This window comes from Actinoplanes sp. NPDC051861, from assembly GCF_040681145.1.
Classification (GTDB): domain Bacteria; phylum Actinomycetota; class Actinomycetes; order Mycobacteriales; family Micromonosporaceae; genus Actinoplanes.
On the sequence record NZ_JBFAYE010000016.1, the window covers coordinates 55,206 to 166,909 of the forward strand.

Below are 111,704 nucleotides of genomic sequence, written 5' to 3' on the forward strand. Positions count from 1 at the left end.
CGGCCATGCCGGTCGGGCTCAGCGTGCCGCAGACGCGGGAGTCGGACTCGCCGAACACCTGGTCCTGGACGTGGTCCGGGAACAGACCGGCCATCCAGGTGGGTATCCAGTAGACCGAGGCGACCCAGGACAGGGAGCCGTCGGCGCGGCCCAGTTCGGCGGCGACGTCCACCAGCGTACGGGTGTCGGCCTCCAGGCCGCCGTAACGCTTGGGGGTACGCAGGCGGAACACGCCCGCGTCGGCGAGTGCGTCGATCGAGTCGTCCGCCAGGCGGCGCGTCTCGTCCGACCGGACAGCATTCTTACGCAACTGCGGTACGAGCTGGGAGACCCGGTCGATCAGCTCGTCGCGCGTGACAACGTTGGTCGCCAACAGATTCCTCCTCGATGCCGGAGGCGCGCGCGTGTGACGGCGCCGAAGTCGACCGTCGCATCGGCCCACCGGCCACCGCATCTCCGAGCGTGCGCGGCGGCCGTCGCGGCCTGGCAACAGCGCACCTCGGGAGACGTGCGGCCCCGCGGGCCGGTGCGACGATCCTCGATGTGCGGCCGCCCGCACGACCACCTGAGGAGGGGGAGCCCGATGACTGCCATCGCGTCCGGCCCGGATCTGCACTCGGTCGCCCGGCTGACCGAGCTGGCCGACTACGTGATCCCGTTCGCGCTGCGAGCCGCCTGCGATCTGCGGATCGCCGATCATCTCGCCGACGGGCCCCGGTCCGTGGCCGACCTGGCGGCGGCGACCGGCACCCGGCCGCGGGCCCTGCTGCGCGTGCTGCGCGCGCTGGCCGCGCGGGGGGTGTTCACCGAGGGGCCGCCCGAGACGTTCGCGCTCACCGCGCTGGCCGAGCCGTTGCGCTCCGACCATCCGCGGTCGCTGCGCGAGGCGTACCCGCTGATCACCGCCGACGTGCAGGCCTGGGGGCATCTGGACCACAGCCTGCGCACCGGGCGGGCGGCGTTCGACGAGGCGCACAACGTCGACTACTGGACGCACATGCAGCGCCATCCGGCTGACGGGGCGCGGTTCGACGCCTCTCAGCGGGCGGTGTCCCGGCGTGAGATCAAGGCGCTGCTGCCGGCGTACGACTGGGGGAGCTTCCGGACGGTGGTGGACGTGGGCGGCGGCAACGGGACGTTCCTGGCCGCGCTGCTCGCCGAGTACCCGCACCTCAGCGGCGTCCTCTTCGACCAGCCGCACGTGGTCTCGTCGTCCGGGCCGGTGCTGGCCGAGCGCGGCGTCAGCGACCGGTGCACCGTGCTCGGCGGTGACTTCCGCACCGAGGTGCCGGCCGGCGGCGACGGCTACGTGATCAAGCGGGCGCTGTACGACCTCGACGACCCCGGCGCCGAGGAGGTGCTGCGCGCGATCCGGGCCGCGATCCGCCCGGACGGCCGGCTGCTGGTCATCGAGCCGGTGGTGGAGCCCGGCGACGAGTTCGACTGGGGCAAGCTCTACGACGTGCTGCTGATGGTCATGCGCGGTGGTGGCAGCCGCAGCCGCGAGGAGCTGACGGCGCTGTTCGGCCGGACCGGCTTCCGGCTGGAGCGGGTGCTGCGCCCCAAGGGCCTGCCGATCGTCGAGGCCCGCCCGATCTGACAGACGCGGAACGGCGCCGGCCTCGGCCGGCGCCGTTCTCGTGTGTGCGGCTCAAACCGCCTCGTGTGGAATTCGGCCCTCATACTGACCGCAACTCCCCACGCAATGCTCGTCGCGTCGTGGTGTGTGGAGTTCGGCCGTCATGCTGACCGCAACTCCCCACGCAATGGGGGTCAGCGCAGGTGGACCGGGAGGTCGGTCAGGCCGTGCATGATCATGCTGGCGCGCCAGGTCAGATCGTCGGCGTCGCGGGCGAGCCGTACATCGGGGAAGCGGCGCAGCAGGGATCCGATCGCGACAGCTCCCTCGATGCGGGCCAGCGGTGCGCCGATGCAGTGGTGGAAGCCGTACCCGAAGCCGAGCTGCGCGTTGTCCGAGCGGTTCAGCCGGAACTCGCCGGGATCGGGGAAGCGGGCCGGATCGCGGTTGGCGCCCAGCAGCGAGACGAGGACGGTGGCGCCCTCGGGGATCTCCACGCCGCCCAGCTCCACCGTTTCGGTGGCGTGGCGCAGGGCGATCTGGACCGGGCTGTCGAAGCGCAGGGTCTCCTCGACCACGGTGGTCACCAGATCGGGCTCGGCGCGCACCCGGGCGAGTTGCTCGGGGTGGTTGAGCAGCGCCAGGATCCCGTTGCCGATCAGGTTGACCGTGGTCTCGTGCCCGGCCGTCAGCAGCAGGAACACCATCGAGGTGAGTTCGTCCTCGCTGAGGCGGTCCTCGCCGTCACGGACGGCGACGAGCGCGGACAGCAGGTCCGGCTCGGGGTGCCGCCGCTTGCGCTCGAGCAGGTCGCGGGAGTAGTCGACCATCTGTGCCGCGGCGGCGTGCATCTCCTGCAGGGGCAGCGAGCCGGACGAGGTCAGGGTGCTGCTCCACAGATGGAAGTCGTCGCAGTCCTCGGCCGGGATTCCGAACAGGTCGACCAGCACCTGCATCGGCAGCGGCAGCGCCAGCCCGGCGAGCACGTCGACCGCGCCGGGCTGGTCCATCTCGTCGAGCAGGGCGTCGGTGAGCTGCTGGATGCGCGGCCGCATCTGCTCCATCCGGCGGCGGGTGAACGCCGCCGACACGAGCCGCCGCAACCGGGTGTGGTCCGGCGGCCCGACGTTGAGCATGTGGCTGTTCATGGCCCGGCGCAGGTCCTCCGGCATCCGCCGGCCGTGGCCGACGGTTGCCGTGCGGCCCTGCAGGCGCAGATCGATCAGCGCCTGCCGGGCCTGCTCGTGCCCGGTGATCAGCCAGGCCGTCTCGCCCGACTGCAGGCGGATCGGGTGGACCGTGCCGGTGCTGTGCAGGCGTGCGTGCTCGGCGTGCCGCCGTGCGGCGTCCGCCAGCAGCATCTGCGTGCTGAGCGCCAGGTCAGACATGAGCTGTGACTTCCGGGACGGGCGGCGACGAGCCCGCCGTCACCCCGGGCCGGGTCGCGCGCAGCCGGAGCGAGACGCCGGGCATGCGGCTCGTCGGAAGGTACCGCTCGGCGGCGACGACCATGCCCAGCGCGGCGTTGACCGGCGCGGCCAGCTCGGTCAGGTCGCTGCCGGAGGACTTCTTCCGGCGCCAGGCCGCGACCGGGCGCAGCAGCACGTTCCAGCTCTCCACCTCGTGGACGGTCAGCCCGGCCGACTCGATGAGCTCGATCAGCCCGGAGCGGTCGTAGCGCCGGACGTGGTTCACCGCCACGTCGTGGTCGGACCACAGGCGCATGTCGCACGGCACCGCGATCAGGGCGGTGCCACCTGGCCGCAGCAGGCGGAAGATCTCGCGGGCGGCGCTGGTGTCGTCCGGGATGTGCTCCAGGATGTCGAAGGCGACGATCAGGTCCATGGAGGCGTCCGGCAGCGGGATGTGCCGGGCGTCGGCCTGGATCACGTTGAGGCCGCGCTCGCGGGCGACCTGGGCGCCCTCGGTGCTGTACTCCAGCGCGACCGTCTCCCAGCCGCGGGCGCGCAGCACCCGGGTGTTGCCGCCGCCGGCCGCGCCGATGTCGAGGGCCCGTCCGGGCTTCATCCGGCGCACGTCGCGGTCGAGCAGGATGCGGCGCTCCCGGTACCACCAGTGGCGGTCCTCGAGGGCGGCGAGTTTGCGGATCTCGGTGGCGTCCATGAAGTCACCTCTGCCCGGTCGGGGCAAGTTCAGAGAAACCCGCGAGCCGTAGGCCGTGCCGGCTGATGGCGTCGCGGGTTGCGGGGTGGGTGAGTGCGTCGAGCTCGGCTGACCACCGGAAACCCCAGGCATACCGGGCCCGATCGGGGTCACCGGCCTCGCCGGGATGGCAGTTTACCTCCAGTTTGTCTGCATGCAACCCGGCTAGAAGGTCGATTGCCTGAAGTAGCCGGGGCAACGTAAAGCGGCCGGCCTCGTCCAGGCCCGCGTACGCCGACGGTGCGGCCAGTCCGGCCCGGTCGACGACCGTCCGCAAGCGACGGCTCAGCATGCGCACGCCCGCGCCCCGGGGTCCTCGCGACCGGCTGGACGGCACTCTCGTGGCGCCGACGGCGTGGCGGCGGGCCAGCCTGACCAGCACCGCGGCGACCGGCGGCCACAGATGCAGATGCTGGTGGGTGTCCAGGTGGCTCAGCCGCAGTCCGAGGTCGCGGGTGAGCCGCTCCACCTGTGCCGTGAACTCGCGTTCGACGTCGGCCGGGTCCACCCGGCCGGCGGCAGCGCGGGCCAGGAACACCCGCCAGGAGAGCGGGAAACGGCCGGCGCGATCGACCAGCGTCGGGATCTCGGTACGTGACAGCAACGGCGGATCCTCGCCGACCAGGGCGAGGTGGGCGCCGGTGCCCAAGTCGGGCGAGTCGTGCAGCCACGGCCCGGTGACGCCCACCGCGGGGCCGACCGCCAGCACCGAGGTGCTGGACACGACGCCCGCCCGGTGGGCGTGCAGGATGCCTCGGGAGATCCCCTCGGTGAGCCCGTAGTCGTCGGCGTTGACGATCAGGGTGCGGCTCATCGGGCGCCGCTCCGCCGCCGGGGGTTGAACACCCACACCCGCAGCAGCACGAAGCGGATCACCGTGGCCAGCGCGATGACCGTGTACGCCACCCCCAGCTCGACGCCACGGGGCGCGCCCGGCCAGAGCGTGTGCAGCAACAACACGCTGCCGCTGCTCAGCAGCAGCCGGATGATGAAGTCCACGCCGCCCTCGAGCTGATGGCGGACCACGTCGCGCGAGCCGCGTACGCCGAAGGTGAACCGTCGGTTGGCGGCGGTGTTGCCGATCGTGGTCAGCACCAGCGCGACCGCGTTGGCCGCCATCCCGGACATGACCGTGCGCAGCAGCAGGAACAGCAGCAGGTAGGCGGCCGAGCTGAGCACGCCGATGACGGCGAACCGCGGCAGCTGGCGCGCCATCCCGGCGGGGAGCTTGGCCCGGCGTACGTGTGACGGCAGGTCCACATGCAGCGCACCCCCGATGACCCGGCGCCCCACACGGAGCATGCCCGCGAGATCGTCTCGTGCGGTGCGGAACAGGTCCACGGAGCTGTTCGGGTCGTCCATGCAGTCGACCGGCACCTCGTGGATGCGCAGCCCGTGGCGCTGGGCGGCGAGCAGCAGCTCGGTGTCGAAGAACCACTTGTTGTCGTCGACCACCGGCAGCAGGGCCTGCACGACGTCGCGCCGGCCGGCCTTGAAGCCGCACTGCGCGTCGGAGAACTTGGCGCCCAGGGTGGTCGCCAGCAGGAAGTTGTAGGTCCGCGACAGCACGGCCCGCTTGAGGGTGCGGTGCACCGTCGACCCGTTCGCGTGCCGGGTGCCGATGGCCAGGTCGCTGTGGCCGGACATCACGGAGGCCACCAGCGGCAGGAAGGCGTCCAGGTCGATCGAGAGGTCGACGTCCATGTACGCCACCACCTCGGCCTGGCTCTCGCTCCAGACCGCCCGCAGCGCGCGGCCACGTCCCTTCTCCTGCAGACGGACCGCGCCCACGCCGGGCAGCTCCCCGCACAGCCGTTCGGCGATCGCCCAGCTGCCGTCGGTGCTGCCGTTGTCGGCGACGGTGATCCGGAACGGATAGGGGAACTTCTCCGTCAGGTACGCGTGCAGGCGGTGGACGCTGGCAGCGAGCACCGCCTCCTCGTTGTAGATGGGGATGACGACCTCGGTGAGGTGCGCCTCGGCCGCCTGGCCGTCGGAGCCGGGTGTGGCTCGCCCCGAGGGATTGCTCGACGTGATCGTGGACACGGCGTCCGCCCTCCAGCAGTCAGCCAGTGCTTCGTACCGAACCCTCACATCGCGGGCGATCCCTCGGCATCTTTCTGATTGCGCTGGTAGAGGGGCACGCCGGAAGGTGCGGCGGGCCGCCGCGGCACGCATGCTGACCGGCATGACGCCGGACTGGCTGGACTTCTGGAGCGGTGAGCAACGGATCTATGTCAACGACCGGCACCGCCGGCTGCACTTCCGCGACACCGCCGAACAGATCATCAAGGTCGCGCCGGGTCCGGGCGCGCACGTGCTGGACTACGGGCCGGGTGACGCCCTGGAGGCGGAGCGGATCGCCGCGGAGTGCGGCCGGCTGACCCTCTGCGAGTCGGCCACCGGCTTCCGCGAGGCGCTGGCCGCCCGGTTCGCCGGTCACGACCGGATCACCGTGATCGGCCCGGACTCACTCGGCGCGATTCCGGACGGCTCGGTCGACCTCATCGTGGTCAACTCGGTGGTGCAGTATCTGCGCCGTGACGAGCTGGACCGGCTGCTGGCCACCGCGCGGAGGCTGCTGTCGGCGCGCGGCCGGCTGCTGGTCGGTGACGTGATCCCGCAGCGGTCCGGTCTGGTGGCGGACTCGCTGGCGATGCTGCGGTTCGCGGCGCGGGAGCGGTTCCTCGGCGCGGCGGTGCGCTCGATGGCCGCCACGGTGTTCTCGCCGTACACGCGGGCGCGGCGCGAGCTGGGGCTGACCCGCTACGACCCGGCCGAGATGGTCGGGGTGCTCGCCGCCGCCGGGTTCACCGCGCGCGAGCACCGCCCGAACCTGAGCCACAACCCGAACCGGGCGACCTTCGTGGCTACCTGAGCCCCGCTTTTTCGAGCGCGCCGGCCAGGTGCCGCAGCGTGCGCACCCCGGTCTCGGCGCCGCTGAACAGAGCCGCCACCAGCGTGGTCACCCCGGCCTCGGCGTACGCATGCAACCGGTCAGCGATCCGCCCCGGCGGCCCGATCAGCGCGGTGCGGTCCAGCAGCTCGAGCGGAACCGCCGCGGCGGCCTCCTGACGGCGCCCGGCCAGGTAGTGCTCCTGCACCTCGCGGGCCTCGTCGCCGAAGCCCATCCGGCCGGCCGCGCGCTGATAGAAGTTCTGCCGCCGGCTGCCCATCCCGCCGAGGTAGAGCGCAGCGTACGGCCGGATCAACCGGGCGCACGCGGCCACGTCGTCACCGACCACGACCGGCACGGTGGGCGCGATGTCGAAGGCGGCCGGATCCGCGCCGGACCGGGCGCGCCCGGCCGCGATGCGGGCGAGCTGCGGCGCGGCGTCCTCCGGTGCGAAGAAGGCGGCCAGCCAGCCGTCGGCGATCTCGCCGGTGAGTTCCAGGTTGCGCGGGCCCACCGCGCCGAGGTAGAGCGGCACCCGGTCCCGCAGCGGGTGCAGGGTCAGCCGCAACGCCTTGCCGGGGCCGTCGGGTAGTGGCAGCGGGTAGTGCGGCCCTGCGCCGGTGAGCCGTTCCCGGCGCAGGGCGGCGCGGACCAGGCCGACGTACTCGCGGGTGCGGGCGAGCGGGTCGTCGAACGCCACGCCGTGCCAGCCCTCGGAGACCTGCGGGCCGGAGACACCGAGGCCGAGCCGGAACCGCCCGCCGGAGAGCAGGTCGACGGTCGCGGTGGTCATCGCGGTCATCGCCGGGGTACGCGCCGGAATCTGCATGACCGCGCTGCCCAGCCCGATCCGCTCGGTGCCGGCCGCCAGCCAGGCGAGCTCGGTGGGTGCGTCGGAGCCGTACGCCTCGGCGACCCAGACCGAGTCGTAGCCGAGACGTTCGGCCTCCTGGGCGAGCCGCAGGTGCCCGGCCGGCGACCCGCGTCCCGCGTGATAGCCGAGGTTCAGCGCGAGTCTCATCCGAGCAGGCCCCGTTTGCGCAGCAGCGGCAGGACGCCCTCGCCGAACGCGTAGGCCTCCTCCAGATGCGGCTGTGCGGACAGGATCAGGTGGTCGAGCCCGATCGAGTGGTACTCCTCGATGCGCTCGGCGACGTCCTCGTGGCTGCCGACCAGCGCGGTGCCCACGCCCGGGCGCACCAGGCCGTACCCCGCCCAGACGTTGGGGTAGACCTCGAGCTCGGCGCGGCTGCCGCCGTGCAGGGCGGCCATCCGCCGCTGTCCCTCGCTCTCGGTGGAGCGGAAGCGCCGCTGTGCCTGCTCGATCCGGGCCGGATCCATGTCGTCGGCCAGCTGCCGTGCCACGCGCCACGCCTCCGCCGCGGTGTCCCGGGAGATCACGTGGAACCGGCTGCCGAAGCTCAGCGTGCGCCCGGCCTCGGCGGCGAGCCGGCGGGCCGAGCTCATCAGCCCGGTCATCGCGTCCGGCGGCTCGCCCCAGGCCAGATAGACGTCGCCGTGCCTGGCGGCGACCCGCTGGGCCGCCGCCGAGGAGCCGCCGACGAAGGTCAGCGGCCGGCGCGGGTCCGGCCGGGTCAGCAGCCCGGCGCGGATCCGGTAGTGCGCGCCGTCGGCGTCGAAACGGTCGCCGGACCAGGCCCGGCCGAACGCGTCGAGGAACTCGCCGGTGCGCTCGTAGCGGCGCTCGTGATCCAGCCAGTCGCCGTACCGGTGCTGCTCGTCGGCGTCGCCGCCGGTCACGATGTTGAGCATCAGCCGCCCGCCGGACACCCGCTGAAGGGTGGCCGCGGCCTGAGCGGCGAGCAGCGGCGGCTGCAGCCCGGCGCGCAGCGCGATCATGAAGCGGATCCGGGTGGTCCGCGACGCCAGAGCCGCGGAGACGACCCACGGGTCCTCGCAGAACAGGCCGAACGGCACCAGCATGCCGTCGAAGCCGAACCGTTCGGCGGCGAGCGCCACCTGGGTGAGGTAGTCGATGTCCGGGTCCCGGCGGGCGCCCGGCACGGTCTCGCCGGTGCTGCGCTTGGCGACCTCCTTGCCGTCGCCGTGCGTGGGCAGGAACCAGTGCAGGTTCAGCGCCATGCCGCGGCCTCCGCGGGTGAGGCGGCGGCGCCGCGCGGCGCCGGGGTTCCGGGGGCGGCGCCGAGCAGTTCCGCGGCGATCGCACCGAGCGGATCGGTCCGGCCGGTGAGGTACGCGTCGATCCACAGCGCCCGCCGGTACCACCGGTGCAGCGGGTGCTCCCAGGTGACGCCCATCCCGCCGAGGACCTGGATCGCCGACTCGCAGACCCGGACCGCGGCCAGCGCGCCCGCGTACGCGGCACAGGCCAGCGCCTCACCCGGGTCGTCGCCCGGACGCGCCAGCACACAGGCGGCCCGGTAGACCAGTGACCGGGCCAGCTCCACGTCGGAGTAGCCGTCGGCGAGCCGGTGCGCGACCGCCTGATAGGACCCGATCGCCCGGCCGAACTGGACGCGCGTCTTCGCGTGCTCCACGGCCATCTCCAGGGCCCGGGCGGCGACGCCCACCGCCTCCGCGCCGAGCAGCAGCGCCGAGCGCCGCCCGGTGGCGGTGAGCACCTCGGCCGCCTCGCCGGGTGCCGTCAGCAGTTCGCCGGTCGCGCCGGCGAGGGTCAGGTCGGCGCCGCGCCGCAGCGGGTCCACGCCGGGCACCGGTGTGACGGTGAGGCCGGGGTCGCCCGCGGTGACCAGGAACAGCATCAGGCCGTCCGGCCCGCCGGCCGAGACGACGAACTCCTCGGCGTGCTCGGCGTCGGTGACGGCGGAGATCCGCCCGTCGAGACGCCAGCGGCCGGCGACGTCGTCGGCGTGGCAGGTGGTGGAGCCGTCGGCGAGGGTGGACGGCCGGCCCGAGGGCTTCGGCAGGTCCGTGCGGACGGTGGCCCACCAGGGCGCCGGCAGTAGGGCCCGGCCGGTCTCCTCCGCCAGCAGGGCCAGCAGCACCGGGTCCAGATCAGGGTCGAGCCAGCCCTGGTCCCGCAGGGCCGGCCAGGCGTCGCGGTCGGCGCCCGGCCCGTCGGCCAGGTCGGCGATCCGCGCCGCCGGGTAGCGGTCCTCCAGGTGGCGCCGGGCGGCGTCGCGGAGGTCGGTCTGGTTCGTGGTCAGGGCGAAGTTCATCTGTCCCCTCCGTCTACCGGGACCGGGGCAGCGCGAGGACCCGCTCGGCGATGATGCCGCGCAGGATCTCCGAGGTGCCGCCCTCGATGGTGTTGGTCCGGCTGCTGAGCCGCTGCTGCCGCCAGTAGTCGTCGCGGGCGCCGTGCAGGCGGGTGGCGAGCGCGGTGAGCCGCTGGTTCGCCAGCGACCAGCGGAGTTTGATGACCGAACTCTCCGGTCCGGGTGTCCCGGTCTGCTCCAGCGCGGCCAGCGCCCGGTAGCCGGTGTAGCGCAGCCCCTGCAACTCGACGTGCAGTTCGGCCACCTCCCGGCGCACCAGCGGGTCGCCGGCCGCACCGGCCTCGTGGACGGTGGCCACCAGGCGGTCGAGTTCGGCGGCCAGCCGGGCGGTCAGCGTGATGCCGAACGTGCCGCGCTCGTGCGCCAGCGTGGTCATGGCGACCCGCCAGCCCTCGCCGGCCGGTCCGAGGACGGCCCCGTCGGGCACCAGGACGTCGTCGAGCAGGATCTGGTTGAAGTCGCTCGCGCCGGTGAGCTGCCGCAACGGGCGGACCGTGACACCGGGCGAGCGCATGTCGAGCAGGAAGCAGGTCAGGCCGCGGTGCCGCGGCTCCCCGTCGGCGGTACGCGCCAGCAGCAGGCAGTGGTCGGCCAGGTGCGCGTACGACGACCAGACCTTCTCACCGCTGATCCGGTAACCGCCCGGCTCGGCGGTCGCCCGGGTCCGTACGGCCGCCAGGTCGGAGCCGGCGTCCGGTTCGGAGAAGCCCTGGCAGAACACCGACTCGCCGGAGAGGATCCGGGGCAGGTGCTCGCCCTGCTGCGCAGGCGTACCGAAGTGGATGAGTGTCGGGCCGACCATGTTCAGCCCGATCACGTTGAGGTGGTCGGGCGCTCCGGCCCGCGCGCACTCCTCGGCGAAGATCGCCTGGTACGCCGGGGTCAGCCCGCGCCCGCCGTACTGCTCGGGCCAGGTGAGGCCGGCGTAACCGGCCTCGTGCATCGCGCTGCTCCACCGGCTCAGTTGTTCCGGCGCCCACGTCCCCGGTGTGCCGAGGGGAACGTGGGCGGAGAGCCAGTCCCGCAACGTCGCCCGGAATCGGGCCTGTTCCGTCGTGTCGCCCAACCGCATGCCCGGCACGCTAACCCGGCGCGTATCGATGGCGGTCCTTTCCCGCCCGGGTTGCGCACTCTCGGAGAAGGCACCCTGACGACCGCCTTGACCAGCACATACGAAGATGCGCCACCCCCGCACGGGTGCCCACGATGGCGCTGTCGCCAAGCGCCTATCACCGCCGGAGGTGTCCTCGATGCGGGTGACCGTCGACTACGACCTGTGCGACAGCACGGGGGTGTGCAACTCCTTCGCGCCCGAGGTGTTCGAGCTGGACGACGAGGACCTGTTGCACGTGCGCGTCCCCGAGCCGGGCGCGGAGCTGTGGCCCGCGGTCGAGGAGGCCGCGCGGGCCTGCCCGAAGCTGGCGATCCTGCTGCCCGGTGACCGGCCGTGAGTACACCGGTGATCGTCGCCGCGGCGCGCACGCCGATCGGCCGCCGCGGCGGCGCGCTGGCCGGCCTGAAGGCGGTCGAGCTGCTGCGGCACGTGCAGCGGGAGGTCATCGAGCGGGCCGGCATCGAGGCGGGCGAGGTCGAGCAGGTCATCGGCGGCTGTGTCACCCAGGCCGGCGAGCAGAGCCTGAACGTGACCCGCAACGCGTGGCTGAACAGCGGATTCGACCCGGCGGTGGGCTGTTCCACGGTGGACGTGTCGTGCGGCTCGGGCCAGCAGGCCAATCACCTGATCTCCGCGCTGATCGCGGCCGGCGTGATCGACGTGGGCATCGCGTGCGGGGTGGAGGCGATGAGCCGCGTCCCGATCGGGGTGAACCTGTATCAGGGGCCGGGGCACTACAAGACCGACGACTACCCGTGGGACGACCCGCCCAAGGCGCAGTTCGGCGGTGCCGAGCGGATCGCGCGCCGTCAGGGGATCACCCGGGCGGACGCCGACGCGTACGGGCTGCGGTCGCAACAGCGGGCGGCGAGGGCCTGGGCGGCCGGGCACTACGACCGTGAGGTGACACCCGTGCCGGCCGGTGGGGCGGGCGTGGTGGACCGGGACGAGGGCCTGCGCGACACCACACCCGAGGGGCTCGCCGGGTTGCGGCCGACGATGGACGGCGCGGTGCACACGGCCGGCACGACCTCGCAGATCTCCGACGGCGCCGCGGCGGTCCTGTGGATGTCGCTGGACCGGGCCCGGTCGCTCGGGCTCGCGCCGCGCGCGGTCCTGGAGCACCAGGTGGTCACCGGTGCGGACCCCTACTTCCTGCTCGACGGCCCGGTCGAGGCGACCGCGCGGCTGCTGCGCCGGGCCGGGATGAAGGCCGGTGACATCGACCTGGTCGAGGTCAACGAGGCGTTCGCCGCGGTGGTGCTGAACTGGATGGCGGCGTACGGCGCGGACCCCGACCGGGTGAACCCGAACGGCGGGGCGATCGCGCTGGGCCACCCGCTCGGCGCGACCGGCACCCGGCTGATCGTCAGCGCGCTGCACGAGCTGGAGCGCACCGGCGCCGGGACCGCGCTGATCACCATGTGCTGCGGCGGTTCGCTCGGCACCGCCTCGCTGCTGCGGCGGTGGTGACGGTGACGGGCGCGCGGGAGTTCTTCAGCGAGGCGCGGGAGGGTTCGGCCGGGCCGCTCGCCGGGGTGCGCGTGCTCGGCGTGACCAAGGTGTGGTCCGGTCCGATGGCCACGTGCCTGCTCGGTGACCTGGGCGCCGACGTCGTCGACGTCGAGCTCCCGTACGGCCGTGACGGTGACGTGCCGCCGGTCATCCCGGGTACCGGGCTCTCGTGGTTCCGGGAGACGGTGCATCGCAACAAGCGCAGCGTCGGGATCGACCTGCGGGAGCCGGCCGGCGTGGAGACGTTCCTGCGCCTGGTGGCCACCGCGGACATCGTGGTGGAGAACTACCGGCCTGGGACGCTGGACGAGTGGGGTGCCGGGTACCGGGCGTGCCGCGAGGTGCGACCGGACCTGATCTTCGTGTCCATCTCCGGGTGGGGTCAGTACGGCCCGAACACGCGTCTTCCGGCGTACGACCCGGCGATCCAGGCGGCCGGTGGGTGGATGTCGCTCAACGGTGATCCGCGGGGCACGCCGACCCGGGCTCCGACGTTCCTGGCCGACGAACTCGCCGGCCTGCACGCGGCGGTCGCGGCGCTGGCGGCGCTGGCGCACCGGGACCGGACGGGGGAGGGCCAGCACGTCGACGTGTCGATGATGGACGCGCTGCTGTTCAGCAGCAGCGGCCTGCCGACGCTTGCGGCGACCGGCGCGGCACCGCGGCGGTGGGGCAACGAGACGGACTTCGTGGTGCCGTCCAACGTCTACCGGTGCCGGGACGGCCACGTCTATCTGGCCGTCGCGCTGAACAAGCACTGGCGAGCGCTCGCCGGAGTGCTGGGCCGGCCGGGGCTGGGACGGGCGGACGGTTTCCGGACCAACGAGGAGCGCCTGGCGAACCGGGACGCTGTCAACGATCTCGTAGCCGGGTGGTGTGCCGGACGTGACGTGTCCGAGGTGGTCGCCGTGCTCACCGCGTACGAAATCGTGGTTTCGCCCGTGCGCACGCTGGCGGAAGCGGTCCGCGATCCGCATGTGGCGGCACGCGGCATGCTGGCGCCGACCCGCCTGAGCGACGGATCGGTGGCCCCCCTGGTCGCACCGCCGGTGAAGTTCTCCCGCACGCCGACCCGGATCCGGCGCCCGGCGCCGGTACCCGGGGCGGACACCGACGAGGTCCTCGGGGAACTGGCCGCTCTCCAGCATTTAGAGAGATGAAACCGTCAATCAGGAGAAATAGCCTCAATTCTGGCGTGACTTTCACATCCATTCGGGAGACGTCGTGGCGGAGCAGCACAGGGCCCTGATCACCGGATCCTCACGGGGGATCGGCCGGGCGATCGCACTGCGGCTGGCACAGGACGGCCATGCGGTCGCCGGGTGCTACCAGCGGGAGAGCGAGGCGTCCCGGCAGACCGAGGCGGACCTGCGCCGGCTCGGCGTGCCGTATCACCTCGCCGAGTGCGACGTGACCCAGCCGGACGAGGTCGACCGGTTCGTGCGCGCCGCCGAGGAGGCCCTCGGCCCGATCGACCTGCTGGTGAACAACGCCGGCATCACCCGCGACCAGCCGCTGGTGCTGGGCATGCCGGCGGACTGGAACGCGGTGCTGTCGACCAACCTGACCGGCACCTGGAACCTGTGCCGCGCGATGGCCTTCCGGTTCATGAAGGCCCGTAGCGGCGTCATCGTGAACATGTCCTCGGTGGCCGGGATCTACGGCAACGCCGGGCAGACCGCGTACGCGGCGAGCAAGGCCGGGATCATCGGCCTGAGCCGGTCGCTGGCCAAGGAGGTCGGCCGGTACGGGATCCGGGTCAACGTCGTCGCGCCGGGCTTCATCGAGACCGACATGACCGGCGTGCTCGGCACGCAGATCCGCGACCAGGCACTGGAACAGATCACGCTGCGCCGCTTCGGCCGGTCCGACGAGGTCGCCGACCTGGTCGCGTTCCTGCTCTCCGAGCGGGCCGCGTACATCACCGGGCAGGTCTTCCAGGTCGACGGGGGGATCACGCTGTGAAGATCCTTGCCTCACCGCTGAGCCTGGTCACCACCACGCGCGGCGACGACGACGGCGCGACCGTCCGGCTCGTCACCCGGCTGACCGTCGACCCGGACGACCCGCATCTGCGCGGGCACTTCCCGGGCCTGACCGTGCTGCCCGGCGTCTTCGTCATCGACGCCATGTGCCAGGCCCTGGCCGAACACGGAAACCTGCTGCTGCGCGAGGTGAGCAACGTGCGCTTCCTGGCGCCGCTGCTGGCCGGCGACGAGCTGACGCTCGACATCACGGCTGTTCCGGCCGGCGACGGGTCGTGGGCGGTGCGCGCACAGGGGCGGCGCCGCGACGGCACCACCACCGCGCGGATCAAGGCGGTCTTCGAGCGGGCGGAGGACGACGATGTCTGAGCATCTCGAGATCCGGGCGCTGCTCCCGCAGCGGCACCCACTGCTGCTGGTCGACCGGGTGCTCGACGTGGAGGCGGGGCGGTTCATCCGTACGGTCAAGGCGGTCACCGGCTCCGAGCCCTGCTACGCCGACCTCCCGGAGGACGCGTGCCGATGGCGGTGGCGCTACCCGGCCGGTCTGCTGATCGAGTCGTTCGGGCAGAGCGCCGCGCTGCTGTGGCTCCGCGGTGAGCAGCCCGACCTCGACGACGGCCGCACCCTGATGTTCGTCGCGGCGACCGGCTTCCGGTTCGACGGCCCGGTCTACCCGGGCGACGTGGTCCGGCACGAGGTCCGGCTCGACTCGGTGATCGCCGACACGGCGTTCGCCTCCGGGGAGAGCTGGGTCGGCGACCGGCGCGTCGCCACCGTCACCACCCTGGTGGCCACCCGCCGCCCGGTCCAGCCACCCCACCCTCAGACTCCCGAGCTCGCTCGGGCCGCGGCATGACGCCGGCATTGTCCCAGGCAGGGAAGGAACACGATGAACGCTGAAGATCAGCAGCTGGAGGACCTGCGCGCCCTGGTGGCCGAGGTGCTGGAGGTGGAGCCGGAGGAGCTCACCGACACCGGCGACTTCATGGAGGAGTACGAGGCCGACTCTCTCCGGGCGATCGAGATCCTCGCCCGGCTCGACAAGCAGTTCAAGGTGGAGATCCCGCAGGCGGAGCTGCCCGAACTGCGCAACCTCAAGGCCGTGCACGCGGCCCTGATCCGTCACTCGGCCGGACGGAACTGAGCCGTGGTCCGCGTCGCGGTGACCGGGCTCGGCCCGGTGTCGAGTATCGGCATCGGCGCACCGGCGTTCGCCGGAGCGCTGCGTGCCGGTCGCTCCGGCATCTCCCACATCACCAGCTTCGACCCGGCCGGCTTTCCGCATCAGAACGCCGGTGAGGTGCACGCCTTCGACCCCGGCGCGCACCTGCGGCGGCTCGATCCGGCGACGTGGGGCCGGTCGAGCCAGTTCGCCGCCGGCGCGGCCCGCCTCGCCGTCGAGGACGGCCGTCTGGACCTGTCCACCGTCGACCCCGGTCGGGCGCACGCGGTCATCGGCACCACCAGCGGGGAGTCGCAGGTCGTCGAGGCGCTGACCGCGCAGATCGTCGGCGGCGGCTTCGGAGCTCAGGACCCCGGCCTGCTGCGCCAGCTGCCGGCGAACCGGCTCGCGAACGCGGTGAGCGAGGAACTGGGCCTGTGCGGGGAGTCGCTGACGCTTGCCACGGCCTGCTCGGCCAGCAACTACGCCCTCGGGTACGCCTACGACCTGCTGGTCTCCGGCGAGGCGGACGTGGTGCTGGCCGGCGGCGCGGACTCGGTGTGCCGATGGGCGCACGCCGGCTTCTTCCGCCTCGGCGCGCTCGCGGGCACGTCCTGCGCGCCGTTCGACCGCAACCGCTCGGGCATCCTCACCGGTGAGGGCGGCGCGGTGCTGCTGCTCGAGACGTTCGAGCACGCCCGGCGCCGTGACGCGCGGATCCTCGCCGAGGTGCTCGGGTACGGCCTGAACTGCGACGCCAACCATCCGGTGTCGCCCGACGAGCGCAGCATCGCCGAGTGCATGCGCACCGCCCACCGCAACGCGGACGTGAAGCCCGACGAGGTGGACTACATCTGCGCGCACGGCACCGGCACGCCCGCCAACGACCTCGTCGAGGGCCGGGCGATCCTGGAGGTCTTCGGCCCGGAGCCGCCGCCGGTCAGCTCGATCAAGTCGATGATCGGGCACACCATGGGCGCGGCCTGCGGTTTCGGGGCGATCGCGTCGGTGCTCGCCATCGACCAGGGCTTCCTGCCGCCGACCGTGAACTGGTCGGAGGCCGACCCGGAGCTGCCGGGGATCGACCCGGTGCCCAACACCGCCCGGCCCGCCGACGTGCGGGTGGCGCAGAACGACGGCTTCGCGTTCGGCGGCAACAACGCCATCGTCATGCTGGGAGCGGTCCGGTGAGCGGCGTCGCGATCACCGGATGGAGCGCGATCACCTCGGCCGGCGTCGGCGCCGAGCCGCTCGCCGTGGGCGTTCCGGTGCCGCAGGACGTCCGGGCCATGTTCGACGATCCGCTGCCGGTGCCGTCCGCGCGGGCACTGCCCGGCTTCGACGTGCGTACGCTTCTCGGCCGCAAGGGGACCAGCTCCTTCGACCGGGCGACCGCGCTGGCCGTGGTGTGCTGCCGGGAGGCGCTGCGCTCGTCACCGGTGGACCTCGACGCGGGGCCGCACGCCCGTACCGGCGTGGTGCTCGGCACCAGTCTCGGCAGCTTCAAGTCCACCAGCGACTACAGCCGCGAGACCCTGGTGCAGGAACGGCCGTACCTGGTCAACCCGGTGCTCTTCCCGAACACCGTGATGAACGGCGCCGCCGGCCAGGTCGCGATCCGCTTCGGCCTGCGCGGGGTGAACGCCACCATCGCCGGTGGACCGCTCGCCTTCCTCAACGCGGTCCGCTACGCGCGCAACGTCCTCGACCGCGGTTACGCCGACACGATGGTGGCGGGCGCGGTGGAGGAGTTCACCCCGCACCGGGCGTGGGCCGTGCAGCTGGCCGGGGAACCGGACACCGCACCGGCCGGCGAGGCCGCCGCGTTCTTCGTGCTTTCCCGGACCGCCGACGGGGGTAGCGGCGCCCGGATCCTCTCGGTCGCCACCGGGTACGGGCCGGGCGGCACGATGCCGGCCGGCACGGCGCTCACCTCGTGCGTCGGCCGGGCCCTGCGCCAGGCCGGCGCGGACAGCTCGGCCGTCGGCGCGGTGGTGACCGGCTCGGCCCACCCCGACGACGACCGCGAGTACGGGCCGGCGGTGCGGGCGCTCGGCCACCATCCGGAACACGTCCCGGCCCGGCGCCTGCTCGGCGACTGCGGCGCGGCCACCGGCGCGGCGGCGCTCGCCGTCGTGCTCGCCGGTCCCGCGCTCCCGGCCGCCCGGCCCCTGGTCCTGCTCACCGGCCGGGGCGCCGACGGCGCGGTCGGCGCGGCGATCGTGGAAGGAAGTGGCGATGAGCGCCCTGATCGCGGCTAGCGTCATCTCGACCTGCCTCGGCGACGGCCCGCAGACGTTCGCGGCGCTGCTGCGAGGTGAGTCCGGCGCCGGCCTGCTGCGGCATTCCGGGCCCGAGCGGCTGGGGGTGCACGCCGGGTACCACATCGGCGGCGACGACCCGGACCGGCCGTTCCGCGCCGGTGAGCTGCTGGCCGGCTGCCTGCGGGCGGCCGTGCGGGAGAGCGGCCTCGACCCGCGGACCGCCCGCGCGGTGGTGCTGGTCGGCACCGGCCTGCGGGAGCTGTCCGCGGTGGAGCACTGGGCCACCGGCGGGCCGGTCTTCCCGGACCGTCGCCTGCACTTCGGCGACGTGGTCCGCCAGGTCCTGCCCGCCGCCCGGGACGTGGTGACGATCTCCAACGCGTGCAGCGCCGGAGGGCACGCCCTCGCGCTGGCACAGGACATGGTGGAGCTCGGCGAGGCCGATGTGGTGATCGCCTGCGGCACGGACACGATGACCCGCTCGATGCTGGCGATGATCGGCCGGGTCGCACCGGTGCCGACGACCCGGGTCCGGCCGTTCGACCAGGACCGCCAGGGCGTCCTGCTGGGCGAGGCGGCGGCCGCGGTGGTGGTCGTGCCGGAGGACTGGACCGGGCCGGTGCGCGGCCGGGTGGCGGCGACCGGGCTGTCCTGCGACGCGCACCACGAGACGGCACCGGACATCGAGGGCATCGGGCGGGCCATTCGCAACGCGTACGAGCGGGCCGGCCACACCGTCTCCGACGTGGACCTGGTCGTGGCGCACGGCACCGGAACGGCGCTGAACGACCCGGCCGAGTCGGAGGCGCTGCGCAAGGCGGTCGCCGGTGCCGGTCCCGGCCCCCTGATCACGGCCGTCAAGGGCGCGGTCGGGCACACGTCGGGCAGCGCGGCGCTGGTCAACGTCGACGTGGCGCTGCGCTGCCTGGACACCGGGGCGGTGCCGCCGGTGGTGGGGCTGCGCACCGTGCTGCCGGAGGGACACGGGCTGCGGTTCGTCCGGGACCGGCCGGTGCGCACCCCGGTGCGGCTGGCGCAGGTCAACAGCTTCGGGTTCGGCGGCGTCAACGCGGTCACGCTCCTGGAGGCGGCATGAGCACGCTGACGGAGCCGGTGGCCGCGGTCGGCTGGGCGGTTCACCTGCCCGGCCCGCCGCTCGGCGAGTTCCTGGCGGAGGGGTTCGAGGAGCCGCCGGGCGACTGGGCGTACGAGGAGGCGGCCGGCCCGGCGCGGGCGGCGACGGTCCTGGGCCGCAAGGGCCTGCTGGCCAAGGAGCCGGCCACCCGGACGGCGCTGTGCGCGGTGCACCGGGCGCTCGGCCTGCCGGCCGGAGCCCGGCCGGACCAGCCGCTGGATCCGGGTACGGCCGTGGTCGTCGCGAGCAACCTGGGCAACGTGGCGACGGTGGCCGCGGTCAGCCGGACCGTGGCCACCGAGGGCGGCGCGGCGGTGAGTGTCCTCGACGCGCCCAACGTCTCCAGCAACGTCATCGCCAGCAGCATCGCGCTCTGGTTCCGCTTCGGCGGGCCCAACCTGATGGTCTGCTCCGGTGACCGCGCCGGTGCCGACGCGCTCCGGCTGGCCGGTCTGCTGCTGCGGGCCGGCCGCGCGGACCGGGTCGTGGTGGTCGGTGTGGAGCCGGACGACGAGGTGGCGGCCGCTCTGCACGGCGCGGGCCGGTACGGCCCTCCGCTGCGCGGGGGAGCGGCGTGCCTGGTGCTGCGCTCCGCCGCGAACCGGGTGCCGGCTGGCGTGTGCGTCGAGCCGGCACCGGCACAGTGGCCGGTGCCGCCGCGGCTGCTGATCGGCCCGGGTGGTCTGGATCTGCGGGGACACGGCGATCTGGGCGGGGCGCGTCACGTCGTGTCGCTCGCGCTCGCGGCCCACCTCGCGGCCGACGACGGTCACCGGGCCGTCGGCGTGTCCGACGACGAGATGTCGTTGCTGGTCACCGCCACGGTGGCCCGGAGGGCTCGATGACCGTCACGCTGCGGACGCTGGCACCGGGCCGCCCCGGCGCGCCGCTCGTCGTCCTCGCGCACGGCCTGGAGGACACCTGGAGCAGCTGGCGCCGGCTGGCCGCGCATCTGGATCCGGACTGGCGGCTGGTCGCGCTGGATCTGCCGTGGCGAGCGGGCAACGACTACCAGTGGGGAGACCGGACGGCTGCGCGATGGCTGGCCGAGGGCCTCGACCTCGTCGGCGCCCGCCCGGACGCGCTGATCGCGCACTCGTACGGCGCGAACGCGGCTCTCGGCCTGCTCAGCGCCGGCGATCCGGCCCTGGCCGACGTGGTCGCGCTGATCTGCCCGCTGTACCGGTCGCCGGAGGATCCGGTGACCTGGAGCATGTTCGACCGGGCACGGAGCACGTTCGAGGCGCACGTCCGGGAGAGCGTCCGGGCCCGGATGGAGAAACGCGCCGCGGCGAGGGACCCGGCGGTCATGCAGACGATGATGACCTTCGCCCTCGACCGGGTCGGCCCGTCCGGCTTCCTCACCGTCTTCCAGCAGTTCGTCGCGAGCGCGCAGCTGCCGCTGGAACGGATCGGTGCGCGGACGCTCGTGATCGCCGGCACCGACGACCCGACGCTGTCGCCGCGCGCGGCCCGCAAGCTCGGCGGGCGCATCCCGGGCGGCCGCCTGCTGATCAACGACGGTTACGACCACTTCTGCCACATCCGCCGGGCGCGGGACGCCGCGAGGACCATCGCGGAGTTCGTCACCGAGTCCACGACGATCACCGTGGGGGACATCCGATGACTCTTACCTCCGAGAGCCGCGTGACCGTGGGATACGGGCGCCCGGCGTACGAGGGCGCGAACATCCGCACCTGGATCGGCTTCAAGCACTTCCTCTACCTGGTCGAGCACGCCGTGACCCAGTGGGCGCGGGAGCAGGGCGCCGGTGCGCGGCAGCTCTATCTCGAGCACGGGCTCGGCCTGGAGATCGTGGACTCGTCGGTGCAGCTGCCGGCGGTGCTGGAGATCGACGACGAGGTCCGCGCGGACGTGGTCCGGGAGCGCGGCGGGCGGCTGCGGGTGCAGCTGTCGGTCGTTCGTGACGGTGCCGAGGTGACCGTGCTGCGGGGGCGTACGACCGTGGCGCTGGTCCGGGAGCGGTCCGCGGACGGGCACCGGCCCGCGCCGGACGGGCTGCACGGTCTGGAGGTCGCGGACGTGCTGGACGCCAGCACGGTCGCGCCCGCCGACCGGCTTGCCCGGCCGGTGACCGGCTCGATCGAGGAGTCCCTCGGGGTGGGCCCGCGCGGCCACCTGTGGTCCTGGCGGGCGCCCTACTTCTACTGCCACTACTCCGACCGGGTGCAGCACTCGGGCTACGTCCGGGCGCTGGAGGAGGTCGTCGACCGGTTCCTCGACGCGCGAGGCATCTCGGTGGGCCGGATGCTCACCGAGCGGTCCTGGATCCCGGTGGTGTCGCGGGCCCGCGTGCAGCTGATCGGCGCGGCGCACATGGAGGAGACCGTGCACACCGTCTTCACCGTGCTCGACGTGCTGCGCGGCGTCATGTTCGACGGCCGGATGGACTGCTGGGTGCGGCGCGGCGACGAGCTCGTGCCGGTCGCCACCGCGCGGATCCTGCACGGGTACGCGATCGCGGCGGGCCCCGGCGCGGGCGGCATGGCTCAGCTGGACGACGAGGTCGTCCGCGCGCTCACCGGCGGTGGCCGGTGAAACGGCGGCCGCGGCTGTACTTCTCGTTCCGCAGCCCGTACAGCTGGCTGGCCGTGCGCCGCCTGCGGGAGGTGGTCCCGGACCTGTCGTCGGCCTTCGACTGCATGCCGTACTGGGACCCCGACGAGCAGACGTCGGCCGGGCTGAAGGCGCGCGGCGGCGAGTTCCACTACGTGCAGATGAGCCGGGCCAAGCACCTGTACATGCTGATGGACACGAAACGGCTGGCCGCCGCGCACGGGATCACGATGGCCTGGCCGGTCGACATCGACTCCTGGTGGGAGCTGCCGCACCTGGCCTGGCTGTACGCCCGGACCCAGGGACGCGAGTGGGAGTTCTACGACGCGGTCGTGGCGGCCCGCTGGGGACGCGCGGAGGACATCTGCACCCGTCCGGTGATCGAGGCGGCGGCGGTGCGGGCCGGACTGGACCCGTCGGCGGCCGTCCTGGACGAACCGGAGCGGCGGGCCGAGGGCGTCGAGTGTCTCTACCGGGCCTACCTGGACGACGTGTTCGGGATCCCGTACCTGAAATGGGGCCCGCATCGGTTCTGGGGCGTCGACCGGGTGGAGCCGTTCCTGTCGATGTGGCCCGCACCCCCGGTTCCGGAGCCCGCCGCGGTGGCGCCCGGCAGACAGGCATACGACACCGACACGGCGGGAGGATGCGGATGAGCGGGCACACGACCAGGACGGTCGCGGAGGAGCGCAAATACCGGCGGCAGCGGCTGGCGGCCTCGCTGCGGCTGTTCGCCCGGTACGGCTTCGACGCCGGCGTGGGCGGGCACATCACCGCGCGCGACCCGGGCGACCCGGAGCTGTTCTGGATCAATCCGTTCGGCGTCCACTTCGGCCACGTCCGGGCGAGCGACCTGCTGCTGGTCGACGGTGAGGGCGCCGTCGTGAAGGGGGAGGGCCGGGTCAACCCGGCCGGCTTCGCGATCCACTCGCAGATCCACGCCGCCCGCCCGGACGTGGTCGCGGCGGCGCACACCCACTCGGTGTACGGCCGGGCGTTCTCCACGCTCGGCCGCCGCCTCGACCCGATCACCCAGGACGCGTGTGCGTTCTACGAGGACCACGAGGTGTTCGACGGTTTCGACGGCGTGGTGCTCGACCTGGAGGAGGGCCGCCGCATCGCGGAGACCCTCGGCTCCGCCAAGGCGGTCATCCTGCGCAACCACGGGCTGCTCACGGTCGGCACCACGGTGCAGGAGGCCGCCTGGTGGTTCATCACGATGGACAGCTCCTGCCGGGTTCAGTTGCTGGCCGAGGCGGCGGGAACGCCGCACCTCATTCCACCGGTGGTCGCCAAGGACACCGCGGCGACGATCGGGACGCCGGCGATGGGGCGGCTCAACTTCCGCCCGCTCTGGGACGACATCGTCCGGGTCGAACCCGGCCTCCTCGACTGACTCCTTCGGAAAGGGTGGAAGACCGATGCCGACGTTGCTGAACGATCAGGTCGCCCAGGACGGGCACGCGATCGCGATGCTGGACGCCGACGGCGCGGTGACCTGGCGTGAGCTGGGCGCACGGGTCAACCGGTGGATGGACGTGCTGACCCGGACCGGCGTGCGGAACGGCGATGTCATCGCCTGCCTGCTGGGCAACCGGCGGGAGACGTTCGAGGTCCTGCTGGCCGGGTTGCACCTCGGTGTCACGGTCGTGCCGGTCAACTGGCACCTGACGGCACCGGAGATCGCCTACATCCTGGCGGACTCGGGCAGCCGGGTGCTGGTGACCGAGCCCGCGTACGCGTCGACCGCCGCGGCCGCCGGAGGGCCCGTGCGCCTGGTGCTCGGTGACCACGCCCTCGACGGGTTCACCCCGGCCGGGCCGCTGCTCGCCTCGGCCGACCCCGCCGAGAGGGCGGGCCAGATCTGCGGCTCGATCATGCTGTACACCTCGGGGACGACGGGCCGGCCCAAGGGCGTGGTGAACAACATGTTCGCCCACGGCGCCCCGTTCGACCGGGTGGACCGGCTGATCGACTACGCCCGGGTGGTGCTCGGGGTGCCGGCGCACGGCCGGGTCCTGCTGGACGGCCCGTGGTACCACTCCGCCCAGCTGTTCTTCGCCCTGCTGGCCCTGCTGCAGTCCTCCCGCCTGGTGATCCGGCCGTACTTCGACCCGGTGGCCACGCTGGACGTCATCGACAGTCAGCGGATCACCGCGGTGCACCTGGTGCCGACCCAGCTGGTCCGCCTGTTGCGGGTGGACCGGGCGAGCCGGGCCGCGTTCTCCGGCGCCGGTCTGGAACGGGTCTGGCACGGCGGCGGCGCCTGCCCGGAGGCCGTCAAACGCGCCATGATCGAGTGGTGGGGGCCGGTGCTGACCGAGTACTACGGCGCCACCGAGGGCGGAGTGGTCACGCTCATCGGCTCGACCGAGTGGCTGCGCCGGCCGGGCAGCGTCGGGCGGGCGGTGCCGCCGTCCGAGCTGCTGATCCTCGGCGAGGACGGTGCCGAGCTGCCGCCCGGTCACACCGGACGGATCTTCATCCGCCGCCGTAGCGGCCGGCGTTTCCGATATCACAACGACCCGGCGAAGACGCGGGGGGCGTACCACGCGCCGGACACCTTCACCTACGGCGAGGTCGGCCACGTCGACGAGCAGGGCTATCTGTACCTGACCGGGCGCGCCCAGGACATGATCGTCACCGGCGGGGTGAACGTCTACCCGGCCGAGGTCGAGGCGGTGCTGCTGAGCCACCCGCACGTCCGCGACGCCGCGGTCGTCGGAGTCGGCGACGACGAGTTCGGCGAGCGCGTGGTCGCGGTGGTCGTCGCGGGCGAGGAGGCGGGCGACGACCTGCCGGAGCGGCTCGACGAGTACTTGCGGGAGTCACTGGCGGGATTCAAGGTGCCGCGCGACTATCACCTGGCCGGGTCGCTGCCCCGGGACGAGAACGGCAAACTGCGCAAACGAGAACTGCGAGAGAGGTACGCCCCGGCGGTCGCGGTCGCCGGTGAGCGGGTGCCGCGATGACCGCCCCGCCGAGCGCGCCGCCGGCCGACATCGCTCTGCCCGCCACCTACCTGCGCGGTGTGCCGCACCCGGAGTTCGACCGCATCCGGGCGGACGGCGGGATCCGCTGGACTCCGGAGCCGTTGCTGGTGCGGCACAGCAGCGGCGGGCGGATCACCACCCGCGGGCCCGGGTTCTGGGCGGTCACGTCGTACGAGGCGGTGCTGGAGGCGTCCCGGCGTCCCGAGGTGTTCTCCTCGGCCGCGAAGGGTGCCTTCCTGGTCGACCCCCGCACGCCGGGCGACCTCCGGCAGACCCGGCAGCTGCTGGTCAACATGGACGCGCCGCAGCACGCCCGGATCCGCAAGCTGGTCACCGCCGTGTTCACACCCCGTGCGGTACGCGGGCTGACCGAGGCGATCGCCGTGCACGCCCGGGACCTGGTGGCCCGCGTGGTGGCGGCCGGCTCCTTCGACGTGGTCACCGACCTGGCGGCGGAGCTGCCGCTGCTGGTGCTCGCCGACCTGCTGGGCGTGCCCCGGGAGGACCGGCATCTGCTGTACCGCTGGAGCAACCACCTCGTCGGTTTCGACGACCCGGAGTTCGGCGGCGGTGACGTGGACGCGTACCGCACGGCCATGGGCGAGGCGTTCCAGTACGCGCTGCGGATGGCTCTGCAGCGCCGCGAGGAGCCCACCGACGACCTGGTCAGCCGGCTCGCGAACGCCGAGATCGACGGTGAGCGACTGTCCGACCGGGAGTTCTGCAACCTGTGGCTGCTGCTCGTCGTGGCCGGCAACGAGACCACGCGGCATGCGATCTCGGGCTCGCTGGACGCGCTGGCGGCGCACCCCGAGCAGCTCGCCCACCTCGTCGAGGGGCGGGTGCCGGTCGCGGTCGCGGTCGAGGAGCTGCTGCGGTGGATCACGCCGATCATGCAGTTCCGGCGTACCGCGACCGTGGACACCGAGCTGGCCGGTCAGGCGATCGCCGCCGGCGACAAGGTGGTCCTCTACTACGTGGCGGCCAACCGGGACCCGGCCGTCATGGCCGCACCGCACACGCTCGATCTCGGCCGGGCGCCCAACCGGCACCTGGCGTTCGGGATCGGGCCGCACTTCTGCCTGGGCGCGCACCTGGCCCGCCTGGAGCTGACCACGATGCTGACCGAGCTGCTGCCGCACCTGGACGGCCTGCGGGTCGACGGCCCGGTGGTCCGCCTCGAGTCCAACTTCGTCAACGGCATCAAATCCATGCCCGCACATCTGAAAGGGGAACACGCGTGACACAGCCGCCGAACGTGATCGCCGACCTGATCGCCGAGGGTGCCGAGATCGACGACCTGGTGTCCGGCCTGGACGCCGAGGGCTGGGCGACCGCGACGCCGGCGCCCGGCTGGACGGTCGCACACCAGATCGCCCACCTCGCCGCGACGTTCCGCCTGGCGGCGCTGGCCGCCTCGGACGCCGCCGCGTTCCAGTCGGTCGCCTCCCGGCTCTCGCCGGACTTCAACGCCAACGTCGTCGCGGCGATGGCCGGCTTCCTCGCCGAGCCGCCGCCGGTGCTGCTCGCGCGGTGGCGCGACGAGCGGGCGGGCGCGGAGAAGGCCCTGAACGCGCTGCCGCCGGACCAGATGGTGCCCTGGCTGGTCCGGCCGCTCCCGGCCGTGGTGCTGGCCGCGGCCGGGATGATGGAGACGTTCGCGCACGGGCAGGACATCGCCGACGGCCTGGGCGTGCGGCGCGAGTACACCGACCGGATCGGGCACCTGGTCGGGTTCGCCGTGCGCACCTGGGACTTCGGATACCTGGCCCGGGGCCTGGAGGTACCGGATGCGGAGTTCCGCTTCGAGCTGACCGCGCCGTCCGGCACGGTCTGGGCGTTCGGCCCGGAGGACTCGCCGCAGCGGGTGACCGGCCCGGCCGCCGACTTCTGCCTGCTGGTGACCCGCCGCAGGCACCGCGACGACCTGGCGCTGCGGGCGACGGGTGAGATCGCGGACGCGTGGCTCGGCATCGCGCAGGCGTACCGCGGCCCGGCCGGCGAGGGCCGGCGGGCGGGCCAGTTCGCGCCAGCCGCGCGCTGAGAACCCCTCAGACGCACACCGGCCCGGCAGCCTCGAGCTGCCGGGCCGGTTCGTTCTCGGCTCAGTTCGACTTGCCGAAGCGCTTCGCCACCAGGTGCTCCTGGGCCATACCGCACAGCGCGGCGATGGCGACGTCGAGCAGGACCGCCCGGGCCACCGCGGCCGCGCCGTCGACCTGCCCCTCCTCCGGGATCATGCTGAGCTGCTGGGCGGCGAACCCCTCAGCCAGCTCCGCGTACGGCCGGAAGAAGTCGACGCCGAAGCCGCAGCCCAGCTCCCGCAGCGACGCCAGCACCTGGGCCAGGCGCTCGCGGCCCGGCACGTCAGCGTTGACCTGCCAGCCGAGGTCGGCGATGAAACGGTCCACATCGGTGCGCTCGGGCACGACGTCGTTGACCGTCTTCGTGGTGTCCAGGTGTGGCTGCGCGGCGCGGTTGGCGGCCCGGTAGAGCGCGGGCAGTGAGTTGCGCTGCTCGATGGCGGACAGCAGACCCGACACCGTGGACAGCTCAAGCTCACCGATGCCGGTCAGCGCGCGGATGAACAGCAGCCGGCGCTCGTGGAACTCGTCGTACTGCGCCTGGTTGCGCCCGGTGGGCGTGCCGGCCGGCAGAAGCCCTTCGCGGAGGTAGAACTTGATCGTCGCGACGGGCACGCCCGTCCGCCTGCTCAGTTCTGAGATACGCATCCAATCTCCCCGCGGGTCTCACGGCGCCGTGCTCAGAGCGTCCAATCTAGACCTTGGCCGGTCCGGTAGCGCCGCGAAGCCCTGCTGATGCCGGCCCTCAGGCGGCGGTCCGGCCCGATTCGCACAACGGGGTGATCATCGGCCGGATCGCGTGCGGCTCGGCGGGGCGCTGCCCGGCCGCGGCGACTCGGGCCAGAGCCAGCTTCCGGCTGTCCATGAGTGCGAGCAGGACCGGTGGGTCGATCTCGCTGATCGGCTGGAAGTCCGGGTCGATGCGGATGTGGGTGTCGCGGCGTACCTCCAGCGGGCCGTGCGTGGCCACGGCGAGCGGCCGGTTGGCCTCGGGTGCGCCGGTCGGCTGGGTGCCCACAGCCTGGGCGAGAAGGTGCCATGTACCGTACGGAACGGACTCGAAGGTGAAATCGCCGCCGTGCGGAAGAACGGTGCAGCAGACCGGCTTGCCCTCCGGAATGCGGGCCGGGAACAGGCCGATGAAAACGGTTTCGTGGGGTCTTTCGGAAATGTGACCGGACACCCGGGCGGTCGAGGGCGCCGCGGTGGCGGCGTTGTCGATCGGGATGTGTGGTGCGTAGCCGGCCCGGCGGCGGTACGTGGTCGGTGACATCCCGATGCTGCGGGTGAACCGCGAACTGAACGTCCCGACGCTGTTGTAGCCGACGCTGAGGCTGATGTCCGCCACGTTGAGGCTCGTCGACACCAGCAGGAACTTGGCCCGCTGCAGGCGCAACGCGGACAGGAAGCGGCCCGGCGAGACGCCGGTCGCCCGCTGGAACACCCTGGTGAAGTGGAACTTGCTGAACATGGCCGATCGGGCCATGTCGTCGACGGTCAGCTGTTCGCCGAGATTGTCGCGCATGGTGGTGATTGCGCGATTGATTGCCCGTCTGGTCGTGTCTTCCATGACGCCTCCGTTTACGGCCTCGTAGTCCCGTCCGATCGGAAAGGTGCCGCGCAGGCGAAAAGCTCGGGCTGGTTGGCGGAAAAACCAAAACGGTTAATACCGTTGACGATGCCAATCACCGATTTATAGCCCCCGTGCGCGTCTTTACATGCCGGTGCTGCACTTTGGACAGCTGCGGTGCCGAAGCCAGGCTATCCCAGGTGAATGCCGTTGACAACACTGAGGATCACCGGGTGTGGACAGAGAGCAATCATGGAGAGGGTGGCGATTAACCAGGCGTTTCTTCGCTGATCTTGTTATCTGGAGCGCGGCGGATAGTGGAGCGAGCCACTTCCCACGTGCTGTCGGATTTTCGTTTGCTTCGGAGAGCAAAGTCCCTTTTTGGGGATTCGCGCGGTACTTGGTGGTGTCACATTTGGATTAGATGAGCGTCATTAACTCGACGGTAATATGGATGTGCCTGCGCATCGACGTACTGCAATGCTCAGGTTGAGAATTTGGGTATCGTCCCGAAACTACCGCACACACGAACGCCGGCCCGGGGTCCCCGGGCCGGCGTTGACGCGTGTGGTTCGGCCGCTCAGCGGCTCCAACGGGCCTGGTGAGCGGCCCAGTCACGGGCGGCGGCGGCGCCCTGGTGGCGTGCCGTGGTCAGGGCGGCCCAGGCGGCGAGCTCGACCACGGAACGGTCGTCGAGGTCGCGGGCGCGCAACCCGGCGACGTCCGCCGGCGTCACCCGGTACGACGCGTACGCCACGAGCAACGCGAACCGCCCGGCGGCCCGGTCAGCGGTGGCCAGACCGGCGACCGCGTCCTCGACCCATCGGCGTTCGGTCATGCTCGGCAGGGGCGCCACGGAGGCGCTGAGGCGGTCGCGCACCATGGCGCGTACGTCCGGGGGAACCACCCGGTCGCCGGCGGCGTCGATCACCGCTCCCGCCCGCGCGAACGCCGCCGCCAGATGCGGCTCCCCGGCGGTCCAGTCCAGATCCGCCGGTACCGGCGCCGGCGGCAGCAGACCGGGCGCCTCGCCCGGCGCGTGCCCGCGCTCGGCGAGCCCACCCAGGATCCGCGCCGCGCCGCGGCGCAGCACCGTCTTCACCGGGCCGGGCACCGGTGGCAGCGGTGAGTCGGGCAGGAAGACGTTGACCATCCGGTTGAAGTAGTGGAACACCACCGCGACCGCGATGAGCTGCGGTGCGTGTGCCGGCGGGAACGGCGGTGGCCGGTCCGGCGCGCCGGCCCAGCCGGTCAGCGCGCTCAGCCCTTCCGTCCGCAGCTCGTCCAGCCGCCCGGTCAGCAGGGCGGCCGTGTCCGGCCCGCGCATCAGCCCGGCCAGCGCGGTGGCGTGCACGTCCACGCAGTACGGGCAGCGGTTGGCCCGGGAGACCCCGGCGGCCACCGCCTCCCGCGCCGCCCGGCTCGCCGGGCCGTTCGCCAGCAGCGACTCGCGCAGCATCATCCACGCGCCGGCGAGCACCGGCGGCGCGGGGGAGTGCAGTGCGATCGGCGGGGCGAGCATGCCGAAGTCCTGCTCGACCCGCCGGTAGACGGCCGCGACGAGCGGCTCGGCCCGGTCCGGTGCCACCGGCGTGACGTACCGGACCTGGATGGGCACCACGCGGCGGGTGGCCGCCGCGAACAGCCTGGCCACCGCCCGGCCTACCGGATCCCGGCCGTCGCCCGGCGACCCGCGGTCTCGCCCAGCGGCGACGGCGCGCCGTAGGTGACCTCGATCCCGCGCTCCCGGGCGGCCCGCACGATGCCCGGCATCGCGCGCTCCGCCAGCGCCGCGATCGTGGACGCCGGGTTCACGGTCAGCGCACCCGGTACGGCGGAACCGTCGGTGACGAAGATGCCCGGATGCCCGCGCAACTCGTGCCGGTCGTCGAGGGCCGAGGTGGCCGGGTCGTCGCCGATGCGGCAGGACGCGAGGGGGTGCACGGTGTACGCCCCCACCAGATCGTTGGTCCACGGCCGGACCTTCGCCAGCCCGTCCCGCTCGAGGATGTCCTTGATGTCGGCGTCGGCCAGCGACCAGCCCCGCGCCGTGTTGGCGGTGGGCCGGTAGCTCAGCGGGCCGTGCCCCAGCATCTGCTGGGAGAACCGGTGCGCGTTGCCGGTGGCCGGCGGCGGGCCGAAGACGCCCTCGTTGTCGTCCTCGGACATGATGAAGATCGTCAGCCAGGACTGCCAGCGTCGCAGCATCTCCTTCTTGTCCACGCCGAACCAGGCCGGCCCGGCGGCGTCCGGCGCCTGCGCGAGGATCGTGCCGAGCCCCGGCGGGAAGTAGAGCTGCTCCAGCGAGTAGCGCTCGTACTCCGGGCGACTGCCGTCCAGGCGGTCCCAGCTGGCCACCGTCGGGCCGCGCCCGATCTGGTACGCCTCGTACGCCCGCCCGTCCGCACGGCTCAGGCCGAGCACGTCACGGACCCGCTCCTCGTCGAAGACCGCGGTGTTCAGCCGCTCGCCGTTGCCGGAGAAGTAGCGGCCCACCGCGTGCGGCATCGCGCCGAGCGTGGTCTCCGACCGCTGCAGGATCACCGGGGTGGCACCGGCGCCCGCCGCCACGATGACGATCTTCGCGTCGATCGTGCCGCTGTCGTGCAGGATCCGGTAGTCCTCGCCGTCGACGATCCGGTAGTGCACCCGGTAGCCGCCGTCGCTCGTGCGGGAGATCTGCTGCACCTCGTGCAACGGGCGGATCTCCGCGCCGTGCGCCAGGGCGGCCGGCAGGTAGTTGAGCAGCAGCGACTTCTTGGCGTCGAACCGGCAGCCGGCCATCATCCAGTTGCAGTTCGTGCACATGCCGACGTCCACGGCCGAGGGCGCCGGGTTGGCGGTGCGGCCGGCGTGCGCGCAGGCGGCGGCGAACAGGCCGCCGGCGTACGGGACGCGGTCCCAGGTCTGCTGGGTGATCGGAAGGGCCTCGGCGATCCGGTCGTACCAGGGGTCGAGGGTGTCCCGGTTGATCGACGCGGGCCACATGCGCCGGCCGATCGAGCCGCGCCGCTCGAAGACGAACCTCGGCGCGCGCGGCATGGTCGCGAAGTACACGACGCTGCCGCCGCCGACGCAGTTGCCGCCGAGCACGCTCATCCCGTCGCCCACCACGAAGTCGAACACCCGGGTGTACGAGGAGCCCAGCAGGAAGTCGTGCTCGAACTCCTCGCTCTGCAGCCACGGCCCGCGCTCCAGCACGGTCACCCGGGCACCGCCGGCGGCGAGGTGGTACGCCGGGATCGCCCCGCCGAACCCGCTGCCGATGATGAGGGCGTCGGTCGATTCGTTAGTCGTCATGCCGGGCTGCCCGTCGTCGTCGTGTCAGGGTGGAGGTCGGCGAGCCGGCGCCCGTAGGAGAAGGACGGGAAACGCCATAGGCCGTCCTCGTCCGGTAGCCGGTAACCGATGGTGTGCAGCCCCGGGTGGCCCGCGGCCAGCGCGGCGGGCGTGCTCAGGTGCGCGGCGCTGTCGAACGCCATGTTGCTGAACAGCGCCAGGCCCACCCACATCTGCTTCTCCGGGTGATCCGGCTGGGTGAGCTGGTCGACGAGGGCGGTGCGGTGCTCGAAGGAGAGCGCCACGAACGCCGGCACCGACTCGTCGAGTTCGAGGTCGCGGGCGGTGGCGTACTCGCGGGCGTGTTCGTCGAGCGAGTAGACCAGGGTGGTCAGCGCGTCGGCCAGGCCGCCGGCCGGGTGCTCGAGCAGCTCGATCGCGCCGGCCGCCACCGCGCCGCCGCCGGCAGCCGCCCCGGCGACCGCGCGGTCGCCGGGGAACCGCTTCTCGCCGGGAATGATCGTGTCGGCGAACGCCTCGAGCACGAGGGTTCGGGTGGGGTCCTGCGCGGGTTCGTCGAGGGTCACCGCAAGCGCCTCCTGTCCGTGAGGGTCGGGACCATCGTGTCGGCGGGCCATCCGGGTCGCATCTTCCTCGTTGCCGTCAGATCGTGGCCGTGACCCGCGCTTCTTCGGTCGTGCGCAGCCGGGCCCGAGGACCGCCGGACGGATCGGCGGGCGCCGATACTGGCGGCACGGACGGCGACGGGCGGAGGTACAGATGATTGCCGGACGAGTCTCTTCCTCGGTGGTCCAGCGTCAGGTCAGGCATGTGGTGCCGGTGCCGATCGCCTCGGCGGCCGGGCTGGTCGCCCAGGTGTACGCGCAGGTCGCCGACGAGATGCGGATCGTGGTACCGCCGGCGCTGATGCACTCGCCGGCGCCGGACGTCCTCGCGGCGTACTGGGCATTGGTACGTGAGCCGATGGCGGCGTCGGGTGGCGTCGACCGGGCGGCCAAGGAGGCGGTGGCCGCCGCTGTGTCGGTGGCGAACATCTGCCCGTACTGCGCGGACATGCACACCGTCGGGATGTACGACCTCTCCGGCGAGCAGGACGCCGAGGCGGTGGCCGGTGACCGGGTGGCCGACATCGCGGATCCCGGGCTGCGGGCGGTGACGGCCTGGGGGCGTACCGCTCACCTGCTCGACGAGGCGGCGCCGCCGCCCGCCGGTCTCGGCGCCGCCGACCGCGCCGACCTGATCGGCGTGGTCGTGGCGTTCCACTATCTGACCCGGATGGTCAACGTCTTCCTGGCCAACTTCATGCTGCCGCCGGGCATGGCGCCGTGGTCGAGGCGCCGGCTCAAGCGGGGGATCAGCCGGATCATGCGGCCGACGCTGCGCACCCCGCGGGAGCCGGGCCGGGCCGCCGCGCTGCTGCCGGCCGCGCCGCTTCCCGGTCACGCGGCGTGGGCCGCGCCCCGCCCCGCCGTCGCGGCGGCGATGGCGGCCGCGGACGTCACCTTCGGGCGGGCCGGCGAGCGGGCGCTGTCCCCGGAGGTACGCGGGCTCGTCACCGACCACCTGGCGGGCTGGCGCGGCGAGGAGACCGGGATCAGCACCGCCTGGTGCGAGGACCTGATCGCCGGACTGTCGCCGGCAGACCGTGCCGCCGCCCGGCTGGCGCTGCTCACCGCGGTCGCGTCCTATCAGGCTGGCGACGAGGTGGTGGCGGAGTTCCGGCGGTACCACGCCGGTGACGCGGCGCTGGTCGGCGCCGCGGCCTGGGCGTCCTGGTCGGCGGCCGCGCTGATCGGTACCCGGCAGGCGGCGACGGCCGGCCCGGTCACGAATTGAGCATCATCGAAGAACCTCACGGAGTGCGCTTCCGGCAAGGTGAGGCGCAGCCGGCGGCCTGCGCCCGCCGGGACGGCTATGGCGAGGAGGCCGATCATGAGCGCTGCCGAAGTGCGGTCCGAACGGGCCGGACCGATCGAACTGCTGAACACCCGATATCACCGTATCGGGCTGAACGTCTTCCTGCTCGTGGTGCTGGCGCACTGGGCCGAGCACCTCACGCAGGCCTACCAGATCTGGGTGCTCGGCTGGCCCGTTCCCAAGTCCCGCGGCGTCCTGGGCGTGGCCTACCCGTGGCTGGTCACATCGGAGTGGCTGCACTACGGATACGCCCTGATCATGCTGATCGGCCTGTTCCTGCTGCGCGGCGGGTTCCAGGGCCGGGCGCGCACCTGGTGGACGGTGGCGCTGGTGATCCAGTTCTGGCACCACATCGAGCACCTGCTGCTGTTCGTCCAGGCGCAGACCGGCAACTTCCTGTTCGGCGCCGCGGTGCCGACCAGCGTGGCGCAGACCGTGTTCCCCCGGGTCGAGCTGCACCTGTTCTACAACACCGTGGTGTTCCTGCCGATGGTCGTGGCGATGGTGCTGCACCTGCGGCCGAAGCCGGCCGAGGCCGAGTTGATGAAGTGCACCTGCGCCCGCCGCCGGGTGCTCGCCCCCGCCGTGTCGTGACAACCGGGTCGCGCCTGTTCGCCGGGCTGGTCGCCGTGCTGGTGTTCGGCACGCTTGCGGTGGCGGCGCTGGCCGAGCCGGAGACAGCCCGGTTCACCGGCACGGTACCGGCGGACGGCGCGAGCCTGGCCGCCCCGCCGGCGGAGTTCGAGGTGGTCTTCGACGGCCGGGTACGCGCCCGCGCGTTCCATCTGGTCGTGTCGTCGGCCGGAGGTGAGCAGGTGCCCACGGAGGAGCCGTGGGTGGACGGGAGCAGGCTGGTGCTGCCGATCGCGGGCCTCGCCGCGGGGCAGTACACAGCCGCGTACCACGTGCTCTTCGGCGACGGTCAGCAGGTGGCCGGGAGCGCCCGGTTCACGGTGGCCGGCGGTGCGGGCGCGCCGGTCGCGGGCGGCGCTCCCGACGCGCACGGCGGGCACGGCGCCGACGACCCGCTGAGCCTCGGGCTGCTCCTGGTGGACCTGGTCCTGGCCCTGGTGCTGGTGGGCGCGCTGGTGCTCCGGCGGTGGCGCGGGCGGGCGTGAGCGCACGACGGAAGGCGCGCGGGATGCGGCCGGCGTACCACGATGGGTGCGCCGGCCGTGCTGTGCCGCCGGCGTTCGCTGAGGAGGACCGGAGATGCCCACGACCCTGGGTTCCCTGCGCCGGTTGGTGCTGACGCCGGCGCTTTCCGAGACGACCTTCGCCCGCCGCGGGTTTCCCGTGGTCGAGGGCGAGGTCACCACCCGGCTCGAAGCGGTGCCGCAGGCGGTGATCTGCGGCTTCGAGTGGGGCATCGACATGCGCGACCAGTGGGAGCTGGAGCGGCGCCTGGAGCTGGTCGAGCCGGAGATGCGCGGTTTCGCGTACGAGGGTGCCGCGATGGCGCTCACCGTGATCGACGCGATGCCGGGCCCGCGCCGCCATCGGGCCCGGACACTGCTCACCGGCCCGGGGCGGCCGCACATCTTCCTGACCTACATCGGCATCGGTTTCGCGATGGCGCGGCTGCCGCGGCCGCTGTGGAAGGGCGTGCTGCCGGACCTGACCGGCACGCCGTACTTCCCGACGATGAGCTGGCTGGCGGTCGACGGGTACGGCTTCGACCGGGCGTACTTCGAGACCGGGCGCTGGGTCGGCCGGCAGGAGCGGCTCGCGGCGTACCCGTGGCAGGGACGCGCCGACTACTTCCCCCGCGTCGTCGACCAGGGCCTCGGCCGCGCGCTCTGGTTCATCCACGGTGCCCGCGTCGACGAGATCGCCGCCGCGGTGGGCGCGTTCGCGGCCGACCGGCAGGCCGACCTGTGGAGCGGCGTGGGGCTGGCCGCCGCGTTCGCGGGCGGCTGCGACGAGGCCGGGCTGCGGACGATGGTGCGCCTGGCCGGTGAACACCACCCGCATCTCGCACAGGGCGCGGTGTTCGCGGCGAAGGCCCGGCACTTCTCCGGCTTCCAGCCCGAGCACACCGCGGTCGCGCTGGACGCCCTGACCGGCATGCCGGTCGAGGCCGCGGCCGCGCTCGCCGACGAGGTCTCGGTGACCGGCGACGGCTCGGACGCCGAACCGGACTACGAGGTGTGGCGGCGCCGCATCCGCGCGCATTTCGCAGTGGCGGCGGAAAATGTATCCCGGTGATGACCGCTATCTATTAGCATAAGGCCGCAACAATGAAGATGAAATAAACCACGACTCCCGTAAATGATGGCATCACAACCGATGCCTCCGGGAGTGCTCTGATGAAAGCTTGGCGAAGTCTGCGACGCCGCGTCCTGACCCCAGACGTTTCCGAGACGACGTGTGCGAAGCGCGGTTTCCACGTCACGGACGAGGCGCGGCGCAACCGTCTGGAGACGGTCGGCAGATCGTTTCTCACCGGCTTCGGCGAGGCCGCCGAAGCCCGCCGGCCCGCGGACGTCGCGGAGCCACTCGATCAGATGCCCCCGATGTGGCGGGGTTTCGCGTACGAGGGCGCGGCCATGGCACTCGCCATCCGCGACGCGATGCCCGGCCGGGGCGGCCGGGTGGCCGACTTCCTCGCCGGTCCCGGCGGCCCGCACGTGTACATGGCCTACGTCGGCGTGGGCTGGGCGATGGCCCGGCTGCCCCGGCTGCTGCACTCCCGGCTGCACGCCCCGGACCCGTTGCTGCGCTGGCTGGTCCTCGACGGATACGGCTTCCACCAGGCGTATTTCCACACCACCCGGTATGTCGCCGACCGCTACCGCGAGGAGCGGTTCCCCTTCGCGGACGACCCGGGCGGCTACGCGGTACGCGCCATCGACCAGGGCGTCGGGCGAGCCTGCTGGTTCGTCGCCGGCGCCGACGTGCAGCAGGTGTCCCGGCTGTTCGCCGGCTTCCCGGAGGGACGGCGCCCCGACCTCTGGGCGGGCACCGGGCTGGCCGCCGGGTACGCCGGTGGCGCCGCCGAGGCCGAGCTGGAACAACTCGCCGTGGAGGCCGGGCCGTACCGCGGCGAGGTGGCGCAGGGCGTGGCGTTCGCGGCGGCCGCCCGGGTCCGCGCCGGGCTGATGATGCCGCACACCGAGGCGGCCGCCCGGGTGCTGTGCGGCCGGTCGGCGGCGGAGGCCTCGGCGGTCACCGACGAGGCGCGCGCCGGTCTGAAAGCAGAGGGCGGACTTCCGGAATTCGAGATATGGCGGCAGCGCATCAAAAGTGCGTTCGTGCCCGCTCGGAAAGGCTGACAGGATGAGCAGAATCGCTGTGGTGGGTATGGCGTGTCGTTATCCCGACGCCGAATCGCCACGAGAATTGTGGGAGAACGCATTGGCGGGCCGCCGGGCATTCCGCAGGCTGCCCGACGTACGGATGCGCCTGGACGACTACTGGGACGCCGACCCGGCGGCGCCGGACCGGTTCTACGCACGCAACGCGGCGGTGATCGAGGGCTACGAGTTCGACCGCGTCGCGTACAAGATCGCCGGAAGCACCTTCCGCTCCACCGACCTGACGCACTGGCTGGCTCTGGACGTGGCCGCGTCGGCCCTGGCCGACGCCGGCTTCCCGATGGGTGAGGGACTTCCCCGCGAGCGCACCGGTGTGGTCGTGGGCAACAGCCTCACCGGCGAGTTCTCCCGGGCCAACCAGCTGCGGCTGCGCTGGCCGTACGTGCGGCGGATGGTCGGTGCCGCCCTGAAGGAGCAGGACTGGACCGACGACCAGCTGGCCCAGTTCCTCGACGACTTCGAGACCACGTTCAAGAGCCCGTTCCCGGAGGTCAACGAGGACACCCTGGCCGGCGCGCTGGCCAACACGATCGCCGGGCGGATCTGCAACCACTTCGACTTCAAGGGTGGCGGCTACACCGTCGACGGCGCCTGCTCGTCGTCGCTGCTGTCGGTCTCCACCGCCTGCAAGACGCTGCTGGACGGCGACGTGGACGTGGCGATCGCCGGCGGCGTCGACCTGTCGATCGACCCCTTCGAGATCATCGGGTTCGCCAAGACCGGTGCGCTGGCCACCGGCGAGATGCGGGTCTACGACCGCGCCTCCAACGGGTTCTGGCCCGGTGAGGGCTGCGGCATGGTGGTGCTGATGCGCGAGGAGGCCGCCCGCGCCGGTGGCCACCGCATCTACGCCACCGTCGCGGGCTGGGGCATCTCCTCCGACGGCAAGGGTGGCATCACCCGCCCGGAGATCCAGGGCTACCGCCTGGCGCTGCGCCGGGCGTACGAGCGCACCGGCTTCGGCATCGAGACGGTCGGCCTCTTCGAGGGGCACGGCACCGGCACCAAGGTCGGTGACGCCACCGAGCTGGAGGCGCTCTCCCTGGCCCGGGCGGAGGCGGCGCCGGGATCGGCGCCGGCCGCCATCGGATCGATCAAGGGCATGATCGGGCACACCAAGGCGGCGGCCGGCGTGGCCGGGCTGATCAAGGCCGCGATGGCCGTGCACCAGGAGGTGCTGCCGCCGGCGGTGGGCTGCGTGGACCCGCACGGCCTGCTCTCCGACGGCACACCGGCCCTGCGCGCGCTGCGGCGGGCGGAGGCCTGGCCCGCCGAGACCCCGGTCCGCGCCGGTGTCACCGCGATGGGCTTCGGCGGCATCAACACCCACATCGTGCTGGACAGCGCCCGGCCGCGGCGCCGCGCCACGATGGACACGCGCACCCGGACGATCGCCGGCGGCGTTCAGGACGCCGAGCTGCTGACCGTCGACGCCCGTACGCCGCAGGAGCTGCTGGGCCGCCTCGACGAGCTGCTCGAGTTCGTGCCCACGCTGTCCTACGCGCAGCTGGCCGACCTGGCCGCCACCCTGCACGGCGAACTGCGCGAGCTGCCGTACCGGGTGGCCGTGGTGGTCTCGTCGCCGGAGGACGCGGAACGCCGGCTGCGCAAGGTACGCGACGCCGTCGGCTCCGGCGAGCGCCGGTTCTTCTCCTCCGACGGCCGCTGCCTGTTCGGCCACGTCAGTGAGCCCGGCAAGATCGGCTTCCTGTTCCCAGGCCAGGGCTCGGGCCGGGGTGTCAGCGGCGGCGCGCTGCGGAGGCGCTTCGCCGAGGCCGAGAACGTCTACCTGCGCGCGAACCTGCCGTCCGGCGCCGACGTGGTGGCCACCGAGGTGGCACAGCCGCGCATCGTCACCGGCGCGGCGGCCGGGCTGCGCACGCTGAGCGCCCTGGGCGTCGAGGCGACCGTGGCGGTCGGGCACAGCCTCGGTGAGATCGCCGGCCTGCACTGGGCCGGCGCGCTCGACGAGGAGGGACTGCTGCGGATCGCGGCGGTCCGCGGCCGCACGATGGCCCGGCACAGCTCGTCCGGCACGATGGCCAGCATCGGCGCCGAACCGGCCGCCGTCGATCCGCTGATCGGCGGGCTGCCGGTGGTCATCGCGGCGTACAACGGGCCGGACAACACCGTGATCGCCGGGCCGCAGGACGCGGTCGAGGCGGCCTGCGCCCGGGCCCGCGAGGCCGGGATGAACGCCACCGCGCTGACGGTCTCGCACGCCTTCCACTCGCCCCTGGTGGCACCGGCCGCGGACGCGTTCGGCACGGCGCTGGCCGATGAGCCGTTCCGGCCGCTGGAGCGCCGCCTGGTCTCCACGGTCACCGGCGACGTGCTGCCCGCCACCGCCGACGTGCCCGGTCTGCTGCGCCGGCAGATCACCGACCCGGTGCTGTTCACCCAGGCCATCAAGCTGGCCGCGAAGGACATCGACCTGTTCGTCGAGGTCGGGCCGGGACGGGTGCTCACCGGGCTGGCCGCCCGGTGCACCGAGGTGCCGGCCGTCGCCCTCGACACCGATGACGAGTCGATCGCCGGGCTGCTCAGGGTGGTCGGTGCGGCGTACGTCACCGGCGCCGCCCCGGTCGACGCCGCGCTGTTCGCCGGGCGCCTGGTGCGCCCGCTGCAAGTCGGCCAGCAGTTCTCGTTCCTGGGCAACCCGTGCGAGGTGGCACCCGCGCTGCGCCTGCCGCCGAGCACTCCGGCGAGCGTGCCCGCCACCCCGGCCGAATCTCCGGCCGAGGCCCACGATCCGGCCGAATCGGTCGTCGACCTGCTCTGCCGCCTGGCCGCGGAACGGGCCGAGCTGCCGCTGGAGGCCGTCCTGCCGGACAGCCGCCTCCTCGACGACCTGCACCTGAGCTCGATCACGGTCGGCCAGGTGGTCAACCAGCTCGCGCAGCAGATGAACGTTCCGCCCGCCGCGGTGCCGACCAACTTCGCCACCGCCACCGTGCGGGAGCTCGCGGAGGCGATCGAGGAGCTGGCCGGCACCGGTCCGCTCGGCGCAGAGGCCACGACGGACCGGCAGGTGACCGGTGCGGCGGCTTGGGCCCGGCCCTGGCGGATCGACCTGGACGAGGTGCCCCGGCCGCACCGGGTGGCGCCCGAGGTGACCGGTGCCTGGCAGGTGTTCGCCCCCGCGGACCACCCGTGGGCGCAACGCCTGGCCGCCGCGCTGCGCGACGCGCGGCTCGGTGACGGTGTGCTGGTCTGCCTGCCGGAGTCCTGCCCGGAACCGGCGCTGGAGCTGGCACTGACCGGCGCCCGTGTCGTGTCGGGAGCCCCGGGCACCCGCTACGTGCTGGTGCAGCACGGTCGCGGCGCGTCCGGGCTGGCCAAGACGCTGCATCTGGAGTCGCCGCGGACGCCGGTCACGATCGTGACCCTGCCCGGCGACGAGCGGGTGATCGAACGGGTCGTGGCCGAGGTGGCGGGCACCACCGACTACCGCGACGTCCACTACGACACCTCCGGCGCGCGCCGGGTGCCCACGCTGCGCGTCATGCCGGTGCGGGCGGAGCGGACAGCGCCGGCTCTCGGCGCGGACGACGTGCTGCTGGTCACCGGCGGCGGCAAGGGCATCACCGCCGAGTGCGCCCTGGCCATGGCCACCGACAGCGGTGCCGCGCTGGCGCTGATCGGGCGCTCCGACCCGGCCGCCGACACGGAGCTCGCGGCCAACCTGAGCCGCATCGCCGAGGCGGGCGTCACCGTACGCTACGCCCGCGCCGACGTCACCGACCCCGCTCAGGTCCGCCGCGCCGTCGGCGAGCTGACCGGGCACCTCGGGCCGGTCACGGCCGTGCTGCACGGCGCCGGGCGCAACGAGCCGGCCGGGCTGGCCGCACTCGACATGGCGGCGTTCCGGTCGACGTTCGCCCCGAAGCTCGACGGCCTGGCCGCCACCCTCGACGCCGTCGACACCGGAGCGCTGCGGCTGCTGGTGACCCTCGGCAGCATCATCGGCCGGGCCGGTCTGCGTGGCGAGGCGCACTACGCCACGGCCAACGACTGGCTGGCCGAGTCCACGGTGGCGTTCGGGCGGGAGAACCCGCACTGCCGGACGCTCTGCCTGGAGTGGTCGGTGTGGTCCGGCGTCGGCATGGGCGAGCGGCTCTCGGTCGTCGAGACCCTCAGCCGCGAGGGCGTCACCCCGATCTCCCCGGACCAGGGCATCGGCATCCTGCGCCGGCTGCTCGCCGACCCGGAGGCACCCGGCGTCGTGGTGATCAGCGGGCGCACCGAGGGCATCGGCACGGTCCGGTACGCGCTGCCGGAGCTCCCGCTGATGCGCTTCCTGGAACGGCCGCTGATCCGCTACCACGGCGTGGAGCTGGTGACCGAGGTGGATCTCAACGTCGGCACCGACCTCTATCTGGCCGACCACTTCCTCGACGGCAACCTGCTCTTCCCGGCGGTCTTCGGGATCGAGGCGATGTCGCAGGTCGCCGCGGCGGTCACCGGGGACACCCGGACGCCGGTCATCGAGGACGCCGAGTTCCTGCGCCCGATCGTGGTCTCGCCGTACGGCCGGGGCCGGATCCGGGTGGCCGCCGTGGTGATCGATGAGGACACCCTGCGGGTCGCGATCCGCAGCGAGGAGACCGCGTACGCGGCCGACCACTTCAGCGCGACGCTGCGCTACACCGGTGACCCGGTCCCGGCCGGAGCGCCCGACCAGGTATCCGACGCGATCGCGCGGGTGCCGCTGACGCCGTCCGAGGACCTGTACGGCGGGGTGCTGTTCCAGGGCGACCGGTTCCAGCGGCTGCTGGGCTATCGCCGGGCGGCGGCACGGGACGTGGACGCCGAGGTGCGTGCGCGCGCCGGCGTCGACTGGTTCGCCACGTTCGTGCCCGACGAGCTGCTGCTCGGCGACCCCGGTGTCCGTGACGCGCTGATGCACGGCAACCAGGTCTGTGTCCCGGACGCGACGCTGCTGCCCGCCGGTGTGGAACGGATCCGCCCGGCCGGGCCGCGGTTGTCCGGTGAGCAGGACCTGCGCTACTGCGCCACCGAGCGCAGCCGGGACGGCGACACCTACGTCTACGACATCGTGTTGCGCACGGCGGGCGGCGAGGCGGTGGAGCGGTGGGACGGCCTGCGCCTGCGGGCGGTCCGCAAACAGGACGGCCGGGGCCCGTGGGTCGCCCCGCTGCTCGGGCCGTTCCTTGAGCGTGCGCTCGGCGACCTGCTGGACGTGCAGGTCGCGGTCGCGGTGGAACCGGACGAGGCCAACGGCGGCCCGGACGGCCCGGACGGCCCGGATGGCCACGTCGCCCGGCGGCGCGCCGCCGCTCGCGTCGCGGCGCAGCGGGCGACCGGGGAGGCCGTCGAGGTGACGTATCGCCCCGACGGGCGGCCCGAGCTGCCCGGCGGCCGGTCGCTGTCGATCGCGCACGGCGCCGGGGTGACCCTGGCGGTGACCGGTACCGGTGCGCTGGGCTGCGACGCCGAACCGGTCAGCGAGCGCCCCGAGAAGGTCTGGACGGATCTGCTCGGCAAGCACGCCGGCCTGGCTGCGCTGGTCTCCACCGAGACCGGCGAGGACCCGCACACCGCGTCGACCCGGGTGTGGGCCGCGGCGGAGTGCGTCCAGAAGGCCGGCCTGATGGGCGAGGCGCTGACCCTGCTGCCGGCGGGGCGCGAGGGCTGGACGGTGTTCAGCGCCGGTACGGCTCGTGTGGCCACCTTCGTCACCACGTTGCGCGGCGTTGCGGCGCCGGTCGTGTTCGCGGTTCTCACCGAGGGGAGGTGACGGTGGTGGCGGACTTCTACGAGTACCGGCACACGGTCGGGTTCGAGGAGACCAACATCGTCGGCAACGTCTACTACGTCAACTATCTGCGCTGGCAGGGCCGGTGCCGCGAGATGTTCCTGAAGGAACGGGCCGCGGACGTGCTGGCCGACCTGCAGGCCGACCTCAAACTGTTCACGCTGCGGGTCGACTGCGAGTTCTTCGCCGAGATCACCGCGTTCGACGAGCTCTCCATCCGGATGCACCTGCGCGAGCTGGCGCAGACCCAGATCGAGTTCGGGTTCGACTACGTCCGCCTCGACCCCGGAGGCACCGAGGCCCTGGTCGCCCGCGGGACCCAGCGGGTGGCGTGCATGCGCGGCCCCAACACCCGTACGGCGCCCACCCGGGTGCCGGCGGCGCTGGCCGAGGCGCTCGAGCCGTACGAGAGGAGAGCGTCGTGAACGCCGGAGACGACACGGCCGCGCTGCGGAAGGCCTTCGCCGCGTTCCCCACCGGGGTCACGGTGGTCACCGTCGGTGGCGCGGCGCCGCACGGCATGACGGCCAACGCCTTCACCTCGGTCTCGCTCGACCCGCCGCTGGCGCTGGTCTGCGTGGGCCGGGACGCGATGATGCACGGCGCGCTGACCGGCGCGGGCACGTTCGCCGTGTCGGTGCTGTCGGCCGAGCAGGAGCCGGTGGCGCGCTACTTCGCCGACCGGCGCCGGCCGCTGGGCAAGGAGCAGTTCGAGTTCGCCGGCTGGCGTACCGGCGAGCTGAGCGGCGCACCGCTGCTGGCCGGGGCGGTGGCGCACTTCGAGTGCGAGCTGTGGCGTTCGTACGACGGCGGCGACCACACCATCTTCCTGGGCCGGCTCCTGTCGCTGGAACGGACCGCGGACGAGGCGCTGCTCTTCGCCGACGGCCGGTTCCGGCGGCTGGCCCGCGAGCGCACCGAGGTGACGGCATGAGCGTCGACGTGGGCCGGTCACGGCTGATCCCGCCCGGACCCGGACGCGGCGCGGCGCTGCGGATGCTGCTGGTGATGAACTCGGACCGGCTCGGCATGATGACCGACGCCGCCCGCCGGTACGGCGACGCGGCGAAACTGCCGGTCGGGCCGAAGACGCTGTACTTCTTCAACCATCCGGAGCACGCCAAGCACGTGCTCGCCGACAACGCCGCGAACTACCACAAGGGCATCGGCCTGGTGCACGCCCGCCGTGCCCTCGGCGACGGCCTGCTCACCAGCGAGGGCGAGCTGTGGCGCAAGCAGCGGCGGGTGATCCAGCCGGCGTTCCAGAGCCGGCGGATCGCCGAGCAGGCCGATGTGGTCGCCGCCGAGGGCGCTCGGCTGGTGGCCCGGCTGCGGGAGCACACCGGCAAGGGCCCGGTGGACGTGGTCGCGGCGATGACCGGCCTGACGCTGGGTGTCCTGGGCCGGACGCTGCTCGCCGCCGAACTGGACCGGTTCCCGGCCATCGGCGACGACTTCGCCGCCGTGCAGGACCAGGCGATGTTCGAGCTCGCGTCGCTGAGCGCGGTGCCGCAGTGGATCCCGCTGCCGCGCCAGGTGCGGTTCCGCAGGGCGCGCCGCCGGCTGCAGACGATCGTGGACCGGCTGGTGGACGAGCGCACCGAGATCAAGGACCGCGACGACGTACTGTCCCGGCTGATCGTGTCCGCGCGGGCCGAGGCCGACCCGCGAGTGGGCCGCCAGCGGCTGCGCGACGAGATGGTCACGCTGCTGCTGGCCGGTCACGAGACCACCGCCAGCACGCTGAGCTGGTCGCTCTCGCTGATCGACCGGCATCCGGAGGTACGCGAACGACTGCGCGACGAGGCGCGGTCGGTGCTCGGCGACCGGCTGCCCACGTACGCCGACCTGACCCGGCTGAAGTACACCGCGATGGTCGTCGACGAGGCGGTGCGCCTGTACCCGCCGGTGTGGCTGCTGCCCCGCAAGGCGCTGGCCGGCGACGAGATCGGCGGCTACGCCGTTCCGGCCGGCGCGGACGTGCTGATCTGCCCGTTCACCCTGCACCGGCATCCGGCGTTCTGGAGCCGGCCCGAGGAGTTCGACCCGGAGCGCTTCGACCCGGACGCGCCGAACAACCGGCCGCGATACGCCTACATCCCGTTCGGCGCCGGCCCGCGGTTCTGCGTGGGCAACCACCTCGGCCTCATGGAGGCCGTTTTCGTGATCGCGATGCTGTCCCGCGAACTGACGCTGACCAGCGTGCCCGGTCGCCCGGCGGTGCCCGAGCCGATGCTCTCGCTGCGGATCCGCGGTGGCCTGCCGATGACCGTGCACGCGGCGGCCTGACTCAACTCATCCATCTTTCGATCGCTAGGGGGAGCGTTGCCGCCGACATCGGTCGGGCCATTTCGCCGACTCATTCCTGTCGTATTCGTACTGGTGCTGGTCGCCGGGCTGTTCATGATCGCCCGGCTGCCCTCGGCCTCCGCGGAGGTGCGCAACGCGATCGCCTCGCGGTTCGCGTTCACCGAACTGCCGGTGGCGCTGCCCGCCGGCCTGCCGCAGCGGACGGTCCGCCAGGTCAACTCGAAGTACCACCACATCCGCTCGTGGATCTCCTCGGTCGGCGCCGGCGTCGCGGTCAACGACCTCGACGGCGGCGGGGTCGCCGACGACCTGTGCCTGGTCGACCCCCGCAGCGACGCGGTGATCGTCACGGCGGCGCCCGGCAAGACACCGCCGTTCGAGCCGTTCGTGCTCGGCACCGAACCGCTGCCGACCGGACCGGCGATCGCACCCATGGGCTGCGTCCCCGGCGACTTCAACCTGGACGGCCGCACCGATCTGCTCGTGGTGTTCTGGGGCCGCACGCCGGTGATGTTCCTGCACAAGGCCGGCGTCTCCGGTCCGCTGAGCCGTGCGTCCTACCACGCCGTCGAGGTGGTGCCGCAGCAGAGCGCCGCCCGTCTCTACAGCGGCCCGCTGTGGAACACCAACGCCGTCTCGATCGCCGACTTCGACGGTGACGGCAAGCCGGACGTGGGCATCTTCAACTACTTCCCGGACACCCAGGTCCTGGACCCGAAGGGCCACCCCAACGTCTCGATGAACGACTCCATGTCGCGGGCGCAGAACTCCGGCGGCGCGCACATCCTGCGGTGGACCGGCGCGACCGCCGGCGACAACCCGACGGTGACCTTCGAGGAACAGGTCGCGATCGACCCGCGCTTCTCCACCGGCTGGACCCTCGGCGCGGCCTCCGCCGACCTCGACGGTGACCTGCTGCCCGAGCTGTACGTGGCCAATGACTTCGGCAACGACCGGTTCTTCCACAACACGTCGACGCCGGGCTCGATCAGCTTCGAGCTGGCCGAGGGCCGCCGCGGCGCGTACACCCCGAAGTCGCTGGTGCTCGGCCACGACTCGTTCAAGGGCATGTCGATCGACTTCGCCGACCTGAACGGCACCGGCCGGTTCGACATGTTCGTCAGCAACATCACGCAGAGCTGGGGCCTGGAGGAGAGCAACTTCGTCTGGCAGAACACCGCCGCCAGCCCGGAACAGGCCCGCGAGAAGATGTCCCGGGGCGTCGCGCCGTTCGACAACAAGGCAGCGGCCAAGAACCTGGCCTGGGTGGGCTGGGGCTGGGACGCCAAGATGGCCGACTTCGACAACAGCGGGCGGCTGGCCATCGTGCAGTCGGCCGGCTTCGTCAAGGGCACCATCAACCGGTTCAACTGGCTGCAGGAGCTCGCCGCGGCCAACGACCTGCTGCTGGCCAACCCGGACATGTGGCCCAAGGCGGAGCCGGGCGACGACATCTCCGGCTCCAACCCGGTCGCGTTCTGGGTCCGCGAGGACAACGGCCGGTACGTGAACCTGAGCCCCGAACTCGGCCTGGACACCGAGATCCCCACCCGTGGGGTGGCCGTGGCCGACACCGACTCCGACGGCGCCCAGGACTTCGCCGTCGCCCGTCAGTGGGGCCCGCCGGCCTTCTACCGCAACACCGGCACCCCGTCCGGCAGCCACCTCGGCCTGCGGCTGTACCGGCCGGCTGCCGGGGGCGAGCAGGGCAGCGGCACACCGGCGTACGGGGCCCTGGTCAAGGTGACCACCGCCGACGGCCGTAGCCAGGTCGCCCAGCTCGACGGCGGCGGCGGGCACAGCGGCAAGCGCAGCTTCGACGTCTTCTTCGGCCTCGGTGCGAACGCCGGCCCGGTGAAGGCGGAGGTGTGCTGGCGCGACCTGGCCGGCGCGACACACAAGCAGGTGCTCGATCTGGCGCCTGGCTGGCACGACCTGATGCTGACCGACACCGCCCGGGAGATGACGACCTCATGACGGACACGAAGCTGGCCGCCGTCGCCGGTACCAAGAACGGCACCGCGACCCTGGCGCCCGCACGACCCGCGCCGGCCACGTTGCCGCCGGTGCCGCGCGTGGACGGGCGGGACCCTCGATACCTCGCCCTGCGCAACTTCGCGATCTCGATGTCGATCCTGAACATCCTCGGCTACACCGTGCTCGGGTTCGAGCAGCCGTGGACGTGGCCGCTGTTCGCTCTCGGTATCGGTTACACCGTGGAGATCCTCATCGAGTACGTGTCGGCACGCGCCCACGGGCGGCGGGCGGCCTACAGCAGCAACGGCGCCTGGGGCATGTACACGTTCCTGCTGCCGACCCACATCACGGCGCTGGCGGCGAACATGCTGCTCTACGCGAACGACAACTTCTGGCCGATCGCGTTCGCGGTGGTCGTGGCGATCGGGCAGAAGGCGGTGCTCCAGGCGCCGATCAACGGGCGCATGCGGCACTTCATGAACCCGTCGAACTTCGGCATCACGATCACGCTGCTGGCCTTCTCCTGGGTGAACGTCGCGCCGCCGTACCACTTCACGGAGAACGTCCCGGACGTCTTCCGCATCATGATCCCGATCATCATCATCACGGCCGGCACCATCCTGAACGCGGTGCTGACCAAGAAGGTGCTGCTCATCGTCGGCTGGGCCGGCGGCTTCGTGATCCAGGCGCTGATCCGGCACTGGATCTGGGACGTGTCGCTGTGGGCCTCGCTCGGCCTGATGACCGGCGTCGCGTTCGTGCTGTTCACCAACTACATGATCACGGACCCGGGCACGACGCCGTCCTCGGGCCGCAACCAGTTCATGTTCGGCTCGAGCGTGGCCATGGTCTACGGCGTGCTGATGGTGTTCAACGTCGTCTACACGCTGTTCTTCGCGGTCACGATCGTCTGCCTGATCCGCGGCCTGTTCTGGTGGGGTAAGTCGATGCGTGAGCGCAATCGCCGTATCCCTGATCTGACGCCCGTGCCGCCGCCCGCCGCGGTGGAGCTCCCGGTCAGCCGCTGAGATCCGTTGCCGCACCGGTTGCCGGCCCCGGCCGGCAACCGGTGTTTCAGCGTGTCTGCTCGGCCTCCCGCTTGATGCCGTTCAGCGTGGCCGTCATGCCGTCGCGCAGAGCCGCGAGCCGCCGTGCCACGATCTGCTCCTCCTGGTCCGGCGCCCGCTCGATGACCAGGCTGAGGCCGGAGCGGCCCGGCCCGATCCGCACCGACTGGGACAGCCGGCAGCCGCCGTCCACCTCGGTCACCCGGAACTGCCAGGTCGCGCCGGGCCGCTCCGGATCGACCGGCCCGCCGCCGAAGCGGTTGTCCTCGTCGAGGACCACCCAGCCGAACAGGCGGGGGGCGTCGAACCACAGCACGTGCGCCACGGTCCGCCACTCGCCGATCGCCGGATGGCTGTTCCAGCCCTCGAACCGGGCACCGACGGCCGGGCTGCGGTGCCCGCTCAGCCACCGGGTCCGGTACAGCTCGGGGCTGAAGCGGGCGGGCACCGAGATGTCGGTGACGAGCTCCCACACCCGTGCGCTGTCGGCTGCCACGTGAACGTCGCATTCGGCCCCGGGGCCGTCGGCATACCGCACCCATTGCTCCTGTTCGTCGCTGGACTCCTCGGGGGAGACACCCCACCGGCGACCGACGGTCCACCCCGGATGGTGATCGGGGTGGACCGTCGGTGCGCAGGTTGTGATGGTATGCGGTGTTCGGGCCCCTACGGAACCTATAGATGTTGGTCTATTGCTAGCCCGCCATTACCCGGTCCTGCAGCAGCGGGACCGTCAGGTCGGGCAGGAGCGCGGGACGGCGCTCGAACCAGGCCAGCGTGTCGGCGATCCCGCGCCGGATGTCGTGTTCCGGGTGCCAGCCGAGCAGCAGTTCCGCGCGCCGGCTGCGGGAGAACGCGCCGGGCACGTCGCCGGGACGCCGCGGTGCGGCCTCGAGACGGACCGGGCGGCGGACCATCGTGTTGAACGCCTCGACCAGTTCGAGCACCGTGGTGCCGGTTCCGGAGCCCAGGTTGACGGCGGTGTGCCCGGCGGCCCCGGCGGGGAACAGCGAGTCGAACCGCTCGAGGGCGCGCACGTGCGCGGCGGCCAGGTCCCAGACGTGGACGTAGTCGCGCAGGCCGGAGCCGTCCCGGGTGGGGTAGTCGAGGCCGGTGACACGGAACGGCGTACCGGTCCGGTGCGCCTCGATGATCCGGCCCAGGGCGTGGCCGGGTGTGGGCGCCTGCAGACCGGTGCGCAGGCCGGGATCGGCGCCGATCGGGTTGAAGTAGCGCAGCGAGACCACACGCAGCATGCTGCTGGCGGTGATGTCGGCGAGCATGCGCTCCACGACGAGCTTCGTGTGGGCGTACGGGCTGGCCGCGCTCAACGGCGACGCCTCGTCCACGCTCAGGTCCTCGGCCGGCTGGTAGATCGCGGCCGACGAGCTGAACAGCAGCCGGCCGACACCGTTGGCGATCAGCCGGTCGACGAAGTCGAGCGTCTTGGCGACGTTCTCCCGGTAGTACGGGATCGGCCGCCGCACCGAGTCGGGCACCACGATCAGCGCCGCACAGTGCACGGCCGCGCTGATGTCCGGGTGCTCGGCGAGGATCCGGTCGACCAGCTCCGCGTCGGCTATGTCGCCGAGGTAGAAGTCCCGGCCGGCGCAGAACTCGCGCCGGCCGGTGATCAGGTTGTCCAGGATGACGGGCCGGTGCCCCGCGTCGATGAGGGCGGAGGCGACCGTGCTGCCGATGAACCCGGCGCCACCCGCGACGAGTACCTTCACGCCAAACCTTCCGGTCAGTTGTAGGGCAGGCTCGGGAACCAGCCCACCCCGAAGATCGCGGGTACGCGCAGGTCCCAGTAGACGACGGTGAAGACGCCGAGGGCGAGCAGCAGCGAGCCGGTCACCACGGCGGCGCGACGGGGTGCGGCCATCCAGGACAGCACCCGGCCGCGAGTGGCCACCACGATCAGCGCGAACACCGCGGCCACGATGACCACGTTGCCCACCGACTGCAGGACGAACGCGAGCGCGCCGTACAGCGGGTTGCCGGAGTCCGCGGCCCAGTGGAAGAGCTTGTTGAACATCGGGTACGGGCGGCCGATCAGGAAGCCGCCGATCAGCGCGCCCATCACCACGACGCGGGCCGTCGGCCGGTGCGCGAAGGGGTCACGCAGGTAGCCGAGCGCGGCGAGACCCAGGTAGATCAGGGCCAGGCCGATCAGCCCGAAGACCACCGAGGACTGGATCAGGCGTACCGGCACGGTGCCGACCATGGCGGTGGACAGCTGCGGCAGGCGGTCGCCGAGCAGCACACCGACCGCGCCGTAGGTCGCCGACACGGCCACCATCCCGGCGGTCAGCCAGCCGAGCGGGCGCAGCAGCGACCGCAGTGCCTGACCGGTGTCGCCGGCGGCCTGGCTCAGCGGCCCGACCGAGGCGACCATCGCGATGTTGCAGGCCGTGAACGTACCGGCGAAACCGGAGACGAACGCGAAGATCAGGCCGCTGGCGGCACCGGTCAGCGCGGTCTCCTTGGCGTCGTGGCCCAGGACCGTGTTGGCGAGGTTGTCGCCGATCACCTTGTCGACGAACTCGAACGACCAGAAGACGGCGAGCAGGACTCCGGCGGCGATACTGATCAGGAGGGCCCGGGTACGGCGAGCGGGCGGGACTGTCTCAGTCAGGGGCGCGGCATCGTGCAACCGCTGTACGGCCATGTCGCCTTCTTTCGATCGCAGTGACGGCAAAGGTCAGCATCGGGCGTGGCCGGGAGGGGTACGTCTTCCAAAGTGCGGTGATGCCACCGGCTCGGCACGCTGGAAGACACCGGGCGGCCGTCCGTCGGCATGCTGAGGCCCATGCCCGCCCGAGACGTCGCCACCGAACTCGCGGAAGCCGCACGCGCGCTCGACGCCGTCGCCGCTCTCGTGACCCCGGTGACCGGCGATCCGGATCCGATCATGCGGCTGCTCTCCGCCCTCGAGGCGTGCCGGACGGTACGGGCACACGTCGACTCGCTCGCGGTGCTGCTCGCGGACCAGGCCTCCCGGCACGGCGCCTCGGTCGACGCGCTCGGCGTGACCGACAACCTCTACGGCTGACGTGCTAGGAGCGGCTCCCATGAAGGTCTACGACGCCCTCGTCGACGAGCGGCTGCGTATGGCGGCTCTGCTGGAGAGCCTCACCGCCGATCAGCTGGCGCGGCCCAGCCTCTGCACCGGGTGGACGGTGCATGACGTCGCCGCCCACCTGGTGACCTATCTCCGGTACGGCCAGGTGAAGATCTATCTCGGCATCCTGGCGACCGGCGCCGACTTCGACCGCTGGAACATCATGCTGACCCGCCGGGCCGCCCGCCGCCCGACCGCCGAGATCATCGCGAGACTCCGCGCCGGCGCGGCCGCACGCACCACGATCCCGCGGTCCGGGTACGACCCGGTGCTCACCGACATCGTCCTGCACGACCTCGACATCCGCCTGGCCCTCGGCATCCACCGGCAGCTCGCGCCGGACCGCCTCCGGGTCGCCTTCCGGCACCTGGCGGAGCGCCCCTCACCGGGATACTCGATGGGTCACCGGCTGGACGGCCTGCGGGTCACCGCCACCGACACCGGCTGGTCGCACGGCGCCGGCGCCCTGGTCACCGGCCCGGCCGAGCCCCTGGTCCTGGCGATGGCCGGCCGGCGTGCTGCCCTCGGCGCCCTCTCCGGCGACGGCGTACCGATCCTGCGGGACAGGCTGGCCGGGCAGGCGCCGCGCCCGGCACTGCGGCACCGCCTGGCCGCACCACTGCGCGTGCTGCTCAGCCCACCCCCGAGGGAACGCCGGGCACGCGCCGCCGTCCTCCCGGAGTGACGTTTCACCCGAACGGAGCGTGACCTCACCCGCAACGCTCTCGCCCGCGTTGCTGCGCGTTCCTACAGTCACAGCATGCGGGGCATCGGGACGGTCGCGGCGGCGTTGTTGCTGCTCATGTCCGGGTGCGGCACCGTGCCGCGCGCGCAGGCCGCGGCCGCCGCCGGCACCGGGTCACGCGTCGTCAGCCGTGTCGTGCAGTTCGCCCGGGGTAAGGGCAGGCCGCTGCCGACCACCCTCTGGTACCTCAGCGCGGCGGGCGGCACCGGCGTCGCCCCGGGCCGGCACCCGATCATCCTGTTCAGTCACGGGCTCGGCGGACTTCCCGAGCAGTTCGCGCCGCTCGCCACCGGCTGGGCCAAGGCGGGTTACGTCGTGGCCGCTCCGGCCTATCCGCACACGAACGGTCGCGTACGGGTGGATCGCGACGACATCCGCCGTCAGCCCGCGGACGCGGCATTCGTGCTCGAGAAGCTGACCACCGGCGACCTCGCGCCGCATCTGGACGGCGACCACGTCGCGGCCGTCGGTTTCTCGGCCGGCGGCACCACCACGCTGGGCATGTTCCGCAAAGGGCACTCCCGGGCGCTGCGTGCGGCGGTCTCCATCGCGGGCCGCCGGCCGGCCTCGGCTTTCGCCGGGCCGCCGGCACCGATGTTGTTCCTGCACGGTGAGGCCGACCGGGTGGTGCCGATCAAGGCAGGCAAGGATGCGTACGCCTCCGTGCCATGGCCGAAACAGTTCATCCCGATCCCCGCCGCGGGACACGGGCAGTACCTGAACCCCGGTGATCCGAATTACCCGGCGATCTCCGCCCGCATCCTGGCATTCCTGACCGAGCACGTCCCCGCGTAGCGCACCGTCAGGCCGCGCAGGTTCCCGGGGGGAGTTCCGGTGCGCTGAGCTGGGCCAGTGACTGTTTGACCTCGATGTCCGTGGCGAGCTGCTGATACCTGTCGCCGATCACGATGTCGATCACGTCGGTGGTGCGCTCGGCGCTGAACTCCGGCGTCGCCTCGCCCAGGAAGAACGCCTTGATCCACTGGGCGGCGCCGACGGACTTCGGGCCGTACTGAATGATCGCGATGTCCTTGTTCTTGTTCTTGCTCTTCGCGGCGGGCTGCACGGCGAAGCCGCGGTTCTTGAAGTCCTCGCTGACCTGCTCGGCCATCCCGGCCCTGCGAGTGCCGTTGAGCACGCGCAGTTTGACCTGCGCCGCCTCGGCGGGAAGCGTGAGGTTCGCGCGCGGGGTGCCGGCCGGGCAGTCGCCGGTGGCCGCGTCGCTCTGGGTGTCGTTGACCACCGAGATGATCACGGTGATGGCCGCGGCCAGAACCAGAACACCGACGATGAGGTACGCCCGCATGCGCGCATAGGTCATGCCACCCCTGACGCACGCCGGCGGCTTTCCGTGCACTCACATGGCGTAGGTCACACCGGTGAGTTCCTCGGAGACGGCCCACAGGCGCCGCTGGACGCTCACGTCGTAGGACTCCGGGCTGGACGTGACCGGGTGGGGGCGGCCGCGGACCTCGCCGATGCCGTCGGGCCCGTAGTACTGCCCACCCAGAACCGCCGGGTCGGTCGCGGCCCGCAGGCTCGGCAGCGCGCCGTTCGCGCTGTTCTGCGTGATGACCGGTGCGAGCCAGGTGAGCGGCAGGCGGACGAGCGCCGGGGCGTTGCGGGCCAGCTCGGTGTTGGACATGCCGGGGTGCGCGGCCACCGCGACGGTGGTGCCGTGCGCCGCGAGCCGCCGTTGCAGCTCATAGGTGAACATCAGGTTGGCGAGCTTGGACTGCCCGTACGCGGCGACCCGCCCGTAGGACCGCTCCCACTGCAGGTCGTCGAAGTGGATCGCGGCCCGGATCCGGTGCCCGACGCTGCTGACCGTCACGACCCGGGAACCCTGGACCGGCAGCAGGCGGTCCAGCAGCAGCCCGGTGAGCGCGAAGTGGCCGAGGTGGTTGGTGCCGAACTGCATCTCGAAGCCGTCGCGGGTGGTCTGCTTCGGCGTGTACATCACACCGGCGTTGTTGATCAGCAGGTCGATCCGCGGGTGGGCGGCGCGCAGGGACTCCGCCGCGGCCCGTACGGAATCCAGCGATGTCAGGTCCAGCGCCTGCACCGAGACGTCGCCGGTCATGCGGGAGGCGGCCCGCTTGCCCTTCTCGATGTCCCGCACGGCGAGCACCACGGACGCGCCACGCCCGGCGAGTGCCCGGGCGGTCTCGAAGCCCAGTCCGGTGTTGGCGCCGGTCACCACCGCGACCCGCCCGCTCTGATCAGGGATGTTCTCTTCGGTCCACATGTCGATCTCCTAACGAACCGGCGGTCTCTTATAGCGTCGACTATAAGAGACCGGCGGTCTATAAGCTAGGGTGACGGCCATGACGTTTCAGCGGGCCCGCAGTGAGGAGCAGCGGGAGGCGCGGCGCCGGACGATCCTGGACACGGCCGCCACGATGCTCGACGAGATGCCGGTGGCCGAGGTCAGCCTCAACGAGCTGAGCCGCCGGGTCGGCCTGGCGAAGTCGAACGTGCTGCGCTACTTCGAGTCCCGCGAGGCGGTGCTGCTCGAACTGCTCGACTACTTCCTGGAGAGGTGGCTCGCCGACCTGGACGGCGAACTGGCCGCCGGCATCGACGGACGGCTGAGCGCTGAGGAGCGCGGGGCACAGCTGGCCGACGTGCTGAGCCGTTCGCTCGCCGGGCGTACCGTGCTGTGCGATCTCTTCGGTGCGCAGGGCGGCGTGCTGGAGCACAACGTGTCTGTCGACGTCGTCCTGCGTCACAAGCGGGCGTCGCTCGGCTGCCTGCACACCATGACCGAGCTGATCCGCCGGCACGTGCCGGAGCTGGGTGACGGCATTCCGGTGGTCTGCCTGCAGAGCCTGATCATGGCTGGTGCGCTGGCGACGTACTGCTCGCCGCCGGCGAGTGTGCTCGCCGCCTACGAGGCGGAACCGGCCCTGGCCCTGCTCCACGCCGACCTGGGCGACGCCCTGCGGCTCGCCATCGGGACCGCGATCCTGGGCACGCTGCCACGATGACGAGCCACGCCGTCAGGCCAGGCGCCGGCGGATCCACCAGAGGGAGAAGCCGGAGACGGCCGCGGTGAGGCCGATCAGCAGGCCGAACTCGCGCCACTGCAGCGGCCAGAACTCGGTGCCCGGGATGTAGATCAGCTGCTGGCGGAGATTCTGCGCCTCGAGCCAGTCGGGGCACGTCCGGTGGTCGTCGGGTGCCTCCGGGCCGCAGAGTGTGGTGTCGGCCGGCCCCGTGAACTCGGTCCCGGCCGGGGTCACCACGATGTTGGACAGCACCCAGACACCCCGGATCGAGGGTTCGACGTGGAGTGTCATCTCCTTGGTGTCGTCGTTCAGCGAGATGCCGTACCGGCCACCCACGTCGAGCGGTAGCGCCGTGGTGACCTTCTCCGCCAGCAGCGGGCGGAGAAGGAGCGGGCCGGCGAGCTGAATGCCGGCGACCACCAGGAGCGTGACCGCCATCGCGGTGACCGTGCGCCGCAGCAGCAGGCCCGCGGTGACGCCGACGGCGAAGGCGAGCGCCGCGTAGCCGATCGGCACGAGCCCGCGCGCGCCGAAGACCAGCGGGTTGAGCCGGTCCGCCGAGGCCGAGTCGATCGGTTGTGCCCATCGGCTGAGGGTCAGGGTGAACAGGCCGGTACCGATCGCCACCGCCGCGCCGCCGATCGCGAGCTTGACGAGCAGCCAGCGGCCGCGGCTGACCGACTGGCTGAAGACCATCCGGTACGTGCCGGACTCCAGTTCGCGCGCCACCAGCGGCGCGCCCCAGAAGATGCCGAGCAGGACCGGGAGAAGGAGCAGCACCACGATGGCGAACTTGTGGAACTCACTCGCCGCCGTCTGCTGCAGGGCCTCCAGGAACGTCGAGGCGGCGGCCGCGCACGCGTCACCCCGGCAGCCGGTGTACCCGGCGTCCTCGGCCGCGCCCGTCACGGTCGTCCAGGTCAGGGCCAGACCGGCCAGCAGGGCGAGCACCAGGGTGCCGGTGACAAGTGCGGGGGTACGGAACTGGCGCCAGCTCATCCAGATCATCGCTGTCCCTTCAGCACGCGTTCCGGTTCGCTCATGTACGCCAGCACGATGTCCTCCAGGTTCAGCCGGTCGACCTGCCAGGACGGGTCGTCGATCGGCGCCGTGCTGCGCACCACGAGCGTCGACTGGACCTCGGTGTGGCTCTGCTCCACGACCGACCGCCCGGGACCCAGGCCGGCCGGGTCGCGCCGGGGCCCGACCAGGCGGTGGTGCCCGGCCAGGAGCTCGTCCACGTCCCCGGACACCCGGACCCGGGAGGAGACCAGCACGATCAGGTGGTCGCAGACCCGTTCCAGATCGGCGACCAGGTGCGAGGACATCACGACGCTCATGCCCTGCTCGGCGGTGAGCTCCATGAGTCCCTGCAGGAAGTTGCGCCGAGCGAGCGGGTCGAGGGCGGCCACCGGCTCGTCGAGCAGCAGCAGTTCGGGCCGTTTCGCGGCGGCGATGGTCAGGGCCAGCTGGGCGCGCTGGCCGCCGGAGAGCTTGCCCGCCTTCTGCTCCGGGTCCAGCCCGACCTGGGCGATCCGGCGCTCGGCCAGGCCGGCGTCCCAGCCCGGGTTCAGGTGCGCGCCCATGCGCAGGTGCTCCGCGACGGTCAGGCTCGCGTAGACCGGGGTGTCCTGCGCGACGAACCCGACCCTCGGTGAACCACTGACCGGCCGCTCGCCGAGAACCTCGATCCGCCCCGCGGTCGGATCGAGGAGCCCGCAGGCGAGCTGGAGGAGAGTGGACTTGCCGGCGCCGTTCGGGCCGACGAGGCCGACGACGTGGCCGGCCGGGATGTCCAGAGTGCAGTCACGGAGAGCGGTGCGCCGCCCGTACTTTTTGATCAGACCTTCCGTGGTCAGTGCGCTAGTCATGCTCGGGCCTCCGAAAAGGCACGAAAAGTGCTGAGGAACAGCGCCTCGATGCTCTCGTCGTCGAGTCCCGCCTCGCGGGCCTCGGAGAGCCAGCGCTCCAGGCTCTCCCGCAGCGGCGCGTGCTTGTCGAGCGACTCGCCGCCCAGCGTGCGGGTGACGAAGGTGCCGAGGCCGGGCCGGGCGGTGACCAGCCCCTCGTACTCCAACTCGCGGTACGCCTTCGACACCGTGTTCGGATTGATCGCGACCTGCGCCACCACCTCCTTGACGGTGGGCAGCTTGTCGCCCTCGTGCAGAACTCCCAGCCGCAGCGCGTGCCGCACCTGCTGGATGAGCTGCATGTAGGGCGCGACCCCGGACCGTGAGTCCAGGTGAAACTCGATCACATTCCCTCCCTATTCCACTAGTTGCCTAGTAGAATAGGGAGGATCGATGATCCTCGCAACCCCGGCACCGGGGGAGGGGTTAGAGGCTGCGGGCGACGATGTCGCCGTAGGCCGTGGTGGCGTTGATGGTCAGGGCGGGGGTGCCGTCGTTCTTGAGGCTGTTGGTGACGCGGCCGTAGCCGGTGCCGGCGTCGAGGGTGGCGGAGACTCCCGGCGCCGCGTCGACGGTGACGTTGCCGGCCTGGGTGGAGAGGGTGAGTTCGCCGCCGGTGGCCTCGGTGATCTGGATGTCGCCCTTGCTGGTGGTGATCTCGGCGGGGCCGGTGAGGCGGCCGATGGTGACGTCGCCGGCGTCGGTGCGCAGGCGGGCGCTCGCGGCTTCGTCGATCTTGATGATGCCGTGCGATCCGTCGAAGGTGACCTCGCCGAGGCGGCCGACGCCGCGGAGGTCGGCGCTGGCCGCCTTCGCCCGCAGGCGGGATCCGGCGGGCAGCTGGACGGTGACCTCGACGAAGCCCGACGAGCCCAGGATCTGGTTGGTGTCCGGGGTGGTGACGCGCAGGACGCCGTCGGTGAAGTCGACCGTGGTCCGCTCGGCTGCGTTGACGTCGCGGCTCTTGCCGGCCGTGGCGGGCCGGACCTCGACGGTGGCGTCGGCGCGGTGTGCGGCGATGAGCTGGACGCGTCCGGCGGGGATGTCGACGACGGCGGTGATCGGGGCGGTGGTGGCGAAGGTGTGCATCTCGTTCTCCCGTGTCTCGTTGTTTCCGATGAGAGAAACGCTACGTTGCGTTCGCAAAACAGGCAACAGCCGTGTTGCAAACAGATCGAGTAGCTGCAGCTCACGACTGCTATTTCATTGCATTGGCTTGGAAATCAACGCAACGGTACGTTGCAATGGCTGAAAGTGAACGCTCTGCGGGTAAGTTTGCTTCCCGTGTCGCCATTTCTCTGGGAGCAGCACTGCTGCCTGCCGCTGACCCGCCGCGCCGACCTCGGTGAGCTGGCCCGTTATCAACGGCCGGGCGGTGCGTACGTCTCGGTGAACGCCGGCTACGCCCCGCACGGCCACGACGAGGTGGTCGCGCTGCTGGAGGACTGGCGGCCGCGTATCGAGGCGGACGAGCGGTACGTGCTGGTCAAGAACATCGGCGACCTGGACAGCTCGCGGGTGAACGTCGCGTTCGACCTGGAGGACTCCGGGCCGCTGGAGGGGCGGCTGGATCGGGTACGCGAGTTCTACGACCTCGGCGTGCGCACGATGCTGCCGGCGTACAACCACCGCAATGCGGCCGGCGGCGGCTGCCTCGACGCTACGGATGACGGGCTCACCGCGTACGGTAAAGATCTGATCCTGGAATTGAACGCCGTGGGTATGGTGGCCGACGGCTCGCACTGCGGCGCGCGGACCGCCCTCGACATCAGCGAGCTCAGCCGGAAGCCGATGATCTACAGCCACTCGTGCATGCGGGCGGTCTGGGACCATCCGCGCAACATCACCGACGACCAGGCACGGGCGTGCGCGCAGACGGGCGGGGTCGTCGGCATCACCGGCATCGGGATCTTCCTCGGCCCGAACGACGCGTCGCTCGAGGCGCTGGTCCGGCACATCGACTACGCGGTGAACCTGGTCGGGCCGGAACACGTGGGGCTCTCCAGTGACTACTCGTTCGACGCCGAGGACGCCAACGCGGCGATCACCGACAACCCCGGCCTGTTCGACGACTGGTTCACGCGCTGGGGGCCGATCAACTTCACCCCGCCGGAGGGGCTGTTCGCGGTCGAGGGAGCGTTGCGTGAGCTCGGCTATCCGGAGCAGGCGATCGCCGCGATCCTCGGCGGGAACTTCCGGCGGGTGGCGGCCGAATGCTGGTCGGTAACGTAGGCCCGGTGGAGAGATCAGTGTCCCGGCGGGTCACCATCGTCGACGTCGCCCGGCACGCCCAGGTGTCCACCACCGCGGTCTCCAAGGTGCTGCGCAACGCCTACGGGGCGAGCCCGGCCATGCGCGCCAAGGTCCAGCAGGCCATCGACGAGCTCGGCTACCGGCCGTCCGCGGCTGCACGGGGACTGCGCGGGCAGACGTACACGATCGGGGTGATGCTCCCCGAGCTGCGCAACCTGTTCTTCGCCGACATCCTCGACGGGATCACCGCGCAGCTCGGCGACACGTCGTACCAGGTGCTGCTGGCGCCCGGGTGCAACGGCGAGAAGGCCGAGGCGCGCGTCATCGACGCCATGGTCGACCGCAGCATGGACGGGCTGGTGCTGATCGCGCCCGTCTCGGCGAAGAGCCGCCTGACCGCGGTCGCCCGTGACGTGCCGATGGTGGTGGTGGGCAGGCACGGTGCCTCACCGGCGTATGACACGGTCACCGACGACGACGTGGCCGGTGCGGCGCTGGTCGTCGACCACCTCGCCGAGCTCGGCCACCGCCGGATCGCCCACATCGAGCACCGGGAGACCGACCCGGTCCGGCTTGCCGAGATGCCGAACGCTCAGCGGGCCAACGGGTACCGCCAGGCGATGCGGGCCCGTGGGCTGGCCGAGTACATCGACATCGCGTCCACGGCGTACACCCACGAGGGCGGTTACCTGGGCGCCCGGGAGCTGCTCGCCCGCCCGGTCCGCCCGACGGCGATCTTCGCGGGTGCCGACGTGGTCGCCCTCGGCGCGATGGAGGCGATCGCGGAGGCCGGCCTGTCAATCCCCGGCGACATCTCGGTGGCGGGGTACGACAACAGCGCGCTCGCGGCGTTCGGGCCGATCTCGCTGACCAGCGTCGACCAGGACGGACGGCAGATGGGCGCGGACGCGGCCCGCCTGCTGGTCGAACGGATCGGGGACCGGGAGCGGCGCACCACGCGGGTCACGCTGTCACCGACCCTGGTCGTCCGCCGCACGACGGGGCCGGACGGGACCGGTCCGGGTGGCCGGGTGGGTGGCAGAATCTGACCCTTTCGCACTACGACCTGGGGATACGTGGTCACTAGGTTGTGGTGGCCGCCGAGGAAGGTCCCCGGGGTTCGACCGGGTTCGACGGGTGGGGTCAGCGTGCGGGACAGGTACTTCGACACGCTCCGCGTGCTGGCGATCATCCGGGTCGTGCTGTTCCACGCGTTCCCGATCGCCACCCTCGAGCTGATCTTCCCGTCGATGGGGGTGATGTTCGCGCTGGGCGGTTCGCTGATGGTGAAGTCGCTGGACCGTGGGGCGGTCCGGACCGTACGCAACCGGCTCCGCCGTCTGCTGCCCGCGCTCTGGGCGATGGGTGTCATCCTGGTGCCGCTGATGCTGCACCACGGCTGGCCGGACCACCCGTCGTGGCCTCGGCTGCTTCTGTGGGTCGTGCCGATCGCCGACCCGCCCTCCAGCGAATTCGGATACTCCGCGGCCGGCGTGCTGTGGTACCTGGTGACCTACCTCTGGCTGGTGCTGCTGTCCCCGTTGCTGCTCGCGCTCTACCGGCGGGCACACCTGGCGACGGTGCTGGCGCCACTGGCCGGACTGGTGGCGCTGTCGATGTTCCCGGTCGCGGCCGGTGGCGCCGGGTGGGTGGCGCAGAACGTTCTCGCGTACGCATCCTGCTGGGTTCTCGGCATGGCCCACCGCGAAGGTCATCTGAAGGCACTGCGCCCGGCCGTCGTCCTCGGCCTGGGTGCCGCTTGCGTGACCGGCGCGCTGGCCTGGGCCTGGACCCACCCGATCGAGAACCACATGGATCTGACCAGTATCCCGGTGGCCTACGCGATCTACGCGATCGGGTTCGTGCTGGTGCTGATGCGCTGGACCCCGCGGATGGACTGGCTGGCCCGCAGCCGGCCACTGGACGGCTTCGTGTCGATGGTGAACAACCGCGCGGTGACCGTCTATCTGTGGCACAACGTCGCGATCACCGTGGCGGTGGCCCTGTTCGATCCGCTCAAACTGTGGCGGATCCCGACCCAGGGCCTGGAGTACCTGGCTGATTTCACGATCGCGATGGGGCTGCTCGCGGTCGCCGTTCTGGCGCTCGGCTGGGTGGAGGACCTGGCCGCCCGGAGGAGGCCACGGATCTCGCCGGCGCTGCCTTAACGACGTTGCAGCGGGGACTTGTCGCCCACGAGCCAGAGATGACCGTACGGGTCGAAGAAGCCGCCCTGTCGGTGCGTGCCCCACAGGGCGGCGTGGTCGCGCACCGGGTCGTGATAGTTCGCCCCCGCCTCGGCGGCGCCACCGGCGACCGAGTCGGGGTCATCGACGAACACCTCGATCCGTGTCGTGGTGCTGCCGAGGGACGCCGGGCTCTCCCAGCCGTTGTTCGCGGGCTCCGCCACGAAGAACGGCGCGCCCTGGAGTTCCAGGCCGATGACTGAGCCGAGGTTCCACAGCTCGGTGGCGCCGAGGGCTCGCTGGTACCAGGCGGAGGCTGCGGCGGCGTCCGGTACCGCGAGCATGACGGAGATGACGGTCATGACCGGGAGGGTAGCGGCGAGCGCGGTGCGAAGGGGGGCGTGAGGAATTCGGCCACCGCCTGGTCACCGGTGGCGTTGCGGCCCTGGACCGAGTGGCCCATGCCGGGGATGACCACCAGACGGCCGTGCGGGGTGCGGGCGGCCTGCTCACGGGCCCACTCCAGCGGCGTCGACAGGTCGCGGTCGCCGCTGAGAAGGAGGATCGGCATGGTCAGCCGGGAGTACGGCGGCCGCGGGTTCGGCCGGGACACGGGCCAGTGCCGGCAGCTCGCGATGATGCCCTGCTCGACCGCCGTCCTCGGTTCGAACGGCCACGCCTCGGCGGGGGAGATCTTGTCCAGGGCGCGGGTGATCGCTTCGTCCCGGAAACGGACCGGTGCGGCCGAACTGCCCCACGGGGTGCTTCGCAGGTCCGCGCAGAGGGTCGCCACGTGCAGGCCCACGCTCAACTCGGTCGGCGGTGTGGGACTGCCGTAACGCAGCTCCTCGATGGCGGCGTTGAGCGGCTCCACGTCCCCCTGCGCCGCCTGGTGGAGCAGGGCGAGCACGGGATAGAACGTGGCACCGGTCAGCTTCGGGTCCACAATGCTGGCGATCACCAGGAGGTCGAGGACGCCTACTCCGTTGTCGTGGTGCCTGACCACCGTGGCGAGTTCGGCCGCCGGGTCGTACCCGCACTGCTGCTCGCGGCACGCTGTGCGCAGCACCCAGCCGGCGCGGCGAAGACTGTCCAGGTAGAGCGCGTCCGGATCGTCCTGGGGCACGACGGAGTCGAGCACCATACGGGAGACTCGCCGCGGATGGGTGAGGCCGTACTGCGCGGCCACGAAACTGCCGTAGGAGACGCCGTCGAGAGTCCACCGGCTCACGCCCAGCGCGCGGCGCAGGTCGTCGAGATCGGCCACGGTGTCGGCGGTCGTGTAGTGGTGGCGGTCGTCGCCGAGCAGCTCGGCGCACTCGCGCACGGCGGTCGCCGACGGCGGGGTGATGTCCGAGAAGCCCACCTCCGCCTGCAGCCGTGGGCAGTCGATCGCACCGGCGCCGGTGCCCCGTTGGTCGATCATCACCATGCGATAGTCGGTGAGCAGGTAGGACAGTCGCTGGGCGATCCGGGGGACGAGGGCCGGGCCGGGCTGGCCGGGTCCTCCGGACAGGACCATCAGCACGCCGCGGGGAGCGTCCGCGTTGTCCGCGACGGCTACGCGCAGCCGCAGCGTGCCGGGCCGTTGCCCGCTCCGGTCCAGGGGAACGGTCAGGTAGGAACAGGTGAAGGCGGCGATCTCGGGACAGGGTTCGCTGCCGGTCAGGGCCCGGCCGCCGGGAGCGGCGGCGGTGAGCGTGACGGTCACGAGAGCGGCGGCGGCAGCCCGGAGAGTACGGGTGAGCGCTGTCATGCCTGTGATGTGACACCGGGTCAGGCGTCGCGGCGTTGGACATCCGTGCTCGATCGCAGGATCCGCACCACCGCGTTCGGTGGCCGACCGAGGTGCTTGCGGACCACCCGGGTCAGATGTGACTGGTCGGCGAAGCCGTACCGGGCGGCCAGTGTCCGCAGGCAGTCGGCGCCGTCCTGCACATCGGACAGGACCGCGCGGACCCGCATCCGGTTGCGGTAGGCGGTGAGCGTCTCACCCGTAACCGACCGGAAGATCCGGCTCAGGTGGTGCGGCGAGCAGTTGACCCGGGCCGCGATGCCGGCGAGGCCGTCGGCGTATCGGCCCTCGGCGAGCACCTCGCGCGCCTCGGTGGCCAGGCGCCGGTGCGCCACTGCCGTCGCCGGGCTGCCGGAACCGCGCCACGCGGCATGCGGGGCGAGCCGGTCCAGCAGGGACTGGAGCCGCTCGCCGGCGGCGAGCGCGTCGAACTCCCGGCGGCAGGTGGCGATCAGGAGGCGGTGGTCCAGGTCGGTCGCGTCGTCCAGCGGGAAACGGTACGCCGAACGCGGCCATCGGTCGGCGATCTCCGCGTCGAGGATCACGTCGGTGAACGTGTCCCCGCCGCCCAGCGGGTGCGCCACCCGCATTTCGTCACCGGCCCGGATCAGCAGCGCCGCGCCACTGTCGACGAACACCTCGCGGCCGTTGATCCGCATCAGGTAGGCGCCTGAGCGGGGCAGGACGAGCCGGTGTCCCGTCGCGTACCCCACCGGGCCGTACCGGGCGCCGTCGAGGCCGCACCGGGCCTCGAACAGGCGCATGCCGTCCAGGTGCCCGAGGCAGCCTCCCGTGCCGGGCTGTCCCGCGTACCGAGCCACACACAGCCGGCATCCCCGTCGCATGACGGTCAGCAGCGTACCGCGTGGACCAGCACCAGGCGTTCCGGAAAGAGGACGGGGGCCTGGACGCCGGCGACCGCCAGCGCCCGCCCGGTCAGGTCGGCGCCGTCCGCCCACCAGGGGAGGGGATGTTTCACCGGGGCCTCCGGCCGGTCGCCCGGCGGCAGCGGGGCCAGGTGGTACGTGGCGTCCGGGTCCAGGCCGGGCAGCCGGACCGGGCCCGGTGGTGAGCAGACCGGGGTGGCCATGCTGACCAGGGCGTACACCGCTTCGGAGCGGTCGGTGGCGACGACTCCGTGCACCCACAGCGACGGGTCCGGGTGGTCCGCGCGGACGACGGTGCCGCTGTGCAGCAGGGCGCGGAGTCGCTTGTGGAGCCGCACCCACTCGGTGAGGCGGTCCAGGTCGCCGGTGCCGGCCCGGGTCAGGTCCCACTCGATGCCGAAGTGGCCGAACAGCGCGGTCCCGGCGCGGAAGTCCAGGGTGTGCGTCCGGCCGGTGGTGTGCGAGACGGTCGGGCCGACGTGCGCGCCGATCATCTCGGGTGGCACGAGCAGACCGGTCCAGCGCTGGATGGCCTGCCGCTCCAGGGCGTCGTTGCAGTCCGAGGCCCAGATCCGGTCGGTGCGCTCCAGGATGCCGAGGTCGACGCGGGAGCCGCCGGACGAGCAGGACTCGATCTCCACACCCGGGTGGGCGGCGCGAAGTTCGTCGAGCAGGCGGTACACCCGTAGGGTCTGGGTGTGCACGCCGGCCGCCCCGGCGGGGGAGTGCCCGGCCTCGACCAGGTCGCGGTTGTGGTCCCACTTGAGGTACCCGATGTCGTACTCGTTCAGCAGCGCGTCCAGTCGCTGCCACACGTACGCGTACGCCTCCTCGTGCCCGAGATCGAGAACCTGCTGGAACCGCGCCTCCGGTGGCAGCCGGCCGCCGGTCTGCAGGATCCACTCGGGATGTGCCCGTGCCAGGTCGGAGTCCGGGTTGACCATCTCGGGTTCCACCCAGAGACCGAATTCGAGGCCGAGCCCGCGGACGTGGTCGACGAGCGGGTGCAGGCCCTTCGGCCAGACCGTCTCGTCGACGTACCAGTCGCCGAGCCCCGCGTGGTCGGTGCGCCGATGACGGAACCACCCGTCGTCGAGCACGAACCGCTCCGCGCCGACCCGCGCGGCGAGATCGGCGAGTGCGGTGAGTTTGGCCAGGTCGTGGTCGAAGTAGACCGCCTCCCACGTGTTGAGGACGACCGGGCGCGGTGAGCGCGGGTGTTGCGGCCGGGCGCGCAGGTGGTGGTGGAAACGGCGGGAGAGATCGTCCAGCCCGTGTCCGTAGGAGCCGTACAGCCAGGGGGAACGGTAGGAGTCGCCGTGCGACAGCCGGACCTCGCCGGCCAGCAGAAGTTCACCGCCGCCGAGCAGGGACACACCGGTGGGTGTGCGCTCAGCCAGCGAGCGGTGGTTGCCGCTCCACGCCACGTGGACGCCCCAGACCTCACCCGAGGAGAAGCCGAATCCGGCGCGGCCGGCCGCCAGGATGATCGACGCGTCGGCGCCGGTGCGCCCGCGCCGGTTCTCCCGCAGCCGGGTGCCGACCGTGAACGGCTGCCGCTGCGGGATCCGTTCCCGCAGGTGGCGCCCGGTGAAGTCGAGGATCTCGGTAGCCTCGGCCGGCACCGGCAGTGTGGTCAGCAGCCCGTCGAGCACGAAGACCGACGACGGGTCGGTGCTGGTCACCGTGGCGCGTTGCCGCAGCAGGCCGGCCTCAGCCATCTCGAGCTCCAGCAGCAGCGACAGCCCGGCGCTCTCGTCGCGTGCGGAGACGGTGAGCCGGTGGGACACCGCCACGATCTCCTCTGCCGTGAAGGCGGTGGAGAACGCGGTGCCGTCGCGGTGCCCGGTCAGCCCGGGTGTTCCGAGCCAGCCGGCCGACTGCTCCGGCAGCACGCTGACCGGCACCACGGCGTCGAGCGAGTTGGAGACCGGCTGCGGGATGCCGGTCAGCGCCAGGGCCGCGATCCCCGCGTCGCCGAGGTCGGCACCCCAGTGCAGAACCCTCGGCAGGCGCGGGCCGCCGCAGTCGAGGACGAGGCTGACCCCGTCGGCGCGCCAGTGCAGCAGGTCTCCGTTCACTGTGCGACCTCGAAGAGCGCGTTGAGCTGGTTGTTGAGGTCGGTGAGCGAGCTGACCGGCTGTTCACCGATGTAGACGGCGTCGAGGCGGGGCACCAGCAGCGCGGTGATGTCGGCGGCGTTGGTGGTCACCGGGAACAGGAACGTCGTCCCCTCGGTCACCTGGTCGGTGAAGGGCGTGACGTCGAGATCGCGTTCCCGCTGGTTGTACGCGATGGCCCGCTGGGTGGCGGCCGGCCGGGCCGGGAACACCACACCGGAGTCGGCGATCATGTCCTGGCACGCGGCGCCGGACATGAACTTGACCCACTTCGCCGCGTCCTCCGGCTGCCGGGACAGCGTGGTGACCGAGTCGGCGAGCCCGTTGAACATCGAGGCGCGCCTGCCGCTCGGCCCGATCGGCGTCGGGGCGATGCCGATGTCGAGCTTCGTGCCGTTCGCGTCGGTGAGCTTGCTGAACGTGGAGATCATCCAGGATCCGCTGATGCCCATGGCGGCGATTCCGGACTGGATCTGTTTGTCCGTACCGATGGCGTTGCTGCCGCCGATCTCGGCGTAGGTGGGCATGAAGCCCTTCTCCGCCAGCCCGAAGTACCAGCTCAGCGTGGACTGGAAGGCGGGCTGGTCGAGGTTGAACCGGGTGCCCCAGGGGTTCCGGTCGGTGACCTGCCACCCCGCGCTGCCGGTGAACGCCGACCACTGGGTCTGCCCCCAGCCGCCGCCACCGGCGCCCTCGGAGGCGAGCCCGTGGATGCGGACGTTTTCCCGGTCGAAGCCGGGCTCGTCGCCGCGGACACCGTTGGCGTCGACGGTCAGATGCGCGACGAGCTTCTCGAAGGTGCCGCCGTCGGTGGGGTTCCAGGACAGCTCCTTCAGGGTCGCCTCGTCGACACCGGCGTCGCGCACGGCGGCCCGGTCGTAGAAGAGCGCGACGGTGTCCCAGTCCTTCGGTACGCCGTACCGTTTGCCGTCCTGGCCCTTCCAGAGTTCCGCGAGGCCCTGCTGGTAGTCGCCGTCCTGGATGTCGCTGGTCGCCGCGAGGTCGTCGAGTGGCCGCAACACCTCGAGGTCGACGTACTGGGCGAACTTCGCGAGGTGGTCGGTGAAGACGTCCGGCGCGGTGTCGGCGATGAACCCGGCGGTGAGCTTCGACCAGTAGGTGTCCCAGCCGTTCTGCGTGATGCGTACCGTAAGCCCCGGATTCTCCTGCTGGAAGGCGTCGGCGCACTTCTGGTAACCGGGCTGCTGGGCGGAGTCCCACAGCCAGTAGTCGATGACGCCGGCGGTGCCGGTGCCGGTGTTGCCGCAGGCGGTGGCGAGCAGGCACAGCGTGAGCGCGGCCGCCCCGGTCCTGAGTCGTCGGATCACGGCGCACTCCTCACTTGATGCCGCTGAAGCCGATGGAGTTGACGATGCGCTTGGCGAAGACCATGAACAGCAGCAGCATCGGCAGCGCCGCGACCAGGGTGGCGGCCATCAGGCCGGCCCAGTCCGGCCCGGTCTGCGGTGTCTGCGACTTGAAGACGCCGAGGGCGACGGTGAGCACGCGCGATCTGTCGGTGTAGCTGACCATCAGCGCCCAGAAATACTCGTTCCAGGCGGAGATGTACGTGAGGATCGCCAGCGTCGCGATCGGTGCGGTCGACATCGGCAGGATCAGCTGGAAGAAGACCCGGACCTTCGACGAGCCGTCGATCAGCGCCGCTTCCTCGACCTCCTTGGAGATGCCGAGGAAGAACTGGCGCAGGAAGAACACCGCGAACGGCGTCATCAGCATGGTCGGCAGCGCGATGCCGAGCAGCGTGTCCACCAGGCCGAGCTGCTTGATCAGGACGAAGTTCGGCAGCAGCGTGAAGATCGCCGGGATCATCAGGCCGCCGAGGAAGAACGCGAACCACTTCTCCCGGTGCCGCCACTCGAGGCGGGCGAAGGCGTACGCGGCCATCGCCGAGAAGAACACCTGCCCGGCGGTGACCAGCGTGGCCACCACGATCGAGTTGAACAGGTAGCGCCAGAAGTTGATCGGCTGCCCGGCGCCGCCGGCGTCGATCGCCTCCTGGCCGGTCTGCAGGCCGAAGACCCGCTGGAAGCCGCCGAGCGACGGCTGCACCGGCAGCAGGCTGTCACTGCCGGCGTAGAGGGCGTTGTTGCTGGACAGGGCGGTCCGCAGCATCCAGTAGAACGGGAACAGGCTGCCCAGGATGACGAGGACCATGAAGGTCCAGGCGAGCGCGCGGCCGATGCTGAACGGGCGGCGTTCGGGTGGCTCGACGGTGCGTGCTCTGGGTTCCGGCCCGGCCGTGGTGGCCGGCGGGGCGACGTCGATGGCCATGACCACTCCTCTTCCGCTAGCTGAGGTCGGACGTGCCGGCCCGGGAGATCCGGTACTGGGCGAAGGTGATGGCGACGAGCACCAGCAGCAGTGCGACCGACATCGCGGAGGCGTAGCCGAACTGGAACCGGCCGAACGCGACGTCGTAGATGTAGTACTGCAGCACCCGCGACGAGTCGACCGGGCCGCCGCGGGTCGTGACGGCGACGGTGTCGAACACCTGGAACGAGCCGACCACCGTGATGATCAGGACCAGTGCCAGGACCGGGCGCAGCAGCGGGACGGTGATGCTGCGGAACATCCGGGGCTCGCTGGCGCCGTCCATGCGGCCGGCCTCGTACATCGTCTCCGGAATGGTCTGGAGCCCGGCGAAGATCAGCAGTGCGGTGTAGCCGACGTGCCGCCACACGTTGATCAGCGCGATCGTGGGGATCACCCACGCCTCGGAGGAGAGGAAGGCGATCCGGTCCAGCCCGATCGCGGCGATCAGGGCGTTACCGATGCCGAGCTGGTAGTCGAGGATCCACAGGAACACCATCGCGGCGACCACGTTGGAGACCAGGTACGGCGTGAGCACGATGCCGCGCAGCCAGGTCCGCCGCGTCAGCCGCTGCATCATCACCGCGATGACCAGTGCGAACACGGTCTGCAGGGTGATGTTGACCAGCACGTAGTAGACGGTGACCCGCAGCGAGTTCCAGAAGACCGGGTCCTGGGCCATCCGGACGTAGTTGTCCAGGCCGTTGAACTCCGGCGGGGTCAGCAGGTTGAACCGGGTGAAGCTCAGATAGATCCCGCGCAGGGTCGGCCAGACCATGAAGACGACAAAGCCGATCAGTGCGGGGGCGATGAACAGCAGTGCCAGGCGGGTGTCGTCGCGCTTGCGGTGAACCGGCCTCGTGGTGGTCACCATGATTGCCTCCGGCGCTTATTTTCAATCAGACTGAAAATAATCCGCAGGCGACGGTGTGACAAGGGTCACGCTTAAGCTGGTGTCATGGTGATCAGTGCCGGTAGATCTCTGACCGCGGGTGCGCTCGCCGTCGCTCGGCATCTGCTGATACACGGCCCGGCCACCCGCGGTGATCTCGGCGACCGCCTGAACCTGTCGTACGCGTCGACCTCACGCGCCGCCCGCGCCCTCATCCAGGAGGGCATCGCCTCCGAGACCCTGGAGCAGGAACCCGCCGTCGGCCGGCCGCGCCAGGTGCTGACCGCGGTGCCGACCGCCCGGCACGTCCTCGGCTGCAAGCTCACGGCGGACACCGCGTACGCGGTCGTCTGCGACATGTTCGGCAACGTGCGCTCCGCCGGCCGGGCGGCGCTGCCGGGGCCGGACGCGAGCGGTGCGGTGCCGGTGGCCGGCACGGCACGGGTCATCGCCCAGCTCACGAACAGGATCGGCCGGCGGGTGCCCTCGGTGGACGGCATCGGCATCGCACTCGGCGGCATCGTCACCGGCCGATCGGCGGTTCGGGAGGGCACGTTTCTCGGCTGGCGCGACGTGGATCTCGCCGGTCCGGTCAGTGCGCGGACCGGACTGCCGGTGACGGTCACCAACGACGTCACGGCGCTGGCGCGCGAGCAGCTGTGGTTCGGTGCGGGGCGAACCCACTCCACGTTCGGCGTCATCACCGTCGGCGCCGGGCTGGGCTTCGGCGTCGTCCGTGAGGGCGTGGCCGTCGAGGAGCTGATCGACAACGGTCACCTGCTCGCGCACGCACCGGTCGACTCGCGCGGGCCCGAGTGCGGCCTCGGCCATCGGGGCTGCGTCGCGGCGTACCTCGACCACACCGACGTCGCCCGCCGCGCCTCGGTCACCTTCGACGGCCTGGTCACGGCCCGCCGCGCCGGAGACCCCACCGCCACCCGGATCCTCGACGAGGCCTCGCATGCGCTCGGCCACCTGGCCGCCACGTTCGCCGGAGCGCTCCAGACCACGTGCATCGTGCTGGCCGGCGAGGACGTCGGTGTGCTCGCCGGCACGGCCGCGATGAACGGCGCCATCGCTGACCGGCTGCGCCCCGGCCCGGCCGAGGCCCAGCGGTGCGTGCTGGACATCGTCACCACGCCGCTCACCTTCAACGACTGGGCTCGCGGCGCCGCGGTCGCCGGCATCCAGCACATCCTCGGCGCCGCGTAGCCGGACGGCTGGATCTGTGGTCCGGCGCCGCAACGCGGCATGTCGCTGAGGCCTGAACCAGACCTCGATCGTGAAGATGCCTAGCGCAGTCCTCGGTCGACGAAATCGATCAGCCACTCGAACGACTCGTCGACGTCGGTGTCCATCTGGAAGCCGCCGGCTGCCTCGATCACCGCGAATCCGTGGAACAGGCTGCGTAGCAGGCGCATCGCGTGCACGGTGTTCGCGGGGTCGTGCGGGTAGCCGGACAGCACGGCCGCTAGGGAGTCGAGGACCCGTGCGCCCGCCGCGACGATCGGGTCGTCCGGTGACTGTGGGTCGAGGCGGATCGTGGCGGAGTAGCGTCCCGGGTGCTTCACCGCGTACCCCCGAATGGTGTGTGCGGCGGCGGCGAGCGCGCCCCTCCCGGCGCGGCCCTGCAGGGCGTCGCGCAGCTGATCGCCCAGCTCGGTGAGTGCCAGTGCGGCGACCCGCTGGTTGAGGTCGGCCTGGCTGCTGACATGTTTGTAGAGAGACGGCGCCCGCACGCCGAGCCGCTCCGCGAGTGCGCCCATCGTCACGTTGGCCAGCCCGACCTCGTCGGCGAGCCCGGCGGCGGCGGCGACCACGGTGGCCGGGTCGAGTCCCGCCCTAGGCACGCGAGTACGCCTTGAGGAACGGCAGCAGCAGCGCGACGGTCTCCTCCGGGAACTGGGCCTGCGGGTAGTGCCCGGCCCCCTCGACGACCTCGACCCTGCCGAGGCCGGCGGGCAGGGCCGCGAGGATCGCGGTGGCCTCGGCGCGCGGGTCGGCCCAGTCCGGGTCGAGTGAGCCCTCGATGATCAGAACCGGGCAACGGACGTTGCCGAGCTGCTCACCGGCGTCGGTCGGCGGGGTCTGGCCCATCCGCTGCAGCGCCTTCATCCGGCCGGGCTCGGCGAGCATTGCGGCGTTGCGCCGCAGCTGGTCGTCCCAGTCGGCCGGCTTGCGGCCCGGGTAGGCGACGTCGAGATATCGGTGCCACCACTTCACGCTGCCCAGCATGGCGGTCATGCCGAGGCGGGTCATGCCGCTGCGGTGGCGTTTCACCCGGAGCAGGCCGCCGAGGTCCACCGACTGCCTACGGGTGAACGGCGCGATCTCGACGATGCCGTCGACCAGATCGGGCGCCTGGGCGGCGGCGATCGTGGCCGCGCCACCGGAGATCGAGTTGCCGACGAGCACGGCCGGCCCGCCGAGGTGGCGAACGACGGCGAGCAGGTCGCCGGCGATGTCGGTGCGGGTCCACGACGGCCAGGCCGCGCTCGACTCGCCGCACCCGCGCAGGTCCACGGCGGCCACCCGGTATCCCGCCGCGACCAGCTGCGGCACCACGAAGCGATAGGAGTCCCGGCTGTCGCCCATGCCGTGCGCCAGCACGACCAGCGGGCCGGCCCCGCTGACCTCGTAGGCGATGGTGCCGCCGTCGACGGTGACGAACTCGGTCATGACAACCTCCGGTTGGCTAATGTCGTTAGCTAAAAGCTAATGCCATTAGCCAACGGCGTCAAGCCCCGGGCCACGCCGGCCTGTTCGGGTCGGCGACGAGGGCCACGAGGGCGCCGACGAGTTCCTCGGCGGTCGCCTGCCACTTCTCGACGGTGAGCTGCCCACTCACCTCCATGCCGATGACGCCGTGCACGCTGGTCATCAGCAGGCCGCCGTAGCGCCGGGCGTCCTTGTCGCCGACCAGCGCCGCCACGATCGCCAGGAACTCGTCCTGGCTGTGCTGGGCGGCGCGGGCCATCGCGCCGGGGTCGCCGGCCGGGTTGCTGAACATCAGCCGGTAGAGATGCGGCCTGGCCCGGCCGATGGCGATGAGCTCGGCGAGGCCACGGCGCAACCGGTCCGCGGGGGAGAGGCCCGCGTCGGCACGCAGCGCCGCGGTCCCGGCACCCACCTCTCGCCAGGCTTCCACCCCGATCGCGGTCAACAGGCTCTCCTTGTCGGCGAAGTGCCGGTAGGGCGCTCCCCGGCTCACCCCGGCGCGCGCTCCCACCTCGCGCAGCGTCACCGCCTCGGTGCCGCCGGCGTCGAGGAGCTCGGCGGCTGCGCCGAGCAGGGTGCGGCGGGTGGCGGCGGCGGACTCGGCACGGCTGATCATGCCGCTCACCCTACCCAGTTGACAATGTCATCTGAAGCGGCCAGACTCGTTGAGATGACAACGTCAACTGAATCTGCCGAACTTGTGGTCGTCACCGGGGCGTCCACCGGGATCGGGGCCGCGACCGCCAGGGAACTGGCTCGTCACGGGTTCCACGTGCTCGCCGGTGTGCGGCGGGAGCGGGACGCCGCCGCCGTCCGGGAGGCCGGCATCGAGCCGGTGATCCTCGACATCACCGATCCGGATCAGATCGCGGCCCTGGTCGCCCGCGTCGGCGCCGACCCACACGGCCGCCCGCTGCGGGCGCTGGTGAACAACGCGGGCGTCGCCGCCAGCGCGCCGGTCGAGGCGCTGCCGATCGAACAGTGGCGCCGTGTCTTCGAGGTGAACCTCTTCGGCCACGTCGCCGTCACCCAGGCTCTGCTGCCCGCGCTGGTGCGCAGCCGGGGCCGGATCGTCAACATCAGCTCGCTGAACGGGCGGATCGCCATGGCCGGCTACGGCCCCTACGCCGCCGGCAAGTTCGCCCTCGAAGCGGTCAGCGACGCCCTGCGCCAGGAGCTGGCACCGCACGGCGTCCAGGTGGTGATCGTGGAGCCCGGCGGCGTGCGGACGGAGCTGGCCGGGCGCGGCACCGAGGCCGTGCGCGACTTCACCGCCCGGATGGCTCCCGAACACCAGGACCGGTACGGCGATCTGATGCGGGCCATACCGTCGCACGTCGCGGCGTTCACCAGGGCCGGCATCTCCGCCGAGCGGGCCGCGCGGGGCATCACCCGGGCGGTGACCGACCGCCGGCCCCGAACCCGATACACCCTCGGCCGTGACGCCGCGGTCCTCACCCGCCTGTCCCGCGTGCTTCCGGACCGGGCGCTCGACCGGATGCTCGCCGCGAACCTGCGCCCGCACATGCCGTCATCGGCAGACCGTGCCAAGTGAGGCGCCCAGGCAACAGGAGGCGACCAGGACGAGCGAGATCGCGGCCAGCGCCCGGCCCGCGTTCCGCGGCGGAAGCACCTGCTCGACGATGACCAGCGCCACCCAGACGAGCAGCACGAGCGGGAACCGGAGGTCCCAGGCCGCGTCGGGGAAGGCGCTGGCGTTGCCGGCCGCGCCGAAGTTGGGGCAGTCCCGCTGGTCGACGATCGGCCGCAGGACCAGGAGCAGCACCAGCACCCCGGCGCCGCCGGTCACCAGCGCCCAGAAGCCCTTCACCAGCCCAGATAACTGCGCGTCATAGCGGCCACCTGCTCCACCACCTCGATGCCGTCCGGTTTGTCGCGATGACCCTGGGACAGCACGGCCACGAGGGTGTCCGTGTCCTCGCCGCTGACCCGGCCGACGCTGTTCACGATCCAGCGGTTCGCGTCGGACGACCGGGACACCCAGCCGTTCTTCAGTGCGGTCCGCTCGCCCTCCAGGGCGGCCGCGCTGACACCCCAGTTCTGATCCGCGTTGACCGACGACATGAGCTGCAGGGCCAGTTCCCGGGAGTCCTGGTCGAGCGGGCTGCCGGGATCGGTCAGCGCGGTGAGCATCCGGATCTGGTCGTCGGCGGTCGTCGTGGTGAGGCCCCACTGCTCGTCGGGCTTCGTGCCGGTCAGCCCGAGGCGGCTGCCGGCGTCGCGCAGCCCGGATTTGCCGCCCACCTTGCCGTACGTCTTCGTGGCCGCGTCGTTGTCGCTGGCGAGGATCATCTTCCGGACCCGCTTCGCCTCCGCCTTCGTCAGCTCCCGCCCCTCGTCCTGCGCCTTGAGCAGCAGCGCGGCCAGAAGTTCCACCTTCACGATGCTCGCCGTCTCCTGGCGGCGGCCACCGCGGTAGCTGTACCGCTTGCCGGTCCTGCGGTCGGCGACGCTCACCGAGAACTCGGGCACGCCGGCCGCGTACTCGTCGAGCGCCGCGTCCAGGCGGCGCACCCGCTCACCCCAGGTGCCGACAGCCTTCGACCGGTCCACCCTGTCGCCCTTCTGCGGCCCCGGGAAGACCACCGCCTTCGCCCTTTTGGTCTCCTCCGGCAGGGTCTTGAGGTCGCTGACGCTGACCGATCCGGCGTGCGCCGGCGCGGGGATCTTCCGCGTGGGCTGGTCACGCACGGCCGCGGCGAGGAAGTCCTGCCAGATCCGGTACGGCATGCCGTCCCCGTTGATGACGTTGCCCCGGCCGTCCCGGATCGGCCCGGGCTTCTCGCGCCCGATCCACGTCACCGCCGCCAGCCCCGGCGTCCACCCGGCCGTCCACGCGTCCGACGAGTCCGTCGTGTCGCCCCACTGCTGCGAGCCGGTCTTCGCGGCCGCGTCCACACCCGGCACCTTCCCGTCCTCGGCCACCACCTTCGCCAGTACGGCCTGCACATCCGCGGCGACCGCACCGGAGAGCACCCGCTTCGCCTTGGCCTCCGGCTCGTGCAGCGTACGGCCGTCGGCGGTGGCGACCGCCTCGACGAAGTGCCGTGGCCGGAAGCGGCCGCCGTCGGCGAGCGTGGCGTAGACGGAGGCCATGTCCGCGGGTGCCACCGGGTACCGGCCCAGCGAGATGTCGGTGCGGGTGCGCCCGGGTGCCGGGTCGCCGCGCAGGTCGACAAGTGTCGGGTCCTTGCCGTACCTCGCCGGCACCCCGAGGTCGTGCGCGAGCCGGCGGACCGCGTCCGGGCCGATCTGCTCGGCGACGGCGTAGAACGGCGTGTTCAGCGAGTGGACCATCGCCACGTCGAGCGGGCAGACCGGGCACTGCAGGTTGCGCTGGTTGTACAGCGGCACGCCGAGCCGGTCCGCGAACAGCCGGGGTGACGTGCCGTTGTAGAGCGAGCCGAACCCGATGCCGCGCTCCTCGGCGGCGGCCAGCACGATCGGCTTGAACGTGGACGCCGGCGGCCGGGCGGCGAGCGCGTCGTCGAAGTAGCCCCGGCCGCGGTCACCGCCGTAGTAGGCGCGTACCGCACCGGTGCCGGGGTCGATCGCCACGAGGGCCGCGCGCAACTGGTCGGGCTGCCCGTACAGGCGGGCGTTGATCGCGGTGGTCGCGGCCGTCTGTGCCCGGTGGTCGATCGTGGTGGTGATCCGCAGGCCGCCGGTGCGGACCTGCTGGCGGCTGATCCCGGCGTCCACCAGCTCGTCCTCGACCCGGTCGGCGATCAGGCCGGCGGCTCCGCTGACGCTGCTCGCGGTGACCGACTCCGGCGCCACCGGCGGGTACTGCGCCCGGTCCGCCGCGCCGCCGGGGAGCCAGCCCTGCTCGGACATCGCCCGCAGAATCCAGGTCCACCGGGTGCGGGCCCACTCCGGGTCGGCCGCCGGGTCGCCGTGCGTCGGGTCCTTCACCAGCGCCGCGAGCACCGCGCCCTGCTCGGTGGTCAGCCGGTCGACGGTCGTGCCGAAGTAGGCGTGTGCGGCGGCCTCGATCCCGTACGCCGCCCGCCCGAAGTAGATGGTGTTGAGGTAGCGCTCGAAGATCTCGTCCTTGGTGAGCCGGTGCTCGATCTTGAGGGCGAGCGCGATCTCCTTCGTCTTGCGGCTGACCGTCCGGTCCTGGGTGAGGTAGGCGTTGCGCACGTACTGCTGGGTGATGGTGGACGCGCCCTGCCCGCTGTCCTGCACGATGTTGGCCCAGAGCGCCCGCAGGCCGCCGCGCACCGAGACGCCGGCGTGGTCGTAGAAGGCGCGGTCCTCGGCTGCCAGGAACGCCTGCCGGACGCCCTCCGGGACCCGGTCGAGGCTGACGTCGGTGCGGTCGGTCGCGCCGATGCGGGCCAGCACCGTGCTCCCGTCGCGGTAGTAGAGGACCGAGGCCTGCGGGGGAGCGGGGTCGGCCGGCAGGTCGACGGAGAGCACGTATCCGGTCGCGACAACGGTCAGTGCCACCATCACCGCGGTGAGTGCCGCGAGTGTGCGGCGCAGCCAGCGTGGCGTTTTCCGCAACCATTTCGCTGCGGACCGTAACCGTTTCTTCAATTCGTCGCTGTCCACATCCCCACGACGAATCCGGCGGCGGAAATGTTGCATTGCCCGCCAAAATTAATTGACCGTAATTAATCGCCTACGTTACGCATTCCGATCACTCTCCGCGAGCGCCAGCAAACCGGTCACCGTCACCTGCAGCGCACGGCCGAGACGAGCGGCGAAATCGACGCGACTGTGCGCCAGCCGGGGGTCACGGACGGCTTCGGCCACCGCCGGCGCCGGGTTGGCGAACGGCCATAGGCCGGCCACGAGAAGGATCAGGTGAGCGACCAACTCACGCGCGGCGGTTTCCTTCAAACCCGGCATGCGTACGCGTAAAAGCACCGCGAGACGTGCCTGGACCTCGGCATGTGCGAGTTTGAAGTCGCGCACCGCCTCGGCGGAGATGTTGCGTTCGAGCTCGGTTCCGAGCGCACTCCACAGTTCACACAGCAGCGGCTGCCGGGACAGCGAGCGGGCCAGCGCGTCCATGACCACGACCGGTTCTGCCTCCGGAAGGTCGCCCGGCAGCCCGTCCACCCAGTCCTGCGCCGTCTGGTTCAGCAGTGCGAAGAAGACCGCCTCGCGGGTCTCGAAATAGCGCACCACGTTGGTTTTCGACAGCCCGACCCGGCGGGCCAGCTCACGCAGGCTGATCTCGCTGAGCGGAGCCTCGGAAAGCAGGCCCGCCGCCGCGCCGAGAATGGCGGTGCGGCGGGCCGTGCGCTGTTCCTGCGTGCGTGCGCGCTGGAAGGGCTCGGAGGTCACCCGCCGAAGCTTACGGACTCGCTGACCGCCCGCCAGGTGGCGTCCGACTCGGCGAGCCGCTGCGCCTGCGCCCCGGCCACGGCGACCGCGTCGGCGCCGAGCAGCAGGTGCAGCGGCGGCTCGGGGTGCTCGGCGACGTCGAGCAGCACCCGGGCGACGCGTGCGGGGTCGCCCGGCTGGTTGCCGTCGGCGGCCCGCATCCGGGCGAAGACCGGCTCGATGACCGGCCGGTAGGCGTCGCTGACGGCCAGCTCGGCCATCGAGGCGCCGGCCCAGTCGGTGCGCATGCCGCCCGGCTCGGCGACGGTAACCCGGATGCCGAACGGCGCGACCTCCCTGGCGAGCACCTCGGAGAAGCCGCCGACCGCCCACTTGGCCGCCTGGTAGGCGCCGAGACCCGGCCCGCCGACGCGGCCGCCGACGGAGGAGATCTGCAGGATGTGGCCGCTGCCCTGCTGCCGCATGACCGGCAGGGCGGCGCGGGTGAGGTTGACGACGCCGTAGAAGTTGGCGTCGATCTGGGCGCGGAACTCGCTCTCCGGCATGTCCTCGATCGAGGCGACGTCCGCATACCCGGCGTTGTTGACCAGCACGTCCAAGCGCCCGAACGCCGTCGTGGCGGCGGCGACGGCGGCCTGTGCGGCGCGCGGGTCGGTGACGTCGAGGGCGATCGTGCGGACCCGGTCGCCGTACGCGCCGGCGAGATCGGCGATCTGCTCCGGCCGGCGCGCGGTGGCGACGACGCGGTGGCCGGCCGCGAGAGCCGACTCGGCGAGCTGCCGGCCGAGTCCCCGTGACGTGCCCGTGATCAGCCAGACCTGGTTCATGGTGTGCCCTGCTTCCTGCTTCGCGATAAGAGGCCAGTGGAACCTTATGGTTCGACAATAAGAGGCCACTGGCCTCTTGTCGCGTCTTTGTGGCCCGGATCGCTTCCGGTCAGGCCGGATCCCACGTCCGGTGGTGGCGGCGCACCCAGGCGACCGCCTCCGCCCGGCGGCGGATCTGCAGCTTGTCGAAGATGCTGTGCGTGTGGTTCTTCACCGTCGACAGCGCCATCGAGAGCCGCTCGGCGATCTCCTTGTTGGTCAGGCCGTTCTCGATCAGCCGGAGAACCTGCAGCTCACGGCTCGTCAGCTGCTCGGAGCCGCGCGTCGTCAGGGCGCCGCCTCCGGTCAGCTCGGCGACCCGGGACAGCAGCGCGGCCAGGATCTGTGGCGGGCAGACCGCCTCACCCCGCCCGGCGAGTTCCAGGGTCTCGATCAGATCGCGCAGCGAGCCGTTGCGGGGCACGTAGCCCGCCGCGCCGGCCTCGACGCAGGCGAGCACCTCCGGCCCGGTCTCGGCCACGCCCAGCACGACCACCCGCGATGCCGGCGACGCCGCGCGCAGCTCTGTCAGAATTCCGACGTCACCGGGTGCCGCCACGTCCACCAGCACCACGCCGGGGCGGCAGCGGCGGACGCAGTCGAGGGCACCGGGACCACCGGCGGCGGTCCCGGCCACGGTGAAGGTTCCGTGTTTGCGCAGGACATCCGCCAGTCCTTCCCGGTAGAGTCGCACCGCCGCAATGATCACTACGTCCATGGCCCCCGCCGTTTCGGACACATACCCTTCCCATGCTGGCCTGGCCCAGCGGGGCCAGTACATACGCGAATGCGCGTAGTGCAGTGATCGAAAGGCATCTCGACCGAATCATCCGATGTGCTGGTTTCCGGGCCCGCGCGACGATGCGTGCATGGTGGTGGCGGCCGGGTTCGTCGACCGGATCCTGGAGTTGGTACTGGCGGGGATGTCCGACGTGGAGTCGGGCACCGACGTCTGGCAGCGGATCTTCGACGAGCTCGGCGAACTGCTCGACGTCAGCGTCGGCGGGATCCTCGACGTGCAGCGCGACGGGCTGGCCACCGCCACCGTGACGGCCTGGCCGGGCTGGGCCACGGCGATCCGGGTCACCGCCGAGGAGAACAACGGATATCCGCTGGTCCGGCACTACGCGGCCACGGTGGACCCGCTGCCGCGCACGCTCGACGACGTCCCCGACGACATGCGCTGGCGCACCTCCCACCGGTACGCGAGGATGCGCGACGGGCTGCGGGCCGGCCACCACCTGATGATGCCGCTGCGCCAGGACCGCCGGTCGGTGCGCCTGTTCGGATTCGCGCGCGCCGGAGGCGACTTCACCGCCGCCGAGCGCGAGAGGATCGTACGGTTGCAAAGGGTTGTCAGTGCCCTTGACCGTCATCAGGCGGTTGTCTCGTCCTGGCGCGACGCCCGGCCGGCACCGGCGCCGCCGGCCCGTCAGCTGATCGGCGAGCACGGAATCACCCCGCGGGAACTGGCCGTGCTCACCCTGCTCGCCGAGGGGCTCACCGTCGCTGCCACCGCGCGCCGCCTCGGCATCGCACCGCGGACCGTCGCCAAGCACCAGGAGAATCTGCAGCGCAAGCTGGCCACCTGCGACCGGCTCAACACGGTGCTGCGGGCGCAGCGGCTCGGACTAGTACCGGTTCCGGATCCGTCGGCCCATGCCGGGCAGGCGGAATCGGCGGACACAATCAGCCGATGCGGGTAGCCATCCTCGGTCCGGTCCGCCTCTTCCGCGAGTCGATCCGCGAGGCGCTCGCGCAGAGTTCCCGGGTCCTCGTCCTCGGTGACGCGTGTCCCGACGCCGCCGGCATCACCCGGATCCGCCGGCTCGGGCCGGACGTCGTCCTGATCGACGTGACGCAGGCCGGAACGCTCGGCACGCTGCGCAACGTGACCACCGGCCTGCCCGGCATCCGGGCCGTCGCCGTCGGCGTGCCCGCCGGCGACGACGACGCCCTCGCCTGCCTCGAAGCCGGCGTGGCGGCCTGCGTGCCGCTCGAAGACGACCTGTCCCGGCTGATCGACACGCTCCACCAGGTAGCCGCCGGCCTCCCGGTCTGCTCGCCCTCGATCATCGGCGGCCTCTTCCGCCGCCTCGCCGACCTCGCCGACCAGCGCCGCGGCACCACACCGGCCGAGCCGCTCACCCCGCGCGAGCGCGAGATCGCCGCCCTGCTCGCCGAGGGCCTGAGCAACCGCGAGATCAGCCGCCGCCTCTTCATCGAGGTCACCACGGTGAAGAACCACGTCCACAACATCCTGGACAAACTGCGCCTGACCGGCCGCGCGGACGCCGCCTCCTGGTACGACGCCCAGCATTCCCCTCATCCGGCCTCGGTCTCGCCCAGGATGTCGACGGTGAGCCAGGCGTAGTAGCGTTCGCCGAACTCGCTGCGGGTCAGTGGTTTGCCGAGTTTCTGGTACTCGCGGGCTATCCCGGCGATCACCTGGCGCGCGGTGACGGACGGGTGCTCGGGGTTCGCGTCGACGGCACGGTAGACGGCGTCGACGACGGCGTTGTGGATGTTTCCGCCGGAGAGCTGGAAGCGGGTGGCCACGTCCTCGATGACGTCGGGGCCGGGGTGCGGGAGGCCGGGTGGGAACGAGAGCTCCCAGATGCGGGCCCGCGCGGCGGCCGGTGGTTGCGGGAACTCGGCGGTGATGCCGATGCGGCGCAGGAACGCCGGGTCCAGGTTCTGGCGCAGGTTGGACGTCAGGATGACGACGCCGTGGTACTCCTCGACGCGCTGCAGCAGGTAGTTGGTCTCCAGGTTGGCCCACCGGTCCTGGGCGTCCTTCACCTCGCCGCGGCGGCCGAACAGCGCCTCGGCCTCGTCGAAGAAGAGGATCGCGTTGGCGTCCTCGGCGTCGGCGAACAGGCGGTGCATGTTCTTCTCGGTCTCGCCCACCCACTTGCTGACCACCGCGGACAGGTCCACCTTGTACAGCTCGACGCCCTGCTCCTGCGCGAGCAGTGTGGCCGCCATCGTCTTGCCGGTGCCGGACGGGCCGGTGAAGAGCGCGACCAGGCCCTTCCCCAGGTCCAGGTGCCGGGTGACCCGGCCACGGTTGCGGATGCGCGCCCGCAGTTCGTCGAGCTGGCGGCGGTTCGGCGGGGGCAGCACCAGGGAGTCGAACGTGATGCCGGGGCGCGGCTCGACCCGGCGGGCGAACGAGATGATGCGCCGGCCGGCCCGGCGGCGGCAGCCCTCGTACAGGTCGTCGAGGGTGACCTCTCCGGCCGGGTCGCGCTGGACCGCGTGGCCGCGGGCGGTGGCGATCGCGTCCACGATCTGGCCGCCGGTGAACTGGAAGTCGTTGGCCAGCGCGGCGGCCGCCGTCTCGGTCAGCGCGGGCATCCTGCGCTGCCACAGGCGGCGGCGCAGGTCGAAGCCGGGCACCGGGAAGTCCAGCCGGACGTGCAGCGGGCCGCCCGCCGGGTCCCACGCGTCGGAGCCGCTGACGAACGTGAGGCCGGCGCCGGGCGTGGCCCACAGCGGATGCCACTCGTCGGCCTGCGCGGGGGTCATCGCGTGCCAGAGCACGGCCGCGGAGCGCAGGGTCGCCTCGCGGCGCACGACGTCGATCGCCTCGGCCCAGCCGGTGCCGGCGGCCACGAGCCGGGGCACGTCGGCCAGCAGGAGCGGGGTGCCGTTGTGGGTGCAGAACGCGCGGGCCGCCGAGCGGCGGCCGCTGCCGGGCGGACCGTGCAGCAGGAATGACACCGTGCCGCCGTCCCACCAGTCGGCCAGGGCGGTCAGCCTGGCCCGGCGCGCGTCGGTGAGCACCAGGTCGTCCCAGGCGAGCGGCGCGGCGACGGTGAGCCAGTCGGCGGCGGCCACATCGGCGAGAGCCGACCCGAGCAGGAACTCGATCACGCGGTCGTCGATGCGTACCTGCCGCAGTGTCAGCGGGCCGCCGTCGTCGAGCCTTACGATCCGCCGGGACCGCAGCGTGCCGCCCGCCGCGAACGCGGACCGGCCGGCGCCGGGATCGGGTTCGCCGCCCTGCAGGATCTGCAGCAGCAGCTCCACGGTGGGCAGCCGCCGGGACGCGTCGTCCTGCAGGTACGCGAACAGCCGCCGGTACCGGTCGTCGAGCTCGGGCAGCAGGCAGAGCGCGAGGATGTCGCGTTCGAGGTCGGTGAGGCCGAACCGCTCGCGCAGCACCGACAGGCTGGAGCCGGGATGGACACCGACGCGCTCTGCCTGGTCGCGCAGCGGCGCCATCTGTTCCCGCAGCTCGGCGCTGAGGTGACCGGGCGGGGTGAACGGCGCCCGCAGGAAGCCGTCGATCTCGTCGTCGGTGACCAGCACCATGCCCCAGTAACGGGCCGGTTTGCTCGCGCCGACGGTGGCACGCCAGCGAACCGTGTGTGCGCGGACGAGGGCGTCGACGCGAGCCAGGTCGGTCCAGAGGCCGGCGGCGGTCATGACGGCGTCCCACGGAACCGGACATGCCCGGCGAGCAGCGGGGTGGCGTCCCAGTCGTCGAGGTACCCGGCGAGGGCCAGCACCTGGTCGAGCGGCCGCGGCTCCAGCTCGACGATCAGGTCCGGCCCGTCCGGCACGACCCGGCCCGGCCGCCTCACGAAGGTGGTGAGGAGGTACTCACTGGTCGACGAGCCGAATCCGCGCAGCCAGCGGGCCCAGTCACGCAGCAGCCTGTCACCGACCGCGGCGATCGCGCGGTCCATTCCGTCCTCGCCGCCCTCAGCGCCGAGGATCCGGGCAGACCAGTCTCGGGCCGCGGGAGCGGGCACGGCGTCGAGGGCCGCACGGAGGTCGGCGGCCGGGAGACCGGTATCCGCGCCGGCGAGGAGGCAGAGGGCGGGGTCCACGCGGCCGTCGGTGACGGCGGCGGGGCCGGACCAGTGCACGGCCAGGGCGAGCACGATGAGCCCGAGCGGCGGGAGGGCGGGGTCGCGGCTGAGGGCCGGCAGCTGGGCGTCGGTGATGGCCGGAAGCAGAACGTACGTGCCGGCGCAGGGTGATACCGGTACGGCGGGGCGGGCCGCGGCGTAGATCTCGACGAGGTCCGGGGCCTCGGCCGCCCAGCGCGCGGTGATCGGCTCGCCGCGGGCGTGTGCCCCGGCGGCGGACAGCAGTTGCGAGATCATCGCGGTGGCGGTGACGTCGCCGGCCCAGGAGGAATCGGCAGCGGTCAGCGCGGCAGCCAGGGTCAACGCGTTGGCCGGAGTGCCCGGCGGGCCGGGTGGCAGCAGGCCGGGCCGCCAGGTTCGGCGCAGGCCGGTGAGGACTCGCTGCTGCCGAGGGGTGAGCGAGCCCGGTGGCCGCACGGGCAGGTCGCCGCGCGGCACGGGCCCGTCGAGCCAGTCGAGGCCGGGCAGCGGGATCCCGGCCGAAGCGTCGTCGGGAAGACGGAGGTCGCCGCGCGCCTCCAGCAGGCGGAGAACGGCCAGGACGGCGTTCGTCAGTTCGGTGCGGTCGCGCCAGTTGGCCGGCGGGGGAGCGGTCGCCAGGAAGGCGGCCAGCACCTCGTTGCCCGCCGGTCGTGGGCCGGTCCACCAGCCCATCCGGTCGGCGAGGCGCATCGCGGTCTCGACCAGCGGCGACGCGGACGACGGGGGTTCGAGACCGGCCCGCCGGAGTTGCTCCTGGGACTCGGTGTCGAGATGGGCGAGGACCCGGCCCAGCGCGCCGGCGGTGTGGAGCCGGGCCAGCACCGCCGGGGCGTCGCCGTCCGCGTCGAGCAGCACCCGCCGCACGATCCCGGCGGTGTCGCGGTCCCGGAGAGTGGTGAAGGCGCCGTAGTACCAGCGGTCCCAGGCGACGCCGGTGACCAGGTCGGCGAGGAAGGCGGCCCGGAAATGCGCGTCGTCGTCGAATCGCACCACGTCGGCGGGTTCCGAGGCGATCGTCGCGGTGACGGCCCGCGCGAGGCAGCGGCTCCACCGTCCGGCCAGTCCGTCCGGATCGGCCAGATCGTGCGTGAGGGCGACATGGACGCGGCGGACGACGTACACATGCGGGTCTGTCCCGAACGCCGCGTCCAGCGCCTCGCTGAGCGCGACCATCAGCGTGCCTCGCGCCACCCGCTCGATCGGGCGGACCGCGGCGGCGGCCGGGATCCGCGGCCGGACGACCCGGTACCGGCAGCGAAACATCCCGATCCGCCCGTTCATGGCACCGCCTCTCCGCCCGGTGCCGGGGGCGGCGGCTGCAGCGCGACCCGCAACCGGGCCGCCACCTCGGGGTTCTCGGCGATCATCGCGGCCAGCTCGACCAGCCGGTCGTCGTCCTCGGTGACCAGGCCGGCGGCGGCACGCAGCAGCGGTGTCGCGGGCGGCGTCGTGGTGAACGGGCTGCGGTAGAGCCGGTCCAGCAGCACGCTCGCCCCGCCGACGCCGCTCAGGAAACCGGCCAGGGCGAGGTTCTTCACCGGCTCGGGCAGGGCGGGCTCGATGGGCGCGGCACTGAACGTCCTGCCCTCGACCACCAGGTCGCCGTGCACGGTCACGTCGCCGGAGGAGTCGATGGTGAGCGCGGGCCGGAACTCCTCCTCGTCGGCGTCCCAGGATCCCACCACCACCCGGTGACGGCCGGGCGCGGCCACCGGGATCTCGATGCGCAGCTCGTCGGTGCCCTTCTGGGTGTCGGCCAACCGGTACATGCCCCACAGCCCGTCGCCGGCCGGGCGCTCCACGGCCGCGCCGAAGGCGACCGCCCGGCCCGGGACGCCGAGATCGCCGTCCACGGTGGTGTCGCCGGCGATCCGCAGGGTCTCCTCGACCCGGCCGGCCTCGGTGGTGACCGCCCGGGTGACGCCCAGCCACGGATCGCGGGTGCCGGCGAGGCGGACCGCGAAACGGTACGCGTCATCCACGTCCTCAGCGTCCAACTGGACCGACGCCCGGCCGTCCGGCGTGACGATCCGGCGCCCGACGAGACCGGCGTACGGCCGCCCCGCCCCGTCCACCCGGTAGGGCTGCTCCCGATCAGCGAGGTCACGGGTCACCGTGCCGAGGAACACCGGCCAGTCCTGGTCGGGATCGTCGGGCGGCGTACGACCCGGGTCGAACTGCCTGTCCTCCACGGGCACCGAGTCCGGCGCACGAGGGTCGGCGTACGGATCATGGCGCATCAGCACCAACCGGGGCCGCTCGATCCACCGGTTGAACGGCGTCTCACCCGCACCGCATCCGAAGTACCCGGGCTCGGCCGGTGACCCCTCCACCCGGTCGTACGCGACGAACACCGCCAGCACACCCGTCCCTTGCTCGTCGAAGGCGCCGGTCGACACGGTGAGCCGGTCGGCCACCACGACGTCACGGCCGTACCCGTCGACGGCGAATCCCGGCCGCACCCAGACGCTGTCGCCCTCGGCCGCGATCTCCAGCCCGGACACGATGCCCCAGCTGTGCCCGCCGATGTTGTGCCGCCGGTGCGCCGCCAGGTGGTAAGCCTGCTCGTCGGTGAAATCCTCGGTACGCAGGAACTGCCGGGTGTAGTAGCGCACGCGTGCCGTGTCCGTCACGGGATCCCCCCGACCACGATCTGCCAGGTGCTGGTCGTGAAGCCGTTCACCACCGCCTGTTCCGGCCCGGTGGCGCGGGCGAGCACGGTCACCGTGACCGTGTACGCGCCCGGGATCAGGCCGATGTTCCGGTCGGTGTCCTTCGTCTGATCCTTGGCGAGGGCGCCGAACTGCCCGCTGATCGCGTGCGTGCTGACCGTGTTGGCGGCGTTGGTGATCCGCACCTCGCCCGCCATGATCACGTCGGTGAGCGGATCGCGGCCGTCGTTCTGCACCCGGACGGTGAGCGCCGCGCCGGGCGTCGGCGGCGGGATCTCGTCCGGTCCGACCGAGACGGAGAGCGCGTTGTTGTAGCGCTCGTCGAGGGCCCGCCCGGCCGAGGAGTTCGCGATCGACCAGCTCTGCAGCAGCACGGCGCCCAGCCGTGGGTCGCTGATGTCCGGCTGCACGGGTCCCTCGACCCGGCCACCCTCGACGGTCAGGTTCCCTCGGATCCGGGTGGTGCCGTCGGAGCCGACGGTGAGAGCACCTCCGGCACCGAACGTGTGCAGCGCCGGGTCGCCCGCCGTTCCCGGGTGGTTGATTTCGAGGCGCAGCCGGCCCTCGGTGCGGTAGATCCGCCACGGCGACGGCCCGGCCGGCACCGGAGCCGCGTCCGGGAAGGCGAGGCGCTTTCCGATCCGCAGGGTCCCGCCGACCCGCGTGTCCCCGGTCAGGACGGCCCGTTCGGGCGTCACCCGGATGCGCTCGGCGTCCCCGACGGAGACCACGAAGTCGCTGCCGAGACCGAGCCGCGCCGTGCGACCGGGCGTGTCCACGGACGCGCCGGTCAGCTCGGCGGGTGTGCCGTGCGCCGCCTGCTCGTGCCGCCGCCGCTGCCCGATCCGGAACTCCTGCTCGGCGGTCAGGTCGGCGGCGCCGAGCGGCTGCCGTTCGACGTAGCGGACCCGATCGGCGGTCACCGGGTCGCCTCCTTCGCCTGGTCGATCCACTGCTGGACGACCCGTTCGCTGAGATCGGGCAGCAGCTCGCGGACGCGGGTGGGCGTCGCCTCGGCCAGCTCGACCAGGTTGCGGATCCCACCGGCGCGCAGGATCTCGGCGCGGCGCTCGGCGATGCCGCTGATCAGGATCAGCTCCCGGCCGGTGACGTCCGGCATCACGTGGACGGTGTGCGCGACCGGGCCGGCCTCGGCGACCACCTGCCCGTCGACGATCGCCTCGGCCGCCGCCTGGTTGGTCTGCGGCCCGGTCACCGTCTTCGGCACCTCCCAGTTGCGCAGCGGGAAGTCGTGGTGCTCACCGGGTCCCACCTCGGCCTGGCCGATCGGGCCGAGGACGTTGTCGCCGACCGCGATCGGCAGGGTGACGTGCTCGCTGTCGTTGTACACCCGGAACCGGAACTGGACGACGGCGCCGGGAACCGCCTTCTTCGGGCCGCTCTTCTCCAGGCGGATGCGCGGGACCGGCAGGGTGGTCTGCGCGGTGACGACACGTTGCCGGGTGCCGGCCTTCGCGGTCACGCTGACCGTGTTCTTGACGGTGCCGGTGGCTCCCGCGGACGTGGGGACGGCGTAGTTGTACGAGACCTCCTCCCCGGGTTTGAGGGTGCCCTGCTCCTTCCACGTGGGCCAGCCGGAGTCCACCACCACGATGTCGACGTTCGTCTCGTCGTCGTTGCGCACCCGCACCTCGTAGTCGACGTTCGCGCCGGGTCTCGCGTACCCCTGCTTCGCCTTTTTGAAGACCGCGACGGCGAGTGGCCGGTCGCCGCCGCAGAAGCCGACGACCCGCTGCTCCGGGCCGTAGAGCTCGATCTTGACCGCGTCGTGGCACGGGATGAACGGGTCGCAGGCAAGTGCGCTGCGGAGGGCGGCGACGGTGGCCGGGACCGTGAACGTGCTCGTCCCGGTGACCTTGACGCCGAGGTCGGCGAAGCGGGTGCAGGCCTCCGGCCAACGATGCCAGATCATCTGCGCGGCGTTCACCGAACCCAGCGGCGCCGGCCAGGCGTCGGTCGAGAGCGGGCGACGGTACGGGGGATACACGTCGATCGTCCGGATGCCCCACACGTTCTTGACGCGCGTCAGTTCGGCGCGGGCGAGCCGCACACCGTCGCACGGCGTCTCGCAGGGTCCCGTGAGGTAGGCGCCGCGTGCCTCCTGGACCAGCTCGAACAGCCACTGGGTGAGGTCCTTCTCGGACGGCGTCGCGGTGACGCGCGAGCGCAGGTCGCACCAGATCCGCGGGGTCCGCTTGTCGATCCACTGCCACAGCCAGCGCTGCATGTCCTTGCCGAACTTCGGGTCGAACGACGGGAATCTCTTCCGGAACTCGTCGACGACGCCGAGACAGGCGTCGTAGCCCAGCTTCCAGGCGGCGGCGTCCACCGGCTCCTCGGCGCGCCGGGCGTACGCGTGGAAGCCCTCCCGCGTCCGGCTGTTCTCGCAGGCGGCGGTCTCGGCGCAGCACGACTTGGCGAACGTGGTGTGCGGATCGGTGTCCCGCTCGCCGTAGTCGAGCAGCACGTCGACCGTGAGCGTGTTCTCCTTTTGCTCGTCCTCGGCGACGGCGGCGAGGTCGAGCGTATGGTCGTGGCCCACGAGGATGTCGTTGCCGAGGGCGCCGACGGCGTACCCGGGCCGGATCGTGACCGTGGTGGGCCTGCCGGGCGTGCCGCGCACGTCGAGACCGCACACCACACCCCAGCCGTCCCGGTGCCGGACCAGGCCGAGGCGCTGCCGGGTCCAGTCGACGAGCGCGGACATGTCCAGGTCGGTGAGCAACTGCCCGCAGTAGAAGCGCGGACGGACGATGGTCTGCATGACGTCTCCTTCCAGTACTACCGCTCAGACGACCCGGAACCAGCTCTCGAAGGTGCCGCCGGGTACGCCGTTGCCGCTCGGCCGGCGGCCGCCGATGTGGTTGCCGTCGACCGCGACGTCGTGGCAGTCCAGGACGAAGTCGCACTTCAGCGTTACGAGGACCTCGTTGTTCCGGAGGTTGCGGTAGTCGTCGAAGGCGGCGTCGTTGATGACGAACCGCGCGTGGCGCCGGTCGCCGGTCAGCTGGGGCGGTACCCGGTACCGCAGGAACTCCAGGTCGTCCTGCAGGTTGCGGTACTGCACGACGAACGTGTGCCCGTTGATGCCGCGCCGCAGCCGCCGGTCGAAGGTGATCTCCAGGGTCCGCCCGAGGACGCGGTCCAGGTCGGACAGCGTGATCTCCCCGCCGTGCGGCCAGTTGACCTTGGCGATGTGGGTGAGCCGGGCCGGTCGTGAGCCCAGGTGGCGGCGCACCCGCCGGTCGATGCGGAACGGCTTGCCGTGGCGGCCCGGGAACACCACGCGTGCCAGTGGGACGAGGTGGCCGCACGGGCAGGCGGGCCGGTGGCAGCCGTCGCGCCGCCGGTGCCGCTGGTGGCGCCGGAACTCGTCGGCGGTGAGCACCTGGACGGTGGCGACCTCGCGGACCCGGTTCGCCTCGGACCGGCCGGGCTCGCAGCCGTTCTCGTGGTAGAGCACCGGCACGTACTCGATCGGGCGCTCGGTGTACGCGAGGCAGACGAAGAACTCGTGGTCGTCGCCGGTGCCGGCGGGTGGCGGCAGTTCGACCGCCTCGTCGCGGTGCAGCACGAGCTCGCGGCCGAGGCAGTCGACGGCGATGCCGGCCTTGACGCGTACCCAGCGGTCGGCGCACTCCGGTCGCGGGTGCCGGCGCACCTGCAGGCCGGTGACGATGCCCCAGCCGTGCAGCAGCCGGTTGTGCATCCGGTGCCGGGCCAGCAGGTAGTCCGGGTCGGCCATGAAGTCGCGGGGCGCCATGTACTTGCCGGTGAAGTAGCGGTTGCGCTCGTCGGCGACGCGCAGATCAGTCACGGTGACTCCTTTGATGCGTGCCTTTGATGCGTGCGGGACGCGTCGGCGTGCCTTTGATGCGCGCGGGGCGCGTCGATGCGCCGGCCCGGTCCGAGCGCCGGCGCGGCGGCGAGGACCATGTCGAATCCCAGGCGGTGCTGGGGTGCCCGGCTCGGCGGCCGGTCGTCGTGCCGGCAGGCCAGGCGGGCGTGCGGCCGGGCCGCGACGATCGTGTCGACGCCGACCGTCGACTGGACGCCGACCCTGGTACGCGCCTCGACCAGGCAGATCTGATAGGACGTGTGCGCCGGCCGCTCGGCGTCGACACACCGCCGGACCAGCGTCTCGTCGGCCTCCGTGCGCACCCAGGACGCCGGCAGGAAGACCGAGAAGCGGTGGGCGTACTCGTGGAACACGTCGCGCTCCGGGTCGCCGGTGGAGACCAGCCGCACCTCGCCCTCGCGGGAGAAGACGTCGAGCTGCAGCCGGCCCACCACCGCGGGACCCCACAGCGGTGCCGGGCCGGGGCCGCCGAGCGCGTACCACCGGCGGGTGGTGTGCCCCTCGATCAGCCGGGGGTATCCGTCGTCGGCGGGCCGGTGCCCGGTCATCGCCTCCAGGTAGACCGTCAGCCACTCCCGGATCGCCGCCGCCGTGCCGCGCCGGGGGTAGAACCGCCCGGCGGCGGCCAGCGCACCTCGCAGCTGCGGCGGAGTCCAGTCGCGTTCGACCGGCAGCGCCAGCCACGAGCACAGGTAGCGCAGGAACTCCTCCGGCGCCGAGGCCGGCGCGAAGTTGCGCTCGACCGTCCGGGTGCGCTCGCTGATCGCGTCCCACTCGGTCTGCGCGATCGACAGGTAGCGCTCCAGGAACCAGCGGCTCTCCTCGTCGGCGGAGAACACCGCGGGCAGGTGTTCCAGGTAGGACTCGCGCGGGAAGTGCGCACGCGCGGCGGCCACCGACGGCGTGGCGTGACCGTCGCCGCGCAGTTCGACGCGGATCCACAGGTAGCGGCCCGGACGGCTCTGCACCAGGAACTCGTCGCGGGCCGCGTCGCTCTCACCGGTCGGCTGCACCCGGCCGGTGATCCTCCGCTCGGTCTGCCAGGTGCTGTCCGGCCGTGGTCCGGGCTGCGGCTCGGCCGCGCTGAAGGTGGACACCACGACGCTCGTGCCGGCGGGCAGTGCGGCGATGTCCAGGTCCACCCGGTGCCACTGGCAGCGGTGGACGGCGCTGTCGAGGGCCGGGCTGATCCAGCTGCCGCCGCGCGAGTGCAGGTCGGGTCCGGCGGGTTCGTCCGGCGGGCGGGTGACGACGCGGCCGGCCCGGTCGAAGCGCAGGTCGTCCAGGCCGGACACGACGAGGCGGCCGTGGTTGTCCAGGCGGACCGCGGGCGGGTCGAAGCGGTCCCGGACGGCGCCGGCCGCGGTCACCCGGCCGGCCGGCGTCCCGTCGGGCTCGAACACGTCGAGCGCGCCGGCGCCGGCGTCCAGGGCGTAGAGGAGGCCGTGCCGGTCGACGGCGATCCGCGACCATCGGCCGGCGGCTTCCGGCCGGGCCACGACGGGACGCAGCACGTCACCGTCGGCGTGATGGATGCGCCCGTGCGCGGCGTCCAGGATGTAGCGGCCCGCCACGTCGGCCGGGTCCCAGCCGCCGAGCTGCCAGATCCGGGCCAGCGTGAGCGAGCGGAGGTCGAAGGTCTGGACGCGGCGGTTGCCGCGGTCGGCGACGTGCAGGTCGTGGCCGGCGATCGCGAGTGCGGCGGGCCTGCGGAAGCGCCGGGCGTCGCGGCCACGGCCACCGAGATCGGGTACGCCCACGAACTCGCGCCGCGACCGGTCCAGCCGCAGGACCCGGCCCGTCCGGCGGTGCAGCAGGAGCACGGTCCCGTGCCGGTCGGCCGCGACCCGCGCCGGCAGCAGCAGGCCCGCCACCCCGCGCGGGCCGTCCGGAACGGCGCTCAACTCGAGTGACGTCCCGACGGCCACGCCCGTGGCGGTGCCGGCCGGCCACCCGGCGCTGCCGCCGAGGAGCAGGGATGTCGGGGATCGTGGCTGCATCGGCTCTCACCGGTCCCGGAACGGCTGGACGGTGATCTGGTGGCCCTCGCCGTAGAACAGCTCGCCGGGGCCGGCCACGATCTGCTCGGTGACCTCGCGCCGCCGGCCCTGCACCTCGATGCTGAGGCTGGTCACGTCGCGGACCTCGGGCACGCTCTGCAGTACGCCGTAGAGCAGGCTGGGCACCAGGTCGGCGCCGAACCCGCGCTTCACCGGGTCGAGGTGGGTGCCGAGGGCGGCGAGGACCAGGCGCTGGACTGTGCCGCCGGCGACCGTGGGGTCGGCGCGCACCGCCGCGGACACGCTCACCCGCAGGTAGTGGGGGCCGGTGACGTGCAGTTCGGTGGTGATGAGCCGGGCCGGGTCGAGCCGCTGCCGGACCACCGCGAGGAGGTCCGGTGTGGGCACCGGCGGGACACCGCCCTCTTCCGGGACCACCACGACGGTCACGGCGCCGGGCACCTCGACACCGGGGTGCCGGGGATGGGCCAGCGGGACCGCTACGGCCCGCCGCACGCCGCCGATGTCCTCGGCGAGGGTGGCGAAGTCCTCGGCGGAGACCGCCCGCTCACGGTTGCGCAGCATCCGCGGCGCCGCGTCGATGAGGTCCTCGGCCGGCTGCTCGTCGCGGCCACCGGTGGCGGCACGTACGTTGGTCACCGACTCCACGCCGGGCAGGCTGGTCTGCGGCGCGGTGATCCGGCCGGCGGCGAGGTTGCCGTTCTCGCCGCCGCCGTGCTGGTAACGCGTGGCCACGATCCGTGCCCCGCCGGGCGGGATGAGGCCCTTCGCGCCGTCGCCGAACACGATCAGGCCGGTGGCCGCGGTGAGCACGAAGTGCTTGTCGGCGGGCCCGGAGGCATAGAGGTCGTCGGCCCGCTCCCAGACCCCGTCCGGTTCGATCTCGATGGTCAGCGACTCCGGCAGCACCGGTGCCGACGCGAGGGTGAGCGCCTGCCCCGGGCGGCCGTCGCCGGTGCCCAGGATCTCGTTGCGGACCGTGGTGAGGTTGCGGGCCGCGATCGTGTTGCACCGTACAAAGTCGATCTCCGGTGCGCCGCCGGCCGGGTACGCGCCACCGGCGAGCCGGGCCCGGATCCAGTATCTGTCCCCGGCGAGCTTTCCCTCTCCGGTGGCGACCGGGCGGGACGGTCCCTCGACGCGCACGTCGCCCTCGCGTGTGAAGCCGCCGCTCCCGTCGAGGTACGTGTTGAGCTCACGCCAGCGGGTGGGCCGGGCCGCCGCCGCGTACTCCCAGACGATCTCCACCTGGGGCGTGGTGACCGGCGGGCGGGTGCCGGGTGCCGGCGGCGGGAGGAAGACACGCAGCCGCAGCTCGTCGGGGAACACCCGCCCGGTCACCGGCTGCTCGGGCGGGGTGAAGCCGAGGTAGAGCGCGTTGCCCGGCCGCGGCACCCAGCCGAGCGGCCGGAACGGCGTGTTCTCGGACTCGTTGGCGGTGCTGAGATCCGTGAATGCGCCGCCGTCGCTGACCTGCAGCGCGGCGAGCGGCATCCGGACCGGGTCGAAGCCCTCCACGGTCTCGAACAGGACCTGGGAACCGTCCGCCGCCTGACCGGCGACCGCGGTGCCGGCCTCGACCGGCGGGAAGCCGGGCGCCGTGGGGTCGGGCGCGAACGTGAGGTGTGCGACGGCGGGCTGGGCGGGGCGGCGCTCGAACCCGAGCATCTGCAGGACCTTGATGTAGGTGCGCTCGGGCACGCGGTTCATCTCGTACAACATCTGCTCGGTGAGCCAGGCGTACAGCTGCAGCAGGGTTATGCCGGGGTCGCTGTCGTTGAAGTCGGTCCACTCGGGCGTGTAGCGCGGTATCCGGGCGCGGGCCTGCTCGTACAACTCGTCGAAGGTGTGCCGGTCGAGGTTCGGCGGTTCCAGCGGCATGTCACTCAACGCCTTCGGCGAGGAAGAACGGGTAGACGAGGTTGAACAGGGCGTTGTTGGCCCGGAGCCGGTAGTCGATCTCCACGGTCATCACCTCCGGTGCGTCCGGCGGGGCCTGCACGCGGACGTCGAGCACGTCGATCCGGGGCTCCCAGCGCACCAGCGCCTCGCGGACCCGGATCTGCACCAGCCCGCGGACCGGCGGGGTGTTGGGCTGGAACACCAGGTCGTGGATGCCGCAGCCGAACTCGGGGCGCATCTGCCGCTCGCCCGGTGAGGTGCTGAGCAGCAGCCAGATCGCCTGGCGTACCTTCTCCGGCCCGCTCAGAAAGCCCAGCGCACCGGCCGGGCGGGGCGGGAACGGCCAGCCCCGCCCGGTGATGTCCGCGCGCGTGTCAGCCACCGATGGTCACCGTTCCGGACGCCACGACCGTGCCCACCGGGGCGTCCTTCGGGTCGTTGCAGGTCTCGGCCGTGTCACCGGCCCGGGCGGCGGCCTTGCCGTTGATGAAGACCGTGCTGCTGCCGCGCGTGATGCGGCCCCTGTTCGACGGCGGCTTCACGAAGACGCCGGTGAGCGGGATGTGCGGGGGTGTGTTCGTGGCGGTGCTGTCCACGGTGGCGGCGGGCTGCCCCTGGATCGTCACGTCGGAGCTCAGCCCGCCGTCGATCACGCCGGAGAAGACGTGGCCCGGTGTGGGCGACTGGACCTGCCCGACCTGGCAGAGGTGGGTGTCGGAGGCCTTCACGGAGTCGCCCCGCTTGGCCGCTGGCTTGCCCATGACGGCTCCTAGGGGTTGATGTCGACCTTGCGGCCGCGGATGGTGATGGTGCCGCCCGCCTCGATGAGCAGGTCGTCCTTGGCGGTGACCGAGACGTTCTTCGCCTGCACGGTGGCGCGGCCGTCGGTGGCCGTGACGTCGACGTCGCCCTTCTCGCAGGCGACCGTGATCTTGCCGGTGCTGTCGATGACGACCTTCTGCTTGCCGTCCTTGGCGATCAGCTCGATGCGTTCCTTGCCGGCGGTGTCGTCGAAGCGGAAGACGTGCCCGCTGCGCGAGGTGAAGAACCGCCAGTTGTTCTTCTCCGGATCGCCGTCGTCGGCCGGGCGCTTGTCGGTCTGCCCCCATACCCCGCCCAGGATGTACGGGTCCTCGGGGCAGCCCTCGCGGTACGCGACCAGCACCTCGTCGCCCTTCTCCGGGGTGAAGACCGCGCCGCGGCTGCTGCCGGCCATCATCGACACCATCCGGCACCAGCGGCGCTGACCACCCACGTGGGCGAGCTCCACCTCGACCCGGTTGCGGTTCTTGTCGTCCTTGAGGCTGGTCACCGTCCCGATGACGATGCCGTTCCCGTGTGGTTGCACCGCTGCTCCTATTCGTGCCGGCACTCGAAGCCGGTGGTGTAGCCACCGCCGCCGATCGTGTGGGTGGTCGAGGTGAGCACGTAGCGGCCCCGGAAGCGGCTGCCCACCTTGTCGATCTCGACGACCGCGCCGGCGCGCAGGCCGGGCAGGCCGACGACCGAGCCGGTCGCGGTGAGCATCTTCTTCGCGTTCTCCCGCAGGACCGCGAGCGCCCGCTGGTCGGCCTCCTCCTGGGTCTTCACCGACGCGTCCGAGACGATCTCCTCGCGGTCGCCGAAGCTGTCCTCGGCGGCCCGCTGCGCCGCCGCGCTCCCGGCTGTCGTCAACCGCACCTGACTGCGCTCGGCGCGGCCGGTCAGCGCCGCCTTCGTGACGCCGTCCCAGGCGTTCACCACGACCTTGCCGACCTGGTCGAGGGTGTCCAGGGCCGGCTGGAACTCGCTGAGCGTGCTGCCGTACGCGAGCCTGTGCACCACGGTGGCGACGCCGCTGGTCGGCCCGAAGTAGAGCCGGCTCTTCCCCCCGCCCAGCTCGTCGACCAGGACCTCGTAGTCGATCCGGCGGGCCCGTTCGAGCAGGAACGCCAGCGTCGACTCGTTGCCCTGCATCACCGGTGAGATCTTGATCTTGCCGGCTCGGGCGGACTGATCGGTGCGCACCGGGACGTTCACCCGCTGGGCGATCACGGCGGCGATCGCCTCGTCGGTCTCCTCGGTCTCGTACGGGCCGGGCTTCTTCTCCCGCTGGAGCTTGCGCATGAGGATGCTCTGCGCGCCGACGGTGAGCGCCGGTGCGCCGGACGACGGGAAGGACGCCCGGCAGGTGACGATCCGCGCGTTGATCATCGTGGTGAGCGGGGTGCCGCCGTGGTAGCCCATCGCCACGGTCAGCTCCTTGCCGGGGTCGAACAGGTCGCTGTCGCTGTACTTGAACGCGCGCTTCGCGACGTCCCAGTTGTTGATGGTCAGGTCGACCTGGGGGATGGTGTCGAGCCCGTCGCGGAAGGTCACCTGCAGGACGTCGCGCTGCACCTCCCGCGGCAGCTTGCCGCCGGCGAGCATGCGCACCTCGAAGGCGGGCACGTAGAAGTCGCGGCCCGCGGCGATCGACACGGCGGCGGTCATGTGGCGGCCCCGCCGGTGACCGGGTCGAGCGGCGGGATCTCCAGGGTCACGCCGGGGGTGAGGCGGCGGACGTCGGGCACCACGTCCGGGTTCGCGTCGGCCAGTACCCGCCACTGTGCCGGGTCGCCGTACTCGGCGGCGGCGATCGAGCTGAGCGTCTCGCCGTTGCGGACCACGTGGCGTTTCGTGTGGTCCGACGACATCAGGTTGAGATCCGAGAGCTGCTCCTCGAGGGTCCAGGACTCGCGGAACGTGACGGTGACGGTGGCCCGCATCGGGATGCCCGACTCGGCGAACAGGGTGAACTGCTCCTTGACGTCCTCGACCACGCCGTTGAAGAACAGCTGCGGGCCCCAGACGAACCGGACCCGCGGCGGCGCGTGCGTGGCCGGCTGCACCTTCACGAGCTGGTGCAGCGGCACGGTCATGGTGCGCACGTCCAGCGCCACCGGCCCGGCGGCCAGGTCGGTGGTGTCGTAGAACAGCTCCACGGTGAGCCGCTCGGCCTGCCCGTGCACGAACTGCACCAGCGGCGAGTCCAGCCCGGGGATCGCGATGTCGGCGAACTGGCTGCCCTTGGCGACGCTCAGCTCGGTCGGGTTGAACTGCACCGGGAACGCCGGCGGCAGCCCGCGGCGCATGCTCGACGGCTTCCAGTCGAGCACCATGATGACGGCCTGGACCAGCGGCATCGTCTCACCCCCGGGTCTCGAGCGGCGGCAGCACACTGCGGCGGATCCGCACGGCCTCGCGGCTGTGCTCGGCGTCGCGCTGCCGCTGCTGCAGGCGGGCGGCGACATGCGCGGTGATCGCCTCCAGCTGGCGCGGGCTCAGCGGCAGGTCGCCGTCGACCACGGTGATGTCGCTGGTCATGTCCTCGACGTGGATCGGCATGGCGTCGTCCCCCTCAGCTCCGTCGGTCCAGGCCCTCGTGGCACAGCTCGAACGTCTCCACGGCCACCGCGTTCTGCGTGGCGTTCAGGTCCGGGCCGGTCCACTTGCAGACGAAGGCCCGGCGGAACTGCCACTCGGCCACCACCGACGCCCCGGACGGGTCGCGGACCAGCACGGATCCGTTGCGCCGCACGACGAGGCCGCCGATGATGCCCGCGTACCAGTCCCACAGCGCCCGGTCGACGACCCCGCGGCGCAGCGTGAGGTTGCCGTGCTTGGTACGCGTGACGAACCGGTGCACGTGCGTGTTGAGCCCACCCTCGGGGTAGTCGTGCACCTCGGTCTCCGCCTGCAGCCCGGCGCACTCGCTGAACCCGCCGGCGGCCAGCCCGTCCAGCCGGATCTCGAACCGGAACGCCAGGGCCGGGTCGACGCGGGCGCCGGTGCTAGCCACCGGGCACCCCCGCGGACTCCTCGAACGCGATCGCGGTCGCGTCGCGTACCACCCGGACCACGACGAACTCCGCTGGTGCCGGCGGGCGGACGCCGAACACGCAGACCAGGCGGCCCTCGTCGATGTCGGCCGGCGTGTTGGTGGTCTCGTCGCAGCGCACGAAGTACGCCTCCTCGGCGGTGGCGCCGTCGAGCGCGCCGCGCCGCCACAGGTCGTCGAGCAGCGCCCGGACCACCCGGTCGAGATCGCGCCACAGCCCGGCCGCGTTCGGCTCGAAGACCGCCCACTGGGTCTGCTCGTCCACCGCCTCCTCGATCGCACTGAGCAGCCGCCGCACGTTGACGTAGCGCCACTGCGGCCGCGCCGACATCGTGCGTGCCCCGGCCACCCGCAGCCCACGGGCGTGCCACTGCCGGATCACGTTGACCGCGCGGTCGTTGAGCTCGCCGTGCTCGGAGTCGCCGACCGGGACGGTGACGTCGTACGCGCCCTCGACGATCTCGTTCGCCGGTGCCCGGTGGACGCCGTCGCGCAGGTCGGTACGGGCGAACACCCCGGCCACGTGCCCGCTCGGCGGCACGTCGCGCAGCTCGCCGGCCGGGGTCAGCGGGTCGGGCACGCGCAGCCACGGGTGGTAGAGGCCGCCCCACTCGCCGAGGCTCTCGCTGTCGAACCTCGACCGCCACGCCGTGACGGCCGCCGGGTCACGGTCGAGGCGGCGGGTGTCCAGGACGGCGAACCGGTCGTGGTGCAGACGGCAGTGCCGCAGCAGTGCCGTCTGCAGGCTCGCCACCTCGGCGCCGGTGAGCGCCGGCGGCCGGTCGGGCCGCTCGGGCGGGGGCAGCGCGGGTGGCGCGGGCGCCGGGTCGAGATCGCGGCAGTCCGGGCCGGGCGGGTCGCGGAACACCGGCTCGGTCACCGGCGCGCGCATGATGTCCGGTATCGCGACGATGCCGATCTCGTCCACCTCGTCCAGGGCGGCCAGTCCGTCCTCACCCAGGTGCTCGGGCCGCAGGGCGGCGAGGCCGTCGTGGCCGCCTTCGAGGCGTACGGGTGCGTCGCGCGGCGTTGTGTTCCCAACTGCCTCCGCGCGGACCAGGGTGGACGCCTCCAGCACGGATACGGCGAACCGGGGGTCGGCCGGGTCGGGGGAGAGGCCGTGGAACTGCTCACCGCTGCCGTCCGGCAGGCGCAGGTTCAGCGTGAAGCGGCCCTCGACGGTGCGCACCACCGAGGCGGTCATCCGGTGCGCCCAGGTGCCCGCCGAGGTCGCGGTCAGCCGCAGTACGGGCCGGCCGCGGTCGTCGCGCAGATCGGCGGTCGCCACGGATGACGTGCCGGGGTCGGCCACCCGGACGACCCAGCAGGTGCGGCCCTCGTTCGCGAAGAAGCCGGCCACGGCGTACGGAAGAAAGCCCGCCGGCACGTGCCCGCCGAACACCGCGGTGTACTCCGCCCAGCTCCGCACCCGGACCGCGCGGAACAGCGGCCCGCGCTCGGCGACACCGGCGAAGCCCGCCACGTCGGTGCGGCGCAGGCCGATGCCGGGCTGGGTGCCCAGCCACTCGACGTGCACTCCGGGAGTTCGGTGGGCGTACATGTCAGGCCATCTCCAGGCCCTCGTGGGCGATCTCGAGGGTCTCGATCGCCACCTCGTTCTGCTTGGCGTCCAGCGACGGGCCCTGCAGCTTGGCCGGCCAGCCGTCCCGGAAGTTCCAGCGCAGCGCCTCCTCCCGGGCCTCGTTGAGCAGCACGATCGAGCCGGACTGGCGCTGGGTACGCCCGTCGACGACCCGCTTGCGCCACTGCCACAGCAGCTTGTTGTCGGTGTAGCCGCGGGTCAGCACGATGTTCGGGTACGTGCGCAGGCCGGGCAGCTTGCGCACGGTCTGCGTCTCGTCACCGTTGCGGTACTCGATCGCCGCGTTCTCCTGGTCGAGCCCCTTGACCGAGTTGAAGCCGGCCGCGATCACACCGTCCACCTCCACGAGGAAGTTGAAGCCGGCGTACGGGTCGTTGCGCTCTCCGGTGGCCATCCCTGATCTCCCCTAGGACGCGAATTCGATCGTCTTCTGACTGATCCGGAATATGACGAACTCCGCGGGTTTCACCGGGGCGATGCCGATGTAGCAGATGAGCCTGCCGTTGTCGATCTCGTCCGGTGTCATCGTGGTGCGGTCGCACCTGACGAAGAACGCCTCCTCCGCGGTGACGCCCGCCAGCGCGCCGTCCCGCCACACCCGGGTGAGGAAGTTCGTGATGCTGCGGGTCAGCGCGGCCCAGGTGGGTTCCGCGTTGGGCTCGAAGACGACCCACTGGGTGCCCTCGTCGATCGACTCCTCGACGAAGATGAACAGGCGCCGCACGTTCACGTACTTCCAGTCGGCCTCGGCCGCGAGGGTGCGCGCGCCCCACACCCGGATGCCGCGCCCGTCGGGCCGGAAGTCGCGCAGCGCGTTGATCCCGGACGGGTTGAGAAGGTCCTGGAAACCCTTGCTGACCGCGGTGGCCAGCGGTTTGCGGTTGCCGCTCAGGTCACGGGTGATGATGCCGCGCACGTCCTCGTTGGCCGGTGCCTTGTGCACACCACGCTCGGTGTCGGTGCGCGCGTAGATGCCGACCACGTGCCCGCCCGGCGGGACCAGGACCGTGTCACGGGTACGCGTGTCGAAGACCCGGATCCACGGGAAGTAGATCGCCGCGTACTTGGTCGGCCTCGGCCTGGAGCTCTTCAGCTCGGTCGCGCTGGTGATGTTGTTCCGGTACTGCAGCACCGCGAAGCGGTCCTTGAGGCGCTCGCACTGGAGCACCAGCTGCTCGGTGATCTGCCCGGTCGGGGAAAAGACCTCATCGGGTACGCAGAGAAGCGCGATGTCGTCGATGAGCTCCAGCGCGGCCAGGCCGGTACGGTCGTCCGGTGCGGCGTCGGTGTCCCCGATGTAGGCGGTGTCGTAGTCGGCGGCGTCGCCGTCCTCACCACCCTCCAGCGGTGTCCAGTCCGCCTCCTCGGGCACGCCGGGCGGGTCGTCGCCGAGCACCACCTCGACGAGCTGGGAGCCGCCCTGCAGGGTCGTGACGACGTACGCCGGGTCCAGCTCGTCGACCGACAGGTTGTCGAAGTCCTCGAGCAGGTCCGGGTCGCGCCGGTCCGGGTTGCCCAGCTGGTCGGCGTCGAGCGGATCGACGAAGTCGCCGTCGGGCAGCCGGCCCGGCCCGTAGTAGAGGACGGTGAGCCGGAACCCGCCGGCCGAACCGTCGCGCACCAGGACCCGGACCCGGCTTCCCCAGCCGCCCGGCCCGGTCGCTCGCAGCACCAGCGGCTCCCCGTCGGTGGCCAGCTCCAGGGTGGCCGTGCCCGCGGTGTCGCCGACGACCCGCGCGACGAACAGCCGCTGCCCGCCGTTGTCGAAGAAGCCCTGCACCGCGAAGGGCAGGAAGCTCACCGACGGGCTGATGTGCCCGCCGTACCATCGCTGGTACTCCAGCCAGCTGGTCACCAGGCGCGGCGCCAGTGGGCCGCGCTCGGTCTGTCCGACGAACCCGGCGGTGCTGGTGCCGACCCCTTCGATCGGTACCGGTCCGGTCCGGATCTCCTCCACGTACACGCCGGGCGACAGGTACTCGGGCATGTGGACACCCCTGCTCTTGTTCAGAAACGGAACTGGTCGACGGTGGTGCTGTCCCGGTCGGTGCGGATCGGAACCCCGGTGCGCGTCTGGGTGGCGCCGCCCGGCAGCGTGGCGGTGACGTCGGCCGCGGTGGCGCCCGGCGGGCCGGGGATGACCCACTGGCCGTCGCGGCCGGTGACGTAGGTGCGCGGCCATCCGGCCACGCTGACGGTCGCGCCGCGCACCGGGGCCCGGGCGGCGCCGGTGACCACGCCGCCGCGCAGCAGGGCGAGACGCCGCCGGCCGGGTGGGGCCGCACCGGCGAAGGGGTACGTGACGCCGGGCCAGAGGTCGACCCGGACCGGCGCGGTGGCCGGGAGCGTCAGTGGCTGCTCGACCGGCTGGTAGTGCTCGCCCTCGGTCCGCAGCGTGTAGTCGCCGGGCGGCAGGTGCAGCCGGTAGCAGAGGTGGTATCCGCTCGGGTTGCGGATCACGGTCAGCGGCACCGGCCGGCCGCCGGTGATCACGTGGTACGCCAGGCGGCCCAGCGGACGGGGATGCGGGCCCGCGGTGCGCTGCTCCCGCGCGTAGGCGTCCTCGGCGTCGAGGATCAGGGCGGCCCGCAGCCGGCGCAGCTCCAGGGTCATGGCGCCACCGCCGCCATCACCGCGCCGGGCGTGCCGTACCACGCGTCGCGCTCGATGACCCGGGCGTTCGACGTGCGCCGGTTCGAGTCGACCCGGGCCAGGCGTACCTGGTACCCGACCGACAGCCGGTACGGCTCGCGCAGCGCCTCCCACACCCGGGTCAGCTCCTCCAGGGTGAGGCGGGACAGCACGATGTGCAGCTCCTCCACGATGTTCTCGACCGGGTCGCGCAGCAGCACGATCGCGTTGTCGTAGAACACCCGCAGCGCCCGGCCGAGCAGCAGATGATCGGACTCCCCGGACGTCGCGAACGGGGTCAGCAGGTAGTAGAGGTTGAGCGCCAGCGGCGCCGGTGTCGCGGTCTCCGGCCCGTTGGCGCGGAGCGCGGGCTGATTCTTGACGTACTCGTTCTCGGCGATCTGGTAGAGCCACAGGGACAGCCGGTTGGCGGTCTCCTTCGCCGTCTCGGTCGGGTTGAGCAGCACGATCGCGGTCTCGTTGCCGACGATGTCGCGCAACACCGGGTCCTGCTCGAAGTCGGACCAGAGGATCGTGCGCAGCGCCTTGCTCACCGCGCTGATCACCTGATAGTCGCTCACGGCTGCTTCTCGGCGTGCTCGACGATCCGGGCGATCCGCTCGGACCGCAGCGTTGCCAGGGCCTGCTTCGCCGCGGCGGCCGTGAACGTGGCCTTCGCCCGCTTCTCGTCGGACTCCCGCAGGGCCTGCTGCCGGTCGGCGAGCGTCTTCCACGCGGTGATCAGCTCGGTGCGATAGGCGGCGATCTCCTTGAGGTCCACCTTCTTGAGCACACGGTCGAACTCGAGCAGCGTGGCGTAGCGGAGCACCGGCTTGTTGTCGTCCTCAGCCTTCTCCATCGCCGTACGCAACCCGTCGACGGTCTTCAGCCAGTCACCGAGCGCCTTCACCCGGTCCTTGGCCGCCGTGTACGCGTCCTGCGCGGCACCGGCCGCGGCCTGCTTCGCGGCGAGGTCCCGCTCGGCGTCCACCCGCGCGGTCTCGGTGTCGGTGGCCTTCGTGGCGGCCTCGGACTCGCGCTGCTCGAACCAGGTGACCGCGGAGTCGACCGCGCCCTTGCGGGGGCCGACCGCCAGCACGACGGACGGCCGCTTCTCCTCGGCGTAGTCGGCCAGGTCGCCCTTCTGCTGGCCGAGGCCGGGGCGCGCCTTCGCGTACCCGTCGACGGCCTTGTCCAGGTCCTGGCTCGCCTTCTCCAGCGTGCCCAGGTCGGCCTTGAGCGACTTGGCCTGCGAGCCGGACGCCTGCGCGGTCGCCTCGGCCTGCGCCAGCAGGTCCCGCAGCCGGGCCAGCTCGGCACTCGGATCGACGGGCGCCGGCGGCGCCGGAGGTACTGGATGGCTCATGCTCGCCCCCACGGATTCCTCAGATGTGCTCGGAGTCTTTCCGCCGGGCAGCGGGCCCCACCATGGAGCAACGGATCCGGAACGGGCCGCGCGGGTACCGGATCCAGGACCGCCCACGGTGCTCGTACGCGCTCGGCCCGGGAGCCGATCCGGATCGTCCGGCCCATGGCGGCCCGCACCCGGCGACCCGGACACTGCGGGAACACCTCCGACTGGGGCAGGCCGCCGTGCGACAAGCTTTCGTCCTCATCGATCTTCGCGGCGTTCTCGGCGGCCTCGTGACCTCACTGCTGCGCGACGCCTACGGCGACACCGCCGTCGACGAGGTCCCGGCGGGCATGCCGCTCACCGTCGCGGTGACCACCCACCGCCCCCGCATCCTGATCACTTCCCTGGCCCCCGGCGCCGACCCCGCGACGCTCCCGCCGGCGGTCGGCCGCCTCCTGCACGACCACCCCCACCTGCGCGTCCTGATCGTCGAGTCGGATGGCCGGGAGGGCTCGATCTGGGAACTCCGCCCCCACCGCTCCGCCCTGGGCGAACTCTCCCGCTCCGGCCTGGTGCAGGCGATCGGCGAGGTCCCGCCCGGAGCGTGACGCTGGTGCCGCGCGACCGGCACCAGCGTGCGTGGGCGCTCAGGCGGCGGGCACCGTCAGGATGTGGAGTTCGGCGCGGTCGGCCGGCTCGGTGTCGTCGTAGGTGACGGCGTAGACGCGGCGGCTGTTCGGGGACCAGGCGACGCCGCCGCGGGCCAGGGTGGTGGTCTGGCCGTTCAGGTTGACCTGGGCGACGACCAGGCCGTCGGTGCCGAAGACGTGCAGTTGCCGGGAGTCGAAGGACTGCACGGTGGCGGCGATGCGGGTGCCGGCGCGGTTGAGTTCCAGGCCGGCCGGGAAGGAGCCGAGGTGGTAGGCGTGGATCTGCTGGGACAGGTCGGGAGTCCAGTACGCGCGGACGGCGCCGGGGCTCATGGCGACCGTGTACGCGAACTCGCCGGTCGGCTCCAGGGCGATGTCGACCAGGTTCTCGTTGGTGAAGTCGAAGACCGGGGGACTGGTCAGGGTGAGGGTGCCGCGGGCGCCGATGCCGTACGTCCAGAGCCGTGACGGGCTCGGGTCGGTCTCGCCGACGAGCAGGATCGACGGGTTGTCGCGCGCGGCGGCGAGCAGCGGCGGCACGAAGAACTTCTGGCCGGCGAGCCCGGTGGTCACCGCGGCGGCCGGCCGGCGGCGCAGGTCGACGCGGCCGATGTCGCTGTCCCACTGGCCACAGCCGTAACCGAACCACAGGTAGCGGCCGGTGACGGTCACGTACCACGGGCAGGTGCCGGCGCCGGTGCTGTAGCGGGCCGTCTCCCGCAGTGTCCTGGTGTCGAAGACGGCGATCGCGTCGGCGCCGGGCAGAGCGACGTAGAGGGTGCGGCGGTCGTCGCTCAGCTGCAGGTCACCCGGGCCGGGCAGGCCGTCGAGAACAGCGGTGACGGCGCCGGCGGTGTCGGTGACGGCGATCTGAGTGGTTTCGCGGCCACCGCTGACGAAGACGCGGTCGGCGGTCGCGACGACGTCGGCGGCCCGGGTCAGCGGCAGCACGGCAACCGCCGGCGGCGCAACGGGCGCGGCGGACGCCGGGGCGGGGCCGACCACGACAATGGCCAGGCAGGCCGCGGCTGTCACGGCGTACGCATGTTTCTGGATTTTTCTCATGGTTCCCCCTTTTCGGGCGCGTCGGTCGAGGCGCAGGAGGAGGAACGGAACTCGGCCACCCCCGTGCGCCGATCCGGAAACCGAAGATGTACCACAGCCCGGCAAGGCCCTCGAATGCCTCATCCGGGCACGGCGGGCGGCCGAAGAAAGACTCGTGGAGAGTGCACCGGACGAGGCTGCCGTTCCGCGGTGGCGGCTTACCCGCACGCTCACCGCGGCCATCTGCGTGGATGCGCTCGCGTGGGCGTGGTTCGGCGTCGGCCTCGGCCACCACACGCCGGCCGTGGTCGGGTGGACGCTGCTGATGTTCGCCGTGCCGATCGCCGCCACCATCGCCTGGCGGGCGGGTGCCGCCGGTCGCACGTTCTGGCGCTACGCGTCGGCGGGCATGGTCGGGCTCGGGCTGGCCTCGGCGGCCGCGGCGCGGGACTTCTTCAGCGGCGAGCAGACCGGCCAGCACATCGGCGGAGTCACCGCCGGGCTGTACGTCGCCGCCCTGTTCGCCTTCCTGCTGGGCCTGCTGCGGATTCCCGGCGCGCAGCGCTCGCGCACCGAGTGGAGCCGGTTCGGCCTGGACGTGGCCACCATGATCGTCACCGTGGTGACGTTCAGCTGGCACCTCGTGCTGCCGCGATGGGAGAGCTGGACCGACGGCAGCGCCGCCGGTACCGCCTCGGTCGTCGTGGTGGCCGTCGCCGCGATCATCGGCATGCTGGCGTTCGTCAAGGTGTCGTTCACCGGCACCGGGCCGATCGACCGTCCCGCGCTCTACATCCTGGCGCTGACCGGTGCCGTCGGCGCGGGCGGCGGGGCGATGGCGCCGCTGCTGGCCGAGCGGCCGTACCTGAACACCGGCCACGTGCTGCTGCCGACCACCTGCCTGCTCGTGTGCCTGGCCGCCGACCGTCAGCTGCGGGCGATCCGCGCGGGACACCGGCCCGCGCACCGGCCCCTGTCGCGGCGGCCGAGCATCATGCCGTACACCGCTGTCCTGGGCACCGGCGCGCTGCTGCTGGCCAGTGCGTCGGGCGACGCCGGTGACCTGGTCGCGGTCGCGACCGGCTCGGTGGTCGTCACGCTGCTGGTCGCCACCCGGCAGATCCTCGCGCTGCGGGACAACGCGAAGCTGCTCGACGCGCTCGACGCCCGGCAGCGGGAACTGGCGTACCAGGCGAGCCACGACGGGCTCACCGGCCTGGCGAACCGCTCCGTGCTGACGGCCGAGATCGACGCGGCACTCGCGGCGGACCCGTCGGACGTGAGCGTGGCCCTGATCGACCTGGACGACTTCAAAGCGATCAACGACGACCTCGGGCACACCGTCGGCGACGCGCTGCTCGCGGCCGTCGCCGAGGAGATCGCCGAGCGGGTGCCGTGCGGTGTGGTGGCCCGGCTCGGCGGTGACGAGTACGCCCTGCTGCTGCGCGGCGACCCGGCCCCGGCGCTCGCCGCGCTGGCCGCCCATCTGCGCCGCCCACTGCACGCCGGCGGTTACGAGCTGGTCGTCGAGGCCAGCATCGGGCTGACCCCGGCCCGCGCCGGTGACACCGCGAGCGAGCTGCTGCGCCGGGCCGACGTCGCGATGTACGAGGCGAAGAGCCAGGGCAAGGGGCGCCAGGTCACGTACACCGAGGAGATGGACCAGCGCACCGCTGAGCAGTCCCGGCTCGCCGCCGACCTGCGCAGCGCGCTCGACACCGACCAGCTGCACCTGCTGTACCAGCCGATCGTCTCGATGCCCGGCGGCGAGCTGTTCGGCGTGGAGGCGCTGGTGCGCTGGACGCACCCGGAGCGCGGCCCGATCGGTCCCGGCTTCTTCATCCCGGCGGCGGAGCGGACCGGCCTGATCGTGCCGCTCGGCGCGTGGATCCTCGAGGAGGCGTGCCGGCAGGCGGTGCGGTGGCAGGCCGAACTCGGCGACGCCGCGCCCCGCACGGTCACCGTCAACGTCTCGGCACGCCAGCTGCGCGAGGCGGGTTTCGCGGGCGAGGTGGCGGCGGTCCTTCAGCGTACGGGTCTCGCACCGCACATCCTGACCGTGGAGGTGACCGAGACGGCGGTCTTCGACGGCGGCACCGCGCTGGACGAGCTGAAGGCGATCGCCGCGCTGGGCGTGAAGATCGCCCTCGACGACTTCGGCACCGGGCACTCGTCGCTGGGACTGCTGCGCACCTGCCCGGCCGACATCCTCAAGGTCGACAAGTCGTTTGTCGACGACGTCACCGAGGGTGGCCACCAGGCGGTCATCGTGGCCGCGCTGATCGGCATCTGCGACGGCATGCACCTGCGCGCCGTGGCCGAGGGCGTCGAAACCGCCGCCCAGGCAGCCGAGCTGCACCGACTGGGCTACCGCTACGCCCAGGGCTACCTCTACGGCCGCCCCATGCCCGCCACCGCGATCGCAACCTACCGCCCAGCCCTAACCCCCGCGTGTTGAGTTGGGGTGCGTGGGTGGGCCGTACTCCACACGCGGCTGGCGAGGGCCGGCGGATGACGGGTGTTGCGGCGGCGGTATTCAGCGTTACTATGTACCGGTACTCAGCAACACCAAGTAGTGCCGGGGAGGCGCGGTTCCGTGGGTAAGCAGATGACCGAGATGCTCAAGGGCGTGCTGGAGGGCATGGTCCTGGCGCTTCTGGCCGTCCGGCCCGCCTATGGCTACGAGATCACCGCGTCGCTGCGGGAGCGGGGCTTCACCGACATCGCCGAGGGCACCGTCTACGCGCTGCTGGTCCGACTGGAGCAGCGCGGATTCGTCGACGTCGAGAAGGTCCCGTCCGAGAAGGGCCCGCCGCGCAAGGTGTACACGCTCAACGCCAGAGGCCGGGAGTACCTCGCCGAGTTCTGGACGAGCTGGAGCTTCCTCGCCGAGCGGCTCGAACAACTCCACGAGGGAGAGAGATGACGACGGCGATCGAGATACGAGGGCTGGAGAAGTCCTACAAGGATCTGCACGTGCTGCGCGGCGTGGACCTCGAGGTGGCGCGGGGTGACATCTTCGCGCTGCTCGGTTCGAACGGTGCCGGCAAGACCACTGTCGTGCGCATTCTGGCCACCCTGCTGCGCGCCGACGCCGGGTCCGTGACCGTCAACGGTTTCGACGTGGCAGGGCAGCCGTCCCGGGTACGTGAGTCGATCAGCCTGACCGGGCAGTTCGCGGCGGTCGACGAGATCCTGACCGGCCGGGAGAACCTGGTCCTGGTGGCCCGCCTGCGGCACCTCCCCGAACCGGGGAGGATCGCCGACGACCTGCTGACCCGGTTCTCGCTCACCGATGCCGCCGGCCGCCGGGTCGCCACGTACTCGGGGGGTATGCGGCGGCGCCTGGACATCGCGATGAGCCTGATCGGCGACCCGCCGGTGATCTTCCTGGACGAGCCGACGACCGGGCTGGATCCCGAGGCCCGGATCGAGGTGTGGGAGGCGGTGAAAGGTCTCGCCGCCCGGGGCACGACAGTGCTGCTGACCACGCAGTACCTGGAGGAGGCCGAGCACCTCGCCGACCGGATCGCCATCCTGCACGAGGGCCGCATCGTGGTGAACGGCACCCTCGAGGAGCTGAAGCGCCTGCTGCCGCCCGCCAAGGTCGAGTACGTCGAGAAGCAGCCCACCCTCGAAGAGATCTTCTTCGCCGTCGTCAAGGACCAGTCATGAACCGGCACTTCCTCGGCGACACCACCGTCCTGGTCGGCCGGTCGATGAAGCACGTCACCCGCAGCGTCGACACGATCATCACGACCGCGATCACGCCGGTCGCCATGATGCTGCTGTTCGTCTACGTGTTCGGCGGCGCGATCGACACCGGCTCGGGGTCGTACGTGAACTACATGCTCCCCGGCATCCTGCTGATCACCATCGCGTCCGGTGTCGCGTACACGGCGTACCGGCTGTTCATGGACCTCCGCAGCGGCATCTTCGAACGCTTCCAGTCGCTGCCGATCGCCCGCTCGGGTGTGCTGTGGGCGCACGTCACCACCTCGGTGGTCGCCAACCTGATCTCCCTGCTGATCGTCACGGGCGTCGCCCTGCTGATGGGCTTCCGCTCCGGCGCGGGACCACTCGCGTGGCTCGCGGTGGCGGGCATCCTGATCCTGTTCACGCTCGCCCTGACCTGGATCGCGGTCATCGCCGGGCTGTCCGGTCAGACGGTGGAGGGCGCGGGGGCGTTCGCGTACCCGTTGATCTTCCTGCCGTTCATCAGCTCCGCCTTCGTGCCCACCGAGACGATGCCGGGACCGGTACGCGCCTTCGCCGAGCACCAGCCGACGACCTCGATCGTGAACGCGATCCGCGACCTGTTCGCGCAGCAGCCGGTCGGCACCGGGATCTGGACGGCGCTCGCCTGGTGCGGCGGGATCCTGGTTGTCTCGTACGCCTTCGCGGTGGTCATCTACCGTCGCAAGATCGCCTGATCCTTCCTCAGCCGAGGAGGACGGGCAGCTCGGAAAGTCCGCGAGCGCGGAAGGACGGCAGCCACCGCACCTCCTCGGCCGGGATCGCGAGCCGCATCTTCGGGAACCGGCGCAGTGCGGTGCCGAGGGCGATCTCCAGCTCGGCGCGGGCCAGCGGTGCTCCCACGCAGTAGTGCACGCCGTGGCCGAACGAGAGATGGCCGCCCTGGCGGTCCGGGTCCCGGTTGGCCTCGCTCACCACGAGCAGGACGGTCTCGCCGCGCGGCAGCACCGCACCGCCGACCTCGATGTCCTCGACGGGGAAACGCCGCAGCAGCATCGAAGCGGGCGGCTCCTGACTCAGCAACTCCTCGACGGTCTCCGGTGTGACCGGCGTCCCCGGGTGGCTCAGCAGCGTGAGCAGGCCGGTGCCGATCGCGTGGACGGTGTTCTCGTAACCGGCGATGAGCAGCAGGAAGGCGAGCGAGGTCAGCTCGTCCTCGGTGAGCCGGTCGCCGTCCTCGCGGGCGGCGATCAGGGCGGAGAGCAGATCGCCCGCCGGCGCGGCGCGTTTGACGGCAAGAAGCCTTTGAAGGTACGCGTGGATGCTGCCGATCGCGCGCGCCGCGGCGGCCCGGTCACCTCCCGGGGGCAGCAGCATCGTTCTGGTCCACGTGCGGAAGTCCGGCCGGTCGGTCTCGGGGACGCCCAGCAGCTCCGAGATGACTGTCACCGGCAACGGCCCGGCGTAGTCGCGGACCAGGTCGGCCTCTGCCCGCCCGTCGAGCGCGTCGAGCAGTGCGTCGGCGGTCTGCTGGATGAGCGGGCGGAGGGCCTCCACGCGGCGCGGGGTGAACGCCTGTGACACGAGCCGGCGGATCCGGGTGTGGTCCGGCGGGTCCATGTTCAGCAGGTTCGCGTCCAGCGCCGGCGGCAGGGAGAAGCCGCGCCAGCTCCCGTTGCCGTTGCTCTTGTCGACCGACAGGCGCGGGTCGGCGAGCAGCGAGCGGACATCGGTGTAGCGCGTGACGAGCCAGACCGGGGAGCCGTCCGGCAGCTCGGTTCGAACAGTCACGCCGGCGCGCCTCCTCACAGCAGGAGGCCGGGCATCCACGGGGGAAGATGCCCGGCCTTCGGAATAGATCGAAGCATACGAATGGACTATTCCGCTACCCTGCCCACGAGTTCGGTGATGCGGATGGCGTCGCCCCAGGAGAGTGTGAAGCCCGCGCCGCCGTGACCGTAGCAGGCGAACACCGGCCGGTCGTGGCCGGCGACCTTCTCCACGCGCACCCGGGAGCGGGCCGGCCGCAGCCCCACGGCGCGGGAGAGCACCGGCTGCCCGGCCAGCTCGGGCACGAGCGCCACGACACGGCTCAGGATTCCGCTCTCGATGCGGGGATCGATCTGCTCGTCCCAGGAGCCGACCTCGCCGGTGCCGCCGCACACGACGTCGTTGCCGCGGGGCACCATATATGTCAGGCCGCCCGGGTTGTCGCCGTCGATGAACCACTCGGTCAGCCCCGGGTTCGCCAGGCGGACCACCTGGCCCCGGATCGGGAAGGACTCGGTGTCGTCGCCGAGCAGCGCGGCCGAACCCAGACCGGCGGCCACCACCAGGGCGTCGGGCTCGTCCTCGCGCAGCAGCTTGGTCACCGACCGCACCTCGGCCGTGCGCATCCGCACGCCCAGGGCGAGGGCCGACGCGCGCAGCCAGCCCAGGTAGAGGTCGGTCTCGACGAGCGGCACGGTGCAGCGCACCCCAGCACCGCCGGCCAGCCGCTCATGGTGGGGGACGGCCCGCGTCCACGAGAGGTCCGGGTCGGGCCGCCGGGTCAGAACGGTGCCGGTACGCATCCGCACGCCGGTCCCGGGATCGCGCGCCAGCTCCTCCAGCCGCTGGTAGGTCACCCGGCCCGAGTCGACCACCGCGCCGGAGACCTCCACGTCGTGCGGGAACCAGATGGCTGCGGCGACCGAGGAGACGCTCGCCGAGGCGTCCCGCGAGGCCACGACGCTGACCTGATGGCCGGCCGCCGCGAGCTCGTGGGCCACGCTCAGCCCGATCACACCGGCACCGACCACCGTCACCTTGCTCACGCTGGTGACTCTAACCGGCGGGCCGGCCCGCGAGACGCTCCGCGGTCAGGCCCGGAACTGGCCGACCAGCACGCGTAGCTCGTTGCTCAGCTGGGACAGCTCCTGGGTCGCCTGCTTGATGTCGATGACGCCGCTGGTGGTGTGCTGCGCGCTGGACGAGATCGTGGCGATGGTCGCCGCGATGTCCGCGGAGCTTGTCGTCGAGTGGCTGATGTCGCGGCTCATCTCGTCGGTCGTGGTGGTCTGGGCGGCGATCGCCGACGTGATGCCGGTCTGGAAGCCGCCCAGCCGGCCCGCGATCTCGACGATGCCGCCGATCGCCTCGGTGGCCGCCGTGGTGTCCTGCTGAATGCTCTGCACCTTCGCCTCGATGTCGCCCGTGGCGGCCTCGGTCTCCTGCGCCAGGTCCTTCACCGCGCCGGCCACCACTGCGAAACCCTTGCCGGACTCGCCGGCCCGAGCCGCCTCGATGGTCGCGTTCAGCGCGAGCAGGTTGGTCTGCGCGGCGATCGCGGCGATCGCCTTCACGATGTCGCCGATCTCCTGGCTGGAGGTCGTGAGCCGCCCGATCACCGCCTGCGTGACCTGAGCCGCCGCCAAGCTCTGCTCGCAGACGCGGGCCG

110 protein-coding genes (2 of these 110 cut by a window edge) are annotated in these 111,704 nt (G+C 72.2%); 47 read left to right on the forward strand and 63 right to left on the reverse strand.

What is annotated here, in order from left to right; all coding sequences use genetic code 11:
* Positions 1-373: the 5' end (the start) of an acyl-CoA dehydrogenase family protein gene (locus AB0M02_RS32420; protein WP_364233798.1), read on the reverse strand. The gene continues 806 nt to the left of window position 1, outside the view; 373 of the gene's 1,179 nt are visible here — the first part of the coding sequence; the start codon lies at positions 371-373; its stop codon lies beyond the left edge, outside the window.
* A 210-nt stretch (positions 374-583) separates the two neighbouring features.
* Here AB0M02_RS32420 and AB0M02_RS32425 point away from each other — a divergent pair, with 210 nt between their 5' ends.
* Positions 584-1,600, forward strand: a complete 1,017-nt coding sequence (locus tag AB0M02_RS32425; RefSeq protein WP_364233801.1) for a methyltransferase — start codon at positions 584-586, stop codon at positions 1,598-1,600.
* A gap of 173 nt (positions 1,601-1,773) precedes the next feature.
* Here AB0M02_RS32425 and AB0M02_RS32430 read toward each other — a convergent pair whose 3' ends face one another.
* Genes AB0M02_RS32430 through AB0M02_RS32445 form a run of 4 tightly spaced genes read right to left on the reverse strand, consistent with a single transcriptional unit; the run spans position 1,774 to position 5,779 of the window.
* The gene (locus AB0M02_RS32430) at positions 1,774-2,967 is read right to left on the reverse strand and encodes a cytochrome P450 (protein WP_364233802.1); all 1,194 of its coding nucleotides are present in this window, start codon (positions 2,965-2,967) and stop codon (positions 1,774-1,776) included.
* On the reverse strand, positions 2,960-3,703 hold the full coding sequence (locus AB0M02_RS32435; protein WP_364233804.1) for a class I SAM-dependent methyltransferase: 744 nt from the start codon (positions 3,701-3,703) through the stop codon (positions 2,960-2,962). The genes AB0M02_RS32430 and AB0M02_RS32435 overlap by 8 nt, the downstream gene beginning before the upstream one ends.
* A 4-nt stretch (positions 3,704-3,707) precedes the next feature.
* Positions 3,708-4,556, reverse strand: coding sequence for a ChbG/HpnK family deacetylase (locus AB0M02_RS32440; protein WP_364233806.1), 849 nt, complete (start codon positions 4,554-4,556; stop codon positions 3,708-3,710).
* A complete protein-coding gene (locus tag AB0M02_RS32445) occupies positions 4,553-5,779 on the reverse strand; it encodes a glycosyltransferase (RefSeq protein WP_364234123.1) in 1,227 nt (408 codons plus the stop codon). Before AB0M02_RS32445 ends, AB0M02_RS32440 begins: the two co-directional genes overlap by 4 nt.
* 151 nt (positions 5,780-5,930) lie before the next feature.
* Here AB0M02_RS32445 and AB0M02_RS32450 point away from each other — a divergent pair, with 151 nt between their 5' ends.
* Entirely contained in the window at positions 5,931-6,620 is a 690-nt protein-coding gene (locus AB0M02_RS32450; RefSeq protein WP_364233807.1) for a methyltransferase domain-containing protein, read from the forward strand.
* On the opposite strand, the gene AB0M02_RS32455 is transcribed toward AB0M02_RS32450, so the two are convergent.
* The 4 genes from AB0M02_RS32455 to AB0M02_RS32470 are packed head-to-tail and all read right to left on the reverse strand — an operon-like array spanning position 6,613 to position 10,931.
* On the reverse strand, positions 6,613-7,659 hold the full coding sequence (locus AB0M02_RS32455) for an LLM class F420-dependent oxidoreductase (protein ID WP_364233808.1): 1,047 nt from the start codon (positions 7,657-7,659) through the stop codon (positions 6,613-6,615). The two genes, AB0M02_RS32450 and AB0M02_RS32455, sit on opposite strands and share 8 nt — an antisense overlap.
* A complete protein-coding gene (locus AB0M02_RS32460; RefSeq protein ID WP_364233810.1) occupies positions 7,656-8,741 on the reverse strand; it encodes an LLM class flavin-dependent oxidoreductase in 1,086 nt (361 codons plus the stop codon). The genes AB0M02_RS32455 and AB0M02_RS32460 overlap by 4 nt, the downstream gene beginning before the upstream one ends.
* The gene (locus AB0M02_RS32465; RefSeq protein ID WP_364233812.1) at positions 8,732-9,799 is read right to left on the reverse strand and encodes an acyl-CoA dehydrogenase; all 1,068 of its coding nucleotides are present in this window, start codon (positions 9,797-9,799) and stop codon (positions 8,732-8,734) included. Before AB0M02_RS32465 ends, AB0M02_RS32460 begins: the two co-directional genes overlap by 10 nt.
* Before the next feature lie 13 nt (positions 9,800-9,812).
* Positions 9,813-10,931: an acyl-CoA dehydrogenase family protein gene (locus AB0M02_RS32470; protein ID WP_364233816.1), complete on the reverse strand. Its 1,119-nt coding sequence runs from the start codon at positions 10,929-10,931 to the stop codon at positions 9,813-9,815.
* Positions 10,932-11,109: 178 nt separating this feature from the next.
* Between AB0M02_RS32470 and AB0M02_RS32475 the strand changes: the two genes are divergently transcribed.
* The 18 genes from AB0M02_RS32475 to AB0M02_RS32560 all read left to right on the forward strand — a co-directional run bounded on the left by AB0M02_RS32475 (position 11,110) and on the right by AB0M02_RS32560 (position 26,651).
* Complete coding sequence (locus tag AB0M02_RS32475; protein WP_364233818.1) at positions 11,110-11,310, forward strand: ferredoxin; 201 nt, start codon at positions 11,110-11,112, stop codon at positions 11,308-11,310.
* On the forward strand, positions 11,307-12,446 hold the full coding sequence (locus AB0M02_RS32480; RefSeq protein ID WP_364233821.1) for a steroid 3-ketoacyl-CoA thiolase: 1,140 nt from the start codon (positions 11,307-11,309) through the stop codon (positions 12,444-12,446). The genes AB0M02_RS32475 and AB0M02_RS32480 overlap by 4 nt, the downstream gene beginning before the upstream one ends.
* On the forward strand, positions 12,440-13,648 hold the full coding sequence (locus AB0M02_RS32485) for a CoA transferase (protein WP_364233824.1): 1,209 nt from the start codon (positions 12,440-12,442) through the stop codon (positions 13,646-13,648). Before AB0M02_RS32480 ends, AB0M02_RS32485 begins: the two co-directional genes overlap by 7 nt.
* A gap of 64 nt (positions 13,649-13,712) precedes the next feature.
* A complete protein-coding gene (gene fabG / locus AB0M02_RS32490) occupies positions 13,713-14,453 on the forward strand; it encodes a 3-oxoacyl-[acyl-carrier-protein] reductase (protein ID WP_364233827.1) in 741 nt (246 codons plus the stop codon).
* The gene (locus AB0M02_RS32495; RefSeq protein ID WP_364233829.1) at positions 14,450-14,842 is read left to right on the forward strand and encodes a FabA/FabZ family ACP-dehydratase; all 393 of its coding nucleotides are present in this window, start codon (positions 14,450-14,452) and stop codon (positions 14,840-14,842) included. Before fabG ends, AB0M02_RS32495 begins: the two co-directional genes overlap by 4 nt.
* Positions 14,835-15,332, forward strand: coding sequence for a beta-hydroxyacyl-ACP dehydratase (locus AB0M02_RS32500; protein ID WP_364233832.1), 498 nt, complete (start codon positions 14,835-14,837; stop codon positions 15,330-15,332). The genes AB0M02_RS32495 and AB0M02_RS32500 overlap by 8 nt, the downstream gene beginning before the upstream one ends.
* Before the next feature lie 33 nt (positions 15,333-15,365).
* Positions 15,366-15,620, forward strand: coding sequence for an acyl carrier protein (locus AB0M02_RS32505; protein ID WP_364233835.1), 255 nt, complete (start codon positions 15,366-15,368; stop codon positions 15,618-15,620).
* Between the two features lie 3 nt (positions 15,621-15,623).
* Complete coding sequence (locus AB0M02_RS32510; RefSeq protein WP_364233836.1) at positions 15,624-16,829, forward strand: beta-ketoacyl-[acyl-carrier-protein] synthase family protein; 1,206 nt, start codon at positions 15,624-15,626, stop codon at positions 16,827-16,829.
* Positions 16,826-17,899, forward strand: a complete 1,074-nt coding sequence (locus AB0M02_RS32515) for a beta-ketoacyl synthase N-terminal-like domain-containing protein (protein ID WP_364233839.1) — start codon at positions 16,826-16,828, stop codon at positions 17,897-17,899. The genes AB0M02_RS32510 and AB0M02_RS32515 overlap by 4 nt, the downstream gene beginning before the upstream one ends.
* Positions 17,877-18,998 carry a beta-ketoacyl synthase N-terminal-like domain-containing protein gene (locus AB0M02_RS32520; protein ID WP_364233841.1) on the forward strand — a complete coding sequence of 374 codons (1,122 nt, stop codon included), beginning with the start codon at positions 17,877-17,879 and terminating at the stop codon, positions 18,996-18,998. The genes AB0M02_RS32515 and AB0M02_RS32520 overlap by 23 nt, the downstream gene beginning before the upstream one ends.
* Positions 18,995-19,882 carry a beta-ketoacyl synthase N-terminal-like domain-containing protein gene (locus AB0M02_RS32525; protein ID WP_364233844.1) on the forward strand — a complete coding sequence of 296 codons (888 nt, stop codon included), beginning with the start codon at positions 18,995-18,997 and terminating at the stop codon, positions 19,880-19,882. The genes AB0M02_RS32520 and AB0M02_RS32525 overlap by 4 nt, the downstream gene beginning before the upstream one ends.
* Positions 19,879-20,664 carry an alpha/beta fold hydrolase gene (locus tag AB0M02_RS32530; RefSeq protein WP_364233847.1) on the forward strand — a complete coding sequence of 262 codons (786 nt, stop codon included), beginning with the start codon at positions 19,879-19,881 and terminating at the stop codon, positions 20,662-20,664. The genes AB0M02_RS32525 and AB0M02_RS32530 overlap by 4 nt, the downstream gene beginning before the upstream one ends.
* Positions 20,661-21,596, forward strand: coding sequence for a thioesterase (locus tag AB0M02_RS32535; RefSeq protein ID WP_364233848.1), 936 nt, complete (start codon positions 20,661-20,663; stop codon positions 21,594-21,596). Before AB0M02_RS32530 ends, AB0M02_RS32535 begins: the two co-directional genes overlap by 4 nt.
* The gene (locus tag AB0M02_RS32540; protein ID WP_364233851.1) at positions 21,593-22,270 is read left to right on the forward strand and encodes a DsbA family protein; all 678 of its coding nucleotides are present in this window, start codon (positions 21,593-21,595) and stop codon (positions 22,268-22,270) included. The genes AB0M02_RS32535 and AB0M02_RS32540 overlap by 4 nt, the downstream gene beginning before the upstream one ends.
* Positions 22,267-23,010 carry a class II aldolase/adducin family protein gene (locus tag AB0M02_RS32545; RefSeq protein ID WP_364233853.1) on the forward strand — a complete coding sequence of 248 codons (744 nt, stop codon included), beginning with the start codon at positions 22,267-22,269 and terminating at the stop codon, positions 23,008-23,010. Before AB0M02_RS32540 ends, AB0M02_RS32545 begins: the two co-directional genes overlap by 4 nt.
* A gap of 25 nt (positions 23,011-23,035) precedes the next feature.
* Positions 23,036-24,586, forward strand: a complete 1,551-nt coding sequence (locus AB0M02_RS32550; protein WP_364233854.1) for an AMP-binding protein — start codon at positions 23,036-23,038, stop codon at positions 24,584-24,586.
* Positions 24,583-25,851: a cytochrome P450 gene (locus AB0M02_RS32555; RefSeq protein ID WP_364233856.1), complete on the forward strand. Its 1,269-nt coding sequence runs from the start codon at positions 24,583-24,585 to the stop codon at positions 25,849-25,851. Before AB0M02_RS32550 ends, AB0M02_RS32555 begins: the two co-directional genes overlap by 4 nt.
* Positions 25,848-26,651: a TIGR03084 family metal-binding protein gene (locus AB0M02_RS32560; protein WP_364233859.1), complete on the forward strand. Its 804-nt coding sequence runs from the start codon at positions 25,848-25,850 to the stop codon at positions 26,649-26,651. Before AB0M02_RS32555 ends, AB0M02_RS32560 begins: the two co-directional genes overlap by 4 nt.
* 61 nt (positions 26,652-26,712) lie before the next feature.
* On the opposite strand, the gene AB0M02_RS32565 is transcribed toward AB0M02_RS32560, so the two are convergent.
* From AB0M02_RS32565 to AB0M02_RS32585, 5 genes are all read right to left on the reverse strand, one after another.
* On the reverse strand, positions 26,713-27,339 hold the full coding sequence (locus AB0M02_RS32565; RefSeq protein ID WP_364233861.1) for a MerR family transcriptional regulator: 627 nt from the start codon (positions 27,337-27,339) through the stop codon (positions 26,713-26,715).
* Positions 27,340-27,436: 97 nt separating this feature from the next.
* Positions 27,437-28,216, reverse strand: coding sequence for a helix-turn-helix transcriptional regulator (locus AB0M02_RS32570; RefSeq protein WP_364233863.1), 780 nt, complete (start codon positions 28,214-28,216; stop codon positions 27,437-27,439).
* A gap of 625 nt (positions 28,217-28,841) precedes the next feature.
* Positions 28,842-29,915 carry a carboxymuconolactone decarboxylase family protein gene (locus AB0M02_RS32575; RefSeq protein ID WP_364233865.1) on the reverse strand — a complete coding sequence of 358 codons (1,074 nt, stop codon included), beginning with the start codon at positions 29,913-29,915 and terminating at the stop codon, positions 28,842-28,844.
* A gap of 8 nt (positions 29,916-29,923) precedes the next feature.
* Positions 29,924-31,561: a GMC family oxidoreductase gene (locus AB0M02_RS32580; RefSeq protein WP_364233866.1), complete on the reverse strand. Its 1,638-nt coding sequence runs from the start codon at positions 31,559-31,561 to the stop codon at positions 29,924-29,926.
* Positions 31,558-32,127 (reverse strand): DUF5987 family protein, encoded by a 570-nt coding sequence (locus tag AB0M02_RS32585; protein ID WP_364233868.1) that lies wholly within the window; start codon positions 32,125-32,127, stop codon positions 31,558-31,560. The genes AB0M02_RS32580 and AB0M02_RS32585 overlap by 4 nt, the downstream gene beginning before the upstream one ends.
* 193 nt (positions 32,128-32,320) lie before the next feature.
* Here AB0M02_RS32585 and AB0M02_RS32590 point away from each other — a divergent pair, with 193 nt between their 5' ends.
* The 11 genes from AB0M02_RS32590 to AB0M02_RS32640 all read left to right on the forward strand — a co-directional run bounded on the left by AB0M02_RS32590 (position 32,321) and on the right by AB0M02_RS32640 (position 47,889).
* Positions 32,321-33,397: a carboxymuconolactone decarboxylase family protein gene (locus tag AB0M02_RS32590; protein WP_364233870.1), complete on the forward strand. Its 1,077-nt coding sequence runs from the start codon at positions 32,321-32,323 to the stop codon at positions 33,395-33,397.
* Between the two features lie 96 nt (positions 33,398-33,493).
* Positions 33,494-34,072 (forward strand): hypothetical protein, encoded by a 579-nt coding sequence (locus AB0M02_RS32595; RefSeq protein ID WP_364233872.1) that lies wholly within the window; start codon positions 33,494-33,496, stop codon positions 34,070-34,072.
* Complete coding sequence (locus tag AB0M02_RS32600; RefSeq protein ID WP_364233875.1) at positions 34,069-34,596, forward strand: copper resistance CopC family protein; 528 nt, start codon at positions 34,069-34,071, stop codon at positions 34,594-34,596. Before AB0M02_RS32595 ends, AB0M02_RS32600 begins: the two co-directional genes overlap by 4 nt.
* A gap of 94 nt (positions 34,597-34,690) precedes the next feature.
* The gene (locus AB0M02_RS32605) at positions 34,691-35,686 is read left to right on the forward strand and encodes a DUF1702 family protein (RefSeq protein ID WP_364233878.1); all 996 of its coding nucleotides are present in this window, start codon (positions 34,691-34,693) and stop codon (positions 35,684-35,686) included.
* A gap of 101 nt (positions 35,687-35,787) precedes the next feature.
* Positions 35,788-36,753: a DUF1702 family protein gene (locus AB0M02_RS32610; protein ID WP_364233879.1), complete on the forward strand. Its 966-nt coding sequence runs from the start codon at positions 35,788-35,790 to the stop codon at positions 36,751-36,753.
* Positions 36,754-36,757: 4 nt separating this feature from the next.
* A complete protein-coding gene (locus AB0M02_RS32615) occupies positions 36,758-42,556 on the forward strand; it encodes a type I polyketide synthase (protein ID WP_364233880.1) in 5,799 nt (1,932 codons plus the stop codon).
* Positions 42,557-42,561: 5 nt separating this feature from the next.
* A complete protein-coding gene (locus tag AB0M02_RS32620; RefSeq protein WP_364233881.1) occupies positions 42,562-42,999 on the forward strand; it encodes an acyl-CoA thioesterase in 438 nt (145 codons plus the stop codon).
* Entirely contained in the window at positions 42,996-43,508 is a 513-nt protein-coding gene (locus AB0M02_RS32625) for a flavin reductase family protein (protein WP_364233883.1), read from the forward strand. The genes AB0M02_RS32620 and AB0M02_RS32625 overlap by 4 nt, the downstream gene beginning before the upstream one ends.
* The gene (locus AB0M02_RS32630) at positions 43,505-44,863 is read left to right on the forward strand and encodes a cytochrome P450 (RefSeq protein WP_364233884.1); all 1,359 of its coding nucleotides are present in this window, start codon (positions 43,505-43,507) and stop codon (positions 44,861-44,863) included. The genes AB0M02_RS32625 and AB0M02_RS32630 overlap by 4 nt, the downstream gene beginning before the upstream one ends.
* Before the next feature lie 114 nt (positions 44,864-44,977).
* The gene (locus AB0M02_RS32635) at positions 44,978-46,861 is read left to right on the forward strand and encodes a CRTAC1 family protein (RefSeq protein ID WP_364234125.1); all 1,884 of its coding nucleotides are present in this window, start codon (positions 44,978-44,980) and stop codon (positions 46,859-46,861) included.
* Complete coding sequence (locus AB0M02_RS32640) at positions 46,858-47,889, forward strand: enediyne biosynthesis protein (RefSeq protein ID WP_364233885.1); 1,032 nt, start codon at positions 46,858-46,860, stop codon at positions 47,887-47,889. Before AB0M02_RS32635 ends, AB0M02_RS32640 begins: the two co-directional genes overlap by 4 nt.
* 46 nt (positions 47,890-47,935) lie before the next feature.
* On the opposite strand, the gene AB0M02_RS32645 is transcribed toward AB0M02_RS32640, so the two are convergent.
* The 3 genes from AB0M02_RS32645 to AB0M02_RS32655 form a co-directional block, all read right to left on the reverse strand.
* Positions 47,936-48,424, reverse strand: a complete 489-nt coding sequence (locus AB0M02_RS32645; protein WP_364233888.1) for an SRPBCC family protein — start codon at positions 48,422-48,424, stop codon at positions 47,936-47,938.
* Between the two features lie 199 nt (positions 48,425-48,623).
* Complete coding sequence (gene galE, locus AB0M02_RS32650; RefSeq protein WP_364233890.1) at positions 48,624-49,661, reverse strand: UDP-glucose 4-epimerase GalE; 1,038 nt, start codon at positions 49,659-49,661, stop codon at positions 48,624-48,626.
* A gap of 14 nt (positions 49,662-49,675) precedes the next feature.
* A complete protein-coding gene (locus tag AB0M02_RS32655) occupies positions 49,676-50,599 on the reverse strand; it encodes a hypothetical protein (protein ID WP_364233893.1) in 924 nt (307 codons plus the stop codon).
* 141 nt (positions 50,600-50,740) lie between these two features.
* Between AB0M02_RS32655 and AB0M02_RS32660 the strand changes: the two genes are divergently transcribed.
* The 3 genes from AB0M02_RS32660 to AB0M02_RS32670 all read left to right on the forward strand — a co-directional run bounded on the left by AB0M02_RS32660 (position 50,741) and on the right by AB0M02_RS32670 (position 52,592).
* Complete coding sequence (locus tag AB0M02_RS32660) at positions 50,741-50,983, forward strand: hypothetical protein (RefSeq protein WP_364233894.1); 243 nt, start codon at positions 50,741-50,743, stop codon at positions 50,981-50,983.
* Between the two features lie 19 nt (positions 50,984-51,002).
* On the forward strand, positions 51,003-51,737 hold the full coding sequence (locus AB0M02_RS32665; RefSeq protein WP_364233897.1) for a maleylpyruvate isomerase family mycothiol-dependent enzyme: 735 nt from the start codon (positions 51,003-51,005) through the stop codon (positions 51,735-51,737).
* A gap of 75 nt (positions 51,738-51,812) precedes the next feature.
* A complete protein-coding gene (locus tag AB0M02_RS32670) occupies positions 51,813-52,592 on the forward strand; it encodes a dienelactone hydrolase family protein (RefSeq protein WP_364233900.1) in 780 nt (259 codons plus the stop codon).
* Between the two features lie 7 nt (positions 52,593-52,599).
* Here AB0M02_RS32670 and AB0M02_RS32675 read toward each other — a convergent pair whose 3' ends face one another.
* Both AB0M02_RS32675 and AB0M02_RS32680 read right to left on the reverse strand, forming a co-directional pair.
* Positions 52,600-53,118 (reverse strand): LytR C-terminal domain-containing protein, encoded by a 519-nt coding sequence (locus tag AB0M02_RS32675; RefSeq protein WP_364233903.1) that lies wholly within the window; start codon positions 53,116-53,118, stop codon positions 52,600-52,602.
* Between the two features lie 36 nt (positions 53,119-53,154).
* Entirely contained in the window at positions 53,155-54,045 is an 891-nt protein-coding gene (locus AB0M02_RS32680; protein ID WP_364233905.1) for an SDR family NAD(P)-dependent oxidoreductase, read from the reverse strand.
* A gap of 79 nt (positions 54,046-54,124) precedes the next feature.
* On the opposite strand from AB0M02_RS32680, the gene AB0M02_RS32685 reads away from it, so the two are divergent.
* Complete coding sequence (locus AB0M02_RS32685; protein WP_364233907.1) at positions 54,125-54,787, forward strand: TetR/AcrR family transcriptional regulator; 663 nt, start codon at positions 54,125-54,127, stop codon at positions 54,785-54,787.
* A 12-nt stretch (positions 54,788-54,799) separates the two neighbouring features.
* Here AB0M02_RS32685 and AB0M02_RS32690 read toward each other — a convergent pair whose 3' ends face one another.
* The 4 genes from AB0M02_RS32690 to AB0M02_RS32705 form a co-directional block, all read right to left on the reverse strand.
* Positions 54,800-55,816, reverse strand: a complete 1,017-nt coding sequence (locus tag AB0M02_RS32690) for an ABC transporter permease subunit (protein ID WP_364233910.1) — start codon at positions 55,814-55,816, stop codon at positions 54,800-54,802.
* Positions 55,813-56,679 carry an ABC transporter ATP-binding protein gene (locus AB0M02_RS32695; RefSeq protein ID WP_364233912.1) on the reverse strand — a complete coding sequence of 289 codons (867 nt, stop codon included), beginning with the start codon at positions 56,677-56,679 and terminating at the stop codon, positions 55,813-55,815. The genes AB0M02_RS32690 and AB0M02_RS32695 overlap by 4 nt, the downstream gene beginning before the upstream one ends.
* Positions 56,676-57,065 (reverse strand): GntR family transcriptional regulator, encoded by a 390-nt coding sequence (locus tag AB0M02_RS32700; protein WP_364233913.1) that lies wholly within the window; start codon positions 57,063-57,065, stop codon positions 56,676-56,678. Before AB0M02_RS32700 ends, AB0M02_RS32695 begins: the two co-directional genes overlap by 4 nt.
* A 79-nt stretch (positions 57,066-57,144) precedes the next feature.
* Positions 57,145-57,807 carry a DUF4097 family beta strand repeat-containing protein gene (locus tag AB0M02_RS32705; protein WP_364233915.1) on the reverse strand — a complete coding sequence of 221 codons (663 nt, stop codon included), beginning with the start codon at positions 57,805-57,807 and terminating at the stop codon, positions 57,145-57,147.
* Positions 57,808-58,002: 195 nt separating this feature from the next.
* Here AB0M02_RS32705 and AB0M02_RS32710 point away from each other — a divergent pair, with 195 nt between their 5' ends.
* From AB0M02_RS32710 to AB0M02_RS32720, 3 genes are all read left to right on the forward strand, one after another.
* Positions 58,003-58,950 carry a membrane dipeptidase gene (locus AB0M02_RS32710; protein WP_364233917.1) on the forward strand — a complete coding sequence of 316 codons (948 nt, stop codon included), beginning with the start codon at positions 58,003-58,005 and terminating at the stop codon, positions 58,948-58,950.
* Between the two features lie 5 nt (positions 58,951-58,955).
* Complete coding sequence (locus AB0M02_RS32715) at positions 58,956-60,020, forward strand: LacI family DNA-binding transcriptional regulator (RefSeq protein WP_364233919.1); 1,065 nt, start codon at positions 58,956-58,958, stop codon at positions 60,018-60,020.
* A gap of 99 nt (positions 60,021-60,119) precedes the next feature.
* On the forward strand, positions 60,120-61,139 hold the full coding sequence (locus AB0M02_RS32720; RefSeq protein ID WP_364233920.1) for an acyltransferase: 1,020 nt from the start codon (positions 60,120-60,122) through the stop codon (positions 61,137-61,139).
* On the opposite strand, the gene AB0M02_RS32725 is transcribed toward AB0M02_RS32720, so the two are convergent.
* Genes AB0M02_RS32725 through AB0M02_RS32755 form a run of 7 tightly spaced genes read right to left on the reverse strand, consistent with a single transcriptional unit; the run spans position 61,136 to position 69,164 of the window.
* Positions 61,136-61,519: a VOC family protein gene (locus AB0M02_RS32725; RefSeq protein WP_364233923.1), complete on the reverse strand. Its 384-nt coding sequence runs from the start codon at positions 61,517-61,519 to the stop codon at positions 61,136-61,138. The genes AB0M02_RS32720 and AB0M02_RS32725 overlap by 4 nt on opposite strands.
* Positions 61,516-62,913 (reverse strand): alpha/beta fold hydrolase, encoded by a 1,398-nt coding sequence (locus AB0M02_RS32730; protein ID WP_364233926.1) that lies wholly within the window; start codon positions 62,911-62,913, stop codon positions 61,516-61,518. Before AB0M02_RS32730 ends, AB0M02_RS32725 begins: the two co-directional genes overlap by 4 nt.
* Before the next feature lie 20 nt (positions 62,914-62,933).
* Positions 62,934-63,797: a helix-turn-helix transcriptional regulator gene (locus AB0M02_RS32735; RefSeq protein ID WP_364233928.1), complete on the reverse strand. Its 864-nt coding sequence runs from the start codon at positions 63,795-63,797 to the stop codon at positions 62,934-62,936.
* 5 nt (positions 63,798-63,802) lie between these two features.
* Positions 63,803-65,920 (reverse strand): alpha-galactosidase, encoded by a 2,118-nt coding sequence (locus tag AB0M02_RS32740; RefSeq protein WP_364233929.1) that lies wholly within the window; start codon positions 65,918-65,920, stop codon positions 63,803-63,805.
* Complete coding sequence (locus AB0M02_RS32745; protein ID WP_364233932.1) at positions 65,917-67,287, reverse strand: sugar ABC transporter substrate-binding protein; 1,371 nt, start codon at positions 67,285-67,287, stop codon at positions 65,917-65,919. The genes AB0M02_RS32740 and AB0M02_RS32745 overlap by 4 nt, the downstream gene beginning before the upstream one ends.
* 10 nt (positions 67,288-67,297) lie before the next feature.
* On the reverse strand, positions 67,298-68,251 hold the full coding sequence (locus tag AB0M02_RS32750) for a carbohydrate ABC transporter permease (RefSeq protein ID WP_364233934.1): 954 nt from the start codon (positions 68,249-68,251) through the stop codon (positions 67,298-67,300).
* 16 nt (positions 68,252-68,267) lie between these two features.
* Positions 68,268-69,164 (reverse strand): sugar ABC transporter permease, encoded by an 897-nt coding sequence (locus AB0M02_RS32755; RefSeq protein ID WP_364233937.1) that lies wholly within the window; start codon positions 69,162-69,164, stop codon positions 68,268-68,270.
* An 84-nt stretch (positions 69,165-69,248) separates the two neighbouring features.
* Here AB0M02_RS32755 and AB0M02_RS32760 point away from each other — a divergent pair, with 84 nt between their 5' ends.
* Positions 69,249-70,394 (forward strand): ROK family protein, encoded by a 1,146-nt coding sequence (locus AB0M02_RS32760; protein ID WP_364233939.1) that lies wholly within the window; start codon positions 69,249-69,251, stop codon positions 70,392-70,394.
* Positions 70,395-70,474: 80 nt separating this feature from the next.
* Here AB0M02_RS32760 and AB0M02_RS32765 read toward each other — a convergent pair whose 3' ends face one another.
* From AB0M02_RS32765 to AB0M02_RS32775, 3 genes are read right to left on the reverse strand one after another with little or no spacing between them, the layout of a single operon-like run.
* Positions 70,475-71,032, reverse strand: coding sequence for a WHG domain-containing protein (locus tag AB0M02_RS32765; RefSeq protein ID WP_364233941.1), 558 nt, complete (start codon positions 71,030-71,032; stop codon positions 70,475-70,477).
* Entirely contained in the window at positions 71,025-71,861 is an 837-nt protein-coding gene (locus AB0M02_RS32770; RefSeq protein WP_364233943.1) for an alpha/beta hydrolase, read from the reverse strand. The genes AB0M02_RS32765 and AB0M02_RS32770 overlap by 8 nt, the downstream gene beginning before the upstream one ends.
* Before the next feature lie 58 nt (positions 71,862-71,919).
* The gene (locus AB0M02_RS32775; protein ID WP_364233944.1) at positions 71,920-72,516 is read right to left on the reverse strand and encodes a TetR/AcrR family transcriptional regulator; all 597 of its coding nucleotides are present in this window, start codon (positions 72,514-72,516) and stop codon (positions 71,920-71,922) included.
* Positions 72,517-72,570: 54 nt separating this feature from the next.
* Between AB0M02_RS32775 and AB0M02_RS32780 the strand changes: the two genes are divergently transcribed.
* On the forward strand, positions 72,571-73,455 hold the full coding sequence (locus AB0M02_RS32780; protein WP_364233945.1) for an SDR family oxidoreductase: 885 nt from the start codon (positions 72,571-72,573) through the stop codon (positions 73,453-73,455).
* Here the strand turns inward: AB0M02_RS32780 and AB0M02_RS32785 are convergent.
* The 5 genes from AB0M02_RS32785 to AB0M02_RS32805 all read right to left on the reverse strand — a co-directional run bounded on the left by AB0M02_RS32785 (position 73,432) and on the right by AB0M02_RS32805 (position 78,782).
* On the reverse strand, positions 73,432-73,731 hold the full coding sequence (locus AB0M02_RS32785) for a hypothetical protein (protein WP_364233946.1): 300 nt from the start codon (positions 73,729-73,731) through the stop codon (positions 73,432-73,434). The two genes, AB0M02_RS32780 and AB0M02_RS32785, sit on opposite strands and share 24 nt — an antisense overlap.
* Positions 73,728-76,433, reverse strand: a complete 2,706-nt coding sequence (locus AB0M02_RS32790; protein WP_364233947.1) for a transglycosylase domain-containing protein — start codon at positions 76,431-76,433, stop codon at positions 73,728-73,730. The genes AB0M02_RS32785 and AB0M02_RS32790 overlap by 4 nt, the downstream gene beginning before the upstream one ends.
* A 123-nt stretch (positions 76,434-76,556) precedes the next feature.
* The gene (locus tag AB0M02_RS32795; RefSeq protein WP_364233949.1) at positions 76,557-77,222 is read right to left on the reverse strand and encodes a TetR family transcriptional regulator; all 666 of its coding nucleotides are present in this window, start codon (positions 77,220-77,222) and stop codon (positions 76,557-76,559) included.
* Positions 77,219-78,049 carry an oxidoreductase gene (locus tag AB0M02_RS32800; RefSeq protein ID WP_364233950.1) on the reverse strand — a complete coding sequence of 277 codons (831 nt, stop codon included), beginning with the start codon at positions 78,047-78,049 and terminating at the stop codon, positions 77,219-77,221. The genes AB0M02_RS32795 and AB0M02_RS32800 overlap by 4 nt, the downstream gene beginning before the upstream one ends.
* A 109-nt stretch (positions 78,050-78,158) precedes the next feature.
* Positions 78,159-78,782 carry a response regulator transcription factor gene (locus AB0M02_RS32805; protein WP_364233952.1) on the reverse strand — a complete coding sequence of 208 codons (624 nt, stop codon included), beginning with the start codon at positions 78,780-78,782 and terminating at the stop codon, positions 78,159-78,161.
* A gap of 175 nt (positions 78,783-78,957) precedes the next feature.
* Between AB0M02_RS32805 and AB0M02_RS32810 the strand changes: the two genes are divergently transcribed.
* Positions 78,958-79,794 (forward strand): LuxR C-terminal-related transcriptional regulator, encoded by an 837-nt coding sequence (locus AB0M02_RS32810; protein WP_364233954.1) that lies wholly within the window; start codon positions 78,958-78,960, stop codon positions 79,792-79,794.
* Entirely contained in the window at positions 79,785-80,462 is a 678-nt protein-coding gene (locus AB0M02_RS32815) for a response regulator transcription factor (protein ID WP_364233955.1), read from the forward strand. The genes AB0M02_RS32810 and AB0M02_RS32815 overlap by 10 nt, the downstream gene beginning before the upstream one ends.
* On the opposite strand, the gene AB0M02_RS32820 is transcribed toward AB0M02_RS32815, so the two are convergent.
* Genes AB0M02_RS32820 through AB0M02_RS32920 form a run of 21 tightly spaced genes read right to left on the reverse strand, consistent with a single transcriptional unit; the run spans position 80,414 to position 102,887 of the window.
* Entirely contained in the window at positions 80,414-82,522 is a 2,109-nt protein-coding gene (locus AB0M02_RS32820; protein WP_364233957.1) for an AAA family ATPase, read from the reverse strand. The genes AB0M02_RS32815 and AB0M02_RS32820 overlap by 49 nt on opposite strands.
* Positions 82,519-84,234, reverse strand: a complete 1,716-nt coding sequence (locus tag AB0M02_RS32825; RefSeq protein ID WP_364233959.1) for a hypothetical protein — start codon at positions 84,232-84,234, stop codon at positions 82,519-82,521. The genes AB0M02_RS32820 and AB0M02_RS32825 overlap by 4 nt, the downstream gene beginning before the upstream one ends.
* Positions 84,231-85,586, reverse strand: a complete 1,356-nt coding sequence (locus AB0M02_RS32830; protein ID WP_364233961.1) for a hypothetical protein — start codon at positions 85,584-85,586, stop codon at positions 84,231-84,233. Before AB0M02_RS32830 ends, AB0M02_RS32825 begins: the two co-directional genes overlap by 4 nt.
* A complete protein-coding gene (locus tag AB0M02_RS32835) occupies positions 85,583-86,548 on the reverse strand; it encodes a hypothetical protein (protein WP_364233963.1) in 966 nt (321 codons plus the stop codon). Before AB0M02_RS32835 ends, AB0M02_RS32830 begins: the two co-directional genes overlap by 4 nt.
* Positions 86,545-88,410, reverse strand: coding sequence for a helix-hairpin-helix domain-containing protein (locus AB0M02_RS32840; RefSeq protein WP_364233966.1), 1,866 nt, complete (start codon positions 88,408-88,410; stop codon positions 86,545-86,547). The genes AB0M02_RS32835 and AB0M02_RS32840 overlap by 4 nt, the downstream gene beginning before the upstream one ends.
* Before the next feature lie 24 nt (positions 88,411-88,434).
* Complete coding sequence (locus AB0M02_RS32845) at positions 88,435-89,463, reverse strand: hypothetical protein (protein WP_364233968.1); 1,029 nt, start codon at positions 89,461-89,463, stop codon at positions 88,435-88,437.
* Positions 89,460-91,505: a phage tail protein gene (locus AB0M02_RS32850; protein WP_364233970.1), complete on the reverse strand. Its 2,046-nt coding sequence runs from the start codon at positions 91,503-91,505 to the stop codon at positions 89,460-89,462. Before AB0M02_RS32850 ends, AB0M02_RS32845 begins: the two co-directional genes overlap by 4 nt.
* 6 nt (positions 91,506-91,511) lie before the next feature.
* On the reverse strand, positions 91,512-93,407 hold the full coding sequence (locus AB0M02_RS32855; protein ID WP_364233972.1) for a putative baseplate assembly protein: 1,896 nt from the start codon (positions 93,405-93,407) through the stop codon (positions 91,512-91,514).
* Between the two features lies 1 nt (position 93,408).
* On the reverse strand, positions 93,409-93,810 hold the full coding sequence (locus AB0M02_RS32860; protein WP_364233974.1) for a GPW/gp25 family protein: 402 nt from the start codon (positions 93,808-93,810) through the stop codon (positions 93,409-93,411).
* Complete coding sequence (locus tag AB0M02_RS32865) at positions 93,803-94,189, reverse strand: PAAR domain-containing protein (protein WP_364233977.1); 387 nt, start codon at positions 94,187-94,189, stop codon at positions 93,803-93,805. The genes AB0M02_RS32860 and AB0M02_RS32865 overlap by 8 nt, the downstream gene beginning before the upstream one ends.
* Positions 94,190-94,197: 8 nt before the next feature.
* Complete coding sequence (locus AB0M02_RS32870) at positions 94,198-94,776, reverse strand: phage baseplate assembly protein V (protein WP_364233979.1); 579 nt, start codon at positions 94,774-94,776, stop codon at positions 94,198-94,200.
* A gap of 8 nt (positions 94,777-94,784) precedes the next feature.
* Positions 94,785-95,900: a hypothetical protein gene (locus AB0M02_RS32875; protein ID WP_364233980.1), complete on the reverse strand. Its 1,116-nt coding sequence runs from the start codon at positions 95,898-95,900 to the stop codon at positions 94,785-94,787.
* Complete coding sequence (locus AB0M02_RS32880; protein ID WP_364233981.1) at positions 95,897-96,592, reverse strand: peptidoglycan-binding protein; 696 nt, start codon at positions 96,590-96,592, stop codon at positions 95,897-95,899. Before AB0M02_RS32880 ends, AB0M02_RS32875 begins: the two co-directional genes overlap by 4 nt.
* Positions 96,593-96,596: 4 nt before the next feature.
* Complete coding sequence (locus AB0M02_RS32885; protein ID WP_364233983.1) at positions 96,597-96,794, reverse strand: hypothetical protein; 198 nt, start codon at positions 96,792-96,794, stop codon at positions 96,597-96,599.
* A 13-nt stretch (positions 96,795-96,807) separates the two neighbouring features.
* Complete coding sequence (locus AB0M02_RS32890) at positions 96,808-97,248, reverse strand: phage tail protein (RefSeq protein ID WP_364233984.1); 441 nt, start codon at positions 97,246-97,248, stop codon at positions 96,808-96,810.
* Complete coding sequence (locus AB0M02_RS32895; protein ID WP_364233987.1) at positions 97,241-98,848, reverse strand: phage tail sheath C-terminal domain-containing protein; 1,608 nt, start codon at positions 98,846-98,848, stop codon at positions 97,241-97,243. The genes AB0M02_RS32890 and AB0M02_RS32895 overlap by 8 nt, the downstream gene beginning before the upstream one ends.
* 1 nt (position 98,849) lies before the next feature.
* Positions 98,850-99,284: a phage tail protein gene (locus AB0M02_RS32900; RefSeq protein WP_364233988.1), complete on the reverse strand. Its 435-nt coding sequence runs from the start codon at positions 99,282-99,284 to the stop codon at positions 98,850-98,852.
* A 12-nt stretch (positions 99,285-99,296) separates the two neighbouring features.
* Entirely contained in the window at positions 99,297-100,877 is a 1,581-nt protein-coding gene (locus tag AB0M02_RS32905) for a phage tail sheath C-terminal domain-containing protein (protein WP_364233990.1), read from the reverse strand.
* A gap of 20 nt (positions 100,878-100,897) precedes the next feature.
* A complete protein-coding gene (locus tag AB0M02_RS32910; protein WP_364233992.1) occupies positions 100,898-101,503 on the reverse strand; it encodes a carboxypeptidase regulatory-like domain-containing protein in 606 nt (201 codons plus the stop codon).
* On the reverse strand, positions 101,500-102,102 hold the full coding sequence (locus AB0M02_RS32915; protein ID WP_364233994.1) for a DUF4255 domain-containing protein: 603 nt from the start codon (positions 102,100-102,102) through the stop codon (positions 101,500-101,502). Before AB0M02_RS32915 ends, AB0M02_RS32910 begins: the two co-directional genes overlap by 4 nt.
* On the reverse strand, positions 102,099-102,887 hold the full coding sequence (locus tag AB0M02_RS32920; RefSeq protein ID WP_364233996.1) for a hypothetical protein: 789 nt from the start codon (positions 102,885-102,887) through the stop codon (positions 102,099-102,101). Before AB0M02_RS32920 ends, AB0M02_RS32915 begins: the two co-directional genes overlap by 4 nt.
* Positions 102,888-103,114: 227 nt before the next feature.
* Here AB0M02_RS32920 and AB0M02_RS32925 point away from each other — a divergent pair, with 227 nt between their 5' ends.
* The gene (locus AB0M02_RS32925; protein WP_364233998.1) at positions 103,115-103,483 is read left to right on the forward strand and encodes a hypothetical protein; all 369 of its coding nucleotides are present in this window, start codon (positions 103,115-103,117) and stop codon (positions 103,481-103,483) included.
* Between the two features lie 39 nt (positions 103,484-103,522).
* On the opposite strand, the gene AB0M02_RS32930 is transcribed toward AB0M02_RS32925, so the two are convergent.
* The gene (locus tag AB0M02_RS32930; protein ID WP_364234001.1) at positions 103,523-104,590 is read right to left on the reverse strand and encodes a hypothetical protein; all 1,068 of its coding nucleotides are present in this window, start codon (positions 104,588-104,590) and stop codon (positions 103,523-103,525) included.
* A gap of 154 nt (positions 104,591-104,744) precedes the next feature.
* Between AB0M02_RS32930 and AB0M02_RS32935 the strand changes: the two genes are divergently transcribed.
* The 4 genes from AB0M02_RS32935 (at position 104,745) to AB0M02_RS32950 (ending at position 109,002) form a co-directional block, all read left to right on the forward strand.
* On the forward strand, positions 104,745-107,027 hold the full coding sequence (locus AB0M02_RS32935; RefSeq protein ID WP_364234004.1) for an EAL domain-containing protein: 2,283 nt from the start codon (positions 104,745-104,747) through the stop codon (positions 107,025-107,027).
* A gap of 138 nt (positions 107,028-107,165) precedes the next feature.
* Complete coding sequence (locus tag AB0M02_RS32940; RefSeq protein ID WP_364234006.1) at positions 107,166-107,495, forward strand: PadR family transcriptional regulator; 330 nt, start codon at positions 107,166-107,168, stop codon at positions 107,493-107,495.
* The gene (locus tag AB0M02_RS32945) at positions 107,492-108,244 is read left to right on the forward strand and encodes an ABC transporter ATP-binding protein (RefSeq protein ID WP_364234009.1); all 753 of its coding nucleotides are present in this window, start codon (positions 107,492-107,494) and stop codon (positions 108,242-108,244) included. The genes AB0M02_RS32940 and AB0M02_RS32945 overlap by 4 nt, the downstream gene beginning before the upstream one ends.
* Complete coding sequence (locus AB0M02_RS32950; RefSeq protein WP_364234012.1) at positions 108,241-109,002, forward strand: ABC transporter permease; 762 nt, start codon at positions 108,241-108,243, stop codon at positions 109,000-109,002. The genes AB0M02_RS32945 and AB0M02_RS32950 overlap by 4 nt, the downstream gene beginning before the upstream one ends.
* 7 nt (positions 109,003-109,009) lie before the next feature.
* Here the strand turns inward: AB0M02_RS32950 and AB0M02_RS32955 are convergent, their stop codons facing one another.
* From AB0M02_RS32955 to AB0M02_RS32965, 3 genes are all read right to left on the reverse strand, one after another.
* On the reverse strand, positions 109,010-110,056 hold the full coding sequence (locus tag AB0M02_RS32955) for a cytochrome P450 (protein WP_364234015.1): 1,047 nt from the start codon (positions 110,054-110,056) through the stop codon (positions 109,010-109,012).
* Between the two features lie 86 nt (positions 110,057-110,142).
* Positions 110,143-111,081: an FAD-dependent oxidoreductase gene (locus AB0M02_RS32960; RefSeq protein ID WP_364234017.1), complete on the reverse strand. Its 939-nt coding sequence runs from the start codon at positions 111,079-111,081 to the stop codon at positions 110,143-110,145.
* A 45-nt stretch (positions 111,082-111,126) separates the two neighbouring features.
* A protein-coding gene (locus tag AB0M02_RS32965) for a methyl-accepting chemotaxis protein (protein ID WP_364234020.1) crosses the window boundary here: on the reverse strand, positions 111,127-111,704 show its end. The gene runs 1,039 nt beyond the window's last position; 578 of the gene's 1,617 nt are visible here — the last part of the coding sequence; the start codon falls outside the window, past its right edge; it ends in the stop codon at positions 111,127-111,129.

What these genes read in the sequence shown, in the direction of transcription:
- AB0M02_RS32610 (WP_364233879.1), top strand. Translation starts at nt 35,788, where the DNA reads ATGAAAGCTTGGCGAAGTCTGCGACGCCGCGTCCTGACCCCAGACGTT.
- AB0M02_RS32425 (WP_364233801.1), top strand. Translation starts at nt 584, where the DNA reads ATGACTGCCATCGCGTCCGGCCCGGATCTGCACTCGGTCGCCCGGCTG.
- AB0M02_RS32820 (WP_364233957.1), bottom strand. Translation starts at nt 82,522, where the DNA reads ATGACCGCCGCCGGCCTCTGGACCGACCTGGCTCGCGTCGACGCCCTC.
- AB0M02_RS32545 (WP_364233853.1), top strand. Translation starts at nt 22,267, where the DNA reads ATGAGCGGGCACACGACCAGGACGGTCGCGGAGGAGCGCAAATACCGG.
- AB0M02_RS32930 (WP_364234001.1), bottom strand. Translation starts at nt 104,590, where the DNA reads ATGAGAAAAATCCAGAAACATGCGTACGCCGTGACAGCCGCGGCCTGC.
- AB0M02_RS32615 (WP_364233880.1), top strand. Translation starts at nt 36,758, where the DNA reads ATGAGCAGAATCGCTGTGGTGGGTATGGCGTGTCGTTATCCCGACGCC.
- AB0M02_RS32475 (WP_364233818.1), top strand. Translation starts at nt 11,110, where the DNA reads ATGCGGGTGACCGTCGACTACGACCTGTGCGACAGCACGGGGGTGTGC.
- AB0M02_RS32595 (WP_364233872.1), top strand. Translation starts at nt 33,494, where the DNA reads ATGAGCGCTGCCGAAGTGCGGTCCGAACGGGCCGGACCGATCGAACTG.
- AB0M02_RS32435 (WP_364233804.1), bottom strand. Translation starts at nt 3,703, where the DNA reads ATGGACGCCACCGAGATCCGCAAACTCGCCGCCCTCGAGGACCGCCAC.
- AB0M02_RS32680 (WP_364233905.1), bottom strand. Translation starts at nt 54,045, where the DNA reads ATGTGGACCGAAGAGAACATCCCTGATCAGAGCGGGCGGGTCGCGGTG.
- AB0M02_RS32525 (WP_364233844.1), top strand. Translation starts at nt 18,995, where the DNA reads ATGAGCACGCTGACGGAGCCGGTGGCCGCGGTCGGCTGGGCGGTTCAC.
- AB0M02_RS32880 (WP_364233981.1), bottom strand. Translation starts at nt 96,592, where the DNA reads ATGCCGCTGGTCCAGGCCGTCATCATGGTGCTCGACTGGAAGCCGTCG.
- AB0M02_RS32770 (WP_364233943.1), bottom strand. Translation starts at nt 71,861, where the DNA reads ATGACCGAGTTCGTCACCGTCGACGGCGGCACCATCGCCTACGAGGTC.
- AB0M02_RS32850 (WP_364233970.1), bottom strand. Translation starts at nt 91,505, where the DNA reads ATGCAGCCACGATCCCCGACATCCCTGCTCCTCGGCGGCAGCGCCGGG.
- AB0M02_RS32875 (WP_364233980.1), bottom strand. Translation starts at nt 95,900, where the DNA reads ATGACCGCCGCCGTGTCGATCGCCGCGGGCCGCGACTTCTACGTGCCC.
- AB0M02_RS32460 (WP_364233810.1), bottom strand. Translation starts at nt 8,741, where the DNA reads ATGGCGCTGAACCTGCACTGGTTCCTGCCCACGCACGGCGACGGCAAG.
- AB0M02_RS32630 (WP_364233884.1), top strand. Translation starts at nt 43,505, where the DNA reads ATGAGCGTCGACGTGGGCCGGTCACGGCTGATCCCGCCCGGACCCGGA.
- AB0M02_RS32775 (WP_364233944.1), bottom strand. Translation starts at nt 72,516, where the DNA reads ATGATCAGCCGTGCCGAGTCCGCCGCCGCCACCCGCCGCACCCTGCTC.
- AB0M02_RS32815 (WP_364233955.1), top strand. Translation starts at nt 79,785, where the DNA reads ATGCGGGTAGCCATCCTCGGTCCGGTCCGCCTCTTCCGCGAGTCGATC.
- AB0M02_RS32735 (WP_364233928.1), bottom strand. Translation starts at nt 63,797, where the DNA reads ATGCGACGGGGATGCCGGCTGTGTGTGGCTCGGTACGCGGGACAGCCC.
- AB0M02_RS32755 (WP_364233937.1), bottom strand. Translation starts at nt 69,164, where the DNA reads ATGGTGACCACCACGAGGCCGGTTCACCGCAAGCGCGACGACACCCGC.
- AB0M02_RS32565 (WP_364233861.1), bottom strand. Translation starts at nt 27,339, where the DNA reads ATGCGTATCTCAGAACTGAGCAGGCGGACGGGCGTGCCCGTCGCGACG.
- AB0M02_RS32855 (WP_364233972.1), bottom strand. Translation starts at nt 93,407, where the DNA reads ATGCCGCTGGAACCGCCGAACCTCGACCGGCACACCTTCGACGAGTTG.
- AB0M02_RS32440 (WP_364233806.1), bottom strand. Translation starts at nt 4,556, where the DNA reads ATGAGCCGCACCCTGATCGTCAACGCCGACGACTACGGGCTCACCGAG.
- AB0M02_RS32885 (WP_364233983.1), bottom strand. Translation starts at nt 96,794, where the DNA reads ATGCCGATCCACGTCGAGGACATGACCAGCGACATCACCGTGGTCGAC.
- AB0M02_RS32730 (WP_364233926.1), bottom strand. Translation starts at nt 62,913, where the DNA reads ATGACAGCGCTCACCCGTACTCTCCGGGCTGCCGCCGCCGCTCTCGTG.
- AB0M02_RS32530 (WP_364233847.1), top strand. Translation starts at nt 19,879, where the DNA reads ATGACCGTCACGCTGCGGACGCTGGCACCGGGCCGCCCCGGCGCGCCG.
- AB0M02_RS32675 (WP_364233903.1), bottom strand. Translation starts at nt 53,118, where the DNA reads ATGACCTATGCGCGCATGCGGGCGTACCTCATCGTCGGTGTTCTGGTT.
- AB0M02_RS32520 (WP_364233841.1), top strand. Translation starts at nt 17,877, where the DNA reads ATGAGCGCCCTGATCGCGGCTAGCGTCATCTCGACCTGCCTCGGCGAC.
- AB0M02_RS32670 (WP_364233900.1), top strand. Translation starts at nt 51,813, where the DNA reads ATGCGGGGCATCGGGACGGTCGCGGCGGCGTTGTTGCTGCTCATGTCC.
- AB0M02_RS32580 (WP_364233866.1), bottom strand. Translation starts at nt 31,561, where the DNA reads ATGACGACTAACGAATCGACCGACGCCCTCATCATCGGCAGCGGGTTC.
- AB0M02_RS32655 (WP_364233893.1), bottom strand. Translation starts at nt 50,599, where the DNA reads ATGGCCGTACAGCGGTTGCACGATGCCGCGCCCCTGACTGAGACAGTC.
- AB0M02_RS32555 (WP_364233856.1), top strand. Translation starts at nt 24,583, where the DNA reads ATGACCGCCCCGCCGAGCGCGCCGCCGGCCGACATCGCTCTGCCCGCC.
- AB0M02_RS32800 (WP_364233950.1), bottom strand. Translation starts at nt 78,049, where the DNA reads ATGAACCAGGTCTGGCTGATCACGGGCACGTCACGGGGACTCGGCCGG.
- AB0M02_RS32500 (WP_364233832.1), top strand. Translation starts at nt 14,835, where the DNA reads ATGTCTGAGCATCTCGAGATCCGGGCGCTGCTCCCGCAGCGGCACCCA.
- AB0M02_RS32465 (WP_364233812.1), bottom strand. Translation starts at nt 9,799, where the DNA reads ATGAACTTCGCCCTGACCACGAACCAGACCGACCTCCGCGACGCCGCC.
- AB0M02_RS32470 (WP_364233816.1), bottom strand. Translation starts at nt 10,931, where the DNA reads ATGCGGTTGGGCGACACGACGGAACAGGCCCGATTCCGGGCGACGTTG.
- AB0M02_RS32695 (WP_364233912.1), bottom strand. Translation starts at nt 56,679, where the DNA reads ATGACTAGCGCACTGACCACGGAAGGTCTGATCAAAAAGTACGGGCGG.
- AB0M02_RS32605 (WP_364233878.1), top strand. Translation starts at nt 34,691, where the DNA reads ATGCCCACGACCCTGGGTTCCCTGCGCCGGTTGGTGCTGACGCCGGCG.
- AB0M02_RS32905 (WP_364233990.1), bottom strand. Translation starts at nt 100,877, where the DNA reads ATGCCCGAGTACCTGTCGCCCGGCGTGTACGTGGAGGAGATCCGGACC.
- AB0M02_RS32570 (WP_364233863.1), bottom strand. Translation starts at nt 28,216, where the DNA reads ATGCGCGACAATCTCGGCGAACAGCTGACCGTCGACGACATGGCCCGA.
- AB0M02_RS32895 (WP_364233987.1), bottom strand. Translation starts at nt 98,848, where the DNA reads ATGTACGCCCACCGAACTCCCGGAGTGCACGTCGAGTGGCTGGGCACC.
- AB0M02_RS32705 (WP_364233915.1), bottom strand. Translation starts at nt 57,807, where the DNA reads ATGCACACCTTCGCCACCACCGCCCCGATCACCGCCGTCGTCGACATC.
- AB0M02_RS32825 (WP_364233959.1), bottom strand. Translation starts at nt 84,234, where the DNA reads ATGAACGGGCGGATCGGGATGTTTCGCTGCCGGTACCGGGTCGTCCGG.
- AB0M02_RS32725 (WP_364233923.1), bottom strand. Translation starts at nt 61,519, where the DNA reads ATGACCGTCATCTCCGTCATGCTCGCGGTACCGGACGCCGCCGCAGCC.
- AB0M02_RS32840 (WP_364233966.1), bottom strand. Translation starts at nt 88,410, where the DNA reads ATGCAGACCATCGTCCGTCCGCGCTTCTACTGCGGGCAGTTGCTCACC.
- AB0M02_RS32750 (WP_364233934.1), bottom strand. Translation starts at nt 68,251, where the DNA reads ATGGCCATCGACGTCGCCCCGCCGGCCACCACGGCCGGGCCGGAACCC.
- AB0M02_RS32455 (WP_364233808.1), bottom strand. Translation starts at nt 7,659, where the DNA reads ATGAGACTCGCGCTGAACCTCGGCTATCACGCGGGACGCGGGTCGCCG.
- AB0M02_RS32900 (WP_364233988.1), bottom strand. Translation starts at nt 99,284, where the DNA reads ATGGCCACCGGAGAGCGCAACGACCCGTACGCCGGCTTCAACTTCCTC.
- AB0M02_RS32810 (WP_364233954.1), top strand. Translation starts at nt 78,958, where the DNA reads ATGGTGGTGGCGGCCGGGTTCGTCGACCGGATCCTGGAGTTGGTACTG.
- AB0M02_RS32550 (WP_364233854.1), top strand. Translation starts at nt 23,036, where the DNA reads ATGCCGACGTTGCTGAACGATCAGGTCGCCCAGGACGGGCACGCGATC.
- AB0M02_RS32505 (WP_364233835.1), top strand. Translation starts at nt 15,366, where the DNA reads ATGAACGCTGAAGATCAGCAGCTGGAGGACCTGCGCGCCCTGGTGGCC.
- AB0M02_RS32865 (WP_364233977.1), bottom strand. Translation starts at nt 94,189, where the DNA reads ATGGGCAAGCCAGCGGCCAAGCGGGGCGACTCCGTGAAGGCCTCCGAC.
- AB0M02_RS32920 (WP_364233996.1), bottom strand. Translation starts at nt 102,887, where the DNA reads ATGAGCCATCCAGTACCTCCGGCGCCGCCGGCGCCCGTCGATCCGAGT.
- AB0M02_RS32760 (WP_364233939.1), top strand. Translation starts at nt 69,249, where the DNA reads ATGGTGATCAGTGCCGGTAGATCTCTGACCGCGGGTGCGCTCGCCGTC.
- AB0M02_RS32780 (WP_364233945.1), top strand. Translation starts at nt 72,571, where the DNA reads ATGACAACGTCAACTGAATCTGCCGAACTTGTGGTCGTCACCGGGGCG.
- AB0M02_RS32450 (WP_364233807.1), top strand. Translation starts at nt 5,931, where the DNA reads ATGACGCCGGACTGGCTGGACTTCTGGAGCGGTGAGCAACGGATCTAT.
- AB0M02_RS32660 (WP_364233894.1), top strand. Translation starts at nt 50,741, where the DNA reads ATGCCCGCCCGAGACGTCGCCACCGAACTCGCGGAAGCCGCACGCGCG.
- AB0M02_RS32430 (WP_364233802.1), bottom strand. Translation starts at nt 2,967, where the DNA reads ATGTCTGACCTGGCGCTCAGCACGCAGATGCTGCTGGCGGACGCCGCA.
- AB0M02_RS32685 (WP_364233907.1), top strand. Translation starts at nt 54,125, where the DNA reads ATGACGTTTCAGCGGGCCCGCAGTGAGGAGCAGCGGGAGGCGCGGCGC.
- AB0M02_RS32590 (WP_364233870.1), top strand. Translation starts at nt 32,321, where the DNA reads ATGATTGCCGGACGAGTCTCTTCCTCGGTGGTCCAGCGTCAGGTCAGG.
- AB0M02_RS32910 (WP_364233992.1), bottom strand. Translation starts at nt 101,503, where the DNA reads ATGACCCTGGAGCTGCGCCGGCTGCGGGCCGCCCTGATCCTCGACGCC.
- AB0M02_RS32950 (WP_364234012.1), top strand. Translation starts at nt 108,241, where the DNA reads ATGAACCGGCACTTCCTCGGCGACACCACCGTCCTGGTCGGCCGGTCG.
- AB0M02_RS32690 (WP_364233910.1), bottom strand. Translation starts at nt 55,816, where the DNA reads ATGATCTGGATGAGCTGGCGCCAGTTCCGTACCCCCGCACTTGTCACC.
- AB0M02_RS32945 (WP_364234009.1), top strand. Translation starts at nt 107,492, where the DNA reads ATGACGACGGCGATCGAGATACGAGGGCTGGAGAAGTCCTACAAGGAT.
- AB0M02_RS32535 (WP_364233848.1), top strand. Translation starts at nt 20,661, where the DNA reads ATGACTCTTACCTCCGAGAGCCGCGTGACCGTGGGATACGGGCGCCCG.
- AB0M02_RS32640 (WP_364233885.1), top strand. Translation starts at nt 46,858, where the DNA reads ATGACGGACACGAAGCTGGCCGCCGTCGCCGGTACCAAGAACGGCACC.
- AB0M02_RS32635 (WP_364234125.1), top strand. Translation starts at nt 44,978, where the DNA reads ATGATCGCCCGGCTGCCCTCGGCCTCCGCGGAGGTGCGCAACGCGATC.
- AB0M02_RS32665 (WP_364233897.1), top strand. Translation starts at nt 51,003, where the DNA reads ATGAAGGTCTACGACGCCCTCGTCGACGAGCGGCTGCGTATGGCGGCT.